Origin of the sequence: Pseudomonas sp. RA_35y_Pfl2_P32, assembly GCF_963970735.1 — a bacterium.
Taxonomy (GTDB): domain Bacteria; phylum Pseudomonadota; class Gammaproteobacteria; order Pseudomonadales; family Pseudomonadaceae; genus Aquipseudomonas.
The window spans coordinates 1-113,069 of sequence record NZ_CAXAQF010000013.1 but is presented as its reverse complement, the minus strand read 5'-3'; the positions used below and the strand labels follow the sequence as shown (position 1 = coordinate 113,069).

Annotated in this window: 102 protein-coding genes, 4 tRNA genes and 3 pseudogenes; 60 read left to right on the top strand and 49 right to left on the bottom strand. The window is 61.0% G+C overall.

The genetic code is table 11. The features are described 5' to 3' along the window. Positions 1-222: 222 nt before the first annotated feature. The 3 genes from AACY45_RS14930 to AACY45_RS14920 are packed head-to-tail and all read left to right on the top strand — an operon-like array spanning position 223 to position 2,894. Positions 223-1,662: a cytochrome ubiquinol oxidase subunit I gene (locus tag AACY45_RS14930; RefSeq protein ID WP_339546171.1), complete on the top strand. Its 1,440-nt coding sequence runs from the start codon at positions 223-225 to the stop codon at positions 1,660-1,662. A gap of 3 nt (positions 1,663-1,665) precedes the next feature. Further along, on the top strand, positions 1,666-2,673 hold the full coding sequence (gene cydB / locus AACY45_RS14925) for a cytochrome d ubiquinol oxidase subunit II (RefSeq protein ID WP_339546170.1): 1,008 nt from the start codon (positions 1,666-1,668) through the stop codon (positions 2,671-2,673). 53 nt (positions 2,674-2,726) lie between these two features. Next, entirely contained in the window at positions 2,727-2,894 is a 168-nt protein-coding gene (locus tag AACY45_RS14920) for a DUF2474 domain-containing protein (RefSeq protein ID WP_166591528.1), read from the top strand. Between the two features lie 73 nt (positions 2,895-2,967). On the opposite strand, the gene AACY45_RS14915 is transcribed toward AACY45_RS14920, so the two are convergent. Then, positions 2,968-4,092, bottom strand: a complete 1,125-nt coding sequence (locus tag AACY45_RS14915) for a methyltransferase (RefSeq protein ID WP_339546169.1) — start codon at positions 4,090-4,092, stop codon at positions 2,968-2,970. 200 nt (positions 4,093-4,292) lie between these two features. Continuing rightward, positions 4,293-5,009, bottom strand: coding sequence for a LuxR family transcriptional regulator (locus AACY45_RS14910; protein ID WP_339546168.1), 717 nt, complete (start codon positions 5,007-5,009; stop codon positions 4,293-4,295). 355 nt (positions 5,010-5,364) lie between these two features. Here AACY45_RS14910 and AACY45_RS14905 point away from each other — a divergent pair, with 355 nt between their 5' ends. Then, complete coding sequence (locus tag AACY45_RS14905; RefSeq protein WP_339546167.1) at positions 5,365-6,141, top strand: ferredoxin--NADP reductase; 777 nt, start codon at positions 5,365-5,367, stop codon at positions 6,139-6,141. Positions 6,142-6,184: 43 nt separating this feature from the next. Here AACY45_RS14905 and mscL read toward each other — a convergent pair whose 3' ends face one another. Then, positions 6,185-6,598 (bottom strand): large-conductance mechanosensitive channel protein MscL, encoded by a 414-nt coding sequence (mscL, locus tag AACY45_RS14900; RefSeq protein WP_339546165.1) that lies wholly within the window; start codon positions 6,596-6,598, stop codon positions 6,185-6,187. Positions 6,599-7,254: 656 nt separating this feature from the next. Here mscL and radA point away from each other — a divergent pair. After that, on the top strand, positions 7,255-8,622 hold the full coding sequence (gene radA, locus AACY45_RS14895; RefSeq protein WP_095166434.1) for a DNA repair protein RadA: 1,368 nt from the start codon (positions 7,255-7,257) through the stop codon (positions 8,620-8,622). A gap of 9 nt (positions 8,623-8,631) precedes the next feature. Here radA and AACY45_RS14890 read toward each other — a convergent pair whose 3' ends face one another. Further along, complete coding sequence (locus AACY45_RS14890) at positions 8,632-9,000, bottom strand: PilZ domain-containing protein (protein ID WP_339546164.1); 369 nt, start codon at positions 8,998-9,000, stop codon at positions 8,632-8,634. 159 nt (positions 9,001-9,159) lie between these two features. Here AACY45_RS14890 and AACY45_RS14885 point away from each other — a divergent pair, with 159 nt between their 5' ends. The 3 genes from AACY45_RS14885 (at position 9,160) to yjiA (ending at position 12,515) form a co-directional block, all read left to right on the top strand. Then, complete coding sequence (locus AACY45_RS14885; protein WP_339546163.1) at positions 9,160-11,226, top strand: carbon starvation CstA family protein; 2,067 nt, start codon at positions 9,160-9,162, stop codon at positions 11,224-11,226. A 15-nt stretch (positions 11,227-11,241) separates the two neighbouring features. Further along, positions 11,242-11,439 carry a YbdD/YjiX family protein gene (locus tag AACY45_RS14880; RefSeq protein WP_007895266.1) on the top strand — a complete coding sequence of 66 codons (198 nt, stop codon included), beginning with the start codon at positions 11,242-11,244 and terminating at the stop codon, positions 11,437-11,439. Positions 11,440-11,543: 104 nt separating this feature from the next. Further along, complete coding sequence (gene yjiA / locus AACY45_RS14875; RefSeq protein WP_339546161.1) at positions 11,544-12,515, top strand: GTPase; 972 nt, start codon at positions 11,544-11,546, stop codon at positions 12,513-12,515. A 40-nt stretch (positions 12,516-12,555) separates the two neighbouring features. On the opposite strand, the gene AACY45_RS14870 is transcribed toward yjiA, so the two are convergent. From AACY45_RS14870 to AACY45_RS14845, 6 genes are all read right to left on the bottom strand, one after another. Next, positions 12,556-13,248 (bottom strand): GntR family transcriptional regulator, encoded by a 693-nt coding sequence (locus AACY45_RS14870; protein WP_339546160.1) that lies wholly within the window; start codon positions 13,246-13,248, stop codon positions 12,556-12,558. 42 nt (positions 13,249-13,290) lie between these two features. Further along, positions 13,291-13,995 carry a FadR/GntR family transcriptional regulator gene (locus AACY45_RS14865; RefSeq protein ID WP_339546159.1) on the bottom strand — a complete coding sequence of 235 codons (705 nt, stop codon included), beginning with the start codon at positions 13,993-13,995 and terminating at the stop codon, positions 13,291-13,293. A 67-nt stretch (positions 13,996-14,062) separates the two neighbouring features. Next, a complete protein-coding gene (locus AACY45_RS14860) occupies positions 14,063-15,373 on the bottom strand; it encodes a C4-dicarboxylate transporter DctA (RefSeq protein WP_339546158.1) in 1,311 nt (436 codons plus the stop codon). Between the two features lie 281 nt (positions 15,374-15,654). Continuing rightward, positions 15,655-16,236, bottom strand: a complete 582-nt coding sequence (locus AACY45_RS14855) for a hypothetical protein (protein WP_339546157.1) — start codon at positions 16,234-16,236, stop codon at positions 15,655-15,657. Positions 16,237-16,474: 238 nt separating this feature from the next. Beyond that, entirely contained in the window at positions 16,475-17,728 is a 1,254-nt protein-coding gene (gene glyA, locus AACY45_RS14850) for a serine hydroxymethyltransferase (RefSeq protein WP_095166449.1), read from the bottom strand. A gap of 152 nt (positions 17,729-17,880) precedes the next feature. Continuing rightward, complete coding sequence (locus AACY45_RS14845; RefSeq protein WP_339546156.1) at positions 17,881-21,729, bottom strand: sensor domain-containing protein; 3,849 nt, start codon at positions 21,727-21,729, stop codon at positions 17,881-17,883. Positions 21,730-22,014: 285 nt separating this feature from the next. Between AACY45_RS14845 and ettA the strand changes: the two genes are divergently transcribed. Together ettA and gdhA are read left to right on the top strand one after the other, a co-directional pair. Then, positions 22,015-23,679, top strand: a complete 1,665-nt coding sequence (gene ettA, locus AACY45_RS14840; protein ID WP_339546155.1) for an energy-dependent translational throttle protein EttA — start codon at positions 22,015-22,017, stop codon at positions 23,677-23,679. Positions 23,680-23,943: 264 nt separating this feature from the next. Beyond that, on the top strand, positions 23,944-25,281 hold the full coding sequence (gene gdhA / locus AACY45_RS14835) for an NADP-specific glutamate dehydrogenase (protein ID WP_339546154.1): 1,338 nt from the start codon (positions 23,944-23,946) through the stop codon (positions 25,279-25,281). Here gdhA and AACY45_RS14830 read toward each other — a convergent pair. The 4 genes from AACY45_RS14830 to AACY45_RS14815 all read right to left on the bottom strand — a co-directional run bounded on the left by AACY45_RS14830 (position 25,278) and on the right by AACY45_RS14815 (position 28,721). Then, a complete protein-coding gene (locus AACY45_RS14830) occupies positions 25,278-25,772 on the bottom strand; it encodes a GreA/GreB family elongation factor (protein ID WP_339546153.1) in 495 nt (164 codons plus the stop codon). The genes gdhA and AACY45_RS14830 overlap by 4 nt on opposite strands. 143 nt (positions 25,773-25,915) lie before the next feature. After that, the gene (locus tag AACY45_RS14825; protein WP_339546152.1) at positions 25,916-26,221 is read right to left on the bottom strand and encodes a chorismate mutase; all 306 of its coding nucleotides are present in this window, start codon (positions 26,219-26,221) and stop codon (positions 25,916-25,918) included. Between the two features lie 66 nt (positions 26,222-26,287). Next, entirely contained in the window at positions 26,288-28,141 is a 1,854-nt protein-coding gene (locus AACY45_RS14820; protein ID WP_339546151.1) for an Lnb N-terminal periplasmic domain-containing protein, read from the bottom strand. 91 nt (positions 28,142-28,232) lie between these two features. After that, entirely contained in the window at positions 28,233-28,721 is a 489-nt protein-coding gene (locus AACY45_RS14815; RefSeq protein WP_166591513.1) for a DUF3015 domain-containing protein, read from the bottom strand. Between the two features lie 277 nt (positions 28,722-28,998). Between AACY45_RS14815 and AACY45_RS14810 the strand changes: the two genes are divergently transcribed. Continuing rightward, on the top strand, positions 28,999-31,437 hold the full coding sequence (locus AACY45_RS14810; protein ID WP_339546150.1) for a Lon protease family protein: 2,439 nt from the start codon (positions 28,999-29,001) through the stop codon (positions 31,435-31,437). Between the two features lie 270 nt (positions 31,438-31,707). Further along, positions 31,708-32,049: a PA4575 family protein gene (locus tag AACY45_RS14805; protein WP_339546149.1), complete on the top strand. Its 342-nt coding sequence runs from the start codon at positions 31,708-31,710 to the stop codon at positions 32,047-32,049. A gap of 2 nt (positions 32,050-32,051) precedes the next feature. Here the strand turns inward: AACY45_RS14805 and AACY45_RS14800 are convergent, their stop codons facing one another. Beyond that, entirely contained in the window at positions 32,052-33,881 is a 1,830-nt protein-coding gene (locus AACY45_RS14800; RefSeq protein WP_339546148.1) for a hypothetical protein, read from the bottom strand. Positions 33,882-34,038: 157 nt separating this feature from the next. Here AACY45_RS14800 and AACY45_RS14795 point away from each other — a divergent pair, with 157 nt between their 5' ends. The 3 genes from AACY45_RS14795 to AACY45_RS14785 all read left to right on the top strand — a co-directional run bounded on the left by AACY45_RS14795 (position 34,039) and on the right by AACY45_RS14785 (position 35,687). Further along, the gene (locus tag AACY45_RS14795; protein WP_020296439.1) at positions 34,039-34,527 is read left to right on the top strand and encodes a TIGR00645 family protein; all 489 of its coding nucleotides are present in this window, start codon (positions 34,039-34,041) and stop codon (positions 34,525-34,527) included. 110 nt (positions 34,528-34,637) lie between these two features. Then, positions 34,638-34,940, top strand: a complete 303-nt coding sequence (locus AACY45_RS14790) for a DUF6482 family protein (RefSeq protein WP_339546147.1) — start codon at positions 34,638-34,640, stop codon at positions 34,938-34,940. Between the two features lie 129 nt (positions 34,941-35,069). After that, entirely contained in the window at positions 35,070-35,687 is a 618-nt protein-coding gene (locus tag AACY45_RS14785) for an FKBP-type peptidyl-prolyl cis-trans isomerase (protein WP_339546146.1), read from the top strand. A 74-nt stretch (positions 35,688-35,761) separates the two neighbouring features. Here AACY45_RS14785 and AACY45_RS14780 read toward each other — a convergent pair whose 3' ends face one another. The 3 genes from AACY45_RS14780 to AACY45_RS14770 form a co-directional block, all read right to left on the bottom strand. Next, the gene (locus AACY45_RS14780; protein ID WP_339546145.1) at positions 35,762-36,019 is read right to left on the bottom strand and encodes a PA4570 family protein; all 258 of its coding nucleotides are present in this window, start codon (positions 36,017-36,019) and stop codon (positions 35,762-35,764) included. Positions 36,020-36,221: 202 nt separating this feature from the next. Beyond that, positions 36,222-36,563 carry a zinc ribbon domain-containing protein YjdM gene (locus tag AACY45_RS14775; RefSeq protein WP_339546144.1) on the bottom strand — a complete coding sequence of 114 codons (342 nt, stop codon included), beginning with the start codon at positions 36,561-36,563 and terminating at the stop codon, positions 36,222-36,224. Positions 36,564-36,722: 159 nt separating this feature from the next. Continuing rightward, positions 36,723-37,691 (bottom strand): polyprenyl synthetase family protein, encoded by a 969-nt coding sequence (locus AACY45_RS14770; RefSeq protein ID WP_339546143.1) that lies wholly within the window; start codon positions 37,689-37,691, stop codon positions 36,723-36,725. A 240-nt stretch (positions 37,692-37,931) separates the two neighbouring features. Here AACY45_RS14770 and rplU point away from each other — a divergent pair, with 240 nt between their 5' ends. The 5 genes from rplU (at position 37,932) to AACY45_RS14745 (ending at position 41,694) form a co-directional block, all read left to right on the top strand. After that, positions 37,932-38,246: a 50S ribosomal protein L21 gene (gene rplU, locus AACY45_RS14765; RefSeq protein WP_003176051.1), complete on the top strand. Its 315-nt coding sequence runs from the start codon at positions 37,932-37,934 to the stop codon at positions 38,244-38,246. A 35-nt stretch (positions 38,247-38,281) separates the two neighbouring features. Then, positions 38,282-38,557 (top strand): 50S ribosomal protein L27, encoded by a 276-nt coding sequence (rpmA, locus tag AACY45_RS14760; RefSeq protein ID WP_093419745.1) that lies wholly within the window; start codon positions 38,282-38,284, stop codon positions 38,555-38,557. A gap of 194 nt (positions 38,558-38,751) precedes the next feature. Then, the gene (cgtA, locus tag AACY45_RS14755) at positions 38,752-39,975 is read left to right on the top strand and encodes an Obg family GTPase CgtA (RefSeq protein ID WP_095166490.1); all 1,224 of its coding nucleotides are present in this window, start codon (positions 38,752-38,754) and stop codon (positions 39,973-39,975) included. Between the two features lie 123 nt (positions 39,976-40,098). Further along, positions 40,099-41,217 (top strand): glutamate 5-kinase, encoded by a 1,119-nt coding sequence (gene proB / locus AACY45_RS14750; protein ID WP_339546142.1) that lies wholly within the window; start codon positions 40,099-40,101, stop codon positions 41,215-41,217. 15 nt (positions 41,218-41,232) lie between these two features. Next, positions 41,233-41,694, top strand: a complete 462-nt coding sequence (locus AACY45_RS14745; protein WP_339546141.1) for a CreA family protein — start codon at positions 41,233-41,235, stop codon at positions 41,692-41,694. Between the two features lie 194 nt (positions 41,695-41,888). On the opposite strand, the gene rpsT is transcribed toward AACY45_RS14745, so the two are convergent. Then, positions 41,889-42,167: a 30S ribosomal protein S20 gene (gene rpsT, locus AACY45_RS14740; RefSeq protein WP_003185593.1), complete on the bottom strand. Its 279-nt coding sequence runs from the start codon at positions 42,165-42,167 to the stop codon at positions 41,889-41,891. A 252-nt stretch (positions 42,168-42,419) separates the two neighbouring features. On the opposite strand from rpsT, the gene murJ reads away from it, so the two are divergent. The 6 genes from murJ (at position 42,420) to ispH (ending at position 49,922) form a co-directional block, all read left to right on the top strand. Continuing rightward, the gene (murJ, locus tag AACY45_RS14735; protein ID WP_339546140.1) at positions 42,420-43,958 is read left to right on the top strand and encodes a murein biosynthesis integral membrane protein MurJ; all 1,539 of its coding nucleotides are present in this window, start codon (positions 42,420-42,422) and stop codon (positions 43,956-43,958) included. Between the two features lie 129 nt (positions 43,959-44,087). Next, the gene (ribF, locus tag AACY45_RS14730) at positions 44,088-45,026 is read left to right on the top strand and encodes a bifunctional riboflavin kinase/FAD synthetase (RefSeq protein ID WP_339546139.1); all 939 of its coding nucleotides are present in this window, start codon (positions 44,088-44,090) and stop codon (positions 45,024-45,026) included. Between the two features lie 13 nt (positions 45,027-45,039). Next, positions 45,040-47,871, top strand: a complete 2,832-nt coding sequence (gene ileS, locus AACY45_RS14725; protein WP_339546138.1) for an isoleucine--tRNA ligase — start codon at positions 45,040-45,042, stop codon at positions 47,869-47,871. After that, positions 47,864-48,376: a signal peptidase II gene (gene lspA / locus AACY45_RS14720; protein ID WP_095166502.1), complete on the top strand. Its 513-nt coding sequence runs from the start codon at positions 47,864-47,866 to the stop codon at positions 48,374-48,376. The genes ileS and lspA overlap by 8 nt, the downstream gene beginning before the upstream one ends. 7 nt (positions 48,377-48,383) lie before the next feature. Continuing rightward, positions 48,384-48,821 carry an FKBP-type peptidyl-prolyl cis-trans isomerase gene (gene fkpB, locus AACY45_RS14715; protein WP_178117410.1) on the top strand — a complete coding sequence of 146 codons (438 nt, stop codon included), beginning with the start codon at positions 48,384-48,386 and terminating at the stop codon, positions 48,819-48,821. A gap of 153 nt (positions 48,822-48,974) precedes the next feature. Next, positions 48,975-49,922, top strand: coding sequence for a 4-hydroxy-3-methylbut-2-enyl diphosphate reductase (gene ispH / locus AACY45_RS14710; protein ID WP_095166506.1), 948 nt, complete (start codon positions 48,975-48,977; stop codon positions 49,920-49,922). On the opposite strand, the gene AACY45_RS14705 is transcribed toward ispH, so the two are convergent. Beyond that, positions 49,911-50,438: a GspH/FimT family pseudopilin gene (locus tag AACY45_RS14705; protein ID WP_339546137.1), complete on the bottom strand. Its 528-nt coding sequence runs from the start codon at positions 50,436-50,438 to the stop codon at positions 49,911-49,913. The genes ispH and AACY45_RS14705 overlap by 12 nt on opposite strands. 216 nt (positions 50,439-50,654) lie before the next feature. On the opposite strand from AACY45_RS14705, the gene pilV reads away from it, so the two are divergent. The 5 genes and pseudogenes from pilV (at position 50,655) to thiO (ending at position 53,992) form a co-directional block, all read left to right on the top strand. After that, positions 50,655-51,098 (top strand): type IV pilus modification protein PilV, encoded by a 444-nt coding sequence (pilV, locus tag AACY45_RS14700; RefSeq protein WP_339546239.1) that lies wholly within the window; start codon positions 50,655-50,657, stop codon positions 51,096-51,098. Then, positions 51,095-51,799 (top strand): PilW family protein, encoded by a 705-nt coding sequence (locus AACY45_RS14695; protein ID WP_339546136.1) that lies wholly within the window; start codon positions 51,095-51,097, stop codon positions 51,797-51,799. Before pilV ends, AACY45_RS14695 begins: the two co-directional genes overlap by 4 nt. 12 nt (positions 51,800-51,811) lie before the next feature. Beyond that, a pseudogene (locus AACY45_RS14690) lies at positions 51,812-52,279 on the top strand (pilus assembly PilX family protein); the annotation flags it as partial. A 153-nt stretch (positions 52,280-52,432) separates the two neighbouring features. Next, a complete protein-coding gene (locus AACY45_RS14685) occupies positions 52,433-52,834 on the top strand; it encodes a type IV pilin protein (RefSeq protein WP_339546135.1) in 402 nt (133 codons plus the stop codon). A gap of 57 nt (positions 52,835-52,891) precedes the next feature. Then, positions 52,892-53,992: a glycine oxidase ThiO gene (gene thiO / locus AACY45_RS14680; RefSeq protein ID WP_339546134.1), complete on the top strand. Its 1,101-nt coding sequence runs from the start codon at positions 52,892-52,894 to the stop codon at positions 53,990-53,992. Between the two features lie 9 nt (positions 53,993-54,001). Here thiO and AACY45_RS14675 read toward each other — a convergent pair. The 3 genes and pseudogenes from AACY45_RS14675 to AACY45_RS14665 all read right to left on the bottom strand — a co-directional run. Beyond that, positions 54,002-54,943, bottom strand: a pseudogene (locus AACY45_RS14675) (sigma-54 interaction domain-containing protein); the annotation flags it as partial. Between the two features lie 103 nt (positions 54,944-55,046). Beyond that, the gene (locus AACY45_RS14670; RefSeq protein WP_339546133.1) at positions 55,047-55,283 is read right to left on the bottom strand and encodes a PP0621 family protein; all 237 of its coding nucleotides are present in this window, start codon (positions 55,281-55,283) and stop codon (positions 55,047-55,049) included. 124 nt (positions 55,284-55,407) lie between these two features. Then, a complete protein-coding gene (locus AACY45_RS14665) occupies positions 55,408-56,424 on the bottom strand; it encodes an outer membrane protein assembly factor BamD (protein ID WP_339546132.1) in 1,017 nt (338 codons plus the stop codon). A 151-nt stretch (positions 56,425-56,575) separates the two neighbouring features. Between AACY45_RS14665 and rluD the strand changes: the two genes are divergently transcribed. The 7 genes from rluD to AACY45_RS14630 all read left to right on the top strand — a co-directional run bounded on the left by rluD (position 56,576) and on the right by AACY45_RS14630 (position 61,669). Continuing rightward, positions 56,576-57,538 carry a 23S rRNA pseudouridine(1911/1915/1917) synthase RluD gene (gene rluD / locus AACY45_RS14660; RefSeq protein ID WP_095166517.1) on the top strand — a complete coding sequence of 321 codons (963 nt, stop codon included), beginning with the start codon at positions 56,576-56,578 and terminating at the stop codon, positions 57,536-57,538. After that, a complete protein-coding gene (gene pgeF / locus AACY45_RS14655) occupies positions 57,535-58,260 on the top strand; it encodes a peptidoglycan editing factor PgeF (RefSeq protein WP_339546131.1) in 726 nt (241 codons plus the stop codon). The genes rluD and pgeF overlap by 4 nt, the downstream gene beginning before the upstream one ends. 130 nt (positions 58,261-58,390) lie before the next feature. Next, positions 58,391-60,955 (top strand): ATP-dependent chaperone ClpB, encoded by a 2,565-nt coding sequence (clpB, locus tag AACY45_RS14650; RefSeq protein WP_339546130.1) that lies wholly within the window; start codon positions 58,391-58,393, stop codon positions 60,953-60,955. 299 nt (positions 60,956-61,254) lie between these two features. After that, positions 61,255-61,330 (top strand) — tRNA-Asn (locus tag AACY45_RS14645). A gap of 9 nt (positions 61,331-61,339) precedes the next feature. Beyond that, positions 61,340-61,416 (top strand) — tRNA-Pro (locus AACY45_RS14640). A gap of 5 nt (positions 61,417-61,421) precedes the next feature. After that, positions 61,422-61,497: transfer RNA gene (locus AACY45_RS14635), tRNA-Lys, on the top strand. A 95-nt stretch (positions 61,498-61,592) separates the two neighbouring features. After that, a tRNA-Pro gene (locus tag AACY45_RS14630) sits at positions 61,593-61,669 on the top strand. Between the two features lie 145 nt (positions 61,670-61,814). Here the strand turns inward: AACY45_RS14630 and AACY45_RS14625 are convergent. The 4 genes from AACY45_RS14625 to AACY45_RS14610 all read right to left on the bottom strand — a co-directional run bounded on the left by AACY45_RS14625 (position 61,815) and on the right by AACY45_RS14610 (position 64,564). Beyond that, a complete protein-coding gene (locus tag AACY45_RS14625; protein ID WP_339546129.1) occupies positions 61,815-63,113 on the bottom strand; it encodes an NAD(P)/FAD-dependent oxidoreductase in 1,299 nt (432 codons plus the stop codon). A gap of 60 nt (positions 63,114-63,173) precedes the next feature. After that, the gene (locus AACY45_RS14620; RefSeq protein ID WP_095166525.1) at positions 63,174-63,347 is read right to left on the bottom strand and encodes a DUF3094 domain-containing protein; all 174 of its coding nucleotides are present in this window, start codon (positions 63,345-63,347) and stop codon (positions 63,174-63,176) included. A 66-nt stretch (positions 63,348-63,413) separates the two neighbouring features. Then, positions 63,414-63,941 (bottom strand): MOSC domain-containing protein, encoded by a 528-nt coding sequence (locus AACY45_RS14615; RefSeq protein WP_339546128.1) that lies wholly within the window; start codon positions 63,939-63,941, stop codon positions 63,414-63,416. After that, entirely contained in the window at positions 63,938-64,564 is a 627-nt protein-coding gene (locus tag AACY45_RS14610; protein ID WP_095166529.1) for a DUF1780 domain-containing protein, read from the bottom strand. The genes AACY45_RS14615 and AACY45_RS14610 overlap by 4 nt, the downstream gene beginning before the upstream one ends. A gap of 233 nt (positions 64,565-64,797) precedes the next feature. Between AACY45_RS14610 and AACY45_RS14605 the strand changes: the two genes are divergently transcribed. The 5 genes from AACY45_RS14605 to AACY45_RS14585 all read left to right on the top strand — a co-directional run bounded on the left by AACY45_RS14605 (position 64,798) and on the right by AACY45_RS14585 (position 69,843). Then, positions 64,798-66,141 (top strand): aromatic acid/H+ symport family MFS transporter, encoded by a 1,344-nt coding sequence (locus AACY45_RS14605; protein ID WP_339546127.1) that lies wholly within the window; start codon positions 64,798-64,800, stop codon positions 66,139-66,141. 3 nt (positions 66,142-66,144) lie between these two features. Further along, complete coding sequence (locus AACY45_RS14600; RefSeq protein WP_339546126.1) at positions 66,145-67,356, top strand: benzoate/H(+) symporter BenE family transporter; 1,212 nt, start codon at positions 66,145-66,147, stop codon at positions 67,354-67,356. 101 nt (positions 67,357-67,457) lie between these two features. Further along, on the top strand, positions 67,458-68,726 hold the full coding sequence (locus AACY45_RS14595; protein ID WP_339546125.1) for an OprD family porin: 1,269 nt from the start codon (positions 67,458-67,460) through the stop codon (positions 68,724-68,726). 151 nt (positions 68,727-68,877) lie between these two features. Beyond that, the gene (locus AACY45_RS14590; RefSeq protein ID WP_339546124.1) at positions 68,878-69,564 is read left to right on the top strand and encodes an energy-coupling factor ABC transporter permease; all 687 of its coding nucleotides are present in this window, start codon (positions 68,878-68,880) and stop codon (positions 69,562-69,564) included. A 63-nt stretch (positions 69,565-69,627) separates the two neighbouring features. Beyond that, positions 69,628-69,843 (top strand): hypothetical protein, encoded by a 216-nt coding sequence (locus AACY45_RS14585; protein ID WP_339546123.1) that lies wholly within the window; start codon positions 69,628-69,630, stop codon positions 69,841-69,843. On the opposite strand, the gene yacG is transcribed toward AACY45_RS14585, so the two are convergent. From yacG to AACY45_RS14565, 4 genes and pseudogenes are all read right to left on the bottom strand, one after another. Continuing rightward, positions 69,840-70,040, bottom strand: coding sequence for a DNA gyrase inhibitor YacG (gene yacG / locus AACY45_RS14580; protein WP_095166544.1), 201 nt, complete (start codon positions 70,038-70,040; stop codon positions 69,840-69,842). The two genes, AACY45_RS14585 and yacG, sit on opposite strands and share 4 nt — an antisense overlap. Further along, positions 70,037-70,660 (bottom strand): dephospho-CoA kinase, encoded by a 624-nt coding sequence (gene coaE, locus AACY45_RS14575; RefSeq protein ID WP_339546122.1) that lies wholly within the window; start codon positions 70,658-70,660, stop codon positions 70,037-70,039. Before coaE ends, yacG begins: the two co-directional genes overlap by 4 nt. After that, positions 70,657-71,529 carry a prepilin peptidase gene (locus AACY45_RS14570; RefSeq protein WP_339546121.1) on the bottom strand — a complete coding sequence of 291 codons (873 nt, stop codon included), beginning with the start codon at positions 71,527-71,529 and terminating at the stop codon, positions 70,657-70,659. The genes coaE and AACY45_RS14570 overlap by 4 nt, the downstream gene beginning before the upstream one ends. A gap of 2 nt (positions 71,530-71,531) precedes the next feature. After that, positions 71,532-72,749: pseudogene (locus AACY45_RS14565) on the bottom strand (type II secretion system F family protein). Positions 72,750-73,002: 253 nt separating this feature from the next. Here AACY45_RS14565 and AACY45_RS14560 point away from each other — a divergent pair. Together AACY45_RS14560 and AACY45_RS14555 are read left to right on the top strand one after the other, a co-directional pair. Further along, the gene (locus AACY45_RS14560; protein WP_339546120.1) at positions 73,003-73,419 is read left to right on the top strand and encodes a pilin; all 417 of its coding nucleotides are present in this window, start codon (positions 73,003-73,005) and stop codon (positions 73,417-73,419) included. Positions 73,420-73,612: 193 nt separating this feature from the next. After that, on the top strand, positions 73,613-73,969 hold the full coding sequence (locus AACY45_RS14555; protein ID WP_339546238.1) for a BON domain-containing protein: 357 nt from the start codon (positions 73,613-73,615) through the stop codon (positions 73,967-73,969). A gap of 173 nt (positions 73,970-74,142) precedes the next feature. Here AACY45_RS14555 and AACY45_RS14550 read toward each other — a convergent pair whose 3' ends face one another. From AACY45_RS14550 to dksA, 14 genes are all read right to left on the bottom strand, one after another. Next, positions 74,143-77,091 carry a DUF748 domain-containing protein gene (locus AACY45_RS14550; protein ID WP_339546119.1) on the bottom strand — a complete coding sequence of 983 codons (2,949 nt, stop codon included), beginning with the start codon at positions 77,089-77,091 and terminating at the stop codon, positions 74,143-74,145. Between the two features lie 93 nt (positions 77,092-77,184). Beyond that, positions 77,185-78,201, bottom strand: coding sequence for a class I SAM-dependent rRNA methyltransferase (locus AACY45_RS14545; protein WP_339546118.1), 1,017 nt, complete (start codon positions 78,199-78,201; stop codon positions 77,185-77,187). 86 nt (positions 78,202-78,287) lie between these two features. After that, positions 78,288-79,157 carry an oxygenase MpaB family protein gene (locus tag AACY45_RS14540; RefSeq protein ID WP_339546117.1) on the bottom strand — a complete coding sequence of 290 codons (870 nt, stop codon included), beginning with the start codon at positions 79,155-79,157 and terminating at the stop codon, positions 78,288-78,290. Between the two features lie 54 nt (positions 79,158-79,211). Then, positions 79,212-81,149, bottom strand: coding sequence for an acetate--CoA ligase (gene acs / locus AACY45_RS14535; protein WP_339546116.1), 1,938 nt, complete (start codon positions 81,147-81,149; stop codon positions 79,212-79,214). A gap of 129 nt (positions 81,150-81,278) precedes the next feature. Next, positions 81,279-82,943, bottom strand: a complete 1,665-nt coding sequence (gene pgi / locus AACY45_RS14530) for a glucose-6-phosphate isomerase (protein ID WP_339546115.1) — start codon at positions 82,941-82,943, stop codon at positions 81,279-81,281. A gap of 269 nt (positions 82,944-83,212) precedes the next feature. Beyond that, positions 83,213-84,073: a pantoate--beta-alanine ligase gene (gene panC, locus AACY45_RS14525; RefSeq protein WP_339546114.1), complete on the bottom strand. Its 861-nt coding sequence runs from the start codon at positions 84,071-84,073 to the stop codon at positions 83,213-83,215. Next, positions 84,070-84,870: a 3-methyl-2-oxobutanoate hydroxymethyltransferase gene (panB, locus tag AACY45_RS14520; RefSeq protein WP_339546113.1), complete on the bottom strand. Its 801-nt coding sequence runs from the start codon at positions 84,868-84,870 to the stop codon at positions 84,070-84,072. Before panB ends, panC begins: the two co-directional genes overlap by 4 nt. Before the next feature lie 245 nt (positions 84,871-85,115). Further along, positions 85,116-85,604 carry a 2-amino-4-hydroxy-6-hydroxymethyldihydropteridine diphosphokinase gene (gene folK / locus AACY45_RS14515; protein WP_339546112.1) on the bottom strand — a complete coding sequence of 163 codons (489 nt, stop codon included), beginning with the start codon at positions 85,602-85,604 and terminating at the stop codon, positions 85,116-85,118. A gap of 4 nt (positions 85,605-85,608) precedes the next feature. Next, on the bottom strand, positions 85,609-87,012 hold the full coding sequence (locus AACY45_RS14510; RefSeq protein ID WP_339546111.1) for a polynucleotide adenylyltransferase PcnB: 1,404 nt from the start codon (positions 87,010-87,012) through the stop codon (positions 85,609-85,611). Between the two features lie 766 nt (positions 87,013-87,778). Beyond that, positions 87,779-89,215, bottom strand: coding sequence for a sigma-54-dependent transcriptional regulator (locus AACY45_RS14505; protein WP_339546110.1), 1,437 nt, complete (start codon positions 89,213-89,215; stop codon positions 87,779-87,781). Positions 89,216-89,237: 22 nt separating this feature from the next. After that, complete coding sequence (locus AACY45_RS14500) at positions 89,238-92,192, bottom strand: sensor histidine kinase (RefSeq protein WP_339546109.1); 2,955 nt, start codon at positions 92,190-92,192, stop codon at positions 89,238-89,240. Then, positions 92,176-92,352: a hypothetical protein gene (locus AACY45_RS14495; protein WP_003176118.1), complete on the bottom strand. Its 177-nt coding sequence runs from the start codon at positions 92,350-92,352 to the stop codon at positions 92,176-92,178. Before AACY45_RS14495 ends, AACY45_RS14500 begins: the two co-directional genes overlap by 17 nt. Before the next feature lie 77 nt (positions 92,353-92,429). Continuing rightward, positions 92,430-93,326, bottom strand: coding sequence for a tRNA glutamyl-Q(34) synthetase GluQRS (gene gluQRS, locus AACY45_RS14490; RefSeq protein WP_339546108.1), 897 nt, complete (start codon positions 93,324-93,326; stop codon positions 92,430-92,432). 205 nt (positions 93,327-93,531) lie between these two features. Beyond that, the gene (gene dksA, locus AACY45_RS14485; RefSeq protein ID WP_095166579.1) at positions 93,532-93,975 is read right to left on the bottom strand and encodes an RNA polymerase-binding protein DksA; all 444 of its coding nucleotides are present in this window, start codon (positions 93,973-93,975) and stop codon (positions 93,532-93,534) included. A gap of 334 nt (positions 93,976-94,309) precedes the next feature. On the opposite strand from dksA, the gene AACY45_RS14480 reads away from it, so the two are divergent. Together AACY45_RS14480 and sfsA are read left to right on the top strand one after the other, a co-directional pair. Further along, positions 94,310-95,482 (top strand): pyridoxal phosphate-dependent aminotransferase, encoded by a 1,173-nt coding sequence (locus tag AACY45_RS14480; protein WP_339546107.1) that lies wholly within the window; start codon positions 94,310-94,312, stop codon positions 95,480-95,482. Then, positions 95,482-96,195 (top strand): DNA/RNA nuclease SfsA, encoded by a 714-nt coding sequence (sfsA, locus tag AACY45_RS14475; RefSeq protein WP_339546106.1) that lies wholly within the window; start codon positions 95,482-95,484, stop codon positions 96,193-96,195. Before AACY45_RS14480 ends, sfsA begins: the two co-directional genes overlap by 1 nt. Here the strand turns inward: sfsA and AACY45_RS14470 are convergent. Then, complete coding sequence (locus AACY45_RS14470; RefSeq protein WP_339546105.1) at positions 96,192-96,509, bottom strand: Rieske (2Fe-2S) protein; 318 nt, start codon at positions 96,507-96,509, stop codon at positions 96,192-96,194. The genes sfsA and AACY45_RS14470 overlap by 4 nt on opposite strands. A 184-nt stretch (positions 96,510-96,693) precedes the next feature. Between AACY45_RS14470 and AACY45_RS14465 the strand changes: the two genes are divergently transcribed. From AACY45_RS14465 to AACY45_RS14450, 4 genes are read left to right on the top strand one after another with little or no spacing between them, the layout of a single operon-like run. Then, positions 96,694-97,494, top strand: coding sequence for a heme/hemin ABC transporter substrate-binding protein (locus tag AACY45_RS14465; RefSeq protein WP_339546104.1), 801 nt, complete (start codon positions 96,694-96,696; stop codon positions 97,492-97,494). Positions 97,495-97,544: 50 nt separating this feature from the next. Further along, entirely contained in the window at positions 97,545-98,528 is a 984-nt protein-coding gene (locus AACY45_RS14460; protein ID WP_339546237.1) for a FecCD family ABC transporter permease, read from the top strand. Next, positions 98,528-99,295, top strand: coding sequence for a heme ABC transporter ATP-binding protein (locus AACY45_RS14455; protein WP_339546103.1), 768 nt, complete (start codon positions 98,528-98,530; stop codon positions 99,293-99,295). The genes AACY45_RS14460 and AACY45_RS14455 overlap by 1 nt, the downstream gene beginning before the upstream one ends. A gap of 9 nt (positions 99,296-99,304) precedes the next feature. Next, positions 99,305-100,174: a ChaN family lipoprotein gene (locus AACY45_RS14450; protein WP_339546102.1), complete on the top strand. Its 870-nt coding sequence runs from the start codon at positions 99,305-99,307 to the stop codon at positions 100,172-100,174. Positions 100,175-100,416: 242 nt separating this feature from the next. On the opposite strand, the gene AACY45_RS14445 is transcribed toward AACY45_RS14450, so the two are convergent. From AACY45_RS14445 to AACY45_RS14435, 3 genes are all read right to left on the bottom strand, one after another. Then, entirely contained in the window at positions 100,417-100,689 is a 273-nt protein-coding gene (locus AACY45_RS14445) for a TfoX/Sxy family protein (RefSeq protein WP_095166596.1), read from the bottom strand. 224 nt (positions 100,690-100,913) lie between these two features. Further along, on the bottom strand, positions 100,914-101,258 hold the full coding sequence (locus AACY45_RS14440; protein WP_339546101.1) for a pentapeptide repeat-containing protein: 345 nt from the start codon (positions 101,256-101,258) through the stop codon (positions 100,914-100,916). Between the two features lie 92 nt (positions 101,259-101,350). Next, on the bottom strand, positions 101,351-102,907 hold the full coding sequence (locus tag AACY45_RS14435; RefSeq protein ID WP_339546100.1) for a bifunctional aminoglycoside phosphotransferase/ATP-binding protein: 1,557 nt from the start codon (positions 102,905-102,907) through the stop codon (positions 101,351-101,353). 117 nt (positions 102,908-103,024) lie between these two features. Here AACY45_RS14435 and mrcB point away from each other — a divergent pair, with 117 nt between their 5' ends. From mrcB to msrQ, 9 genes are all read left to right on the top strand, one after another. Then, positions 103,025-105,349, top strand: coding sequence for a penicillin-binding protein 1B (gene mrcB / locus AACY45_RS14430; RefSeq protein ID WP_339546099.1), 2,325 nt, complete (start codon positions 103,025-103,027; stop codon positions 105,347-105,349). 16 nt (positions 105,350-105,365) lie between these two features. Continuing rightward, positions 105,366-106,115, top strand: a complete 750-nt coding sequence (locus AACY45_RS14425; protein WP_339546098.1) for a tetratricopeptide repeat protein — start codon at positions 105,366-105,368, stop codon at positions 106,113-106,115. Beyond that, positions 106,115-106,450: a YqcC family protein gene (locus AACY45_RS14420; RefSeq protein WP_339546097.1), complete on the top strand. Its 336-nt coding sequence runs from the start codon at positions 106,115-106,117 to the stop codon at positions 106,448-106,450. Before AACY45_RS14425 ends, AACY45_RS14420 begins: the two co-directional genes overlap by 1 nt. A gap of 484 nt (positions 106,451-106,934) precedes the next feature. Continuing rightward, the gene (locus AACY45_RS14415) at positions 106,935-108,659 is read left to right on the top strand and encodes an acetolactate synthase 3 large subunit (RefSeq protein WP_339546096.1); all 1,725 of its coding nucleotides are present in this window, start codon (positions 106,935-106,937) and stop codon (positions 108,657-108,659) included. Between the two features lie 2 nt (positions 108,660-108,661). Continuing rightward, positions 108,662-109,153 (top strand): acetolactate synthase small subunit, encoded by a 492-nt coding sequence (ilvN, locus tag AACY45_RS14410; protein WP_003205610.1) that lies wholly within the window; start codon positions 108,662-108,664, stop codon positions 109,151-109,153. A 48-nt stretch (positions 109,154-109,201) separates the two neighbouring features. Then, the gene (gene ilvC, locus AACY45_RS14405) at positions 109,202-110,218 is read left to right on the top strand and encodes a ketol-acid reductoisomerase (protein WP_007948647.1); all 1,017 of its coding nucleotides are present in this window, start codon (positions 109,202-109,204) and stop codon (positions 110,216-110,218) included. Between the two features lie 145 nt (positions 110,219-110,363). After that, entirely contained in the window at positions 110,364-111,221 is an 858-nt protein-coding gene (gene pssA / locus AACY45_RS14400) for a CDP-diacylglycerol--serine O-phosphatidyltransferase (protein ID WP_095166608.1), read from the top strand. Between the two features lie 63 nt (positions 111,222-111,284). Next, positions 111,285-112,298 (top strand): protein-methionine-sulfoxide reductase catalytic subunit MsrP, encoded by a 1,014-nt coding sequence (gene msrP / locus AACY45_RS14395; RefSeq protein WP_339546095.1) that lies wholly within the window; start codon positions 111,285-111,287, stop codon positions 112,296-112,298. Next, positions 112,298-112,918: a protein-methionine-sulfoxide reductase heme-binding subunit MsrQ gene (gene msrQ, locus AACY45_RS14390; protein ID WP_339546094.1), complete on the top strand. Its 621-nt coding sequence runs from the start codon at positions 112,298-112,300 to the stop codon at positions 112,916-112,918. Before msrP ends, msrQ begins: the two co-directional genes overlap by 1 nt. The last annotated feature ends 151 nt before the right edge of the window (positions 112,919-113,069 follow it).

Sequence of the window (113,069 nt, the reverse complement as noted above, 5' to 3'; positions counted from 1 at the left end):
CGACCACACGCTCTGTCGGTGGAAATGCGACTACTCTTTGATCGTTGCTTGATCCAGATCAAAGCCCCCGGAGGATTTGTTCTGGCGGCCAGATGGCCAGACTCCCTACGTTGTGATGATGGTAAAAAAAGAACGAATTCGAATTCGCCACACTCCATATCCGTGGGGGCGGTGGGTGCAGGCCACAAGCCTGTAGCCGTATTACCTGACAGAGGAAGACTTATGTTCGGTTTGGAGGCACTTGATCTCGCCCGAATTCAGTTCGCGTTCACCATCTCATTCCACATCCTGTTCCCGGCGATCACCATCGGCCTGGCGAGTTACCTGGCGGTGCTCGAAGGCCTGTGGCTGAAAACCAACAACAACACCTACCGTGACCTCTACCATTTCTGGTCGAAGATCTTTGCCGTCAACTTCGGCATGGGGGTCGTCTCCGGCCTGGTCATGGCCTACCAGTTCGGCACCAACTGGAGCCGTTTCTCGGACTTCGCTGGCTCCGTCACCGGGCCGCTGCTGACCTATGAAGTGCTCACGGCATTCTTCCTCGAGGCGGGTTTCCTCGGCGTCATGTTGTTTGGCTGGAACAAGGTGGGACGCAGGCTGCACTTCTTCGCCACGGTCATGGTGGCGATCGGCACGCTGATCTCGACGTTCTGGATTCTCGCCTCCAACAGCTGGATGCAGACCCCGCAGGGTTACGAAATCATCAACGGCCAGGTCATCCCGGTGGACTGGTTTGCGGTGATTTTCAACCCGTCGTTCCCCTATCGCCTGATGCACATGGCCACTGCCGCCTTTGTCGCGACCGCGTTCTTCGTCGGTTCGTCGGCGGCCTGGCACCTGCTGCGCGGTCGCGACAACCCGGCGATCCGCACCATGTTGTCGATGGCCATGTGGATGGCGTTGATCGTCGCGCCGATCCAGGCGGTGATCGGTGACTTCCACGGGCTCAACACCCTCAAGCACCAACCGGCGAAAATCGCCGCGATCGAAGGGCACTGGGAAAACCATGGCGACGAACCGACGCCGCTGATCCTGTTCGGCTGGCCGGACATGAAGGAAGAGCGGACCAAGTACGCGGTGGAAATTCCGTACCTGGGCAGCCTGATCCTGACCCACTCGCTGGACAAGCAGGTGCCGGCGCTCAAGGAGTTCCCGCCGGAAGATCGGGCGAACTCGACCATCGTGTTCTGGTCGTTCCGGATCATGGTCGGCCTGGGCCTGCTGATGATCTTCACCGGCCTGTGGAGCCTGTGGCTGCGCAAGCGTGACCGGCTGTACTCGAACCGTGCGTTCCTGTACCTGACCCTGTGGATGGGGCCTTCGGGCCTGATCGCGATTCTTGCGGGCTGGTTCACGACGGAAATTGGGCGCCAGCCGTGGGTGATCTACGGGGTGATGCGCACCGCCGATGCCTCCTCCGGGCACAGCGTGGTGCAGATGAGCATTACCCTGGCGTTGTTTGTGGTGGTGTATTTCTCGCTGTTCGGTGTGGGCCTGGGCTACATGATGCGCCTGGTGCGCAAGGGGCCCACGCTCAACGAAGGGGCCGAACCGAGCCACGGTGGTCCTGGTCAGCAACGCACGCCGGCCCGTCCGCTTTCCGCTGCCGATGACGGCACTGAAGGTGACCACAGCGACAGCCTGAACAAGGGGAATTGAGTCATGGGTATTGATCTTCCACTGATCTGGGCCGTGATCATCATCTTCGGCATCATGATGTACGTGGTCATGGACGGCTTCGACCTGGGGATCGGGATTCTTTTCCCGTTCATCAAGGGCAAAAGCGACCGTGACGTGATGATGAACACCGTTGCCCCGGTCTGGGACGGTAACGAAACCTGGCTGGTGCTGGGGGGCGCCGCGTTGTTCGGGGCCTTCCCGCTGGCTTATTCGGTGGTCCTCTCGGCCTTGTACCTGCCGTTGATCCTGATGCTGATCGGCCTGATCTTTCGCGGCGTGGCCTTCGAGTTCCGCTTCAAGGCCAAGGACGACAAGGTGCACGTCTGGGACAAGGCGTTTATCGGTGGCTCGATCACCGCGACTTTCTTCCAGGGCGTGGCCCTCGGTGCGTTTATCGATGGCTTCAAAGTGGTCGACCGGCAGTTTGCCGGCGGCTCCCTGGACTGGCTGACGCCGTTCACCCTGTTCTGCGGTGCGGCGCTGGTGGTGGCGTATGCGCTGCTGGGGTGCACCTGGTTGATCATGAAGACCGAAGGTAAGCTGCAGGAGCAAATGCACAACCTGGCGCGGCCGCTGGCGTTCGTGTTGTTGGCGGTGATCGGTATCGTCAGTCTCTGGACGCCGCTGACCCATGCCGAGATTGCGGCACGCTGGTTCACCCTGCCTAATCTGTTCTGGTTCCTGCCGGTGCCGATCCTGGTGCTGGTGACCATGTACGGATTGCTGCGCGCGGTGGCCCGCAATGCCCACTACACCCCGTTCCTGTTGACCCTGGTGCTGATCTTCTTGGGCTACAGCGGGCTGGGCATCAGCCTGTGGCCGTACATCGTGCCACCATCGATCACTATCTGGGACGCTGCCGCACCGCCGCAAAGCCAGGGTTTCATGCTGGTCGGCACGCTGTTCATCATTCCGTTCATCCTGGGCTACACCTTCTGGAGCTATTACGTGTTCCGCGGCAAGGTGACCCATGAGGACGGCTACCACTAGACGCACGACGGCGCCCTGACCGGCGCCATCTCCCCCAACCGAGGACCTGAGCAATGGCCGATAAACATTCTCTGCAGGAAATCGAAGAGGCTGAAAAGAAGCCGCTGTGGCACCGGCTTGGCTGGCTGGCCGGGATCTGGGTCGGTAGCGTGCTGGCGCTGTTCGTGGTCGCCAGCCTGATGCGCCTGTTCATGAACGCCGCCGGCTTGAGTACCCACTGAACACCGGACTTCCCATCCCGTTGCCTTGCGGCACGGATTTATAACCCTCCGCTGGAGGGTTTTTTTTGGCCGGTTACTTGCGTGCTTTGAGGATCACGAACTTTGGCGTGGCCGCGACTTGCTCGACGCCACGGAACAGGCGCGCCAGTTTGCTGTGATAGCCCAGGTGCCGGTTGCCGACAATGTACAGGGCGCCGCCCACGACCAGGGCTTCGCGTGCCTGCTGGAACATGCGCCAGGCCAGGAAGTCGCCCACCACCTGTTGCTGGTGGAACGGTGGATTGCACAGCACCACGTCCAGCGACTGCGGCTCTTGCCCGGCCAGGCCATCGCCGGCGCGCACGGTCACTTCGCGCTGGCCTAGCGCAGCCTGCCAGTTTTCAGCCGCCGACTGCACGGCCATGAACGATTCGTCGACCAGGGTGTACTGGGCGTCGGGGTTGTTCAGGGCGCTGGCAATGGCCAGCACGCCGTTGCCGCAGCCCAGGTCGGCGACCCGTGCCTGGCCGAGGTTGCTCGGCAGATGGGGGAGAAAGGCCCGGGTCCCGATGTCCAGGCCTTCACGGCAGAACACGTTGGCGTGATTGAGCAGTTCGATCGCCGGTTGATCGAGACGATAGCGCGATGGGTAGGGTGAAACGGCCGCAGGTCGGCCATCCGGGGTGGCGATCAGCAATCGGGCCTTCTTCACCGCCAACGAGGCCTGCATCGGGCCGACATAACGTTCCAGCAGTTCACCGGCTGCCCGCGGCAGATGCTTGATCATGGCCGCGGCAATCACTTGAGCGCCGGGCGCCAATTGCCCTTGCAAGCGAATCAACTGCTCCTCCAGCAAGGCCAGGGTCTTGGGCACACGAATCAGCACCCGATCGAACGGGCCGAGCAGCGGGGCGCTGGCGGGCAACACCGTGACGGCATCAAACGGCAGGCCATTGCGCACCAGGTTCTTTTCCAGGGCCAGGGCGGCGAGAAACGAATCACCGCTGCTGGTGAGCGCCACCTTGCCGACCAGGCTTGCCGCCAGGGCGCCAAAGCTGTCGTTGAGCACCAGGACCCGAGTGCTCGCCGCGGGCTGCTGTTCGGCCAGATGACTGAGCAGGTACTCATCTGCGGCATCGAAGGCTTGCAGCGGTTCGTTGGGCTGTTCCGGCTGGCGAATCAGGTCGAGTTGAGCGAAGGGACTTTCGAGCAGGGGCATGGGGCGGGGACTCTGGATAATCAACGAATGTCCCGCGGGTCTGCATGGGGTGAGGCGGGCGGGACCGTCTGAGTGGACTGCGGCGCGTGAATGGGGCGTCGTCACTCAGAACGGAGCAAATGGTACGTTTTTTTCGGCGCGAATACTCGTCGGTTTTCCTCGCTGTGCAAGGTTCATTTACTGGGCGGTCCGCTCAACGTTCAGATCATGCGTGATCTGGCGGCCTTCACCACGGCCGAGATCTTATTGTTCACCCCCAGCTTCTTGATCGAACTGCAGACGTGGAAATTCACCGTACGCTCGCTGAGGCTCAGAATGGTGGCAATGTCCGAGGCGGTCTTGCCATCCGCCGACCATTTCAAGACTTCGATTTCACGCGGCGACAGATGGTTCACGTTCACACAGGGCGGGTGCTGGCAGGAGAACCGGTGCATCGCCAGGGTGTGCAGCGTGTGACTGATGAAAACTGCATAGCCGAGGTGTTCGTAAAGCTCGAACGAGCTGACCTGGCAATGACTGCGGGCCATGCTGAGCATGCTGATACTTGGACCGTTCGGGTCATGCGTCGGTTGTGACCAGCCGTACTGCAAGCCTTGCTCCACCAAGGCCTCCCAGAGAGCGGGAGCCTGTGCAAACGTCTGACGGCTCCAGACGATGGGCAGCATGGATTTGTGGCAATGTGCTACTGTTGGGTCGATGGAACTGTAGTGGTTTTTTTCATACTCGGTGTTCCAGCCGTTGGGGTAGTTGTTAAGGTTAACGCTGTCGAAACGTTGACCTGCTGAATGTGCAGTCAACGAGAATGCACAATATTCATAACCCATGCTATTGAAGAAGTTCAGAGCGATTTTGTAGGCTGCGTCGATGTTTGATTCTGTCGCCAGTTTCCTTAGCTGGGTTTCCTTCCAGATATCCATTGAAAAAATCTCCCAATTCCTGACTGTGAAAGTGCTGGGTACCTCCAAAAACCAGCAGAAAACAGTGTAGGATATGTCCCACATTGAGCGTGCGACTTTTTTGCTCTTGCCGGAGGCGAAAAGCAACTAATTAGTTATGTGTTGCTCGGTCGAGTTGATGTTCGGTTTTACTGTTCTGCTGTTTGGTATTTAAGTGGTTGGGATTCGTAGATTTTCTATGTCTTAAACATCAGTTCCTAAGTTATTAACTATCTGGTGGGTGTTGTCGTACGCGGGGCAATAACACTACAAATCAACGGTGTTTCTTCGCCTGGCTTTGCGGGACACTGGGCCCATCAGACCCACGGAGCCCCTCATGAGCGCCAGCGAAGAGAAATTCACCCGTCAGACCTTGCTCGATGTGCAGCCGTTGACCCCCAGCCTGTTCACCCTGCGTACCACCCGCGACGCGGGTTTTCGGTTCCGGGCCGGGCAGTTTGCGCGCCTGGGGGTGACCAAGGCTGACGGCAGCACGGTGTGGCGGGCCTATTCCATGGTGTCTTCGCCCCACGACGAGTTTCTCGAGTTCTTTTCGATTGTCGTGCCGGGTGGTGAGTTCACCAGCGAGCTCAGTCGTTTGAACGTGGGCGATACCTTGCTGGTCGACCGGCAGGCCTTTGGATATCTGACCCTGGATCGATTTGTCGATGGGCGTGATCTGTGGTTGTTGTCCACCGGTACCGGGATCGCGCCCTTCTTGTCGATCCTGCAGGACTTCGAGGTCTGGGAGAAATTCCAGCGGATCATTCTGGTGTACAGCGTGCGCGAGGCCCGGGAACTGGCGTATCAGGCGTTGATCGCCGGTTTGGCTGGGCGTGATTATCTGGCGGAGCACGCCCACAAGCTGCAGTTCATTGCCACGGTGACACGCGAGCAGCATCCGGGGGCGTTGCAGGGGCGGATCACTCACCTGCTTGAAACGGGTGAGCTGGAGCGGGCCGCGGGGGTGCAGATGACCGCGCAGCACTCGCGCGTGATGTTATGCGGCAACCCGCAAATGATCGACGACACGCGCAACCTGCTGAAGCAGCGTGACCTGCAATTGAGCCTGAGTCGGCGCCCCGGCCAGGTCGCGGTGGAAAACTACTGGTAAAAGAACGGCGCCCTGGGGCGCCGTTCTTTCTTCCGGCAAAGCCTCAGGGCTTGCTGTTCTGCGCTTTGAGCAGGTCGCGGATCTCCTCCAGCAGCTCCTCTTCCTTGGTCGGAACCGGCGGCAGGCTTGGCGCCACGGCCTCTTCGCGCTTCAGTCGGTTGATGGCCTTTACGCCCATGAAAATCGCGAATGCGACGATCACGAAGTCGATGATGCTCTGGATGAATTTACCGTAGGCCAGCATCACGGCCGGGGCCTCACCCTGTGCCGCTTTCAGGGTAACCGCCAGGTCCCCGAAGTCCACCCCACCGATCAGCAGGCCGATTGGCGGCATGATTACGTCACCGACGAAGGACGTTACGATCTTGCCGAACGCCGCGCCGATGATGATGCCCACGGCCATGTCGACCACATTCCCTTTGACCGCGAAGGCCTTGAACTCACTTATCACGCCCATTGGTTATTCCTTGTTACAGATGAGGTTGGTGAACGCAGTGTAATTCACCAAAACGGGTCTTGCTCGACCCAAGTGCTTGGGTTGCAAGCCACTATCGACCCGAGAGGTGGCAAAAAGTTTACAAAATGCCATCAATCACGGGGCGGGGAGGCCGCAGCCAACGATCGAGCGGCCGATACGCAGCACGGTTCTTGCTTAGTTCTGAGAGTGACTAAGGTTGCGATGAGTTGGGCCTGAATGCGCTTTTATTGACGTCAAAATATCGTCTTGGTGTTCAATGCTGGTAATAAGGGCGGGTCTGTTTGGTGCATAGGGCGCGTGCCCCTATGTTGCATATCAATGTGCAGCTGTTCGGTGGCTAAGTTGTACAAGACACTTCTTGTTTTCCAAGCTGTGTACAACTTATGGGTGAGTGTTCGAAAGGCGTTACCTCGAAGTCGACACATTGCGCTTTAGTTAACTGGCGATAGTGTAATTGCTCTGTTGCGTTGGTCGTGTCGTATAGCAAGGTGCATAACGGGGACGCGCAGAGCACAACTTTCAAGTGCGTATGACTGTGGCCTTGGCGCAAAAACCTGTACGAAACCACGGCCGTCGCCCTTGCGTACTGAAACTCGCCGGCTGAGTTATCATCGCGGTTTTTTCCCGGAGTTCAGATGGCCAAGGCAAAGCGCATGTACGGCTGCACCGAGTGCGGATCGACCTTCCCCAAATGGGCGGGCCAATGCGGTGAGTGCGGGGCCTGGAACACCTTGACCGAAACCATGGTGGAGAGTGGCGGTGCCGCCGCCCCCAGTGGGCGTACTGGCTGGGCCGGGCAACAGGCACAGATCAAGACCCTGGCCGAAGTCAGTGTCGAGGAAATTCCACGCTTCTCCACCGCCTCCGGCGAGCTGGACCGAGTACTGGGTGGCGGCCTGGTTGACGGCTCCGTGGTGCTGATCGGCGGTGATCCGGGGATCGGCAAGTCGACCATTCTCCTGCAGACCCTGTGCAACCTCGCTACCCGCATGCCGGCCCTCTATGTCACCGGCGAGGAGTCACAGCAGCAAGTGGCCATGCGCGCCCGCCGCCTGGGCTTGCCCCAGGATCAACTGCGGGTCATGACCGAAACCTGTATCGAAACCATCATCGCCACGGCGCGGGTGGAAAAACCCAAAGTGATGGTGATCGACTCGATCCAGACCATTTTCACCGAACAGCTACAGTCGGCGCCCGGCGGCGTGTCCCAGGTGCGCGAAAGCGCGGCGCTGCTGGTGCGCTATGCGAAGCAAAGTGGTACGGCGATTTTCCTGGTGGGCCACGTGACCAAGGAAGGCGCACTGGCGGGGCCCAGGGTCCTGGAGCACATGGTCGACACCGTGCTGTATTTCGAAGGCGAGTCCGATGGCCGCCTGCGGCTGCTGCGGGCGGTGAAGAACCGTTTTGGCGCGGTCAACGAGTTGGGGGTTTTCGGCATGACCGACAAGGGGCTGAAAGAAGTCTCCAACCCGTCGGCGATTTTCCTGACCCGGGCCCAGGAAGAGGTGCCGGGCAGTGTGGTCATGGCCACGTGGGAAGGCACCCGTCCCATGTTGGTGGAAGTCCAGGCGCTGGTGGATGACAGCCATCTGGCCAATCCGCGCCGGGTAACCCTGGGCCTGGATCAGAACCGGCTGGCCATGTTGCTGGCGGTCCTGCACCGTCATGGCGGCATTCCAACCCACGACCAGGATGTGTTCCTCAACGTGGTGGGTGGGGTCAAGGTGCTGGAAACCGCTTCGGACCTGGCGTTGATGGCGGCCGTGATGTCCAGCCTGCGCAACCGGCCGTTGCCCCACGATCTGCTGGTCTTTGGCGAGGTCGGTCTGTCGGGGGAGGTACGCCCGGTGCCCAGTGGCCAGGAGCGCTTGAAGGAAGCGGCCAAGCACGGCTTCAAGCGTGCGATCGTACCCAAGGGCAACGCGCCGAAGGAAGCGCCGGCAGGGTTGCGAATCATTGCCGTGACCCGCCTGGAGCAAGCGCTCGACGCGTTATTCGAGTAACCCCGGTGCTCACGTTTTGATCAGGGCACCCAGCTCGCGCTCCAGTTTCTGCGGGTCACCGAGGTTGAGTTCGACCAGTCGGCGCAAGCTGCTGATGGACTCCAGGCTGATGTAGCGACAGACAAAGCCCAGTTGCTTGTGCTCTTCGTGGGTCAGTTGTACGTCCATGCGGATTTCGGTTTCTTCACTCAAGTGAATGTCCACCGAAAAGATCCGGTTGCGGTCACCCAGCCAGGGCTCCGGGCGTTGCACCAGCAGGCCCTTGAGCGACAGGTCGAGCAGTTTCACCGGCCAGCGGTGGTTACCCTGGCTCAGTTCGGTTCGGGCGTCGAATGCGATTCGCCGGAAACGACGGCGATTGCCAGCGTGGGTGCTCATGGTGCAGTTCCTCCGCGAATGGGCTGACTATAGACCCGCATCCGTCAGTGCTGCCACTCAAGGCGAGGCTCTAGACCAATGTCGGGGTATGGCCTTTGGCGAAATCGGCGCTAAACTCGGGGTGGCTGTCTCTCAAGTCCACCTGGCTGGAATAATAAAATGAAAAATAATAATAGCCTGCTACGCCACTTACCCTGGCTGCTGCTGGCAATCGTAGGAGCGTGCGCCCTAGGGGTAGTGGCATTGCGACGGGGTGAGGCGATCAACGCCTTGTGGATTGTGGTCGCGGCAGTGGCCATTTATCTGGTCGCGTATCGTTACTACAGCCTGTTCATCGCAACCCATGTGATGCAGCTCGACCCACGGCGGGCCACCCCCGCAGTACTCAACAATGACGGTCTGGACTATGTGCCGACCAACAAACACATTCTGTTCGGTCACCACTTTGCCGCAATTGCCGGTGCAGGCCCCTTGGTCGGCCCGGTGCTGGCCGCGCAGATGGGCTATTTACCCGGCACGCTGTGGCTGATTGCCGGCGTGGTGCTGGCGGGTGCCGTCCAGGACTTCATGGTCCTGTTCATGTCCACCCGACGCAACGGCCGTTCCTTGGGGGACATCGTCCGCGAAGAAATGGGCCGCATCCCCGGCACCATCGCGCTGTTTGGCTGCTTCCTGATCATGATCATCATCCTTGCGGTGCTGGCGCTGATCGTGGTCAAGGCCCTGGCCGAAAGCCCATGGGGCATCTTCACGGTGATGGCGACCATCCCGATCGCGATGTTCATGGGCATCTACATGCGCTACGTCCGCCCGGGTCGCATTGGCGAAATCTCGGTGATCGGCGTGTTGCTGCTGCTGGGCTCCATCTGGCTGGGCGGGCAGATTGCCGCTGACCCGGTCTGGGCCAAGGCTTTCACCTTCACCGGGATCGAGATTACCTGGATGCTGGTGGGCTACGGTTTTGTCGCGGCATCGTTGCCGGTGTGGCTGATTCTGGCACCCCGTGACTACCTGTCTACCTTCCTCAAGATCGGCACCATCATTGCCCTGGCCATTGGCATCCTGGTGACCATGCCAGAGCTGAAAATGCCGGCGCTGACCCAGTTCATCGATGGCACGGGCCCGGTGTGGAAGGGCGGTCTGTTCCCGTTCCTGTTCATCACCATCGCCTGTGGCGCGGTCTCGGGTTTCCATGCGCTGATCTCTTCGGGCACGACACCCAAGCTGCTGGATAACGAAACCAACGCCCGCTACATCGGTTACGGCGGCATGCTGATGGAGTCCTTCGTGGCCATCATGGCCATGGTCGCCGCCTCGGTCATCGAGCCTGGCGTGTACTTCGCCATGAACAGCCCGGCCGCCGTGGTGGGCAGTGATGTCGTCAGCGTGGCGCAAACCGTCAGCAGTTGGGGGTTCGCGATTACCCCGCAAGCCCTGCAAGCGGTGGCCCATGACATCGGCGAAACCACCATCCTGGCGCGCGCCGGCGGTGCACCGACCCTGGCGGTCGGTATTGCGCAGATCCTGCACAGTGTCCTGCCCGGTGAAAACACCATGGCGTTCTGGTACCACTTTGCGATTCTGTTCGAGGCGCTGTTCATCCTGACGGCGGTGGACGCCGGTACCCGTGCCGGACGATTCATGCTGCAGGACCTGCTCGGCTCTTTCGTGCCGGCCCTCAAGCGCACCGAGTCCTGGACGGCCAACCTGATCGCGACAGCCGGTTGTGTGGCGATGTGGGGCTGGTTGCTGTATCAGGGCGTGGTCGATCCGCTGGGCGGGATCAACACCTTGTGGCCGCTGTTCGGTATCTCCAACCAGATGCTGGCCGGGATCGCGCTGATGCTTGCCACCGTCGTGCTGATCAAAATGAAGCGCCAGCGCTACATCTGGGTCACCATGTTGCCGGCGGTCTGGTTGCTGATCTGCACCACCACCGCAGGCTTCATCAAGCTGTTCGATGCCAACCCGGCGATTGGCTTCCTGTCCCTGGCCAAGAAGTACAGCGATGCCCTGGCCAACGGTCAGGTTCTCGCCCCGGCCAAGGACATCGCGCAGATGGAGCACGTGATCTTCAACGCCTACACCAACGCAACGCTCACCGTGCTGTTCCTGTTCGTGGTCTTCAGTATCCTGTTCTATGCGCTCAAGGTCGGTATTGCCGCCTGGGGCCACAAGGAACGTACGGATAAAGAATCGCCCTACCAGGCCCTGCCGGATGCGTAAGAGAGGATTGCACCTGTGTTCAATGACCTGAGTCGCCTCGGTAAGTACCTCGGTCAGGCCGCGCGCCTGATGGTCGGCATGCCCGACTACGACAACTATGTCGAGCATATGCAAACCAAACACCCGGACAAGCCGGTGATGAGCTACGAGATGTTCTTCCGGGAACGCCAGGAAGCTCGTTACGGCGGCAAGGGTGGGCCCAAGTGCTGTTGAAGCACGAACTGTAGGAGCAAGGCTTGCCCGCGATGGCGATTTTTTGAACGCCATCACGGGCAAGCCTTGCTCCTACAGTTTTATCCGCGTACGGAGATTTTCTTTTGCCTGCCCCCATTCCAGTCACCATCCTCAGCGGCTTTCTCGGCGCGGGTAAAACCACGCTGTTGCGCCACCTGCTCAAAGCCGAGCATGGCCTGAAGATCGCGGTCATCGAAAACGAATTCAGCGATGCCGGTATCGACACCCAGTTGCTGGGCGACGAGCCGGTGCAGGTGATGACGCTGTCCAATGGCTGCGTCTGCTGCACCATCCACACCGACTTGACCAAAGCCCTGTACCTGCTGCTTGAGCGTCTGGACAGCGGCGAGATCACCTTTGATCGCCTGGTGATCGAGTGCACCGGCCTGGCCGACCCAGCTCCCGTGGCTCAAACCTTCTTTATCGATGAAGAGTTGCGCGAGCGTTATATCCTCGACGGCATCATCACTCTGGTGGATGCGGCGCACGCCGACGTGCACCTGACCCAGACCATTGCCCAGGCCCAGATCGGTTTTGCCGACCGCTTGCTGGTCAGCAAACGCGACCTGGTGGACGAGGCAACCTTCACGGCGTTGAGCGAGCGCCTGACCCGAATCAATCGCCGGGCACCGATCCGCCTGGTCGAACACGGCAAGATCGACCTGGCCGAGTTGCTCGATGTGCGCGGCTTCAATCTCAATGCCGACCTCGGCGGCGGGGTCAGCTTGCGCCCGGTGAGCAAGGCGCCCTCAATCGACCGCATCTCCAGCCTGGTGCTGCGCAGCGATCAGGCGCTGGATATCGACCGGCTCAGCGAGTTCATGAACGAGTTGCTGGAAGAGCACGGTAAACAACTGCTGCGCTACAAAGGCGTGTTGAATATCGCCGGCGAATCGCGGCGCATGGTGTTTCAGGGCGTGCTGAAGCTGTATGGCTTCGACTGGGACACTGAATGGGCCGACGATGAGGCGCGCGAAAGCGTAATCGTGTTCATTGCCGATGATTTGCCCGAAGAAAAAATTCGCGCAGGATTTGCCCGGGTGGCCGCTTCCTGAGGCCTTGGGCCTTGCCCGTGGCAAGCCCCCCACGCTGCCATCAGGTGTTCAGCAACAGCCCTTGCAGGTCATCCAGGTGACGGTTGATCAAGGTCTCGGCCATCCGTGTATCCCCGCGCTCGACGGCCTCGACCAACGCTTGGTGTGCCTGCCAGGTACCGTCGGCGAGGATTGGTGCCTGCCCCTGAGCCAGTGCCAGGGAGGTCAGCGGCACCAGGCGCTCGAGAAACTGCGCCAGGGGCGCGTTGCCTGCCACGACCGCCAATTGCAGGTGAAACTCACCGGACAAGCGAATGGCCGCCGCCCGTTGGTTCTGCTGCAGACACTGGCGTTCACGTTCGACCCATTGGCGTAACTGCGGTAAGTGGCGGGAGGCTGGCTGCTGGCAAGCCAGACGCGCCAGGGTGGTTTCCGCCAATCGCCGGGCGTGGAGAATCTGCCGGGTCTGTTCGGCATCGGGTGCAGCCACCTGCGGGCGATGATTGGGGCGCAGAATCACGACCTGCTGGTGGGCCAGGCGCTCCAGGACCTGGCGTATGACGCTGCGGCTGGCCCCGAAGCGCTGGCTCAGGCTTTCTTCGGTAAAACGTTGGGCCTTGGCGACAGGGTGTTCGAGAATGGCGTCGAACACCTGGGGGTAGACATCGTCGATGCAGCGCAGTTGTTCCCGCTGGCGGCGGGGCGGGGTGACAGAAATCGAGAAAGCGGGATTCTTCAAGGCGCAGGAAGTCATGGCCTGTCTCCAGTCCGGTTGCCGGTAAGGGGTCTACTGCCGTTATTTGCCCAGGTTGTCGTCCGGGATGTTCAACTCAATGCCCATCCGCTGGCCTTCGCGAAGGATGTGCCGGCGCATTTCGGCGCTGGCCAGGGCACTGTTCTTGTTGCGGATGGCACGCACCACCGCTTCGTTTTCCTGCAGGCGTTCGGCCAGGTGTTCGGGTGAGTTGCGCAGCATCTCGGCGCTCTCCTTGAGGGCGTTGCTGGTCTGCTGCACGACGTTCTGGAAGATCGGGTTGGACGTCAGGGTGAACAGTTCTTCGTGGAAGGCGATGTAGGCGTTCATTCCGGCTTCGCTGTCATTGGCGTCGAGGGCTTCGCGCATGTCCATCAGCGTCAGGCGCAGTTGGCCGATTTCCTTGCTGCTGATGGACTGGGCCACCAGGCCGACAATGAACGGCTCAAGGGTGTAGCGCAGTTGCAGGACATCTTCGAGGCTGGCGCTGGCCACGCCGTTGTCGCTGATGGGCGTCTCACTGAGGTTGGCTTCCAGTACCACCACCCCTTTGCCGGGCATGGAGCGCACCAGGCCGAGGGTTTCCAGGACGATCACCGCTTCGCGCAGGCTGGGGCGACTGATCCCCAACTGTTCAGCCAGTTCGCGTTGCCCGGGCAGCATCTCGCCCGAGCGCCACTGCCCGCGCGCCAAGGCGCTGCGAAGCTTTTCAACCACTGAATTTACCACTGTCGACGAGGTGATCACTGTTCGCTCCATGAGATTGGCTGGGGTGCTGATTGTTGTGCCTGTCTGGGACAGGCACAAGGCTCGGTCAAAATTCTTGCTGCTGGGTGGCCGCTGATTTACGGGGCTGGAAGCTGTAGCCCTGCTGGCCGGCCAGGACTTTGTTGGCACGCTGGATATCGATGTCTTTTTCCCAGCGTGCGATGGCTACCGTGGCGACGCAGTTGCCGATCAGGTTGGTCAGCGCCCGGCCGATGCCCATGAACCAGTCGACCGCCAGGACCAGCACCAGGCCGACCACCGGAATGGCCGGGATCGCGGTCAGTGTGGCCGCAAGGATCACCAGCGCCGAGCCGGGAATGCCGTGGGCGCCCTTGGAGGTGATCAGCGAGACCAGCAGGATGGTCAGCAAATCACTCATGGCCAGCGGAGTACCGGTGGCGTTGGCAATAAACACAATGGCCAGGGTCAGGTAGATCGAGAAACCGTCGAGGTTGAACGAGTAACCCGTGGGAATCACCAGGCCAACCGTCGAGCTGCCGATGCCCAGGTGCTCGAGCTTGCGCATGATTTGTGGCAGCACGGCGTCGGAGGAGGCCGTACCCAGGACAATCAGCAGCTCTTCGCGCAGGTACTTGAGGAACGGCAGCATCCGCAGGCCGCTCAGGCGCATCACCAGGCCCAGGATCAACGCCACGAACGCGACGCAGGTCAGGTAGAACAGGCCGATCAGGCTGCCAAGGTGCTGCAGCGAGTCCAGGCCATATTTGCTGGTGGTGAAGGCAATCGCACCGAATACGCCGATCGGCGCCAGGCGCACGATCATGCCCATGATGCGGAAGATCACATGGCTCAGTTCGTTGATCAGTCGCGAGATCCCCGACGCCGACTCGCCGACCAGGTTCAGTGCACTGCCGAACAGCACCGAGAACAGCAGCACCTGGAGGATATTGTTGTCGGCAAATGCGCCGATCACCGAGGTCGGAATCAGGTCCATGAGGAACTGGGTGGTGGTGTGGATGTGCTCGCCACGCTGGGCGATGTCGCCCATGTCACTGGCGGAAAGCTGATCCAGGTGAATGTTCGCGCCGCTGCCGATCCCGGTGCTGAAGGCGAACACCAGGCCGATCACCAGGGCGATGGTGGTCAGCACTTCGAAGTAGATCACCGACTTCAGGCCAATGCGTCCGACCTTCTTCAGGTCGCCGGCACCGCTGATACCGCTGACCACCACGCAGAACACAATCAGGCCAATGAGCATCTTGATCAGCTTGATGAAACCATCGCCGAGCGGTTTGAGCTGGGCCGAGTATTCGGGAAGGGTCAGCCCGCAGACGATGCCGAGCACCAGTCCGAGAACCACTTGGAGGAAGATTGAACGCGAGCACCATCTGAGCATGGGAGGGATCCTGATCGGTGTCCTGGCTGCCGTGCGCTGTGCGCCTCAGATTCAGGACTTAATTATTGTGGTCTTACCGGTATGTCCAGTGCAGGCGCAGTCTAGGCGCTGATTTTGGTAGGTCGCAAGCGAAATTTGCAAAATTGGCATGACCGGTCTTACCAGTTTGGCGCAATACCCCGGCCTTGAGCGGTTACCGGAAATGTTTTTTTTGCAGAGGTTGAGGCTGCCCTGAAAGGCAGCCTGCGGGCCACATGATTAAAGTCGCGCTTTGATGTTTTTTAGATGTTGATGTGCGGCTCAAAGGGCGCTTGAGGGACTTTTCTTTCGAGGATGCTCAGGATGAAAGTTATCTTCGAGCGCTCTTCTGTTTTGCCAAGATAAACATAGGGCGAGCCGTTTAGTTTAAGTCCGCCTACGTAATGTTTTTCTTTTGTCTTGAGTGAGATCGGCGAGTGAGTGTCCGGCAAGTTATCCAGTGTCACGGGTTCGCCTTGAGGGTTGAGCAGTATAAAAGTTGTTGGTTCGTCAGTGTATGTATTCATGCCTTCGAAAGTGTCCAGCGCGTTCTCGGTGATGATCCGATTGTAATGCGCTCCGTTATTTTTGATTGTAAGTATGTAGCCGTCAGGGGTATGCAGAAAGTGCAGTTTCAAGCTCGTTACCTCACCGATCTGCTCGTTGGGCCGTATGCCGAGCATGTGGGAGTGGTCCTGGGTCTGCGGTTTGCCTGTGTAAAAGCCGCCGCTGAACAGACGTATCGTGGCCAGCGCCGGTTTGCCATGGAGCACTTCAAGAACATTCACTTTATGGTCAAACATTCTCAGTGTTGCGATAAAGGATTTTTCTATATTGCCATTCATAATCTAACCCGTTCGTGGTTTTATTGGTTGAAGCGGGTTTTAGATTAAGGTGTTTTTTTAAGTGTTCGGGGGTGCGAGTGTTGCAAGAGTTTTGGTTGGTCAGTGGTGATGGGCTTCGGAGTGAGACTTGAGCAATTGATTGATGTGTCTTGCTGATGTTTGTCGCTCATTAAGCGCCAGGCAATAAAAAACCGGTCATCTCTGACCGGTTTTTATTACTGCGCATTAGTGGGGCTGATTAAGCGCCGTATACCGGCAGCTTCTTGCAGATAGCTTTTACTTTTTCACGAACAGCGTCGATTACCGCTTCGTTGTTCAGGTCTGCCAGGATGTCGCAGATCCAGCCGGCCAGTTCCTTGCACTCGGCTTCCTTGAAACCACGAGTGGTCACAGCCGGGGTGCCGAAGCGAAGACCGGAGGTGACGAACGGGGAGCGTGGATCGTTCGGTACCGAGTTCTTGTTCACGGTGATGAACGCTTTGCCCAGAGCGGCGTCGGCGTCTTTGCCGGAGATTTCCTGCTTGATCAGCGACAGCAGGAACAGGTGGTTTTCGGTACCGCCGGAGACCACGTCAAAACCGCGCTCGATGAACACGCTGGCCATGGCCTGGGCGTTTTTCACCACTTGTTGCTGGTAGGTCTTGAACTCAGGTTGCAGCGCTTCCTTGAAGCAGATCGCTTTAGCGGCGATCACGTGTTCCAGCGGGCCACCCTGGGCGCCCGGGAATACTGCGGAGTTCAGCTTCTTCTCGATGTCGGCGTTGGCGCGAGCCAGGATCAGGCCGCCACGTGGACCGCGCAGGGTCTTGTGGGTAGTGGTGGTCACTACGTCAGCGAATGGCACTGGGTTCGGGTAGACGCCTGCAGCGACCAGACCGGCCACGTGAGCCATGTCGACGAACAGGTAGGCGCCAACCTTGTCAGCGATTTCGCGGAAGCGCGGGAAGTCGAGGATCTGCGAGTAGGCAGAGAAACCGGCCACGATCATTTTTGGCTTGTGCTCGACTGCCAGGCGCTCGACTTCGTCGTAGTCGATCAGGCCGTTGGCGTCGATGCCGTACTGGATGGCGTTGTACAGCTTGCCGGAGGACGAAACGCTGGCACCGTGGGTCAGGTGACCACCGTGGGCCAGGCTCATGCCCAGGATGGTGTCGCCAGCCGACAGCAGGGCCAGGTAAACGGCGCTGTTGGCCTGGGAACCGGCGTGCGGTTGAACGTTGGCGTAATCGGCGCCGAACAGTTCTTTTGCACGGTCGATGGCCAGTTGCTCAACCACGTCGACGAATTCGCAACCGCCGTAGTAGCGCTTGCCTGGGTAACCTTCGGCGTACTTGTTGGTCAGTACCGAGCCTTGAGCTTCCATCACCGCTGGGCTGGTGTAGTTCTCCGAAGCGATCAGCTCGATGTGTTCTTCCTGGCGCTGAGCTTCTTGCTCCATGGCGGCAAAAAGGTCGGCGTCGTACTTGGCAATGGTCAAATCACGGCTGAACATGGCGGTCCTCAAGGATCGGGGGGGCAGAAAAGGGAGGCATTCTAACTCAATGGGTTTTGTCTGGCATATGAAACGACATCATGTCGCAGACAAGTGGCATTCATGCACGGATCGGCGGTGATTGTGCCGGCTCTATCGCGAGTCAACCCATCTCAATCCAGCATGAACAACGCATCATTGCTGAACTGCGCTTCAAAGCGCGCCGCGGGCATTGGCCTGCCGAACAGATAGCCTTGCACCTCGTCGCAATCATGCTCGCGCAGGAACTCCAACTGCTCATGGGTTTCCACACCCTCGGCGATCACCGCCAGGTTCAGGCTGTGGGCCATGGCAATGATCGCCCGGGCAATCTGTGCATCCTGCTCGCCTGACGGCAGGCCGTCGACGAAGGTGCGGTCGATTTTCAGCACATCGATCGGGAACTGCTTCAGGTAGTTGAGCGAGGAGTAACCCGTGCCGAAGTCGTCGACCGCGATGCTCAGGCCGAGGTTCTTCAGGCCGGCGAGGATCTGCATGGCCTCGCTGACTTCGCGCATCAGGATACTTTCGGTCAGCTCCAGCTCCAGGCAGGCCGGCGCCAGGCCTGTGTCCTTGAGGATGGTGGCGATGCGGGTGCCGAGCTGGCCATCGGAGAATTGCCGCGCGGAAATGTTCACCGAGACCTTCGGCACGCGCACCTGCGCCTGGTGCCATAGCTTGAGTTGCTGACAGGCCTCGCGGATCACCCAGTCACCGACGTCCACCACCAGCCCGAGTTCTTCCAGTACCGGAATGAAGTCCCCCGGTGGCACCAGCCCGCGGCGCGGATGCTGCCAGCGCAGCAGGGCTTCGGCCCCGGTCAGGCGTTTGCCGTCGCCACTGAACTGCGGCTGGTAGTACAGCACGAACTCATTCTGTTCGAGGGCGTGGCGCAGGTCGCTTTCCAGTTCCAGGCGCTCCAGGGCGCTGGCGTTCATCTCCGCCTGGTAGAACTGGAAGTTGTTCTTGCCGCGCTCCTTGGCGTGGTACATCGCCGTGTCGGCGTTTTTCATCAACTGGCTCAGTTCGTTGCCGTCCTGCGGGCTCAGGGCAATGCCGATACTGGCCGTCACAAAGAACTCACGGCCTTCCAGGACAAAGGGCTTCACCAGGCTGGCGAGAATCTGCTCGGCGACATGAATCGCCCGGTTCAGCGCCAACTCGCGGGTGGCGCGCGGTTGCAGCAGCAGGGTGAACTCGTCGCCGCCCATGCGGGCCACGGTGTCATCGTCGTCGACGCAGCCGAGCAGGCGGGTGGCCATGTCCTTGAGCATGCGATCACCGGCGGCGTGGCCCAGGGAGTCGTTGATCGGTTTGAAGCGGTCCAGATCCAGAAACATCAGCACCACCCAGGACTTGTGCCGCTGTGCCATTTGCAGGGCCGTGTGCAGGCGGTCCTGGAACAGGGTGCGGTTGGGCAGGTGAGTCAGGGCGTCGTAGTAGGCGAGGCGGTGAATCCGCTGCTCGCTGGCCTTGCGCTCGCTGATGTCGCTGAAGAAGCACACGTAGCTGGCCAGGTCGCCTTCGTCATCGAGCACGGCGGTGATGCCGACCCAGGCCGGGTAATGCTCGCCGTTGCGGCGCTTGAGCCAGATTTCACCTTCCCAGCTGCGGTGCTGGTGCAGTTGCTTGAGGATGTAGCCCAGGTGGGCTTCCTGCTGCTCATCGACGGTCAACATGTTCGGCAGTTGGTCGAGGACCTGGGACACGGCATAACCACTGACACGGCTGAAGGCTTCGTTGGCCTGCACGATGTAGCCAGCGGGGTCGGTGATCAGGATCGCCGACGTCGAGTGTTCGAACACCGTGGCGGCCATGCGCAGGTCTTTTTCCGCGCGCCGCTGCTGGCTGATGTCGCGACCGACCCCCAGCACGCCTTCGAAGGCGTCGTGCTCGTCCCACACCAGCACCAGCCGCAGCTCGATGGGGATCTTGCGGCCATCGGCGCGCAGGCAGTCGAACAGGAACAGTTGGGTCTGCACCTGGCTGCGCAGTTGCGCCAGTTGCTCGGGCTGGTTCAAGGCCCGGCTGACCCGGTCCATCAGGCTGTAAATGCCGGTCAATTGCTGCGGGTTGGCGACAATGGACTGCCAGCCGTTCTGGAAGATCCAGTGCGCGTCATAGCCGAGCACGGCCTGCACCGACGGGCTGACGTAGTTCAGCGCCAGCCTGTTGTTGGTGGAGAAGATCACGTCGCTGATGCTTTCGGCGAGCATGCGGTAGCGCTGTTCGCTGTCGCGCAGCGATTCGCTGGCTGCGATCTGGTCGGTGATGTCCTTGGCCACGCCGATGATCCGTGTGACTTGTTCGTCTGCATCCCGGGCCAGCGCCTGCTCGCGCACTTCAAAGCAACGCCACTGGCCGTCGCGGTGGCGAAAGCGCAGTGGGCACTGGCGCAGTTGGCGATAACCGGCCTGGCGTTGTTCCTGGCGCAGGCGGTGGTAGAGCTCGGCATCTTCCGGGTGCAGCAGGATCTCCCAGAAGTACTCGCCCATCTGGTGCAGTTCGGACTTGTTGTAGCCCAGGGTCTGCCCCAGGTGGTGGTTGCTGAAGATCATGCGCTGGCTGAGCACATCCTGGACGTACAGGTGATCGGGCACGGTGCGCACCACGTCCGACCAGAAGCCTTCGCGCTCCAGCAGCGACAGCTCCACCAGCTTGCGGCTGGTGATGTCGTTGATGCTCAGGATCACCGCGCGGTAGTCCTGTTGCTCCTGGGGCAGGCGCAGGACCAGCCACAGGTGCTGATCCTGGCCCTGGCCGTCCTTGAGCTTGATTTCCAGCTCCAGTTGGCTCTTCTGGTTGAGCACGGCCTCCAGCAGCGCGGCGCCAATGCTGTTGTCGTCCGCAGGCCGGCCTTCGATCAGCAGTTGCCAGGCCTGCGCGCAGGACTGCACGCCCAGCAGGTGCAAGGCCACCTGGTTGACTTCGGTGATGCGCAATTCCTGCAGCAGGGGCTGGCGTTGTTCGTCACTGTCCAGGGCGGCACGCAGCGCTTTGCTGTTGTGTACCCGGGTTTTGTCGAAGGCGCCCTGGAGTCCCGACAAATCCAGTACGCACAGCGCAACACCGGTGCCGTCGAAAATATCCTGATAACGCCTGCGACCTTCATGCAGTTGGTGCTGGCGGCGGCGCATGCTCAATAGGGCGATGAACGGTAGCAGGGACAGCGCCAGCCCCAACAGGCATTTACCGATGAAGGCCGGCAGCAGTTCCTCGATGACCCGCTGGCGGTCGAACAGGCCGCGCAGTTGCCAGTCGCTGCTGCTCAGCGGCACGGTCAGCACGGTGTTGGCCTGGTCCTGCGGGGTTAGCAGGCTCGGCTGGGCCGAGGGCTGCAGGTCTTCACGGCTGATGATTTGATGGTTGATGCGGTTTTCCACCAGCCACCGCGGACGCAGGGCGCTTTCGCTCTGCTTGGCCAGGCCTGCAAAAAAGCTCGGCCGCAGGCGCAGGGCCCAATAGCCGCGAGTGCTGCCGCTGGCCTGGTGCAGCAGTAGATGCACCACCGAGCCGTCATTGGCGTTGCTGAAGTAGTGCGCCTGGGCGTGACTGCGCCTGACCAGTTCGCTCAGGTAGTCGGCATCCGGGGTGGTGTTGGCGCTGTCATTGAGCACCTTGCCCGAGGGGCTGAGCAGCGCCACGCTGAGTAGATCCGGCAGGGACTGCTGCAGTTTGCGCAACAGGGCCTGTTGTTGCTCATTGGTTTGCGGTTGTTCGACGATCGGTAGCAGATTGAGCGAGATCTGCGCATTCAGCGCCATGTTCAGGCTGACTTGTGCGGCCAGGTCGGCCGTGTAGTCGATGGTGTGCTGGCGCTGGTCTTTCTGGGTTTCGTGCAACTGATCGAGCAATTGCCAGAACAGCAGTCCGAGCAACAGCAGGACCAGCATTGCCAAGGCGCCTTTGAGGGTCCCGCGCAGGGGCGATCCGGTCGCAGGGGTCAGTGCGCGCACGGAGGGAGGCGGAGTGGCATTGGACAATCTGGAATCCTGCGGTGGGGCTGGACTGGCGCGACGTGCACTATAAGCCTGACGCCCGAAGGGCGGCTAGCATGCCTTGAGTTGTGGCAAAGTGCCAGTCCCGTCCGGCTGGACGGGTATGCCGCATTGAGGTAGCTTTGCCGGTTACGCAGGGCGTTCCAGCCCCAGACATTCAGGCTTTTTTACGCAAGCAGGCATCGACCCCCCCGGTCCATGCCCGCGCCGCGCATGGCCTGACACGGGCTTGGCCCGCTTTATTCCACCGTTACTGACGCTAGGTTCTCCATGGCTCAATACGTCTTCACCATGCATCGGCTGGGCAAAGTTGTTCCGCCGAAGCGGGAAATCCTGAAAAACATTTCGCTGTCGTTCTTCCCAGGCGCGAAGATCGGCGTACTCGGCCTCAACGGTTCGGGTAAGTCCACGCTGCTGAAAATCATGGCCGGCGTCGACACCGAGTTCGACGGCGAAGCCCGTCCGATGCCGGACCTGAACATCGGCTACCTGCCACAGGAACCTATCCTGGATCCGACCAAGACTGTGCGTGAAGTGGTCGAGGAGGCGGTCAGCGTTATCAAGGACGCGCAAGCGCGACTGGACGAGGTTTACGCGGCCTACGCCGAACCGGATGCCGACTTCGACAAGCTGGCGGCCGAACAGGCCAAGCTCGAAGCCATCCTGCAAGCCGGCGACGGCCACAACCTGGAGCGCCAGCTGGAAGTCGCCGCCGACGCGCTGCGCCTGCCGGCCTGGGATGCCAAGGTCGAATTCCTCTCTGGTGGTGAGAAGCGTCGTGTGGCCCTGTGCCGCCTGCTGCTGTCCGCGCCAGACATGCTGCTGCTCGACGAACCTACCAACCACCTGGACGCCGATTCCGTGGCCTGGTTGGAGCACTTCCTGCACGACTTCCCGGGCACCGTGGTTGCGATCACGCACGACCGGTACTTCCTGGACAACGTTGCCGGCTGGATTCTGGAACTCGACCGCGGTGCGGGCATTCCTTATGAAGGCAACTATTCGGGCTGGCTGGAAGCCAAGTCCGACCGTCTGGCGGCCGAATCCAAGCAGCAGTCGGCTCACGAAAAAGCCATGAAGGAAGAACTGGAGTGGGTGCGCAAAGGCGCCAAGGCCCGCCAGTCGAAATCCAAGGCTCGTCTGCAACGCTTCGAGGAAATGCAGTCCCAGGAGTTCCAGAAGCGCAGCGAAACCAACGAGATCTACATCCCGGCCGGTCCACGCCTGGGTGACAAGGTCATCGAGTTCAAGAACGTCACCAAGGGCTACGGCGATCGTGTCCTGATCGACAACCTGTCGTTCTCCATGCCTAAAGGCGCCATCGTTGGCGTGATCGGCGGTAACGGTGCGGGTAAATCCACCCTGTTCCGCATGCTGATGGGCAAGGAAACTCCGGATTCGGGCAGCATCGAAGTCGGCGAGACCGTGCAGTTGGCGTGTGTGGATCAGAGCCGCGAAGACCTGGACGGCAGCAAGACCGTGTTCCAGCAGATCTCCGACGGTTCCGACCAGATCCGCATCGGCAACTACGAGATCCCGTCGCGCACCTACGTGGGCCGTTTCAACTTCAAGGGCGGCGATCAGCAGAAGTTCGTCAAGGACCTGTCCGGTGGTGAGCGTGGTCGCTTGCACCTGGCCCTGACCCTGAAAGAGGGCGGCAACGTGCTGCTGCTCGACGAACCGTCCAACGACCTCGACGTTGAAACCCTGCGTTCCCTGGAAGAAGCCCTGCTGGACTTCCCGGGCGCCGCCATTGTGATCTCTCACGATCGGTGGTTTCTTGACCGCGTCGCGACGCACATCCTGGCGTACGAAGACGACTCGCAAGCGATCTTCTTCGAAGGTAACTACACCGAGTACGAAGCCGACCGCAAAAAGCGTCTTGGCGAAGCGGCCGCCCAGCCACACCGGGTACGCCACAAAAAACTGGCCTGATCGGCTGGTGGCATGAAATAACGGAGCCTGTGGGCTCCGTTTTTTTGTGCGGCCCGTTTGCCCGAGCGTTGTCACTGATGGTGCGAACACCTGCTCTCGGGTCCCTGTTTCTGTGCACAAACGGCGAAAAAATTGGATTAAGTTATATCCATTGCACCATTTAATTTCATAACTGCGACATTTTGCGCTGTTCCGGTGCTCCGTTCGTTTGTTACAGTCCGGCTCAATCTCTCCCAACGACAATAAATTTGCCGAGACTTTTCCATGATCGAATCCGTCGGATCCTTCCTTGCGCGCCTGAAAAAACGTGACCCTGACCAACCTGAATTCCATCAGGCCGTCGAAGAAGTCTTGCGCAGCCTGTGGCCCTTTCTCGAAGCCAATCCGCACTACCTGACCTCGGGCATCCTGGAGCGCATCTGTGAGCCGGAGCGGGCCGTGGTGTTTCGGGTTTCCTGGGTCGACGATCAGGGCGCGGTGCAGGTCAATCGCGGTTTCCGGATCCAGATGAACAGTGCCATCGGCCCGTACAAGGGCGGCCTGCGCTTCCACCCGTCGGTGAACATGGGGGTGCTGAAGTTCCTGGCCTTCGAGCAAACGTTCAAGAACTCCCTGACTTCACTGCCGATGGGTGGCGGCAAGGGTGGGTCGGACTTCGATCCCAAAGGCAAGAGCGACGCGGAAGTGATGCGCTTCTGCCAGGCTTTTATGAGCGAGCTGTACCGCCATATCGGCTCGGACGTCGATGTTCCGGCCGGCGACATCGGCGTGGGCGCGCGGGAGATCGGCTTCCTGTTCGGCCAGTACAAACGCCTGAGCAACCAGTTCACCAGCGTGCTGACCGGCAAGGGCATGAGCTACGGCGGCAGCCTGATTCGCCCGGAGGCTACCGGTTTTGGTTGCGTGTACTTCGCCGAGGAAATGCTCAAGCGCCGGGGTGAAAAGGTGCAAGGCAAGCGCGTGGCAATCTCCGGCTCCGGCAACGTGGCGCAATACGCCGCGCGCAAGGTCATGGACCTGGGCGGCCAGGTGATTTCCCTCTCCGATTCCGAAGGCACGCTGTACTGCGAGGGCGGGCTGAGCGAGGAGCAGTGGTCGGCGCTGCTGGAACTGAAAAACGTCAAGCGCGGCCGCATCAGCGAGCTGGCCGCACGGTTTTCCCTGGAGTTTCGTGCCGGACAAAGCCCGTGGGACCTGCCGTGCGACATCGCGCTGCCGTGCGCCACGCAGAACGAACTGGACGCCGAGGCCGCCCGCACTTTGCTGCGCAATGGCTGCATCTGTGTCGCCGAAGGGGCGAACATGCCGACTACCCTGGCGGCCGTGGATATCTTCATCGAGGCTGGAATTCTGTTCGCCCCGGGCAAGGCGTCGAATGCCGGTGGTGTTGCGGTCAGTGGCCTGGAAATGTCGCAGAACGCCATGCGCCTGCTGTGGACCGCCGGAGAAGTCGACAGCAAGTTGCACAACATCATGCAGTCGATCCACCACGCGTGTGTGCACTATGGCGAGGAGAACGGGCGGATCAACTACGTCAAGGGCGCGAACATCGCCGGCTTCGTCAAGGTCGCCGACGCGATGCTGGCCCAAGGCGTGGTTTAACGGGTCTCGATGCGGATGACTTCGATCAACTGATTGCCGGCGGGCCGTTGCCAGAGCACTTCATCATTGAGTTGTGCGCCCAACAATGCCCGGCCCAGTGGTGAACTCCAGTTGATCAGGCCCTTGGCGGCAACGGCCTGGTCTTCACCGACCAGTTGCACGCGCCGCTCGGTGCCTTGCTCATCGGCATAGGTCACCCAACTGCCGATCTGTACCTTGTGGGTCGAGGTGGCCGGGGGCACGACCTGGGCGCTTTGCAGGCGCTGATGGTAGTAGCGCAGGTCACGCTGCAGATCCGCCAGGCGTTGCGGGTCGGCCTGTTCGCCCAGGGCCGACTGCGCGCCGTGCAGGGCCTGCAGTTCGCCGACCTTGTCCTGCAACTGCTTCAGGCCGTCGGGGGTGACATAGTTGGGCTGGCTGCTGACCTGGCGCTCGACGGGCTGGTCGGCTTGGGCGGCGGCGTTATCTTCATTGACGAAAGCGCGGCTCATGGCGGTTCTCCCTGTATGGGGTTTAGGCCATGCTCGCAGGCTTTTAGTTTCCCGGGTTATTCAAAAGCGACCGCGCCACGTCACATTCCAGACTCCAGGTCCGGGGTTAACAGTCAATCCGCAGGGGCCGGTAACCCCGCTGACTATTCGGTTGGCGCGCCCACCAGGCGGCTGTGTTCGGCCAGTTCCTGGTCGATGAAGGCGGCGATCATGGCCCGGTACACCTGTTCGGTCACGCCGGGGTGGGCGCCGACTTGCTCGGATAACGCGCGCACCTTGGCGATGACCTGTTCCACCCGTTGCGGCGCTTTCACCCCATCAACGTCTTTCTTGAAGCGGGCCGCCTGTGCCACATAGGCACCGCGTTCGGCCAGCAGGGTGACGATCTGCCGGTCCAGGCGATCTATCTGAGTACGCACTTCTTCGAGGGTGTGGCAGTGGACGTCCATGTTTGTTTCGTTCCTTTTTTTTGGGGGGGGAGGGCTTACCAGTGAAGGCAAGCCCCTGGGGGGCATTCAATAGTGATACCACTTCAACTCTAGCATCACTTCATTCTCCGCCGACGCGAGGTGGCTGAATTCGCGCTGCGCGCTCAGGCGCAGGCCGAGGTTGCGCGACAGTTCCCACTGCTGGTTCAGGCTCAGGCTACGGCGCACCTCGCCGTTGGTGAAGAAATCGCCGCGGGTTTCCAGGCTCAGGTTGCCCAGCGGGTTGCGCCACAGCAGGCCACTGTTGAAGCCGGCCGCTGGCGAGATGAACTCGGCGAAGTCATTGTTGTGTTCGACCCGCACCGTACCGAGGGCAAACCCCAGCACATCCTCGCCCAATTGCCAGGTACCGCCGGCGCCGCCGTTGACATGGCTGACCAGGGTCTCGTCATCGTGCTTGCCCGGCACCCGTTCCAGACCACCGGTAACTTGCCAGGACCAGGGTTGCAGCAGTTCGTTGCGTGGAGTCAGGGAGCGGATGGTGGCCAGGTCCAGCTGTTGCAACTGCCACTGGTTGCCTTCGTACTGGCGCAGCTTCATCTGCAGGATTTCAATTTGTGCGCCCAGTGGGAAACTCTCGGCGTTGTCGTTGAGATCGTGATAAGCCATGCGCAGGCCATATTCACCGAACGCCTGGTCGCCGCGGGTACCGATACCCGCCTGCCAGGTGCGTGATTGGTGGCCGTCTTCCGGCAGCCCCGGGCGCTCGATGGCTAGCTCCGGTGGTGGATTCTGGTTGATCGCCCGCAGCAGTTCGAAACTGCGTTGCGCCCGGGCCGGGTCGCGCTCCTGGCCATTGGCGCGGTAGCGTTCCAGGCGGTAGGCGGCATCGATGATCAATGCCTGGCGGTCCCGTGGCAGCGCCTTGCAGGCGGGTGTCTGCAACTGTTGCGGGTCGGCGCTGACCTTCAACACCCACTGTTGCTCGTCATCGGACAGCGGCTCGGCGCGGCTGAGCAACTCGCGCTCGCGGGATGGCCGGTAGTCGATTTTTTCCACCAGTCCGGCATCTTTCACCGCCTTGACGGTGTCGGTGGGAATGGCCGTCAGGGGGAATTGTTCGGTCAGCTTAAGCCCCGGTCGTGCCACCTGCAGCAGCTCCAGCAGGCGGTAGGAGCAGTTTTCATCGAAGAAGAAATAGTCGAACTGGATCTGTTTCAGTTCCCAGACGTGCTCGACCATGCGCTCGGTTTCGGCCTGGGTCAGGTTCAGTCGGTACTCCCACAGGTCGCGGTTTTCCAGGCTGCGGTATTCCGAGAGTTTTTCCTGATAGGGGACCAGGGCGAACAAGCCCGGGTAGCCGCCCATCAAGCCCTTCCAGGCATACAGGATGCTGTTGTCCGAGCCTTCGATATAGGCGCCGAAGTTGATCGCATAGCTGAGCAGGGCGGTATTGTCGCTTTGCACGCCGGCCTGGTCGATCCGTAGCAGGGTGTGGCCAAACATCGAAGACGGGCTGTTGAGGTAGGCCGCCGGGAAAATCATCACCGCACTGTGGGGTGAGACATCCTTGAACCATTGCTTGAATTCGCTGCAGTCCACCGCGGGCAGGTCGTTGAGCTCGAGTTGCGCCTGCAGCCAGCGGGTACGCGCCGGGTAAACGCATTGTGCATGCTGCTGGCCGAGGCTCGCCGGGGCATACAGTGCCTGCACGGTGGCGGCCAGTTCGGCGGCCGGGTGTTCGGCGCCGTCGGCGGCGAGGAAAAACGTGGGGTCGCTGATGTAGCTGCGCCAGCCGCCGAGCTTGGCGGTTTCGTAATGGCCCAGGGAAATCCAGAACGGGTCGTTGGCCAGTTGCTGCAGACGTTGGTTGTCGAGATGAGGCGCGGCGGACAGCGGGGCGCAGACAAACAGCGCCAGGCAGGCAAGGCGTTTGAGCATGGTGGGCAACTTAAGTCGAAAAAATAAAGACCAAATACCGTCAGGTCAAAAAAACAAAACCCGCCCCGGTAAAGGGCGGGCGAGGTCGAGCTTAAGCCGGGGTGGCGTATTTGGCCAGGCGGGTATCGCCCTTGAGTACGGCCAGGGTATTGGTATGCACATCTTCAGCGGTCACGTCAGCCTTGCTGAAGATCTGCTGGAAATGTTCGTGGGTAACGGCTGCGAAGTGCGCACGATCTTCCGGTGCGACGCCCAGAACCACCGCGTAGGTGGTCAGTGCTTCACCCTGACCCTTGGCCATGTCTTCGGACAGTTCGTTCATCATGCCGTTCATGGCGAACCAGGACTTGCCGCCATAGGTCAGCGCAGCGTTGGTCGCGCAGCCGTTGGTACCGGAGGTCATGCCGAACGTGGCGTTGCCCGAGGTGCCGTTGGTGGTGGAAGCCAGGAAGTGAGCCGGGGTGCCACGCTGGCCTTCGAACAGCATGTTGCCCCAACCGCAATCCGGGCCGCCTGGCGCTTGCGCCATGGCGTTGAGGGATACAGCGGTGAAGAGAGTACCAAGAAGAATCCGTTTCATAGCTTTGTTCTCTTTTATGTGCGTACCAATGGACAGGAGTTCTGAGGCCAAACTGGCATCAGTGGGCCGGTTATTAGTCCAGCCGCGCAGTTTGGAGTTTAGGCAGGTTCCGTGGGTTCCGTGGTTTTTTGCAAAATATTCCTCAAACCAGTGATTTAGACGGGACTTGGGCTGGGTTCGGCGCTTGACTATGCTTTTCCCCAAGGCGCGCCTTGCCAGTCAGGTGCGGGCAGCGCCAGAATGCCTTCAACTGCCCCGCCTGATGTAAGGAAGCCCGATGCCTGATCCTGTTGCTGCCAGCTTGCGTCTAGCGCCCGAAGCGCTGACCCGTCCGTTTTCCGCTGAACAGTTCAGCTTCACTACCACCAATGATCTGGAGCCTTTTCGCGGTGTGCTCGGCCAGGAACGCGCGGTCGAAGCCTTGCAGTTCGGTGTGGCCATGCCACGCCCCGGTTACAACGTGTTTGTCATGGGGGAGCCTGGCACTGGCCGGTTCTCGTTCGTCAAACGTTACCTCAAGGCCGAAGGCAAACGCCTGCAGACCCCGGCGGACTGGGTCTACGTCAACAACTTCGATGAGCCCCGCGAACCCCGGGCACTGGAGTTGCCGTCGGGCACGGCCGGTGCATTCATCGCCGATATCAATGGCCTGATCGACAACTTGCTGGCGACCTTTCCTGCGGTCTTCGAGCACCCGTCCTACCAGCAAAAGAAAAGCGCCATCGACCGCGCGTTCAATCAGCGCTACGACCGTGCCCTGGACGTGATCGAACGTCTGGCACTGGAGAAGGAAGTCGCGCTGTACCGCGACAGCACCAATATCGCTTTCACGCCGATGAGTGAGGGCAAGGCGCTGGACGAGGCGGAGTTCGCCCAGTTGCCGGAAGCGGTGCGCGAGCAGTTCCACGAAGACATTTCCGGGCTGGAAGAGCGACTCAACGAAGAGCTCGCCAGCCTGCCGCAGTGGAAGCGTGAATCCAGCAACCAGATGCGTCATCTGAATGAAGAAACCATCACCCTGGCCTTACAGCCATTGCTTGCGCCGCTGTCGGAAATGTACGCGGAAAATGCAGCGGTGTGCGGCTACCTGCAGGCGATGCAGGTGTATTTGCTGAAAACCGTGGTCGAGCAATTGGTCGACGACAGCAAGACCGACGCCGTTGCCCGCAAACTGCTGGAAGAGCAATACGCGCCGAGCCTGGTCGTGGGGCATTCGGTCAGTGGTGGTGCGCCGGTGGTGTTTGAACCGCACCCGACCTACGAAAACCTGTTCGGCCGCATCGAGTACAGCACCGATCAGGGCGCGCTCTATACCACCTATCGTCAACTGCGACCCGGTGCCTTGCACCGGGCCAATGGCGGCTTCCTGATCCTGGAAGCGGAAAAAATGCTCAGCGAACCATTCGTGTGGGATGCGCTCAAGCGCGCCCTGCAGTCACGCAAGCTGAAAATGGAGTCGCCGCTCGGGGAAATGGGGCGCCTGGCCACGGTGACACTGACGCCGCAACACATCCCGTTGCAGGTCAAGGTCATCATCATTGGCGCCCGCCAGTTGTATTACACGCTGCAGGACCTGGATCCGGACTTCCAGGAGATGTTCCGGGTGCTGGTGGATTTCGACGAAGACATTCCCATGGTCGACGAAAGCCTGGAGCAGTTTGCCCAGTTGCTCAAGACCCGCACTTCGGAAGAAGGCATGGCGCCGCTGACCGCCGATGCGGTGGCGCGCCTGGCCACCTACAGTGCGCGCCTGGCCGAGCACCAGGGACGTTTGTCGGCGCGTATCGGTGACCTGTTCCAGTTGGTCAGCGAGGCGGATTTCATCCGGCACCTGGCTGGCGACGAAATGACCGATGCCGGGCATATCGAGCGTGCACTCAAGGCCAAGGCCACCCGTACCGGGCGCGTCTCGGCACGGATTCTCGATGACATGCTGGCGGGGATCATCCTGATCGACACCACCGGCGCGGCCGTGGGCAAGTGCAACGGGCTGACGGTGCTGGAAGTCGGTGACTCGGCCTTCGGCGTGCCGGCGCGGATTTCCGCCACGGTCTATCCGGGGGGCAGCGGCATTGTCGACATCGAGCGGGAGGTCAACCTCGGGCAACCGATTCACTCCAAGGGCGTGATGATCCTCACCGGTTATCTGGGCAGTCGTTATGCCCAGGAATTCCCGTTGGCGATTTCGGCGAGTATTGCCCTGGAGCAATCCTACGGGTATGTCGACGGCGACAGTGCGTCCCTGGGCGAGGCGTGTACGTTGATCTCGGCCTTGTCGAAGACACCGCTCAAGCAGTGTTTCGCCATCACCGGCTCGATCAACCAGTTCGGCGAAGTGCAGGCAGTGGGTGGGGTCAACGAGAAAATCGAAGGCTTCTTCCGACTCTGCGAAGCGCGCGGCTTGACCGGTGAGCAAGGCGCAATCATCCCGCAGGCCAACGTGGCCACGCTGATGCTCGATGAGAAGGTCCTGGCGGCGGTGCGGGCCGGGCAGTTCCATGTCTATGCGGTGCGCCAGGCCGACGAGGCATTGAGCCTGCTGGTCGGTGAGCCGGCCGGTGAACCGGACGAGGACGGCCAGTTCCCTGAGGGCAGCGTCAACGCACGGGTGGTCGAGCGTTTGCGGGTGATTGCGGAAATGATCAGCGAAGAGGACTTGAAGGAGGCGGAGAAAGAACTGGCGCAGGAGGCGCTGGCCGAAGCCAAGCCGGCTTGATCCCCACCGGCCAGCCCCTGTAGGAGCATGGCTTGCCCGCGAATGCGTACGAAAGCGCGCCTTCGCGGGCAAGCCTTGCTCCTACATTTTTTTGCGGCGTAGCGAATGGCGTCAAAAAACCAGCAACGACCATTCGGCGCTTCGTCACCCTCGGCAACTTGCTGATTCGACTTTTCTTCTATGCTCAGGTCTAGGATATCGACAGTTATCACTGGATCGAGACAGCCTTCGCGTGGAGGCTGAACACCGGATCTATCGAGGGTCGCCGCCATGTCGCGCAACCTCTGCCTTACCCGTCAATGCCTGGGTCTTGTGACCCGGATCGAATGCAGTGTGCGCCCTCTGGCCGGCGATACCGGTATGTGGACCTTACTGTTTGCTGCCGGCATGGCAGGCGAACAGCCCTCGGCCATCAAGGCCCAAGGCCCGTTTCACGGCCCTTTTGTGGCTGAGTCCATACTCGATACCATCGTTGAAAGCCTGACCATGCATGGTTATCAACTGGCCGATGACCCGCAGATCTGGTGCTTGCACCTGCAAGCCCAGCTACGGGAAATCAACGGTGGCCGGTATCGCAACCAGGATGGCTTCGATTTGACGCCCAGGCATTAGCCTCACTCGGCAGGGGAGAGGCTCGGCGTCTTGTCGAGCTTGACCTCAAAGCCATACTCGAGGGTTTCCAGGTCGGTGCGCTGGTAGCTTTCCAGGTGGGTCGGTTGACCATAGAAGTAGTGCACGTCCAGCACAGCGGGTCCCTCTGTGTTGGTGTCATGGCTGACCAGCAAAATTTCCTTCAGGTAGTTGCCGCTTGCGTCCTTGGCGAAGAAGCGCCAGGCCTGCGCGGGAAAAACCTTCTGGTCCACCAACAGGGCATTGCCCCTGAGCTCCAGGCCCTTGGGCAATTTGCTGGCATCCAGGCTGCGCTTTTCGATATGGGCGAGAAACAGTGGCATGGAGCCAACGGCGTAAGCCGGGGTTTCGGGGAACAGGGTCAGGTCGTAGGTGATGGTGGCGCGTAAGGGATCGATTTCGAAGGCTTCGGTTGGCAACTCGATGGGAGCGCCACGCTGGCCGTTGTCACCCAGGGTGAAGAAGGTCAGCGGAGTCGCGCCGAGGCTGAATGAGTTGCCGAGGAGTTCGTCGTTGAAGCTGCTGGGGTGGTCGAATGCGATGCGCGCAGCACTGGCATCCTCCACCGACTGGGTGATGCGAATACTGTTTTTCAGTTGCTGTGCGTCCAGGCTCGCGCCTTTGAGCCAGTTGCCGGCCTGATCGTCATAGACCACCACGGGCGGGGTGAGGCTTTGAATGGTTTTGTCGGTGGTGTTGCGGTCAAAACGCCTGACGGGCAGGTTCAGGTCCTTGCGGGTCACGGTGACGGCGGAAAAATCCAGCACGTTGACTTCCAGGCTGTCGATGGGGCCATTGAAGTACACCTTGGTGTAATGATGGGTTTGCTGGCGCTCGAAGGCTTGCAGTTCGTCGTTGAGCTGCTTTTCCAGCGCGTCGCTCCAGGCGGTCTGTTTTTGCATCTCGGCCAACTGTTTTTGATAGAAGGCTATTTGTGCCGAGTCTTCGTTGATCGAGCCGGCGCGTGCGAGGAATTGCCCGGTCTGGTCCCGGGCCTGGACGATCAGCGGGTTGAGCGGGGTATCGCCGAGTTCGGCGGCCAGCGTTGCGCGGTTGTCGACCGTGACTTCGGCGTAGTTGTTCTCGAGGCTGTGCAGGGTGACGCTGAGGTTGGCCTCGGTGCGTGTGTGCCCGAGGTCCTTTTGGGTCAGGTTGAAGGTCGCGACCTTGTGCGGCGCGATCATTTCGACCTTGCCTTGCAGGGTCAAGGGTTGCGGCTGGCTGCTATTGGCCACCTCCAGGCCCTCGACAAAGGGGTAGGCGAGGGTCAGGTCATCCGGGGCGGTCAGGCTGGAGCTTGAGGGGCTCAACTGGGTGCCGGGATCGGTTTCCGACCATTCGGCCTGGAAGGGGATGACCTGCTTGTTGCTCAGGGTGACCGATTGCCATTCCAGGCCGTAGGGGAAGGGAAACTCCGCGGGCATGTTGAAGTTGAAGGGGAACACCGGTTGCAGGTCGGTCAGGTAATCGGAGCCGGCATCCTTGCGCAGGACGAACAGGCCATTGATGTAGGTGTCAACCAGCGCCTGTGGGCTTGTGTAGTGCCTGAGCAACGCCATGGCGTCGTCGCCGTACTCGGTTTCGACCGGCTTGCCGGCCAGCTTCTGTTGAGCGCGCTCGAGCAGCAGCAGGGAGCCGCCGAGACGGGATACGGCATCCTTGAGCTTGGGATCGGTGATGGCGTCCAGTGACTTTTCGAACTGGGCGGTTTTGTCCTCGAGGCTTTGCGAAGGCTTATCGTCCGCGGGCGAGCAGCCGCCAAGCAGCGCCACCAGGCACAGGCCGATCGTCATTAAGGGCAAGCGCACAGCCATTTTCCAGTATTCCCGTACGACGCACGTGGGTGCGAACGCTTTGGACACTAGCAGAAATCCCTTGCCAAGACTTGTAGGTTGTGGATTTACCGGCGGTTTATGGGGGGGTGAGCGGCTGATATACTCGCCGCCATTTCCAGCCTTGGTGTGAGACTTAATGGAACGCTTTATCGAAAACGCAATGTACGCTTCGCGCTGGTTGCTGGCCCCTATCTACTTCGGCCTGTCCCTGGGTCTGCTGGCCCTGGCCCTGAAGTTCTTTCAGGAAGTCTTCCACGTTATCCCCAACGTCTTCTCGATGGCCGAGTCGGACCTGATCCTGGTCCTGCTGTCGTTGATCGACATGGCCCTGGTAGGCGGCCTGCTGGTGATGGTGATGATCTCCGGCTATGAAAATTTCGTGTCCCAACTGGACATCGACGAGAGCAAGGAAAAGCTCAACTGGCTGGGTACCATGGATTCGTCTTCGCTGAAGATGAAAGTCGCGGCCTCGATTGTGGCGATCTCCTCGATCCACTTGTTGCGCATCTTCATGGATGCCAAGAACGTCGATCCCGAGCACCTGAAGTGGTACGTGATCATCCATATGACCTTCGTGATTTCGGCGTTTGCCATGGGCTACCTGGACAAACTGACCAAGCATTGATCATCCCGCGGGTGGCAAACGGACGGGCGGCAGCGTTGGTGGCTTGTGCTTTGGTGCGTCGAGGCCTATCCCTGTAAGGGTCTTGGCTCGCCAATGCACGGGGTGCGCACATGAACCTGCAAGAGTTGAACGCCTATGCCATTGCCGGCAAGGTCGATGAGTTGAACCTGATCTCCATGGAAGGCGGGATCTATCTGCTCGAAGCACGGATGCACGGCGCGGCCTACCCGTTGAGCGACACCCATGGCCAGATGATGCACCTGCGTTCGGTGGAGCATGCGCGAGAAATGCTCCACGCCTTTCCCAGGCTGCCGTTCAATCTGGTCCACACCTCGGTCCACGACGAGATGTGCGGGTTGGGCGCCAGTAGCGAGGACAGCCTGAAAGTGCCGATCGCCTTCCGTTCGGCTTGAGGGTGCTGGCCCCCTGATCACGGCACGGGCATCTGTGCTAGTCTGCTCGCCCTTTTGGTTCCGGGCGCTCCGGGATGCGCTGTGCACGCACGGCAATGTCTCGGGCCGTCCGCACAGCGGAGCAGTGTCATGTCCGAAGTAAATCTTTCCACCGACGAAACCCGCGTCAGCTACGGCATTGGCCGTCAGTTGGGCGACCAACTGCGCGACAACCCGCCACCGGGCGTTAGCCTGGACGCAATCCTGGCAGGTCTGACCGACGCTTTCGCCGGCAAGGAAAGCCGCGTTGGCCAGGAAGCCATGTCGGCCAGCTTCAAGGTCATCCGTGAAGTCATGCAAGCCGAAGCGGCCGCCAAGGCTGAAGCAGCGGCGGGTGAAGGCCTGGCATTCCTGGCGGAAAACGCCAAGCGTGACGGCATCACCACCCTGGCTTCCGGTCTGCAATTTGAAGTCCTGACTGCCGGTGAAGGCGCCAAGCCATCCCGTGAAGACACCGTGCGTACTCACTACCACGGCACCCTGATCGACGGCACTGTGTTCGACAGTTCCTACGATCGTGGTCAGCCAGCAGAATTCCCGGTGGGCGGCGTGATCGCTGGCTGGACCGAAGCCCTGCAACTGATGAACGCGGGCAGCAAATGGCGTCTGTACGTGCCGAGCGAGCTGGCTTACGGCGCTCAAGGCGTTGGCAGCATCCCGCCGCACAGCGTTCTGGTATTTGACGTCGAGCTGCTGGACGTTCTGTAAGACCCGGCCTGATAGGCTATCGGGCTAATGTGGGAGCAAGCGGGCGCTCGCTCCCACAGTTTTAGCGCTGATCTTCATACTTCGAACTTGCTGTTCAGATCGCTCACCGGGCGCAACGCTCGGGCATAGCAAAATAGAAACAGGTTGCGCACCAGCTCTTTGAGCACCACCGGTTCGCTGGAGCTCAGGCCATTGAGGTCGAGGTCGCCCTGGTCCTGCAGTTCGCTCAAGGCTTCTTCTTCCAGTACTGCGCAGACTTCCCCGGTTTCCCGATGCAGGATCCTGAGGTAGGGGTGTGGGCGGTCCAGCCATGCATCGATCAAGTAAGTCATGATGCTCATCTCCTTTCTGTGGGTCTGATGAGAATAATTCTTATTCAATTAATAGCAAGTGCCTATTGGCGGTTTCTGCGGATTTTGTGCGCGGGAGTTGCTCGGGATCAAACGGCTGGCGTTTTGCTATTGGGGCTGGAGGAGGGCTAGCGAGGGGGAGGAGCAGCCATCCCGCGCGGGCGCGCGATGGCTGGCAGCTGGCTCAGACCTTTCTGACGAACTCGGATTTGAGTTTCATCGGGCCGATGCCATCGATCTTGCAGTCGATGTCGTGGTCGCCATCGCACAGGCGGATGTTCTTGACCTTGGTGCCGACCTTGACCACCAGCGAGGTGCCCTTGACCTTGAGGTCCTTGATCACGGTGATGGTGTCGCCGTCCTGCAGGACATTGCCGACCGAATCCTTTTTCACGGTTTCATCGGACGCCACCTCGGGTTCGCCGTTGGCGGACCACTCGTGGGCGCACTCCGGGCAGATCAGTTGGGCGCCGTCTTCGTAGGTGTATTCGCTATTGCATTTCGGGCAGGGTGGCAACGTGCTCACTAAAGCTCCTTGAGTTCAGGATGACTAAAAGCGCACATTATATAGGGTTTTAACCGCAGGCGGGGAAGGCGTAGAAACAACTGTGGGAGCGAGCTTGCTCGCGATAGCGCCAGATTGGCAATTGCTATCGCGAGCAGGCTCGCTCCCGCAAGGGGTGAATCAGTGCGTGCGGGCGACCGCGAACTCACTCAGTTCAACCAGGGCATCGCGGTACTCGCTGGCTGGCAGCGTTTCCAGGCACTGGATCGCGCGGGCCACATAGTGGCGCGCCAGTTGTGCGGTGTAGTCCAGCGAGCCGGAGGCTTCCACGGCGGCGCGGATGCTCTCCAGGTCTTCGATGCCGCCTTTCTGGATCGCCTTGCGCACCAGGGCTGCCTGTTCCGGCGTACCTTCGCGCATGGTGTAGATCAGCGGCAGGGTCGGCTTGCCTTCGGCCAGGTCGTCGCCGACGTTCTTACCCAGGGTTTCGGCATCACCGCGGTAGTCGAGCAGGTCGTCAACCAGTTGGAACGCCACGCCCAGGTGATCACCAAAGGTGCGCAGGGCTTCGCTCTGCTCCGGGGTTGCACCCGCCAGGGCGGCAGCGCTGTGGGTCGAGGCTTCGAAGAGCATCGCGGTCTTGCCGCGGATGACTTCCATGTAGGTTTCTTCGGTGGTGCTGGCGTCGCGCACCTTGGACAGCTGCAGGACTTCGCCCTCGGCGATGATCCGCGTGGCCTGGGACAGGATCTTCATCACCGGCATGGAGCCCAATTCGACCATCATTTCGAACGAGCGCGAGTATAGGAAGTCGCCGACCAGTACGCTCGGGGCATTGCCCCACATGGCGTTGGCCGTCGAGCGGCCACGGCGCATGCCGGACATGTCGACCACGTCGTCGTGCAGCAGGGTGGCGGTGTGCAGGAACTCGATAGTGGCCGCCAGCAGGCGCATGTCGTCGCCTTCGCGACCCAGGGCCTTGCCACACAGCAACACTAATAAAGGACGCAGGCGCTTACCGCCAGCCGAGGTGATGTAGTCGCCGATTTTCGATACCAGCGGCACTCGGGAAGTCAGCTGCTTCTTGATGATGCCGTCGACGGCGCTAAAATCGTCCGCCACCGCGCGGTAGAAAGCTTGGGGTTGCATCAGCGACAGGTGCTCCATAAGGGTTGCGCGGCATGCTAGGACCCACGCCTGCGGGTGTCAAGGCGCGATGGACGGCCCCTTGCAACGCGCTCCTGGCTTGCGTACAATCGCGCACCCTGAACTTCCTGGGCAGCACCTGCCTTACGCAATTGCAAACCGGCCTTCCAGCCTTATGCAGCCATGCCAGCCAATACCTCTTCTTATAAAGAGCTGGGTGAGCAGGATTATCGGAGAAATACCATGTCTTATGCAGTAATCGTTACTGGTGGCAAGCAGTACAAAGTTGCTCCAGGTGAATACCTGAAGATCGAAAAACTGGAAATCGCTACCGGCGAATCCGTTACTTTTGATCGCGTTCTGTTGGTTGCCAATGGCGACGACGTGAATATCGGCGCTCCAGTTGTTGCTGGTGCTACCGTTGTGGCTGAAGTGATCTCCCAAGGTCGTCACGATAAAGTCCGCATCATCAAGTTCCGTCGCCGTAAGCACCACATGAAGCGTATGGGCCACCGCCAGTGGTACACCGAGATCAAAATCACCGGTATTCAGGCTTAATTTCAGCCTAATTCCTCACTAGGAGAATTGAACTCATGGCACACAAAAAAGCTGGTGGTAGTACCCGTAACGGTCGCGACTCAGAAGCCAAACGCCTTGGCGTGAAGATGTATGGCGGCCAGGTTATCATTCCGGGCAACATCATCGTGCGTCAGCGCGGCACCCAATTCCACGCTGGCTACGGCGTTGGCATGGGTAAAGATCACACTCTGTTCGCTAAAATCGACGGCGTGATCAAGTTCGAAGTAAAAGGCGCTTTCAACCGCCGTTACGTGAGCATTGTCCCGAAGACTCCAGTCGTCGCGGCATAATTACGTAGTTGCTGGAAAAGCCCTGTCTTGCGACGGGGCTTTTTCGTTTGTGGGGTGAGTCTCTTGCAAAGCTGTTTGTAATGGGCGAAAGCAGCTGGATTTGCGGTCGTTGCTTGAGGTCGCTGCGCTCATTTTTGCAAGAGTCTTATGTCTTGGTTTTTTCGGCTCGTCCGTATGGCGAGAGGCGTTTTGTTATGAAGTTTGTTGATGAAGTATCGATTCGAGTAAAAGCTGGCGATGGCGGCAATGGCTGCATGAGCTTCCGTCGGGAAAAATTCATCGAAAACGGTGGTCCGAACGGTGGTGATGGGGGTGATGGCGGCTCGGTCTACATGATCGCTGACGAAAACCTCAATACCCTGGTGGATTACCGCTACACCCGGCACTTCGATGCTGAGCGTGGCGCCAACGGCGGCAGCACCGACTGCACCGGCAAGAAGGGTGAAGAGCTGGTGTTGCGGGTTCCGGTCGGCACCACGGTGATCGACTCGGCAACCCAGGAAGTCATTGGCGACCTGACCAAGGCCGGCCAACGGCTGTTGGTGGCGCATGGTGGCTGGCACGGCCTGGGTAACACCCGTTTCAAATCCAGTACCAACCGGGCGCCACGCCAGACGACGCCGGGCAAGCCGGGCGAGCAGCGTGACCTCAAGCTGGAAATGAAGGTGCTGGCGGACGTCGGTCTGCTGGGCTTGCCCAACGCCGGTAAAAGTACCTTTATCCGTTCGGTATCGGCTGCCAAGCCGAAAGTTGCCGATTACCCGTTCACCACCCTGGTGCCAAACCTGGGCGTGGTCAGTGTCGATCGCTGGAAAAGCTTCGTCATTGCCGACATCCCGGGTCTGATCGAGGGTGCTTCGGATGGCGCTGGCCTGGGGATTCGTTTCCTCAAGCACTTGTCGCGTACCCGTCTGCTGTTGCACCTCGTCGACATGGCGCCGCTGGATGAAACCAGTGCAGCCGATGCCGCCGAAGTGATCGTCAGCGAACTGACCAAGTTCAGCCCGTCCCTGGCTGAGCGTGATCGTTGGCTGGTGCTGAACAAGTGCGACCAGATCCTCGAGGAAGAGCACGAAGAGCGCGTCAAGGAAATTGTCGATCGCCTGGAGTGGACTGGTCCGGTCTACGTTATCTCGGCCATCGCCAAAGAAGGCACTGAGCGCCTGACTCGCGACATCATGCGTTACCTGGAAGATCGCGCCGATCGCCTGGCCAATGACCCGGCGTACCGCGAAGAGCTGGCGGATCTTGATCAGCGCATCGAAGACGAGGCGCGTGCCCAGCTGCAGGCCTTGGATGACCAGCGTGCCCTGCGCCGCAGCGGCGTGAAGTCGGTCCATGACATTGGTGACGATGACTGGGACGAAGAAGATGTGGATGACGAAGATGGTCCGGAAATCATTTACGTGCGTGACTGATTCGTTGCGATAAACTTAAGCGCCGCTCCTTGGAGCGGCGTTTTAGTATCTGGAAATCGGTAGTCACGAATAACGTTATGGACAGCGCTGGGTCGTGCTGTCCTCAAGCTAAGGTTGAAGATCATGCGGAGCAAGGTGACAGGTGCGCAGCGTTGGGTCGTGAAGATCGGCAGCGCTTTGCTGACGGCTGACGGCAAGGGTCTGGATCGCGCGGCAATGGGCGTCTGGGTTGAGCAGATGGTGGCGCTGCACGAGGCGGGTGTCGAGTTGGTGCTGGTGTCCTCGGGGGCGGTAGCGGCGGGCATGAGTCGCCTGGGCTGGGCTGCACGACCCAGTGCAATGCATGAGTTGCAGGCGGCGGCGGCCATTGGCCAGATGGGCTTGGTGCAGGCTTGGGAGTCGAGCTTTGCCGAGCATGGCCGGCACACTGCGCAGATCCTGCTGACCCATGATGACTTGTCCGATCGCAAGCGTTACCTCAATGCCCGTAGCACCCTGCGTGCGCTGGTCGAGCTCAAGGTCATCCCGGTGATTAACGAGAACGATACGGTGGTCACCGACGAAATCCGTTTCGGCGACAACGACACCCTGGCGGCGCTGGTGGCCAACCTGGTCGAGGCTGACCTGTTGGTGATTCTCACGGACCGGGATGGCATGTTCGACGCCGATCCGCGGAACAACCCCGATGCCCAGCTGATTTACGAGGCGCGTGCCGATGATCCGGTGCTGGATGCGGTGGCGGGTGGTACGGGTGGTGCGCTGGGGCGTGGCGGCATGCAGACCAAGCTGCGGGCTGCGCGGCTGGCGGCGCGTTCCGGTGCGCACACGATCATCGTGGGTGGGCGCCTGGAGCGGGTGCTGGATCGCCTGAAGGCGGGCGAGCGTATCGGCACCTTGCTGTCGCCTGAGCGCGGCTTGCTGGCGGCGCGTAAGCAGTGGCTGGCTGGGCATTTGCAGACACGCGGCACGCTGGTGCTGGATGCGGGCGCGGTCTCGGCCTTGGCCCAGGGCAACAAGAGCTTGCTGCCGGTCGGCGTCAAGCGGGTCCAGGGCAGCTTCCGGCGTGGCGAAATGGTGGTGTGCGTGGCGCCGGATGGTCGTGAGATTGCCCGTGGCCTGGCCAACTACAGTGCCCTGGAGGCGCAAAAAATCATCGGTCAATCGTCCGAGGCGATTGTCGGTTTGCTGGGTTATATGGCGGAGCCGGAACTGGTTCACCGCGATAACCTGATTCTGGTTTGAGTAAGGGAAAAGCGCATGCGCATGGCAAAAAGCTTGTTGGGGTTGTTGCTGGCGATGCCGCTGCTGGCTTCGGCCGAAGAGGTCGGTCAGGTATCGACCGTGTTCAAGTTTGTCGGGCCCAACGACCGCATTGTGGTCGAGGCCTTTGATGATCCCAAAGTCGATGGCGTGACTTGCTACCTGTCGCGCGCCAAGACGGGTGGGGTGAAGGGGGGGCTGGGGTTGGCCGAGGATCGTGCGGAGGCGTCCATCGCCTGTCGTCAGGTCGGGCCGATCAGCTTCAGGGGTGAGCTCAAGGATGGTGATGAGGTGTTCAAGGAGCGCACGTCCCTAGTGTTCAAGACCATGCAGGTGGTGCGATTCCTCGACAAGAAGCGCAATACCCTGGTGTACCTGGTCTATAGCGACCGGCTGATCGAGGGTAGTCCGCAGAACGCGGTGACGGCGATTCCGATTTTGCCGTGGGCCCAGCATTGATTTGATGCGAGTCCTGTGGGGGTGGGTGCCCGCTTGCGGCTTGCTTGCGATGGCGGTCTTACTGTCGGCCTGTTGGTTGAATGTCGGTCCGTTATCGCGAGCAAACTCGTGCCTACAGTTTTTTGTGTTGGCTTGATCAAATCGCAGGCAATAAAAAACCGACCCTGGGGTCGGTTTTTTAATGAGCGTGTCGCTTAGGCAGCAGCGGCAACGTTCAGAGCCTTTACGTGGCCATTCAGGCGGCTCTTATGGCGAGCAGCTTTGTTCTTGTGGATGATGCCTTTATCGGCCATACGGTCGATAACTGGCACGGCCAGAACGTAAGCAGCTTGCGCTTTTTCAGCGTCTTTTGCGTCGATGGCTTTAACTACATTCTTGATGTAGGTACGAACCATGGAACGCAGGCTGGCGTTGTGGCTGCGACGCTTCTCAGCCTGTTTTGCACGTTTTTTGGCGGAAGGTGTGTTGGCCACCGTCGAGCTCCTCGAAAGACTTTTTGGGAAATAGCAAACAAAATAGGCCGCGAATCATGCCGATGAGTTGAAGTCTTGTCAAGGGCGGTTGAGACGTTCCGCTAAGTGGTAGGTATAAAGCGCCGGGATATTTCATTCCGGCGTACGACCTGTAAACTCGCGAGCTTTGGCTCTGTGCTGTTGCGGCGCGGAGTATCGCATAAGTAGGCGCATTGTTCGCCTGCTGTTTATCGACAGGCAAAAAACTCTTCCATGAACCTGCTTAAATCCTTGGCCGCCGTCAGCTCTATCACGATGATCTCCCGGGTTCTGGGGTTCGTGCGTGACACCCTTGTCGCCCGTATATTTGGCGCTGGCATGGCCACGGACGCCTTCTTCATCGCCTTCAAACTGCCCAACCTGTTGCGGCGGATCTTTGCCGAAGGCGCGTTTTCCCAAGCGTTCGTGCCGATCCTGGCGGAATACAAAAGTCAGCAGGGCGAGGAGGCGACCCGCACCTTCGTGGCTTATGTGTCGGGTTTGCTGACGCTGGTGCTGGCACTGGTGACGATCCTCGGGATGATCTTTGCGCCCTGGGTGATCTGGGCCACGGCCCCGGGGTTTACCGACACCCCGGAAAAGTTCGAACTGACGGCAAGCCTGCTGCGGGTCACGTTCCCTTATATATTGCTGATCTCCCTGTCTTCGCTGGCCGGGGCGATTCTCAATACCTATAACCGGTTCTCGGTGCCGGCGTTCGTGCCGACATTGCTCAACGTCAGCATGATCCTCTTTGCGCTGTTCCTCACCCCGTACTTCGATCCGCCGGTGATGGCGCTGGGGTGGGCGGTGCTGGCCGGCGGCCTGGCGCAGTTGCTCTATCAACTGCCGCACCTGAAAAAGATCGGCATGCTGGTTCTGCCGCGGCTGAGCCTGCGTGATAGCGGGGTCTGGCGTGTGATGAAGCAAATGCTGCCGGCCATCCTCGGGGTCTCGGTCAGTCAGATTTCGCTGATCATCAACACCATTTTTGCTTCCTTCCTGGTGGCCGGCTCCGTGTCCTGGATGTACTACGCTGACCGGCTGATGGAGTTACCATCAGGGGTGCTGGGCGTAGCGTTGGGCACCATTCTCTTGCCGACCCTGGCCAAGACCTACGCCAGCCAGGATCGCCACGAATACTCGCGCATCCTCGACTGGGGCCTGCGCCTGTGCTTCGTGCTGGTGCTGCCTTGTGCGCTGGCCCTGGGGATCCTCGCCGAGCCGTTGACGGTTTCGCTGTTCCAGTACGGTCAGTTCAGTGCCTTTGATGCGTCAATGACCCAGCAAGCGCTGGTGGCGTATTCGGTCGGGCTGCTGGGCATTATCGTGATCAAGGTGCTGGCGCCCGGCTTTTATGCGCAACAAAACATCCGCACGCCGGTAAAAATCGCGATTTTCACCCTGATCGTCACCCAGCTGTTCAACCTGGCCCTTGTCGGTCCGCTGAAGCATGCGGGCCTGGCGCTGGCCATCAGTGGTGGGGCGTGCCTGAATGCCGGTCTGTTGTTCTATCAACTGCGCAAGCAGAAGATGTATCAACCGCAGCCGGGCTGGGGCAAGTTTGCCCTCAAGCTGTTGCTGGCGGTGGCGGTGATGTCCGCGGTGCTACTGGGGATAATGCATTTCATGCCGGCCTGGAGCGACGGTCATATGCTTGAGCGTTTCCTGCGCCTGGGCATACTGGTCGGTGCTGGGGTGGTGACGTATTTCGGCATGCTGGCGCTGTTGGGCTTCCGTCTGCGGGACTTCAATCGCAAGGCGTTGAGCTGACGGCAGCGCTGGAATAGTCGCGAGCCGGGCGTCGGTTTTGTCGGTTCGATCACTTTGGGTTACGGTGTTGCCTGTCGTCGGCCGCCGGGTGTGGTTATAATCGACCACTTTATGAGCAAGAAGCGCGTTATGCAGCTGGTTCGAGGCCTCCACAATCTGCGCCCCCAGCATCGGGGCTGCGTCGCCACTATTGGCAACTTTGACGGTGTTCACCGTGGTCACCAGGCTATCCTGGGCCGGCTGCGTGAACGTGCGCTTGAGTTGGGCGTACCCAGCTGTGTGGTGATTTTCGAGCCGCAGCCCCGCGAATTTTTTGCGCCCGACACCGCGCCAGCACGTCTTGCACGCCTGCGCGACAAGCTGCAACTGCTGGCCGAGGCGGGGGTTGACCGGGTGTTGTGCCTGGCGTTCAACCAGCGCCTGAGCAAGCTCAGCGCTGCCGAGTTCGTCGACACCATCCTGGTCGATGGCCTGGGTGTCCAGCATCTGGAGGTCGGTGACGACTTCCGCTTTGGTTGTGACCGGGTAGGGGATTTCGATTTCCTGCAGCAGGCGGGTATCGTCCAGGGGTTTACCGTGGAAGCGGCGCAGACGGTCGAGCTGGACGGTCTGCGGGTCAGCAGCACCCAGGTGCGAAACGCCCTGGCCGCGGCTGATTTCGAGTTGGCTGAGCGCTTGCTCGGACGACCGTTCCGGATTGCCGGGCGGGTCCTGCACGGGCAGAAGCTGGCGCGCCAGTTGGGGACACCAACGGCCAACGTGCAACTCAAGCGTCGTCGTGTGCCGCTGACCGGGGTGTACCTGGTGAGTGTCGACCTCGACGGCAAGACCTGGCCGGGAGTCGCCAATATCGGCGTCCGGCCAACGGTCGCAGGTGACGGCAAAGCCCACCTTGAAGTCCATATTCTCGATTTTGCCGGCGATCTGTATGACCGGCGTTTGACGGTGGTTTTCCACCACAAGCTGCGTGATGAGCAGCGTTTCGCCTCTCTGGAGGCGCTTAAGACGGCGATCAATGCGGATGTCGCCGCCGCCCGTGCCTATGCCGCACCTAGCGCCAATCGCTAATGAAGAGCCTTAAATGACCGACTATAAAGCCACGCTAAACCTTCCGGACACCGCCTTCCCAATGAAGGCCGGCCTGCCTCAGCGCGAACCGCAGATTCTGCAGCGCTGGGACAGCATTGGCCTGTACCAGAAGTTGCGTGAGATTGGTAAGGATCGTCCGAAGTTCGTACTGCACGACGGTCCTCCGTACGCCAACGGCACCATTCATATCGGTCACGCGCTCAACAAGATTCTCAAGGACATGATCATCCGTTCGAAGACCCTGTCGGGCTTCGACGCGCCTTATGTTCCGGGCTGGGACTGCCACGGCCTGCCGATCGAGCATAAAGTCGAAGTGACCCACGGCAAGAACCTGGGCGCGGACAAGACCCGCGAACTGTGCCGTGCCTACGCCACCGAGCAGATCGAAGGGCAGAAGTCCGAGTTTATCCGCCTGGGTGTGCTGGGCGACTTCGCCAACCCGTACAAGACCATGGATTTCAAGAACGAGGCCGGCGAAATCCGCGCCCTGGCTGAAATCGTCAAGGGTGGTTTCGTGTTCAAGGGCCTCAAGCCCGTGAACTGGTGCTTTGACTGCGGTTCGGCTCTGGCTGAAGCGGAAGTCGAGTACGAGAACAAGAAGTCCTCGACCATCGACGTCGCCTTCCCGATTGCCGATGAAGCCAAACTGGCTAGCGCTTTCGGCCTGGCGTCGCTGGGCAAGCCGGCTTCGATCGTGATCTGGACCACCACCCCGTGGACCATCCCGGCCAACCAGGCACTCAACGTTCACCCGGAATTCAACTACGCCCTGGTCGACGTCGGCGACCAACTGCTGGTGCTGGCTGAAGAGCTGGTGGAGTCGTGCCTGGCCCGCTACAGCCTGGAAGGTACGGTCATCGCGACCACCACCGGTAAAGCGCTGGAGCTGATCAACTTCCGTCACCCGTTCTACGATCGCCTGTCGCCGGTATACCTGGCGGACTACGTCGAGCTGGGCGCTGGCACCGGCGTGGTGCACTCCGCCCCGGCCTACGGCGTGGACGACTTCGTGACCTGCAAGAAGTACGGCATGGTCAACGACGACATCCTCAACCCGGTGCAAAGCAACGGCGTGTACGCGACATCGCTGGAGTTCTTCGGTGGCCAGTTCATCTGGAAAGCCAACCCGGCCATTGTCGACAAGCTGACTGAAGTAGGTGCGCTGCTGCACACCACCATCATCGAACACAGCTACATGCACTGCTGGCGTCACAAGACCCCGCTGATCTACCGCGCTACCGCGCAGTGGTTCATCGGCATGGACAAAGAGCCGGCCACCGGCGACACCCTGCGCCAGCGCGCGATCAAGGCCATCGAAGAGACCAAGTTCGTCCCGGCCTGGGGCCAGGCGCGCCTGCACTCGATGATCGCCAACCGTCCTGACTGGTGCATCTCCCGCCAGCGCAACTGGGGTGTGCCGATCCCGTTCTTCCTGGACAAGGAAAGCGGCGAACTGCACCCGCGTACCGTTGAGCTGATGGAGCTCGTGGCCCAGCGCGTCGAAGTCGAAGGCATCGAAGCCTGGTTCAAGATGGACGCCGCCGAGCTGCTGGGCGATGAAGCGCCACAGTACGACAAGATCAGCGACACTCTTGACGTCTGGTTCGATTCGGGCACTACCCATTGGCACGTCCTGCGTGGTTCGCACCCGATGGGCCACGAGAGCGGCCCGCGTGCCGACTTGTACCTGGAAGGTTCGGACCAGCACCGCGGCTGGTTCCACTCGTCCCTGCTGACCGGTTGCGCCATCGACAACCACGCGCCGTACCGCGAGCTGCTGACCCACGGCTTCACCGTCGATGAGTCCGGCCGCAAGATGTCCAAGTCCCTGGGTAACGTGATTGCGCCGCAAAAGGTCAACGACACCCTGGGCGCCGACATCATGCGCCTGTGGGTGGCTTCCACCGATTACTCGGGCGAAATGGCGGTTTCCGAGCAGATTCTGCAACGCAGTGCGGACGCCTATCGGCGGATCCGCAACACCGCACGCTTCCTGCTTTCCAACCTGAGCGGTTTCAACCCGGCCACTGATATCCTGCCGGCCGACGAAATGCTTGCCCTGGACCGCTGGGCCGTGGACCGCACCTTGCTGCTGCAACGCGAGCTGCAAGAGCACTACGGCGAGTACCGCTTCTGGAACGTCTACTCCAAGATCCACAACTTCTGCGTCCAGGAGCTGGGCGGGTTCTACCTCGACATCATCAAGGACCGCCAGTACACCACGGGTGCCAACAGCAAGGCTCGCCGTTCGGCGCAAACCGCGCTGTACCACATCTCTGAAGCGCTGGTGCGCTGGATCGCGCCGATCCTGGCGTTCACCGCCGACGAGCTGTGGCAGTACCTGCCGGGCGAGCGTAACGAATCGGTGATGCTCAACACCTGGTACGAAGGCCTCAGCGAACTGCCGGAAGGCTTTGAGCTGGACCGCGCCTACTGGGAGCGGATCATGGCGGTCAAGGTGGCGGTCAACAAGGAAATGGAAATCCAGCGCGCTGCCAAGGCGGTGGGTGGCAACCTGCAAGCCGAAGTGACGCTGTTCGCCGAAGAGGCGCTGAGCGCAGACCTGGCCAAGCTCAGCAACGAGCTGCGCTTTGTCCTGATCACCTCGACCGCCAGCATTGCCCCGTTCGTGCAGGCACCGGCCGACGCAGTCGCGACCGAAATCAGCGGCCTGAAACTCAAGGTGGTCAAGTCGGGCTTCGCCAAGTGCGCTCGTTGCTGGCACTGCCGCGAGGACGTCGGGGTGAACCCGGAGCATCCGGAAATCTGCGGTCGTTGTGTCGACAACATCAGCGGCGCAGGCGAGGTTCGTCACTATGCCTGATGCTGCTAGCCGTTTCGGACGGTTGAGCTGGCTGTGGTTGAGCCTGCTGGTCCTGGTCATCGACCAGGCCAGCAAGTTCTACTTCGAAGGTTCGCTGACGATGTACCAGCAGATCGTGGTGATCCCCGATTACTTCAGCTGGACCCTGGCCTACAACACGGGCGCGGCCTTCAGCTTCCTGGCTGATGGCGGTGGCTGGCAGCGCTGGCTGTTCGCCTTGATCGCCATCGTGGTCAGTGGGGTGCTGGTGGTCTGGCTCAAGCGCCTGGGGCGCAACGACACCTGGCTGGCCGTCGCCCTGGCGCTGGTGCTGGGTGGGGCGCTGGGCAATCTGTACGACCGCATTGCCTTGGGCCATGTGATCGACTTCATTCTGGTGCATTGGCAGAACCGCTGGTATTTCCCGGCGTTCAACTTTGCCGATAGCGCCATCAGCGTCGGCGCCGTCATGCTTGCGCTGGATATGTTCAAAAGCAAGAAAACCGGAGAAACCGTTCATGACTGAACAGGTATTGGCTGAGCAACGCATCGGTCAGAACACGGAAGTCACTTTGCATTTCGCATTGCGCCTGGAGAACGGCGACACCGTCGACAGCACCTTCGACAAAGCCCCGGCGACCTTCAAGGTCGGTGACGGCAACCTGCTGCCAGGTTTCGAAGCTGCCCTGTTCGGCTTCAAGGCGGGCGACAAGCGTACACTGAGCATCGAGCCAGAGCGTGCGTTTGGCCAGCCCAACCCGCAGAACGTACAGATCATCCCGCGCTCGCAGTTCCAGGACATGGAACTGTCCCCGGGGCTGCTGGTGATCTTCAACGATGCGGCCAACACCGAGCTGCCGGGTGTGGTCAAGGAGTTCGATGACGCGCAAGTGACCATCGACTTCAATCACCCGCTGGCGGGCAAGACCTTGACCTTTGACGTGGAGATTTTTTCCGTCAAAGCGCTGTAACTGCTTACTGTAGGAGCGAGCGCCCGCTTGCGGCTTGCTCGCGATAACCGTCAACGAATACGCGTTTCTTCTGGATTGACGCGGTGTCCTTCAGTTTTTCGCGAGCAAGCCGCAAGCGCGCTCGCTCCAACAGGGCAAGACACGAGGCACAGCATGCAAATCAAACTCGCCAATCCCCGTGGCTTCTGCGCTGGTGTGGACCGGGCGATCGAAATCGTCAACCGCGCCCTGGAGGTCTTCGGGCCGCCGATCTATGTGCGTCACGAAGTGGTCCATAACAAGTTCGTGGTGGAAGACCTGCGCGCACGCGGGGCGATTTTCGTCGAGGAGCTGGATCAGGTGCCGGATGACGTCATCGTGATTTTCAGCGCCCACGGGGTTTCCCAGGCCGTTCGCAGTGAAGCCGCGGGCCGTGGCCTGAAGGTGTTCGATGCGACCTGCCCGCTGGTGACCAAGGTGCATATCGAAGTGGCGCGCTACAGCCGCGACGGGCGCGAGTGCATCCTGATCGGGCATGCCGGTCACCCGGAAGTCGAAGGCACCATGGGCCAGTACGATGCCAGCAACGGTGGCGCGATCTACCTCGTCGAAGACGAAAAAGATGTCGCCGCCTTGCAGGTGCATAATCCGGACAAGCTCGCCTTCGTCACCCAGACCACCTTGTCGATGGATGATACCAGCCGGGTGATCGACGCCTTGCGCACGCGCTTCCCGGCCATTGGTGGCCCACGCAAGGACGACATCTGCTACGCCACGCAAAACCGTCAGGATGCGGTCAAGCAACTGGCCGACGAATGCGACGTGGTATTGGTGGTGGGCAGTCCCAACAGTTCCAACTCCAACCGACTGCGTGAACTGGCAGAGCGCATGGCTACCCCGGCCTACCTGATCGATGGTGCCGAAGACCTGCAACGCAGTTGGTTCGATGGTGTCGAGCGGATCGGCATCACTGCGGGTGCTTCGGCGCCGGAAGTGCTGGTGCGTGGCGTGATCCAGCAACTGCACGCCTGGGGTGCCACCGGTGCCGATGAGTTGGCCGGTCGCGAGGAGAACATCACCTTCTCCATGCCCAAGGAACTACGGGTTCGTTCACTGCTTTGATCCCGCGCACAAGGCCTGCTCGGCCTTGTCGTGGCGCAGACTGACGCGGCCGCTTCTGGAAAGCACCACTTGATGGTGGCTGACTGGCTGGCGGCTTGCGCAGATGTGCAACGTCCCCACCTGAAAGCCCCCAGCAGGCAACAGCGGCTCGCCCAGGCTGGTGAATCGTACAAAGCGCTTGACCCATTGATTGCCGACGATCAGCAGCGGCGTACCGGTCTGGTGCTGGCGCAACAGCGGATTGCTGCTGTCTTCCTGACCGCGGCCACTGAGGTCCAGGATGATTCGCCAACCCTGGCTCCAGTCATCGTTCACGCCATGCACCACCACCGCCTGATTACGCAGCAGCGCCTCGCTGCGTGCATTGCGCAGGCCGCTGGCAAGGCTGAGGGCGGCGCTTTCCCTGCGCACTGACTGCGCGTATTCACCGAGCGCCGGCACGGCGAGGTGCAGCGCCATGGCGGCGATAGCCAGGCCCACCAGCAATTCGATCAGGCCCAGGCCTTTTTGATCCATGACGGCTCCTTCCCTGGAGGTGCGACGTATCCCTAGGTGTAGCTGTTGGCGGTACACGGCGGCAGGCAATCATTGTGCAAAAGGTTTCGCGCGAGCGGCTGCACTGGCGCATTCGCGAATGTATTGCGCCTTGTTCCGGCGACGGGCAGTGACGCGAAGCCAGCGCTAACCTTCCGGGTGATCAGGATCGGTCACAGGGAGGAATGAACCGTGCGGATGACGGTAGCGGGTGCACAGGACGGCATGACCCTGATTGAAGTATTGGTGGCGTTGCTGATACTGACCGCAGGATTACTGGGGGCGGCGGCAATTCAGCTCAACGCCTTGAAATACACCGACAGCGCGCTGATGAGCAGCCAGGCCAGTTTTATTGCCTATGACATGCTGGACCGGATTCGCGCCAACGTGGCGGCTGACTACAGCCTCCCAGGACCGACATCGGGCCCCGAGGCTTCGGCGCGTGGTCAGGACCTGTCTGACTTCAACAGCCATATCCGCCAATTCGGCGGCCCCAGCGCCCGCGGCAGTATCAGCCACGTCCAAGGGCAGTACAGCATCACCATTACCTGGGATGACGCCCGCGCCGCCGGCGCTGTGGATGCCCGGCGCAGTGTGGTCTTGAGCAGCCGTGTCGCGGTCGATCCGTCGGGGGCGCCATGAACCGCAGGTGCGGGGGGTTCAGTCTGGTCGAGTTGCTGCTGGCATTGTCCATCAGCCTGGCGTTGGTGCTGGGCGTAATGCAGATCTTCATGGCGGCGAACAACACCTACCGTGCGCAGAATGCATCGGCCGGCATGCAGGAGGATGCGCGTTTTGTCTTGAGCAAGTTGCTTCAGGAGATTCGCATGGTCGGTGTGTTCGGTTGCCTGCAAAACATCACCGATGCCAGTGCCGGTGGAGATTTCAGGGCGGGCCGGAACGCGCCGATCAAGTGGGATAACGCCATGAAAAAGCTCAGCCTGGTCACCGCGGACGTTGGCGGCCATGGCGGTCTGCCAACCTGGACGGTGGTGTCGGACTGTCGCACTCGGGCCACGGCCTACAGCCAGCGCCACAGCCCGGCAGCGGGAGAGATTGCCTTACCGATTCGTCGCTTGGATTACCGCCTGCGTGATGGCGAAATCCTGCTGACGGCAGGTGCCAGCACGGCGGCCCTGGTCAGCAACGTCAAGGCCTTTACCGTGAGTTTCGGCTTGGCCGACAGTGCCACCGGCACTGCCGTTTCCCGTTACAGCTCCAACCCCGACGATCCAGCACGGATCCGCAGCGTGCGTTTGAGCCTGACCCTGACAGACCCCGGCCAGCGCGTGCGCGATCAAACCTTCCATGTCGTGGCCAGCTTGCGTAACCGCTTGCCTTAGGAGGCGCTGATGATGTCTCTCAAGGCTGGCACCCAGTCGGGCATGGCACTGTTGCTGAGTCTGGTGTTCCTGGCGCTGCTGACATCGATCGGGGTTGCTGCGATGCAGAATGCCACGCTCCAGGAAAAACTGGCCGCCAGCCTGGCCGCGCGCAATCAGTCATTCCAGGGCGCAGAGGCGGCCTTGCGCATTGGCGAGAGTGCCGTGCAGCGCCGCAGTTACACATTGCCAGAGTGCGCCGTTGGGATTCGTTGCGGACCGCCGGCCGAATCCTCGGTGGTCACCTCGGCCGGGTTCAACGCCACTTCCGGGGTGACCTGGATCGCTGCCGGTGATGGCGTCTACGGGGTGCAGAACCTGGGCCGTATCACCGGGGCGGTGCAGGTCCCGGGGGATACCCCGGCAACGCTCTATCGAATTAGCGCTGTTGGGCTGAGCGGCCACTCACGCAGCGTGGTAGAGAGTATTTATGCCAAGTTCGAGAGCGAAGCTGCAGCGATCGGCGGTAAGATGCTTGGCACCTGCTTGGCTGGGGAGACCCTCCGCGACGGCAGGTCCTGCGCGGATGAAAACAGCGATGGCGGCAGCCGTCGAATCATGTGGCGACAAATACAGTAAGTGAGACTTGAGGCAATGCGTAGATTCAACCAAGGCTTTACCCTGATCGAAATCATGATTGTGATCGCGATCATCGGGATTGTGGTGACCATATCCGCTCCGCTGCTCACCGAGTACGTGAAAAAAACCCACCGTAGCGAGATCGCCGGGCTGCTGTCCGAGCAGGCGCAGTTGCTTGAGCGGTTCCACTCCAAAAACAATGTCTACAGCAATGCCACCGGGCTCAGTGCCGGTAACGAGTACTACAGCATCGTCCCGACCCTGGCGGATCAAAGCTTCCTGCTGACTGCCGTGCGTAAGGCTGACGCCAGCATGGCCGCCGACAAATGTGGCGACTTCACGTTGAGCAACACCGGCGTGGTGGGCATGAACAATGCGGCAGCTGAGCTGACCAGCAAAGATTGCTGGGGGCGCTGAGTCGCTTTTTCGGGGTGTGGGTTGCATCCCCTGTCTTTTTTACTGTTGGATCAGATGATGGCCAAGCAAGAGCAAGTGGTGATTGTCGGCGGCGGGGTGATCGGCCTGCTGACGGCGTTTAATCTGGCGCCCCATGTACGGCAGGTGATCCTGCTGGATCGTTCCGGCGTTGGCCAGGAATCGTCGTGGGCAGGCGGCGGCATCGTTTCGCCACTGTACCCGTGGCGCTACAGTCCGGCAGTCACAGCCTTGGCTCACTGGTCCCAGGACTTTTATCCGCAGTTGGCCGAGCGCTTGTTCGCCGCCACCGGGGTCGACCCTGAGGTTCATACCACGGGGCTGTACTGGCTGGACCTGGAGGACGAGGCCGAGGCGCTGGCCTGGGCCCAGCGGGAAAATCGCCCATTGAGTGCGGTGGATATTTCAGCCACTCACGACCACGTGCCAGTGTTGGGGCCGGGGTTCTCTCGTGCGATCTACATGGCGGATGTCGCCAACGTGCGTAACCCGCGTCTGGTCAAATCCCTCAAGGCGGCATTGCTGGCACTGCCCAACGTGACCCTTCACGAACAGTGCGAGGTCAGCGGCTTCATTCGTCAGGGCGAACGGGTGCTGGGGGTCGAGAGTTCCAGCGGCCCGATCCTGGGGGACCAGGTGGTGCTGACCGCAGGTGCCTGGAGTGGCGATCTGCTCAAGACCCTGGGCCTGGTTTTGCCGGTGGAGCCGGTGAAAGGCCAGATGATTCTCTACAAGTGTGATGCGGATTTTCTCTCGAGCATGGTTCTGGCCAAAGGCCGTTACGCCATCCCACGTCGCGACGGTCACATCCTGATCGGCAGTACCCTGGAGCACGAAGGGTTCGACAAGACGCCAACCGAGACGGCGCTGGAAAGCCTCAAGGCCTCGGCAGTGGAGTTGATTCCGGCGCTTGCAGAGGCCGAAGTGGTCGGGCATTGGGCCGGTCTGCGTCCCGGCTCGCCGGAAGGTATTCCCTACATTGGCGCAGTGCCGGGGGTTGGCGGGTTGTGGCTCAACTGTGGGCATTACCGCAATGGCCTGGTACTCGCTCCCGCTTCCTGCCAGTTGTTCGCCGATGTGTTGCTGGGGCGAGAGCCGGTGATCGATCCGGCCCCCTATGAGCCGACCGGGCGGATCTGAGGCGGCGCTTCACTCCAGGCCGAGCTTTTTCAATCGGTAACGCAGGGAGCGAAACGACAGGCTCAAGCGCTGGGCGGCTGCCGTGCGGTTCCAGCGGGTTTGCTCCAGGGCCTGGAGAATCACCCGGCGCTCGATCTCCTCCAGGTAATGCTGGAGGTTGTCCACCTGCCTCAGGTCGGGAAGAGCGTAATCCTCGGCGCTGTTGCCCTGGGTCAATCGCAGGTCATTGGCTCCTATCTGCCGGTTTTCACACAGCGTATGGGCGCGCTCGAGCATGTTTTCCAACTCGCGGACATTACCCGGCAAGCGATAACCCCTGAGAGCCTCCAGGGCTTGCGGCAACAGGCGTACGACGGGCGTTGCGGTGTCGCTGGCCAGGCGTTTGAGCATCTGGTTGGCCAACAGCTCTATGTCATCGCGGCGCTCGCGCAACGGCGGTACGCGCAACTCGATCACGTTCAGTCGATAGTACAGGTCCTGACGAAAACGTCCGGCGCTGACTTCCGCGTCCAGGTTCTTGTGGGTGGCACAGAGTATTCGCGTATCAATCAGGCTTTCGTGCAGCTGACCGATGCTGCGCACGGCCTTTTCCTGAATGGCCCTGAGCAGTTTGACCTGCATGCTCAGGGGGAGGTCGGCGACTTCATCAAGGAACAGGGTCCCTGCATTGGCTGCCTGGAACAACCCCGGCTTGTCTTCGATGGCGCCGCTGAAACTGCCTTTGCGGTGGCCGAAAAATTCGCTTTCCATCAGATCCGTCGGTATGGCTCCGCAATTGACGGGGACGAAAGGCTGGCTGGCGCGCGGGCCTTGATCGTGAATTAGCCGAGCAACCAGCTCCTTGCCACTGCCGGATTCGCCGCTGATATACACCGCAGCCTGGCTGTGGGCCAGTTTGTCGATCTGCTGGCGCAGGCTACGGATAGGCAGCGAATCACCCAGCAGGCGCCGGAGCCGGCTGGGGGGAGCCGGATTGTGCGGGGAAGTCTTCAACGTCGTGTCCGTCCGTGGGCTAACGTTTGTCGCCTCTACTCCTGTAGCGGCGGGTGAAGCCTTAACGATCCCGTGAGCTTGGGCCTTGCTCAAGGTGGCCCTGGCTGCAATACCACTGTTGCTGCTGGCTCAGGGCGCGGTCGCGGGGCAGGTGTACACCGCAGTGGGCGCAACGGACCATGGGCGGGGCATTTTGCTCGCTGGGTGTCGGGCGGGAGGCGTCGGCGGGGCGCTTGAACTTGCGCCAGAACCATACCGCAGCAGCAATCAGGGCAATCCAGAACAGTAAACGAAGCATGGTCAGCGGCTTTTCGGGAGGATGATTGGGCAGTTTAGCCAAGGTCTCATCCAGCGCACAGCGCTATAAAGTCCGGAAATAAAAAAGGAGACTCGAAAGTCTCCTTTTTTGTACCTGGCGGGTGTCAGTCGAACACGCCGAAGGTCATGTAGCTGAACCAGGAGCGGTCGTCGTTGGTGCCTTGCGCTTCATGCTGCTCTTCTTCCACAGCATCGCCGTCTTGTGGCTTGAGCTCGGCCGGGATGGAGTCCTTGGCATCCTGGTACTGCTTCATGATGTCCTGGTTGGCGCGGGTTTCACCCGGCGGCAGCGGCGGACGGGACTCGATCAGGCCCAGGGTGGCCTTGCTGGCCCACGAACGGTTGTCCGCTTCGGCAACCCGTGGCACGAACTGACCGTCTACCAGGCTTGGGTGATTCGGGTAGTTCAGCTTCAGGGTTTCGAGGCTGGTGTTGGCCAACTCGTCCAGGTGCAGGCGCTGGTAGGCTTCGACCATCACGGCCAGGCCATCACCGACCGACGGTGTTTCCTGGAAGTTTTCCACCACGTAACGACCGCGGTTGGCTGCTGCGACATACGCCTGACGGGTCAGGTAGTAGTCGGCGACGTGGATTTCGTAGGACGCCAGCAGGTTGCGCAGGTAGATCATGCGCTGCTTGGCGTCAGGCGCGTAGCGGCTGTTGGGGTAGCGGCTGGTGAGCTGGGCGAACTCGTTGTACGAGTCGCGGGCAGCACCCGGGTCACGCTTGGTCATGTCCAGCGGCAGGAAGCGCGCCAGCAGGCCAACGTCCTGGTCAAACGAGGTCAGGCCCTTGAGGTAATAGGCGTAGTCGACGTTCGGGTGCTGGGGGTGCAGGCGGATGAAGCGCTCGGCAGCCGACTTGGCAGCCTCGGGCTCGGCGTTCTTGTAGTTCGCATAAATCAGTTCGAGTTGAGCCTGGTCCGCATAGCGACCGAAGGGATAACGCGACTCCAGGGCCTTCAGCTTGGCTGTGGCCGCGGTGTAGCTGTTATTGTCCAGATCGGTCTGAGCCTGCTGGTACAGCTCGACTTCGCTGAGGTTTTCGTCTACGACTTCCTTCGACGAGCAAGCAGCGGTCAATGCGAGGATGGCGATCAGCAGCAGGTGTTTCACTTGCATGGCGGCTTGCGTCCCTATGACGGCCGCTGTCTTGGGCGGGGCCGTCCTGTTATGATGAGTGCCCCGTTGAATAGCCTCGGGGCAAAAGACGCCGTATTTAACCACAAGCGCGCAGCCGAAACCAAAGGCTGTGCCGACGCCTAGTCTGAGCATGTCCGATAAAATTGAACTTCGCGCAGAGGTGCCGTCCGAATTGGGCGGCCAACGCCTCGATCAAGTCGCCGCACAATTATTCGCTGAGCACTCGCGCTCGCGCCTTTCCGCCTGGATCAAAGACGGCCGCCTGACTGTGGATGGGGCGGTTATCCGCCCGCGAGACATTGTCCATGGTGGCGCCATCCTTGAGTTGACCGCCGAGCAGGAAGCTCAGGGCGAATGGATCGCTCAAGACATCGCCCTGGACATCGTCTATGAAGACGACGACATCCTGGTGATCAACAAGCCTGCCGGGCTGGTGGTGCATCCTGCCGCCGGTCACGCCGACGGTACGTTGCTCAACGCCTTGCTGCACCACGTGCCTGACATCATCAATGTACCGCGCGCCGGTATCGTGCACCGTCTGGACAAGGACACTACCGGTTTAATGGTGGTGGCCAAGACCATTCAGGCGCAGACGCAACTTGTTACACAGTTGCAGAGCCGCAGTGTCAGCCGGATCTACGAGTGTATCGTCATTGGTGTGGTCACCGCCGGCGGCAAGATCAACGCGCCGATCGGTCGTCACGGCCAGCAGCGCCAGCGCATGGCGGTGATGGAAGGCGGCAAGCAGGCGGTCAGCCACTACCGCGTGCTCGAGCGTTTCCGCTCCCACACCCACGTGCGGGTCAAGCTGGAAACCGGTCGAACGCACCAGATTCGGGTGCACATGGCCCACATCAACTTCCCGTTGGTCGGAGACCCTGCCTACGGCGGTCGCTTCCGTATCCCGCCGGCAGCCAGTGTGACCATGGTCGAGTCGCTGAAACACTTCCCGCGTCAGGCGCTGCATGCGCGTTTCCTGGAACTGGATCATCCGACCACCGGCAAGCGCATGAGCTGGGAGTCGCCACTGCCGGAAGACTTCGTCTGGTTGCTGACGCTGCTCAAGCAGGACCGTGAGGCGTTCATCGGATGAGTGACTGGCTGATTCCTGACTGGCCCGCGCCGGCTGGGGTCAAGGCCTGTGTCACCACCCGTGCGGGCGGCGTCAGCCTGCCGCCGTTCGACAGCCTCAACCTGGGCGATCATGTCGATGACAGCCCCACGGCGGTGGCTGAGAATCGCCGACGCCTGACGGATCACTTTGCGATCCAACCAGCCTGGTTACAGCAGGTGCACGGCGTTGCCGTGGCTCATGCGGACCCGGCCCTGGTCGCGACCGCGGACGCCAGTTGGACAGCCGCGCCCGGTATCGCCTGTACGGTGATGACGGCCGATTGCCTGCCGGTGTTGTTCTGCGACCGTGCCGGTAGCCGTGTTGCGGCAGCTCACGCCGGCTGGCGCGGGCTGGCGGCCGGGGTGCTGGAGGCGACGCTCGACAGCCTGGCCGTGGACCCGGCGCACGTGCTGGTCTGGCTTGGCCCGGCCATTGGCCCCAAAGCCTTTGAAGTCGGTCCGGAAGTTCGCGAAGCGTTCATCGCGCAACTCGCAGAAACACATCAGGCATTTGTGCCCAGCCACAATGCCGGCAAGTACCTGGCCGACATCTATCTGCTGGCACGCCTGCGCCTGAAAGCCCGCGGCATCAGCGCCGTGTACGGTGGCGGTGAGTGTACCGTGACCGATCCACGCTTCTTTTCCTACCGCCGTACATCGCGCACCGGCCGGTTTGCCTCCCTGATCTGGCTCGAACGCTAGACTCTCCTGATCTGCATCAACTGCACGACGCTTGAATCTTCCAGAATCGACCGCATCTAGTGGGGTATCTGGCAGGTTTCTCTATTTAGGTGTGTCCATCGCTCCGGCCTGCTCAAAAGGAAGGTGACCAATGCGTATAGACCGTTTAACCAGCAAATTGCAGTTAGCCTTATCCGATGCCCAATCCCTGGCTGTTGGCCTCGATCATCCGGGCATCGAACCTGCGCACCTGATGCAAGCGCTGCTTGAACAGCAGGGTGGCTCGATCAAGCCGCTGCTGATGCAAGTGGGCTTCGACGTCAACAGCCTGCGCAGCGCGTTGAGCAAAGAGCTCGACCAATTGCCGAAAATCCAGAATCCGACGGGCGACGTGAACATGTCGCAGGACCTCGCGCGTCTGCTCAACCAGGCCGATCGCCTGGCCCAGCAGAAAGGTGATCAGTTCATCTCCAGCGAGCTGGTGCTGCTCGCCGCCATGGACGAGAACAGCAAGCTCGGCAAGTTGCTGCTCGGCCAGGGTGTGAGCAAGAAAGCCCTGGAGAACGCGATCACCAACCTGCGTGGCGGTGAAGCGGTCAACGACCCGAATGCCGAGGAATCGCGCCAGGCGCTGGACAAATACACGGTCGACCTGACCAAGCGCGCCGAAGACGGCAAGCTCGACCCGGTGATCGGCCGTGACGACGAAATTCGCCGGACCATCCAGGTCCTGCAGCGCCGGACCAAAAACAACCCGGTGCTGATCGGTGAGCCGGGTGTGGGTAAAACCGCGATTGCCGAAGGCCTGGCCCAGCGCATCATCAATGGTGAAGTGCCGGACGGCCTACGTGGCAAGCGTCTGCTGTCGCTGGACATGGGCGCGTTGATTGCCGGTGCCAAGTACCGTGGCGAGTTTGAAGAACGCCTCAAAGGCCTGCTCAACGAACTGTCGAAGCAGGAAGGGCAGATCATTCTGTTCATCGACGAACTGCACACCATGGTCGGCGCCGGTAAAGGCGAAGGCTCGATGGATGCCGGCAACATGCTCAAGCCGGCCTTGGCCCGGGGTGAGTTGCACTGCGTCGGCGCGACCACGCTCAACGAGTACCGCCAATATATAGAGAAGGACGCGGCCCTCGAGCGACGCTTCCAGAAAGTCCTGGTGGATGAGCCAAGCGAGGAAGACACCATCGCGATCCTGCGTGGCCTGAAAGAGCGCTACGAGGTTCACCACAAGGTGGCGATCACGGACGGGGCGATCATTGCGGCGGCCAAGCTGAGCCACCGCTACATCACTGACCGGCAGTTGCCGGACAAGGCCATCGACCTGATCGACGAAGCGGCCAGCCGCATTCGCATGGAAATCGACTCCAAGCCCGAAGTGCTGGATCGCCTGGAGCGGCGCCTGATTCAACTCAAGGTCGAATCCCAGGCCCTGAAGAAAGAGGATGATGAAGCGGCGATCAAACGCCTGGGAAAACTCCAGGAAGAGATTGTCCGGCTGGAACGCGAGTATTCCGACCTGGAAGAAATCTGGACCTCGGAGAAAGCGGAAGTGCAGGGCTCTGCGCAGATCCAGCAGAAGATCGAACAGTCGCGCCAGGAGCTGGAAACCGCCCGCCGCAAAGGCGACCTGAATCGCATGGCCGAGTTGCAGTACGGGGTGATCCCGGACCTGGAGCGCAGCCTGCAAATGGTCGACCAGCATGGCAAGAGCGAAAACCAGTTGCTGCGCAGCAAGGTGACTGAAGAAGAGATTGCTGAAGTCGTGTCGAAATGGACCGGCATCCCGGTGTCGAAAATGCTCGAGGGTGAGCGCGACAAGCTGATGAAGATGGAAAGCCTGTTGCACCAACGTGTAATCGGCCAGAACGAGGCTGTGGTGGCCGTGGCCAACGCCGTGCGGCGTTCCCGCGCCGGGTTGTCCGACCCCAATCGCCCAAGTGGTTCGTTCATGTTCCTCGGCCCGACTGGCGTGGGCAAGACCGAGCTGTGCAAGGCCCTGGCCGAGTTCTTGTTTGATACCGAAGAGTCGATGGTGCGCATCGACATGTCCGAGTTCATGGAAAAACACTCCGTGGCACGGCTGATCGGGGCACCACCAGGCTACGTGGGCTACGAGGAGGGCGGTTACCTGACCGAAGCGGTACGTCGCAAGCCGTACTCGGTGATCCTCCTGGACGAGGTCGAGAAGGCCCACCCGGATGTGTTCAACGTGTTGCTGCAGGTACTGGAAGACGGTCGCCTGACCGACAGTCACGGACGCACCGTGGATTTCCGTAATACGGTGATCGTCATGACGTCCAACCTGGGGTCGGTACAGATCCAGGAACTGGTGGGTGATCGTGAGGCGCAACGTGCCGCGGTAATGGATGCGGTGTCGACGCACTTCCGTCCGGAGTTCATCAACCGGATCGACGAAGTGGTGATCTTCGAGCCTCTGGCCCGTGATCAGATTGCCGGCATCACTGAAATCCAGTTGGGCCGCCTGCGCAGCCGTCTGGCCGAGCGTGAGCTGAAGCTGGAACTGAGCAGTGAAGCGTTGGATAAGTTGATCGCGGTGGGTTACGACCCGGTCTATGGCGCACGGCCGCTCAAACGAGCGATCCAGCGCTGGATCGAAAACCCGCTGGCCCAGCTGATTCTGTCGGGCAGCTTCCTGCCGGGCAGCAGCGTAACGGCCACCGTGGCGAACGACGAAATCGTCTTCAACTGAGGCGAGATTGCTGCAAAAGAGCAAAGGCCCCGCATTGCGGGGCCTTTTTTTTCACAGGGTGTTGAACTGTAAGGAAAAGGCTTGTAAAGTGCGCCCCGCAGTAAGTCGCCCCAAGGGTTTCCACTCCCCAAGTAGAAATCTGAAATAAGTTGCAAATCATTGTCTTGAAAGCAATTTAGGGGCTTGACAGAGGTGTTTAAGGTTGTAGAATAGCGCGCCTCAGACACACGAACGCAGCGATGCGAACGGGTCGAAGAGAACGCAGTAAAGCTTCAAATGTTGTGATTGAAATGTGTAGTTCCGTGATAGCTCAGTCGGTAGAGCAAATGACTGTTAATCATTGGGTCCCAGGTTCGAGTCCTGGTCACGGAGCCAATTTCAAACCGGGGTATAGCGCAGTCCGGTAGCGCGCCTGCTTTGGGAGCAGGATGTCAGGAGTTCGAATCCCCTTACCCCGACCATTTTTGGGTCGTTAGCTCAGTTGGTAGAGCAGTTGGCTTTTAACCAATTGGTCGTAGGTTCGAATCCCACACGACCCACCATTTTTGAAACCAGTTAACGCTGGAATCGAATCTTAAGATCAGAGGCCAAAAGCGCTGATCGAAGAAGGCGACTTGTAAAGGTCGCTTTTTTTTACCGGGGTATAGCGCAGTCCGGTAGCGCGCCTGCTTTGGGAGCAGGATGTCAGGAGTTCGAATCCCCTTACCCCGACCATATTAAAAATCCTCGTATCGAAAGATACGGGGATTTTTTTTGCCTGTTGAAAAGCGATCGTCCAGGTGGTGTGCATTAAATGTGGGAGCGCCACCTGGCCAGCTCCCACAGGTATTGGTGAGCCTGTGGGAGTTGGGCCGGAATGTCAGTGCAACTTCAGGCGTGGTTCAGTACCGCGGCCGATCTTGCTGCCCAGCATCAGCATCGCCGTGCGGAACGGCCCGTACAGCGCCACCTGGTGCATGCGGTAGAGCGACACGTAGAACATCCGCGCCAGCCAGCCTTCCAGCATCACGCTGCCCGTCAGGTTGCCCATCAAGTTACCCACAGCCGAAAACCGCGACAGCGAGATCAGCGACCCGTAATCGGTGTACGTGTAGGACGGCAGTGGTTTGCCCTCGATCCGCAGTTTCAGCGATTTGGCCAGCAGCGAAGCCTGCTGGTGCGCAGCCTGGGCGCGTGGCGGCACGTTGCGATCAGTACCGGGTTGCGGGCAGGCGGCGCAATCACCGAAGGCGAAAATGTTTTCGTCGCGGGTGGTCTGCAGGGTCGGCAGTACCTGTAGCTGGTTGATGCGGTTGGTTTCCAGGCCGTCGATATCCTTGAGGAAACCCGGTGCGCGGATCCCGGCCGCCCAGACTTTCAGGCTGGCCTTGATCACGTTGCCATCGGCGGTGATCAGGCTGTCGGCCGTCACTTCGCTGACCGCCGCGTTGGTCATGACATTGACCCCAAGCTTCTCCAGGGTTTTATGCACAGGCCTGCCAATCCGTTCCGGCAGGGCCGGCAGTACCCGGGGACCCGCCTCGATCAGGGTGATGTGCATGTTCTCTGGCTTGATCCGGTCCAGGCCGTAGGCTGCCAGTTCATGGGCCGCGTTGTGCAGTTCGGCGGCCAGCTCGACACCGGTGGCGCCGGCGCCAACGATGGCCACGCTGATTTGCTCGACCTGATCGGTCTGTCCGGCGTGGGCGCGCAAGTAATGGTTGAGCAGTTGCTGGTGGAAACGCTCGGCCTGTTTGCGGGTGTCGAGGAACAGGCAGTGCTGGGCCGCACCCAGGGTGCCGAAGTCGTTGGTGGTGCTGCCCACCGAAATCACCAGCGAGTCGTAGGACACTTCACGAGCCGGTACCAGCTCCAGGCCGGCTTCGTCATAGGTGGCGGCCAGCTGGATTTTCTTCTGCCCGCGATCGAGCCCGCTCATGCGCCCCAGTTGGAACTCGAAGTGGTTCCATTTGGCCTGGGCCACATAGTTGAGTTCGTCTTCGGAGGAGTTCAGGGAGCCGGCAGCCACTTCATGCAGCAGCGGTTTCCAGATATGGGTCAGGTTGGCGTCGACCAGCATCACACTGGCCGTGCCACGCTTGCCCAGAGTCTTACCCAGACGGGTAGCCAACTCCAGACCGCCGGCGCCGCCGCCAACGATGACAATACGATGAGTCATGGGGATATCTCGCAAGGCTAAAAGAAATCGGTACAGTTACCCGAGCGAGCGCCACGCAGCTCATAGCGTCAGGTAACTGATAAAACGGCTCAGCAGGCCCAGGCCAATGGTCACCGCCAGGACGATCACCAGGAGCATCCACGGCCGAAAAGGCCGGCGCTCGACTTGGTGCTGGGACAGGTGCAGGTACTCTTCGACATGCTGCTGGTCGTCCGGGTTCAGGCGGCTGGTCATATCAAGGCCTCGTCAGGTAGACGTTGCTAAAGGTGTAGAAGCTACAGCGCACGGCCGACTCAGCCGTCAGCCCGTATTGAACGGAGCATAGCCGCTCGCGGGCACGGGCTCGACACACAGCCTGTCATCCAGGCGAATGATGCCACTTTGTATCACCCGCGCGGTAATCCCGCCATGGCCGCGCACGGCCTGGAAAGTCCCCGGGCCGAGGTTCTGTTCGAGCCTGACGCAGGGCTGGCACCAGCCAGTGGTTTCAAAGATGGCCTGGCCGATCCGGAAGCGCCGGCCCTTGAGGCTGAACAGATTGATCCCGCTGACCACGATGTTGCGACGCAACTCCTGGGGCTGCACCGGCTGGTCCGCAGGGCGCGCCATCAGTGAGCTGATCACCGCCAGGTGTTCCCACTGGATCAGCGTGACCTGCCGCGCATTGCGCACCCCGGGCCGCGCATGATCGCCCGTCAGGCCGGCCTCCAGGCGCGCTTCCACAGCCTCCAGCGCGAGCATCGGCCCGCGCGATTGCGGGCGCACGCCCAGCCAACGCACCCGGCCTTGTTGGGGCACCGCTTCAATCAGCTCCTGCAACGGGCTCACAGGCTGATCCCGACGTCGAAGACGATACTGCGCCCCAGGTTACTGCGCAGGAAGTCCGGCGCGTCGGGGTGGGCGAACAGCACGCGGGCGAAGGTCGGACCTACCAGTGAGAGCGAGCGCCAGCCCTGGCGCAGGTATTCGGTGGGGGGCGGGAAGTGGCTGTTGAGGTCCAGCACTTCACGCTTGAGGCTGGCGAAAGCGATGATGTCCAGTTCACCCAGGTCCATGCCGCGTTCTTTGTAGTTGTGCGCTTTTTTGCGCAGGGTCGGCGCCAGCCTGAGCAAGAACTCGTTGGCCGGAATCCGCTTGGGCTTGGCCTCGCGGCGCACCAACTGGCTCAGGGAGAACGCGCTGCGCCGGCGTTGCAGTTCATCGCGCCACTCATCATTGAGCCGCCGACCTTCGTCGAGAACGAAGAACACTTCAAAGTTGGCTTCGCGAAACAGCACGTCGGGTGGCTCGCCGGCAGGGCTGAACTCGTCGGCGCGGTAAGGAATGTTCAAGCCCTGCAACAGGCGTTGGCACACCCAACGCTCACGCTCCCATTTGCGGGCATTGGAGAGGAACGCGTTGGCCTGCTCGGCCGCAATGGTCAGCAGGCGTAAATAATCTGAATCATCCATAGGCCAAGCTTAGCGTTCAAATGTGATCACAAAGAACACAGTTTGTCGGAGAAGCGCAAACTTTTGAAATGCTGTCGGCGTGCCACTGACGGGATGAACGACATCTGCACAAAACGGATAACGATCTGCGCAAAGCGGATATTGCCGCGCCACAGGCCTCTCTACCCTCGGTGATACGCACGCTTATCACGTGACCGATGCTCTTAAAAAAACAACAACAAGAGACCGATGCCATGCGCAAGATCGACGTACATGAGCTGATCGACGACGCTCGTTTCAACCGCTTCCACTGGATGGTGCTGTTCTGGTGTGCCCTGATCATCATCTTCGATGGCTACGACCTGGTGATCTACGGCGTGGTCCAGCCGATGCTGATGAAGGAATGGGGGCTCAGCCCGTTGCAGGCCGGTGCCCTGGGCAGTTATGCGCTGTTCGGGATGATGTTCGGCGCACTGTTTTTCGGCCCGCTGTCGGACCGGATCGGCCGTAAAAAAGCCATTACCCTGTGCGTGATCCTGTTCAGCGGCTTCACTGTGCTCAACGGGTTTTCCCGCAACCCGACGGAGTTCGGGATCTGCCGGTTCATCGCCGGGTTGGGCATCGGCGGGGTCATGCCCAACGTGGTGGCGCTGATGAACGAATACGCGCCAAAAAAAATCCGCAGCACCCTGGTGGCGATCATGTTCAGCGGCTATTCGGTGGGCGGCATGCTCTCGGCCGGGCTGGGCATTGTGTTGATCCCCAGTTTTGGCTGGCAGTCGGTGTTCTACGTCGCGGTGCTGCCGTTGTTGATACTGCCGCTGATCATGTACTTCCTGCCTGAGTCGGTGGGTTTCATGCTGCGCCAGGGGCGTCATGAAGAAGCGCGCAAGGTCCTTGAGCGCGTGGAGCCGACGTACGTTGGCCAGAGCAGCGATCAACTGCAGATGAGCGAAGTGAAAGGCACGGGTACCCCGGTGCTGCAACTGTTCCGCGAAGGCCGGGCGCTGCGCACGCTGATGCTGTGGCTGGCATTTTTCTGCTGCCTGCTGATGGTCTACGCCTTGAGTTCCTGGCTGCCGAAACTGATGGCCAACGCTGGGTACAGCCTGGGGTCGAGCCTGTCGTTCCTACTGGTGCTGAACTTCGGCGCGATCTTCGGCGCCGTGGGCGGCGGGGTACTGGGGGATAAGCTGAACCTGCCGCGGGTGTTGGTGGTGTTCTTCGCCATGGCGGCGGTGTCGATCACCTTGCTCGGTTTCAACAGCCCGATGCCGTTGCTGTACCTGCTGATCGCCATTGCTGGCGCCACCACCATCGGTTCGCAGATACTGCTGTACGCCTGCGCCGCACAGTTCTACTCCATGACCATCCGCTCCACCGGCCTGGGCTGGGCCACGGGCATTGGTCGCAACGGTGCTATTGTCGGTCCACTGTTGGGGGGTGCCCTGCTGGGTATCAACCTGCCGTTGCAACTCAACTTCATGGCATTCGCCCTGCCGGGTGCGGTAGCCGCCATTGCCATGACCGTGTTTGCCATCAGTAGTCAGCGCAGCGCAACGAGCGCTACCCGCGCGCTGTCGCCATCGGGTGCCTGAAGCATGAAAGCGCTATTGCGGGACTTTTCGCTGTCGGCGGCAGTCGCCGGTTTCATTGCCACGGTGATTTCCTATGCCGGCCCCCTGGTCATTATTTTCCAGGCGGCCGACACCGCCCATTTGTCGCGCGAGGTGCTGTCGTCCTGGGTCTGGGCAATTTCCATCGGCAGTGCGCTGCTGGGGATCGGCTTGAGCCTGCGTTACCGCGTGCCGGTGATCATCGCCTGGTCGGCACCGGGCTCGGCGCTGCTGGTGGCGCTGTTACCGGGGATCAGCATGCCGGAAGCGGTGGGGGCGTACCTGGTCAGCAGCCTGATCATCTTTTTGATCGGGGTCTCGGGGGCATTTGACCGGATCATCAGCAAGCTGCCGGCCGCCATTGCCGCTGCCATGCTGGCGGGGATTCTGTTCAGCTTCGGCACCGGTCTGTTCGTGTCGTTGCAGGGCAAACCGTGGCTGGTGCTGGCGATGTTTGCCACCTACCTGATGTGCAAGCGCTTGATACCGCGTTACGCGGTGTTGATGGTGCTGCTGGTGGGGTGCTCCATGGCGTTGTTCGCCGGGGACCTGCGGGTCGACGCACTGGTGATCGGCCTGGCTACGCCGGTCTGGATTACCCCGCAATTCAGCCTGAGCGCGACCTTGAACATCGCGTTGCCGCTGGTGATGGTCGCACTGACGGGGCAGTTTGTCCCCGGCATGGCGGTGCTGCGGGCCAGCGGTTATTCGACCCCCGCCAGCCCGATCATTGCCAGCAGCGCGCTGGGCACGGCATTGCTCGCGCCCTTTGGCTGCCACGGCTTGAACCTGGCGGCGATCACCGCGGCGATCTGCACCGGCCGTGAAGCCCACGAGGACCCGGGCAAGCGGTATGTCGCCGGGGTCGTCGGCGGCTTGTGTTACCTGATGCTGGGGATCTTCGGCGCGACCCTGGTCTCGCTATTCTCGGCCTTCCCCAAAGAGCTGATCGCCGCCCTCGCCGGACTGGCGCTGTTCGGAGCGATTGCCGGGGCGCTGGCCGGCGCGATGGCGGTGCCCAACGATCGCGAAGCGGCGCTGGTGACCTTTCTGGCGACGGCCTCGGGCATGTCGCTGTTCGGTTTGTCTGCCGCGTTCTGGGGGCTGATTTTCGGCATGCTCACCCACCTGTTGTTGAACGTGCGCCGCACCGCTCCGGGGACCAAGGCGACCCCCGCCCCGGAAGCTGTGCGCTGACCACTCTGGACTGATTCCCACCTGCTTGACCTTCCCCCGCAGCGGCTGCGCTGCGGGCGGATCACTGCACCCTGTCGATCAATAACAATAAGAGCACACCGATGAAACAGACTCTCGCCACAACCGCTTCGCTGTTGTCCCTGACGCTCGCCTCGGGTTTTTCCGACAGTGTGCTGGCCACCGACAGTGACTTCATCAACGACACCAGCGCGACCTTGCAGGCCCGCAATTATTATTTCAGCCGCGACTTCTCGGACATCATCGGCGCCAATCAGCAGTCCAAGGCCGAGGAGTGGGCCCAGGGCTTCATTTTCAATCTCAAGTCCGGCTACACCCCGGGCACCCTCGGGGTTGGGGCGGATCTCATCGGCCAGTTGGGCCTCAAGCTCGACAGCAGCCCGGACCGGGTCAACACCGGCCTGCTACCGGTGCAGGACGATGGCCGCGCGGCCAATGACTACAGTCGCCTGGGGGCGGCGTTGAAAGTGCGCTACTCGAAAACCGAACTCAAGGTCGGGGAGCTGCAACCCAACCTACCGGTGCTGGCCTTCAGCGACATCCGCCTGCTGCCGCCCACTTACCAGGGGGCGAGCATCAGCTCCAGCGAGCTCAACGGCTTGACCGTGCAGGGCGGTCACCTGAACACCACCAGCCTGCGCAACGAGTCCGGCGATGAAAAAATGCAGGCCATGCTGGGGCATGTGCCGCAGCGCCAGGTCAGCAGCGACGGTTTCAACTTTGCTGGGGCCGACTATGCGTTCAATGACAAGCGCAGCTCGCTCAGTGCCTGGTACGGGCAACTGGAGGATATCTACAACCAGCGCTTTCTCGGGCTCAAGCACAGTGAGCCGCTGGGGGACTGGACCCTGGGCACGAACCTGGGCTACTACGATTCGCGGCAAGACGGCAAAAAACTGCTGGGCACCCTCGACAACCAGGCGTTCTTCTCCCTGCTCTCGGCCAAGCGGGGCGGCCACACCTTCTACGTTGGTTATCAGGGCATGTTTGGCGACAGTGCCTTCCCGCGCGTCTTCGCCAATATCTCGCCTCTGGGCAACGAAGTGCCCACCTACGAGTTTGCCTACACCGACGAACGATCCTGGCAGGTGCGTTACGACTATGACTTTGCGGCGCTTGGTGTGCCGGGGCTGACCAGTACCCTGCGTTACATCACCGGCAATAATGTCGACACCGGCAAGGGGTATGAAGGCAAGGACCGCGAGCGTGACCTGGACCTGGGCTACGTGCTGCAGAGCGGCAGCCTCAAGGGCCTGGGGATTCGGGTGCGTAATGCGATGGCACGGTCCAACTACCGCAGTGACATCGACGAAAACCGCCTGATCCTCAGTTACACCTGGACCCTGTTATGAGTCGCTGGCGGTGTCGGAGACCGAAACCACCTTGGGAGGTCCCGTGGCTGTGCGCCAGGGGGCATCGGGGCGGTGTAGACTGATGGCCTGTTCGGTTTCGCCAGGAGTCTGACGTGAAGGTCTGCGCAACAGGGTGGATGGAGGCCCCGGCATGATCGGTGCCGAACTGTTGTCACCGTTCACCCTCGCCGTGGGGTGGTTGCTCTACGTGCCGGTGCTGCTCTGGGCGATAGCGCGCGCGCCCTGGGTCGAACTGTTCAGCGACAGCCGGCGCCAGCACCTGCTGTTCGGCACGGTGTTCGCGTTGTTCTTGCTCTGGCTGGTAAGGCGCGACTTCGACACCGGGGTGTCCTACCACTTCATTGGCATGACCGCCGTGACCTTGCTGCTCGACTGGCCGCTGGCGATCGTCGGCGGGCTGGTCGCCCAACTCGGCCTGGTGCTGCTGGGGCGCCAGGACCTGGCGGCGATGGGGGTCAACGGTGCCTTGTTGATCCTGCTGCCGGTGCTGGTCACTGAAGGGTGCGCACTGCTGGTGGAGCGCGCGCAGCCGCGTAATCCATTCGTGTACATCTTCTGCTCGGGTTTTTTCGCCGCGGCGTTGTCAGCGCTGCTCTGCCTGTTGCTGGCGCTGGGCGTGCTGTGGTTCGACGAGCGTTTCGCGATGCCGGAATGGCTCGAGGATTTTGTCGGTTACCTGTGGCTGATCATCTTTCCCGAGGCCTTTATCAACGGCATGGTGATCAGCGCCCTGGTGGTGTTCTGCCCCGAGTGGCTGGAGACCTTCAATCGCACCCGTTACCTGTCGGCGCCGTGGAAAGACGATGACAAGTCTTGATCCTTATCAACAGGTCGATGAACAGGCGCCCCTATGCTCCGGGAAATCCTCAGGAGCAACGGCATGAGCGTTTATCAGTGGGCGAGGCAAGAGTTGCGCGACAGTCTGGCATCGGCAGAGGCGGCCGGTTTTGAACCGGGGTTGAGCCTGCGCGCCTTGCTCAGCGCGGTGGTCGAGCAGAGCAAGGCGGTGCGCAGTGTCGAGGACCTGGCCGACGAACTGCAGTTCTTGGCCGAGAACCTCGATGACCGTGCCGACTACAGCTTCATGCGGCCTTAGTGGCGCGGTTCGAAATCTTCGCTGAACAGATCGTCTTCCGCGTCCGGGCTGACCGGGATCTTGTGTTCTTCCGAGGCCCAGGCGCCGAGGTCGATGAGTTTGCAGCGGTCCGAGCAAAAGGGCCGGAAGGTGCTGCTGGCGCTCCATTCCACGGGGGCGCCGCAGGTTGGGCAGGTGACGACAGGGGGTTGGCTCATGACTGGCCTCCACGCAAAGTTAGGTAAAAGTGATGCAGGCGTTCGACTTCGCTGTGCAGCCAGGCGAGGTCGCGGTCGTTGACCACCACATCGTCGGCATGGCGGATGCGCTCCTGACGGCTGGACTGCGCCTTGAGGATCGCCTGGACCTGCTGTTCGCTGGTCTGGTCGCGCTGCAGGGTGCGTTCGATCTGTAGGTGTTCGGGGGCATCGATTACCAGCACCCGTTGGGTCATGGCGTACTGCCCGGACTCGATCAGCAAGGGTGACACCAGAATCGCATACGGCGATTTTGCGCGCGCCAGGTACGCGGCAATCTCTTCGGCGATCAAGGGATGCAGGAGCTTTTCCAGCCAGCGGCGCTCCTCGGGGATCTCGAAGATCAGCTTGCGCAGTGCTGCCCGATCCAGTTGGCCGTCTGCCTGCAGCACGCCGTCACCGAAGTGCGCGGCAATCTGCGCCAGCGCCGGGCGGCCAGGCTCGACCACCCAGCGCGCGGCATGATCAGCATCCACTGCATGGATACCGAGGTCGATGAAATGCTGGGCCGCCGCGCTTTTGCCGCTACCGATGCCACCGGTGAGGCCGAGAATCCAGGGTTGTTCCACAGGGGTATTCATTGCAAACCGACAAACTGCCAATAGAAGTCGGTTATTTGACCACCCCAGAGCAAGGCAATCCAGCCAGCAATTGCCAGATAGGGGCCGAAGGGGATCGGCGTCGAGGTTTTCGCCCGTTTCCAGCGCAGCCAGAGCAGTCCGCTGACGGCCCCCACCAACGAGGCCACCAGGATCGTCAGCGGCAGGATCTGCCAGCCGCCCCAGGCGCCGAGCAGCGCCAGGAGCTTGAAGTCGCCATGGCCGATGCCTTCCTTGCCAGTGATCAACTTGAACAGCCAATACACCGTCCACAGGGTCAGGTAGCCCGCCACGGCGCCCCACACGGCATCCTGCAGTGGCACGAACAGCTCGAACGCGTTGACGATTACCCCCAGCCACAGCAACGGCATGACCAGCACATCGGGCAGCAGTTGGTGGTCGGCGTCGATCAGGCACAGGGCCAACAGGCCCCAACTCAACACCAGCAGTCCCGCGGCCTGCCAGCCGAACCCCAGGTGCCAGGCGATAAAGCCCGAGAGCAGCGTGCAACTGAGCTCGATCAGTGGGTAACGGGCACTGATGGGGGTTTTGCAGCGTGCGCAGCGCCCGCGCAACATCAGGTAGCTGAGCAGTGGAATGTTCTCCCAGGCCCGCAGTGGATGGTGGCAGTGGGGGCAATGGGAGTGGGGGAGCAGCAGGTTGTAGGTGGGCCCGGGGGCCTCGCCAGGCAGTTCGAGGATGTCCCGCGCCTGCTGGCGCCAATCCCGTGCCAGCATGTTCGGCAGGCGCCACACCAGAACGTTGAGAAAGCTGCCGACCACCAGCCCCAGCCCGAGGGCCAGGGTGACGAAGGTCGCCGGGTAGCTGGTGAGAAATTCACTCAAGGGCATGTTCAGATCGCCGTACCAAGTTGGAAAATGGGCAAGTACATGGCAACCACCAGCCCGCCGACAATAACGCCCAGTACCCCGATGATAAGGGGTTCCAGCAGGCTGTTCAGGTGATCGACCAGGGTCTCGACTTCGCCTTCATAGTAGCTCGCGACGTTGCCAAGCATCTCCTCCAGCGCGCCGGATTCTTCGCCAATGGCGGTCATCTGGATCGCCAGGTTGGGAAATACCCCACTGTTGCGCATCGCCAGATGCAGTTGCATGCCGGTGCACACATCCTGGCGGATCACCTGCACCGCCTGTTTGAACACCCGGTTGCCAGTGGCTCCCGCCACCGAATTCAGAGCGTCCAGCAATGGCACCCCCGCGGCAAAGGTGGTCGATAGCGTGCGGGCATACCGGGCGATCGCCGACTTGCGCAGCAGGGGACCGACCACCGGCAGATGCAACCAACGCGTCTGTAGCCAGTCGCGAAATCCCGGGGAACGGCGTTGGGCCTGGTGTATTCCCAGCGCGGCAGCGAGCAGCCCCCCGAGCAGCAGCCCCCCGCTGTGCCGGAGGAATTCGGCAAGCCCGATCACGCTGCGGGTCAGTGCGGGAAGCTCGGCACCAAAACCTTGAAACATCACTTCGAACTGCGGCACCACCTTGAGCAACAGGATGGCGCTGACGATCACGGCCACCAGGAGCACTGCTAGCGGGTAGGTCATGGCTTTACGCATCCGCGCCTTGAGCTGTTCACGTTTCTCCCGATAACTCGCCACCCGCTCCAACAACGTGTCGAGGGCGCCGGCCTGTTCGCCGGCGTCAATCAGGTTGCAGTAGAGTTCGTCGAAATACTGCGGTTTTTTGCGCAGGGCAGTGGTCAGGCTGCTGCCGGCCATCACGTCCTGTTTCAACTCCTCCAGCAGGCAACGCATGCGCGGGTTAACGAAGCCTTCGGCGATGATGTCGAAGGCCTGGAGCAAGGGCACGCCGGCCTTGAGCAGGGTCGCCAGTTGTCAGGTAAAGACCGCGATATCCCGGGCTGCCACTCGCTGGCCAGGGCTGAACAGAGGGACAACTTTTTTTCGCACCTTGCCCACAGTGATGCCCCGTTGGCGCAATCGGGCCTTGATCAGCGCCGGACTCTGCGCGCTTGATTCGCCGGACATTCTGCGGCCTGTTCTATCGACGCCTTGCCAGGCATACAGGCTGACCTTTGCTGCTTTGACCGTCATGACTCAATCCTTGATGACCCGTCGGGTGTTTGCACAAATCTGGCTTGCGCTGGGAAGCCTAGCCAAGGGTGGCGTCTGTGCGGGCGCAGGGCAGTGACAAATAGTGTCAGTTAGTGCTGTTTTGCAAAGTCTTGAGCGGGGGCAACGAGAGTCCGGTGCCCGGTCTGCAAGGGCTTACGGACTTGGCATGGGCTGTGCCTTATCCGCTACCGAGCAGGAGCTTTCGTCTCATGCACAAAAGGGAGTGGGAGCCATGAAAGGACAAAGGGCGTTCAGCCTGATCGAACTGCTGATCGTGGTAGCGATCATTGGCATTCTGGTCACGGTGGCGTTGCCGCTGTATTCCAAATATCAGGCGCGGGCCAAGGTCACGGCCGGACTGGCCGAGATCTCGGCGCTCAAGGTGCCATTCGAAGACATCATCAACCAGGGGGCTGATCCGACCCTGGAGCGACTCGGGGCCAGCGCGACCACCAGCCATTGCACCGTCTCGGCGGCGGGCAGCGGCGCCTCCGGGCTCGGCAGCCTCGGCTGCACCCTGGTCGATGCGCCAGGCCCGGTGCTGAACCGCACGCTTACCCTTTCGCGCACCGAGGCGGGTGGCTGGAGTTGCGCGACCACGGTGGCCGCGGACTATTCCCCCAAAGGCTGTACCCCCCGCGAGGGCTGATTCCGGCAACTTGCATGTCGAGAATGTCCGGGTCATGCAAATTGCATGATTCCGGGTTTTTAAATATTTTGTAACTCATTGATTTTTAATGATTTATTTCGACATCCAAAGTTGGCACAGCGTTCGCACTATTACCGGTAACCCTGCTGAGAAGGCAACCAGCAGACTTTCTGGAAAAACAGGAGTTACCCGTATGAAGAAGTTCGCTATCGCTACCGCAACGGCTACCGCTCTGACCCTGACACTGGCCAACGCAGCGTTTGCGCAGACCACCCAAAACACCCAGTCGCCAATGGTGCTGGCTGCCGGTGAAGTGACCGAGGCGAAGGAAGCGACTTCCGACACCTGGATCACCACCAAAGTGAAGGCTGACCTGGTCACCGAGAAAGGCATTCCGGGTACCGATATCAAAGTCGAAACCAACAAAGGTGTGGTGTCGCTGTCTTCCACCACTACGGTGACTGACTCGCAGAAAGAAACGGCGGTAAGAATCGCGAAAAACATCAAGGGCGTCACTGCCGTATCGGCTGACGGTCTGAAATCCGAGTAAGACGGCTTCTCGCCTGGACTGGGAGAAGGAGCGGCAGGTGAGCCGAGTCATACACCCGCCGCGACTCTGACTCTAGTGTTCATGCGACCGACCACAGGGATGTGGTCTCCACAGGCCCCGACATTCGTGTCGGGGCCTGTTTTTTGGGGCGCGGAAAAGTTTGCGCTGCTGGGTTACTCTGCGTCCAGGTGCAGCGGCGTGACGACCCGGCCATCACTTTCGGCCTGGCCCAGGCTGGCGTCGATGAAGTACACCCGGTCATCAGCCAGTTGGCCCTTGTCCACCAGGTAGTCCTTGATGCTGCTGGCGCGGTCCTGGCCCAATTGACGCAACAGCACGTCGCTGCCCGCCCAGAACGTGATCACCCCTTCACGCATTTTCGCAGCGCGCTCCTCCTTGCCCAGATCCTTCCATTCAGCCGGTGGCTGGGTTTTCAGGCGCGTGCGGTAGATACCTTCGAGTAGCGGGGTTTTTTCCCCTTCCGGGACTTCCAGCAACGAAGCCTGGGCCGGCACTTTGTCGCCACGGCGCTGGAGAATCTTGTAGTAGTTGTACTGGTACTCGCGCTCCAGGCGCTGCTCGGCAATCAACGGGCCGTCGCTGCTTTGCGCGGCGGTGCCTTCGATTTCCAGGCGCAGGGCCGGGCGTTCCTTGAGGGCGCTGGCCAGCTTGACCAGTGCGCCCTCGGCGTCCTTGCTCAGTTCGCTGGAACCCGGCGCGAAGGACACGGTGCCCAGGTCTTGCGAACCGCCGCCGGCGACCAAACCGCCGATCAGTTTGAACGGCGCAGCCGCGGCCTTGACGATCAGGTTGCGCAGGGTTTGCCAGACAATCGGCATCACGCTGAACTGGGGATTGTTGAGGTCGCCGGTGACCGGCAGTTCGATGGAAATCTTGCCATCGACGTCCTTGAGCAAGGCCACCGCCAGTTTCAGCGGCAGGCTGACGGCATCCGGGCTGTCGACTTTCTCGCCCAGCTCCAGTTGCTCGACCACTACTTTGTTATCCGCCTTGAGCTGGCCCTTGGTGATCCGGTAATGCAGGTCGAGGTTGAGGCGGCCTTTGCGGATCCGGTAGCCGGCGAATTTCCCGGAGTAGGGGGTCAGGGTCGTCAGTTCAACCCGTTTGAAACTGGTGGCGATGTCCAGTGCCGCCATCGGGTCGAACGGATTGACGCTGCCCTTGATGGTCACCGGGGCGTAACGGTCGACCTTGCCTTTGACATCCACCGAGGCCGGCTTGGCCTGGCGGCTGTCGATGGTGCCGATCTGACCATTGAGTTGCTGGATCGCGGTGGCGAAGTTGGGTGTCAGGCTGAAGTCGGCAAAGTTCGCCGAGCCGTCGTTGATGGCAATGCCGCCGATGTGAATGCCCAGCGGTTTGTCCTGGCTGGTGGCAGGTTTGCCTGCCGTGGTTTTCGCCGTGCTGTCGGCCGGTTGCGGGATCAGCAAGTCGTCGATGTTGGTGGTCCGGTCATCGTTGATCATGAATCGGACGTAGGGCTGCTGCAGGTTGATTCGATCGATCGACAGACTGTCGCCGTGCTGATAATTCAGCCCTTCGACCATGACCTTCTGCCACTTGAGCAAGTCACGGGATTTGAGGGTGTCGAGGGTGTGCAACTGGTCGACCTGGGCCTTGCCAGTCACGTTGAAGGCCAAGGGTTCGGTGCTCTTGAGATTGACGGCCAGGTCGCTGCCGAGCATCCCGGAGCGCAGTTCCAGAAGGATGAACGGGCTGATGTAGGACTGGGCGACCCGCAGGTCGATGTCCCGGGTTTGTACCTTGAGCCGGGCGCTGACCGGCGCCAGGTTGACCTCGCCGTCGGCCATCAGCTTGCCTTGCTTGCCCACGCCGGTATCGAGCTTGAGGGTGAAAGGCGAGCCATTGAGGCTGTCGAAGTTTTTCAGGTCCAGGTTCAGCGGACCGACCTCCAGCGCCACTGCCGGCTTGGCCTGGCGATCGGTCAGGTGCACCTGGTAATTGCGCAGTTCGACATCCTTGAGCAGCACCTGCCAGGGTTTGCTCGGCGCAGCGGGCGCGGGTTTAGGTGAGTCGGCCGCCGCCGGTGCATCCACCGCTTCGGCCTTGACCGCGGGCTTGGCGGGCTGGCTGGCGAACAGCTTCTGCCAGTCGAGCTGACCATCAGTTTCGCGGGCGGCCCAGGTTTCCAGTTTCTGACTGCGGATCTTGCCGACGATGACTTGTTGCTTGGCCAGGTCGATGCTGGTTTCGCTGATGTCCAAGCGTTCGAGGCGGGCGAGCGGCCGGCCATCCGGGGCCTTGATGGCAAAGGGGGCGATGCTGGCCGAGGTGTTGCTCAGCAGCAGTTCGGTTTCCTTGGACAGGTTGAGTTTGTAGTCGGTGCTGAGGCTGACGGTGCCTTCTTCCAGCACCAGTGGCAGGGCGTCACGCACGTAGGGCCAAAAGGCTTTCATCTTGCCGTCGGTGATTTTCAAGCTGCCTTCGGACGTGATAGGCACCAGGCTGATTTTGCCGCTCCAGTCGATCTGGCCACCGGCCGGGCCGATCGCCACCAGGTTCATGTCGGCATTGTCTTCCGGCAGCGTGCTCAGGTTCTTGAGCTCGAAATCCAGTTTGTCGTAGAGGAACTCGATGGGTTCGCTGGGGCGCAGGTCCTGGAAATGGATGTAGCCACGGGCCAGGTCGATACGGTCGATGCGCAGCGGGAAGGGCTTGGCCTCGGGGTCGGCTGGCGTGGGTTCACTGGCGGGTAACGTGAACAGCTGAGTGAGGTTCAGGGTGCCGTCCTTGCTGAACAGCACCGAGGTTTTCGGCTTGTCCAGTTGCACATCGGCCAGGTGCAGGGCACGGGTCCAGAGGCTGTCGATCTGCAGGTCGGCGTATAGACGCTCGAAGCCGACTTGCTCTTTGCCAGGCTCGCCGATGTTCAGGCCCCACAGGGTCAGCTCCAGGCTGAATGGGTTGAACTCGATGCGTTGGAGGCTGGCCGGCACCGCTGCATAGTTAGCCAATTGTTGATTGGCGATCCGCAGGGCGATGCCCGGCACAATCAGAAAGCCCAGCAAGCTGTAGAGGGCCAGAGCAGTCAACAAGGCGCCGATGGCGCGAATCAATCCTTTGGGCATGTGTGGCTTCATCTGTCTGAATCGGAGTGCCTTGGAGTATGGCACGCGATTCTGGTTCCGAAGCAATGACCTCGATCAGGATTATTCAGATTCCGGCGCCGTGTCTCAGAGCTGCAGAATCAGGGTTTTGAGGGGGGGGTGCTGATCCATCGAGGGGAAATCGGCGGCCGGCGGCAGTACTGTCCACTCACGCACCGGGCGCCCGGCTTTTTCCGCGCACCGCAGCACCTGCTCACGCCAGTCGTCCATGCTGACCTTCGCCAGGTTGTTGCAACAGATCAGGACGCCATTGTCCGCGGTGCTGAGCAGCGCCGGTTTCAGCAGGCTCTGGTAGTCGCGCAGCAGGTCGACGGTGCCGAACGCGCTTTTCGCCCAGGCCGGCGGGTCGAGCAACACCAGGTCGTACTGGCGCTGTTCCAGGCGTGGGTAGCTGGGAAGCTTTTGCCCGCGGCGCTGGCTGATCGGCAGGCCGGCCAGTTGGCGAATCGCCGGGAAATAGTCGGACTGCACAAATTGCATGCCCGGCAACTGTGGGTTGAGTTGACCATTTTCCCGGCCGACCGCCAGGTTGCCCTCGGCGAAATCCAGGTTGCACACTTCGCGCGCACCACCCGCGGCGGCGCTCAGGCCGACGCCACAGGTGTAGGCGAACAGGTTCAGCACGCTTTTGTTGTGGCTGTGTTGCTTGACCCAGCCACGGGCATTGCGCAGGTCGAGAAACAGCAACGGATCTTGCCCGGCGTGACGCCCGCGCACACGATAGTTCAGCCCCCACTCGTGGCCGACCATGTCCGCCAGTGCGGCCTCTTCGGCGCGGTACACGGTGTCTTCACGGTCGATGCGCGAATTGCCCCGCGAGCGGTCGTTGTAGACCAGCAGGGTGTCGAGGCCCAACTGTTGATTGACCGTGGCGTGCAACGCCAACAGGTCGTCGCGTTCCAGCGCTTGGTGAAAACTCTGCACCAGTAACTTTGGACCGTATCGGTCGACGGTCAGGCCACCGGCGCCTTCCTGGCTGCCATGGAACAGGCGGTAGCAGTCGGTGCCTTGCTGGTGGAGCTTGGCGAGCAAGTCTTGGCGATGATCGAGGGCGGCGCGCAGCGCCTGATTCAAGGAAGACATGCGTAGCGCCTTGCAGGGGGAATGGGGCGCGAGAGTTTAACAGCTATGGGGTTTCTCTGGAGGCGCGAGCACGTTTGCTTGCGTGCCTACAACAGCCCCATACGTCGCTTGGCGCGCTGCACCGAGCCATTGCGCACCGCCCAGCGCAGCATCGGCGCACTGCGGTTGACGCTGGCGCGAATCAGTTTGCGTTGCAGTGGATTCTGGCTGACGTCGAGCATGGCGCTGGCCCAGTCGGGCAGCAGGTCGATCCCGGCTTGCATCATCAGCCCGCCGAAAGGTCTGGCGAGGCGACTGGGGGCGGGCGCGTTCAACAGCAGGCGCAACACTTCCCGACTGCGTTCGTCGCACAGCAGGTGTGGGCGAATCCGTTCCAGGTAGTCGGCGACTTGCTGGCGCGAGCGCGGCACTTCACGGGCGCCCAGGCGCTCGGCGACCAGCGCGATCTCGGCGTAGTAGCGGTCCTGGTCAGCGTCTGAAAGGTGCCGATTGCGGTAGCGCAGGTGAGCGGCGAGAAAGCTGCTGACTTCGGCCACGTGCACCCAGGTCAGCAGGTCCGGGTCGCTGGCGGCGTAGGGGCGGCCATCGGGGGCGGTGCCGACCACTTGCAGGTGGATGGTGCGCACTTTTTCGATCAGCCAGTCGGCATCCTTGCGGGAGCCGAAGGTGGTGCCGGAGATGAACTGCCCGGTGCGGCGCAGGCGTCCGAGCATGTCCTGGCGAAAGTTCGAATGATCCCAGACCCCGGCCAGTGCCAGGGGGTGCAAGGCTTGCAGCATCAAGGCGCTGATGCCACCGATGAGCATGCTGCTGAAGTCCCCGTGGACCTGCCAGCTCACCGAGTCGGGGCCGAACAGCCCGGGATCCCCCTTGGGATGCTCCAGGTCGAGCTTGCCCAGAGACAGTCCGCTCAGGCTCATGATCTGGGTTTCGATGCGGGTACGGATGAATTCCATGGCAACTCATTGGCGACAGCAGAAAAAGGCTGCGGCCCACCGGCCGCAGCGGATTCATTGATTCAGGCGCTTGTCGATCAGCCCCGCGACCACACTCGGGTCAGCCAGGGTCGAGGTGTCGCCGAGGCTGTCGAGTTCATTGCAGGCGATCTTGCGCAAGATGCGTCGCATGATCTTGCCTGAGCGGGTTTTCGGCAAGGCCGGCGCCCACTGGATCAGGTCCGGCTTGGCGAAGCTGCCGATTTCCTTGCTGACATGGGCCAGTAATTGTTGCTTCAGGGCCACGTCTGGCTCGATGCCGTTCATCGGGGTAACGAAGGCGTAGATACCCTGGCCTTTGACGTCATGGGGGTAACCAACCACCGCTGCCTCGGTGATGCTGTCATGCAGCACCAGGGCACTTTCGACTTCGGCGGTGCCGATCCGGTGCCCGGAAACGTTGATCACGTCGTCGATGCGCCCGGTGATCCAGTAATCGCCGTCCTCATCGCGGCGAGCGCCGTCGCCGGTGAAATAGTAGCCGGGGTAGGGCTTGAAGTAGGTATCGACCATTCGCTGCGGGTCGCCGTAGACGCTGCGGATCTGCGCCGGCCAGCTGGATTTGAGCGCCAGCACGCCACTGCCGGGGCCGCTGATTTCCTGGCCTTGCTCATCAAGCAGCACCGGCTGTACACCGAACATTGGTTGTGTGGCGCAACCGGGTTTGATCCGTTGTGCGCTGACCAGCGGGCTGAGCATGATGCCGCCGGTTTCGGTCTGCCACCAGGTGTCGACGATCGGGCAGCGTTGTTCGCCGACGGCATTGAAATACCATTCCCAGGCTTGCGGGTTGATCGGTTCGCCGACGCTGCCCAGCAGGCGCAGGCTGCTGCGCGAGCTGTCCTGCAAGGGACCGGCGCCTTCACGCATCAAGGCGCGCAAGGCAGTGGGGGCGGTGTAGAAGATGTTGACCTGGTGCTTGTCGATGACGTGCCAGAAGCGCGAGCTGTTGGGGTAGTTGGGCACGCCCTCGAAGATCAGGGTGGTCGCGCCGTTGGCCAGCGGGCCATAGACGATATAGCTGTGGCCGGTGACCCAGCCGACGTCGGCGGTGCACCAGAATACTTCGCCGTCTTGGTAGTCGAGTACGTACTTGAAGGTCATCGCCGCTTGCAGCAGATAACCACCGGTGGTGTGCAGTACGCCCTTGGGTTTGCCGGTGCTGCCGGAGGTGTAGAGGATGAACAGCGGGTCCTCGGCGTCCATCGGCTGCGGTGCGCACTGCTCGCTGGCATCGTCAACGGCCTGGTGATACCAGAGGTCGCGGCCTTCGAGCCAATTGACCGGGCCTTGGGTGCGCTGGACCACGATCACTGTGCTGACCGCCGGGCAACTGAGCAGGGCCTGGTCGACGTTGTGTTTGAGCGGCACGCTTTTGCCGCCGCGCACGCCTTCATTGGCGGTGATGACTGTGCGGCAGTCGGCATCGAGGATGCGGTCGCGCAGCGAGTCCGGGGAAAAACCGCCGAACACCACCGAATGCACGGCACCGATGCGCGAGCAAGCGAGCATCGCGTAGGCGGCTTCAGGGATCATCGGCATGTAGATGCACACCCGGTCGCCTTTTTTCACGCCGCGGCTTTTCAGCACATTGGCCAGGCGGCAGACGTGGTGATGCAGTTGCTGGTAGGTGATCTGTTGCGAATCGGCGGGATTGTCGCCTTCCCAGATGATCGCGGTCTGTTGACTGCGTGTGGCCAGGTGACGGTCGATGCAGTTGTAGCTGACGTTGAGCTGGCCGCCGGCGAACCATTGGGCCTTGCCCGTCTTGATGTCGCAGTGCTGGACGCTCTGCCAGGGGTGGGACCAGTCAAGAAACTGCCTGGCCTGCTCGGCCCAGAAGCTGTCGGGATGGTCGATGGATTGACGGTACAGGCGCTGATAGTCGTCCTGACTCAATTGCCCAGCCCGGCGGACGGCATCGGCTTTGGGGAACGTGCTGATATCGAACATGACGGTTCCTTACTCTTGTCTTGGCCACAAGAGATAAAGATGCGCCGAGTGATCAGTGGGTTCAAGTCATGGGCTAAAACGACTGTGGGAGCAGGCTCGCTCCCACAGGGGTAGCAGTGTGGCTTCAGATCAACCGCGGTGACGCCCGCGGAAGTAGTTGATCAAACCCTGGGTCGAGGCATCGTCAGCAGGGGCCTCTTCGCTGCCCACCAGGCGGTTGTAGACGCCTTTGCCCAGTTCCTTGCCCAGCTCCACGCCCCATTGGTCGAACGCGTTGATGCCCCAGATCACGCTCTGCACGAAGACCTTGTGTTCGTACATCGCCACCAGTGCGCCGAGGCGACGTGGGCTGATGCGTTCGACCACCAGGGTGTTGCTCGGACGGTTGCCCGGGATCACCTTGTGCGGCGCGAGTTTCTCGATCTGCTCTTCGCTCATGCCCTTGTCACGCAGCTCGGCTTGCGCTTCGCCCAGGGTCTTGCCGAGCATCAGCGCCTGGCTTTGCGACAGGCAGTTGGCGTACAGCCACTGATGGTGGTCTGCCACCGGGTTGAAGCTGACGATCGGCACGATGAAGTCGGCCGGGATCAACTGGGTGCCCTGGTGCAGCAACTGGTGGTAGGCGTGCTGACCGTTGCAACCTACGCCGCCCCAGATGACCGGACCGGTATCGGTGGACACGGGCGTGCCGTCCTGGCGCACGCTCTTGCCGTTGGATTCCATGTCCAGTTGCTGCAGGTGCTTGGTGATGTTGCGCAGGTAGTGGTCGTACGGCAGGATCGCGTGGCTCTGTGCGCCCCAGAAATTGCCGTACCACACGCCCAGCAGGGCCAGCAGCACCGGCATGTTCTGTTCGAATGGCGCGCTCTGGAAGTGCTGGTCCATGGTGTAGGCACCGGACAGCAGCTCTTTGAAGTTGGACATGCCGATCGCCAGGGCAATCGGCAGGCCGATGGCCGACCACAGCGAGTAACGACCGCCGACCCAGTCCCACATCGGGAAGATGTTTTCTTCGCGAATGCCGAAGGCCACGGCGGCCGCGTTGTTGCTCGAAACCGCGATGAAGTGGCGATACAGCTCGGCTTCCGAGCCACCCTGGGCCAGGTACCAGGCGCGAGCGGCCTGGGCGTTTTTCAGGGTTTCCAGGGTGTTGAAGGATTTCGACGAAACGATGAACAGCGTGGTCTCGGCGCGCAGCTTCAGGGCCAGTTCGTGGAACTCACTGCCGTCGATGTTCGCCAGGTAGTGGCAGCGTACGCCTTTCTGGGCGTAGGACAGCAGGGCTTCGGAGACCAGCTCCGGGCCGAGGAACGAGCCGCCGATGCCGATGTTCACCACGTCGGTGATCGGCTTTTCGGTGTAGCCGCGCCACAGGCCGTCGTGGATACGCCCGACCATGTCGGTGATCTGATTCAGTACCTTGTGCACTTCCGGCATCACATTGACGCCGTTGACCGACAGCTTGTCGCCCACGGGGCGACGCAGGGCGGTGTGCAGTGCCGGGCGGCCTTCGGAGGCGTTGACGATTTCGCCGCTGAACAGGGCCTTGATGGCGTCCTGCAGGCCGGCCTCGTTCGCCAGGCCCACCAGCAGGTTGCGTGTTTGCTCGTTGATCAGGTTTTTCGAATAGTCGAGGAACAGCCCACAGCTGCTCAGGGTGAACTGGGTGAAACGCTGCGGGTCGGCATTGAACGCTTCACGCATGCTGAAATCCTGCATGGCTTGGCGGTGATCATTCAGCGCCTGCCAGGCTGGCAGAGCGGTAACGTCTTGAGGGGTGCGGTAGTACGCCATCGCTGCGGGTTTCCTTTTACTTGAACTGCCTTTAGGACACTAAAAAGCCCGGAACATCCTGCCGGGCGGCAGAGATTATCCGGTAAAACTACGTAGACACGATAAAAAAACGCAGGCTGATAACAGTAAACCTTGAGGGGGGCATCTGTCTTGGCTTTGTGGTGAGCGAGCATGCTCGCGATGAGGCCGTCAGATCCAACATTGGATTGACTGACATGCCGTCATCGCGAGCACGCTGTGCTCCTGGTCCGGGGAGGGAGGGGCGGGGTTCAGGCGGGTGTATCGAGGTTCAGGTGCAGGTTGTCGATCAGGCGGGTGGTGCCGAGGAAGGCGGCCACCAGGATTACCAGGTCGCGATCTTCAGGGGTCGCCGGGCGCAGGGTCTGCGCGTGGCGAATCTCCAGGTAGTCAGGACGCAATCCCGCCGCTTCAAGTTGCTGGATCTGCGTCTGGAGCAACGCCGGATAATCGCGCCGGCCCTGCTCGATGGCGTCGGCAATGCCCTTCAAGGTGCGATACACCACCGGTGCCACGGCCCGTTGTTGCTCATTGAGGAAGCCGTTGCGCGACGACAGGGCCAGGCCATCGGCGGCGCGTACGGTCGGCTCGCCAATGATCTGGATCGGCATGTTCAGGTCATGCACCAGTGCGCGGATCACCGCCAGTTGCTGGAAGTCTTTCTGGCCGAACACGGCGAGGTCGGGCTGGACCATGTTGAACAGCTTGCTGACCACCGTTGCCACGCCTTCGAAATGCCCGGGACGGCTGGCGCCGCACAGGCCTTCTGCCAGGTGCGGGACGCTGACGCGGGTCTGGCCGGCCATGCCGTCGGGGTACATCTCCTCGACGGTCGGCGCGAACAACAGGTGGCAACCGGCTTGCAGCAGTTGTTCCTGATCGGCGGCCAGGGTCCGCGGGTACTTATCCAGGTCTTCGCCCGCGCCGAACTGCAGTGGGTTGACGAAAATACTCGCTACCACGAAATCCACCCGCTGGGCCGCCTTGGTGACCAGGGCCATGTGGCCGCTGTGCAGGTTGCCCATGGTTGGTACGAAGCCGATGCGCTTGCCTTCGCTGCGGGCGCGGGCGACCGCGGCCCGCAGTTCACGTACGGTCTTGACGGTGTTCATGCAGAAAACCCGTGTTCGGCGCCGGGGAAAGTCACAGCTTTGACTTGCGTGACGTAAGCACTGAGAGCTGCGTGGATGCTTTCTTGGCCGGCCATGAAGTTCTTCACGAACTTGGGCGCACGGCCGGTGAGCGACAGGCCGAGCATGTCGTGCAGGACCAGTACCTGGCCGTCGGTACCGCTGCCGGCACCAATCCCGATCACCGGGATCTTCACCGCCTGGGAGATTTCCAGGGCCAGTTCACTCGGCACACATTCGAGCAGCAGCATCGAGGCGCCTGCCTGTTCCAGGGCAATGGCGTCGGCACGCATCTGCCGTGCCTGGTTCTCGTTGCGACCCTGGACCTTATAGCCGCCCAGGATGTTCACGGCCTGGGGTGTCAGGCCCATGTGCGCGCACACTGGAACGCCGCGCTCGGCGAGCAGGCGAATCGATTCGGCCAGCCACAGTGCGCCTTCGACCTTGACCATGTGCGCGCCGGCCTGCATCAGTTGGGCACTGTTGATCATGGTTTGCTCGATCGTGGCATTGGCCATGAACGGCAGGTCGGCGAGGATCAGCGCATCGGTGTTGCCGCGCTTGACGCACGCCACGTGGTACGCCATCTCGGCCGTCGTGACGGGCAGGGTGCTGTCATGGCCTTGCAACACCATGCCAAGGGAGTCGCCCACCAGTAACACTTCAACACCGGCCTCATTGCAGGCGTGGGCAAAAGTGGCGTCGTAGCAGGTCAGCATGGTGATTTTTTCACCGTTTTGCTTGAGGGACTGCAGGGTGGTGAGAGTAATAGCTGGCATGAAAAGGATCCTCGTTCAGGCGCTTGGGAAACTACTGCGAGTAACGCGCGTGATTCTTCATGGACTCAGGCGCACGCTCTTTTGTCGTGCTTGAAAGGCCTGGATTGCGCCCTTGGTGCCGGGTTGGCGGCAGCGGGACGCCTATAGTCGTGATGAGAACTCGGGAAGTCAATTGGATGTGTTACCGCCTGTGTGTTACCGGCGTTACTGATGCGATTCAGCAGTGTGCTGAATGCTCTGTAGGATTAATCGCCAACGGGCAGGCGGTCCAGGCCGACAAACGGGCAGGCCGCCAGCAGGTCGCTCAAGCGCCGACCGTCTGCCAGCTCTAACGGGGCTGGGGCCAGCTCAGCCAGGGGGTAGAGTACGAATGCCCGCTCCTGCATCTGGTAGTGGGGGACCTTGAGGCGAGGCTCGTCGATGATCCGGTCACCGAACAACAGGATGTCCAGGTCGAGGGTGCGCGGGCCCCAGCGCTCAAGGCGCTCGCGGCCCTGCTGGTTTTCGATGGCTTGCAGCGCATCGAGCAGTTCAAGGGGCGCAAGGGCACTCTCCAGCGCCGCTACGGCGTTGGTGTAGCGAGGCTGGCCCGGTAGCAGGGAATCGCTTTGATAGAAGGTCGAGACGCCAATCAGGCGGGTCTTGGGCAACTGCGTCAACGCCTGTACAGCGTTACGCAGTTGCTCTTGCGGGGCGGCGAGGTTGCTGCCCATGCCGATGTAGATGCGCTCCATCGACTTATTCGCCTGACGCGCTCGTGCTGTCAGCGGCACGTTTGCGCTTGGCACCACCGGTACGGCGACGTTTGCGGGGGGCTGCGCCAGCACCGTCATCCTTGCCGCTGAGGTCACGGATCATGTCGCGGCGCTCGCTGTCGTTGGCGTCCTGATAGTCCGTCCACCACTCGCCCAGGCCGTTGGTCTGTTCGCCCGCGCTTTCGCGCAACAGCAGGAAGTCATAGCCGGCACGGAAGCGCGGGTTGTCCAGCAGCAGGTCGGCCCGTTTGCCGCTGCGACGGGGCAGGCGCTCCTGCATATCCCAGATCTCGCGGATCGGCATGGTGAAACGTTTGGGAATGGCAATCCGTTGGCACTGCTCGGCGATCAGCTCGTGAGCGGCTTCCTGCATGGCCGGGATCGGCGGCATGCCACGGTCCTGCAAACGCAGGACTCGGGCGGGCAGCGCGGGCCACAACAGGGCGGCGAACAGGAAGGCCGGGGTCACCGGCTTGTTCTGCTTGATCCGCAGGTCGGTGTTGATCAGCGCTTCGCTGATCAGGGTGTGGGTGTAGGTCGGATTGTGCTCCAGTGCGTCGGCGCTGGCCGGGAACAATGGATCGAACAATTGCAGGTCGACCAGCATTTCAAAGGTGTCAGCCGCATGCCCCGAGAGGAACAGCTTCAACACTTCTTCGAACAGGCGCGCCGACGGAATTTCCCGCAGCATGGGGGCCAGGTCGCGGATTGGCGCGGCGGTGTGCTTCTCGATACCGAAGTTCAGCTTGGCGGCAAAACGCACCGCACGCAGCATGCGTACCGGATCTTCCTGGTAACGCTGGGTCGGATCGCCGATCAGGCGGATCAGGTGGTTGCGGATATCGTGTACGCCGTTGGCGTAGTCGAGGATGCGCTCACTGACCGGATCGTAGTACAGGGCATTGATGGTGAAGTCGCGACGTTGCGCGTCCTCTTCCAGGGTGCCGTAGACGTTGTCGCGCAGAATGCGCCCGCTTTCGTTACGCGAGGACTGATTGCTGTCTTCCTCTTCGTCGTTTTGCGGGTGATTGGCGCGGAAGGTCGCCACTTCAATGATTTCGCGGCCAAAGTGGATGTGCACCAACTTGAAGCGACGGCCAATGATGCGCGCGTTACGAAACTCGGCGCGAACCTGTTCTGGCGTGGCGCTGGTGGCGACGTCGAAATCTTTGGGTGTGATGCCGAGCAACATGTCACGCACACAGCCACCGACCAGGTAAGCCTGGTAACCGGCGTTCTGCAGGCGTTCGACGATATTCACTGCGTAACGGCTGAATTGGCCCTTTTGCAGCGAATGTTGGCCGCTGTTGAGCACTTCAGGCGTGCTGCGAATGTGTTGCGTATGACGCTTGGGAGAACGGAATGACTGGAACAGCTTCTTCAGCATGGGATGCACTGTTTGAAGGAATGTTCGGCCATAACCAAGAATGACCGCATGATGGGCGGGGATTCTAGCATTTAGTCGAGGGATGGTGTAGGAAGCTGCGCGCATCTGTATAGCAGCTGTCGCGCCATGTGAGGCAGCGTTCGGCGACGAAGCGATCGTTAAAGGCGGGGATTGCACAGTGTCAGGGGGCTGAACGCCAGAAACTACAAGGGGAGCCGAAGCTCCCCAAGAAGTAGTTGCGTGCTCTATTTTTATTATGGGTTTCGGGCTTCTTGTTTTTGTGTCGCGCCCACGTCATGAGGTTTTCCCTGCATGACCCTCCCAATCGGGAGCCAAGAGCAAACGGATTGCTTTGATCGCTGTGTTGCAATGATCTATCGATCCAACCAGTTCAGGCTCTGCCTTAGGGCAGTTTTTGTTGTTCTCGGCCTGGTTGTGGGGCAAGCCCCAAATACAACGCCTCTCCAAAAGAATCAGTTAGCTACGCCTCTCGCCGTCTTGTTTTTATTGTGCGTGAGTCGATTCGTCTTATTTTTATTGTCTTGTGCATTGCTTGTTATTGTTCTTGTACCAAACATATAGCAGAAGCCGTGCCAACTTTTTCGATCCCCAGCAAAACAAGGGGTTAGCCCGGCAGAGGGCGTTATTCGAGGCAAAAAAAAGCCGGGGCTTCGTTACCTTAAGCCCCGGCTTTTGTTACGAAAAAAGCTGCGGTAACAGTTTTTTCACATGTTGAGCTGTTACCTGCACAGTCGACAGGTAACGTTCAGCCCTCGCTCGTTACCCCGGTCTTGCGCCGTGGGATGCCCAGGCGTTGGCGGCGTTCCCACAGGCATTTACGGCTGACCCCAAGCTTGCGGGCCAGTTCGGTTTCCGTCATGTGGTCCTGGTGTTCGAGGACGAAGTGCTGGAAGTAGTCTTCCAGGGACAGGTCTTCGGTGGGCTCATGGCTGGCGTTGCTGGTGCTGCCCTGATGCGGTGCCAGGCCAATGAATTCGTCTTCTTCCAGGTCACTGAGCTCGATGTCGATGCCCAGCAGCTCGGCAGAGATTTCCGGGCTCTCGCACAGGATCACCGCGCGTTCGACGGCGTTTTCCAGTTCGCGCACGTTGCCTGGCCAACTGTAATGACGAATCGCCTGCTCGGCGTCAGGGGCGAACTTCAGGTCGGTGCGATTGACCCGCGCGCTTTGCCTTGCGAGGAAGGCATTGGCGATTTCGTTGACGTCGGCACCGCGTTCGCGCAACGCCGGCAGTTTCAGGGCTATCACGTGCAGGCGGTAGTACAGGTCTTCACGGAACTGGCCGATTTTCGCCAGGCTCTTGAGGTCGCGGTGAGTGGCCGCGATCAGGCGCACGTCGACTTTTTGCGACTGCACCGAGCCGACACGGCGGATCTCGCCTTCCTGCAGCACGCGCAGTAAACGCGCCTGGGCTTCGAGTGGCAGTTCGCCGATTTCGTCGAGGAACAGGGTTCCGCCATCCGCCGCTTCCACCAGGCCAGCACGTCCGGCGCTGGCACCGGTAAAGGCGCCTTTCTCGTGGCCGAACAGTTCGGACTCGATCAGGCTTTCCGGAATGGCCGCGCAGTTCACCGAGATCATCGGTGCCTTGGCGCGCTTGGACAGGTTGTGCAGGGCCCGCGCCACCAACTCCTTGCCGGTCCCGGATTCACCCTGGATCAGCACATTGGAATCGGTCGGTGCGACTTTGCGGATCTTGCCGTAGAGGTCCTGCATCGGTGGACAGGAGCCAATGATGCCGATTTCGCCGTTGCTGTTGTCCACCCCCGGCTTGTCGCTGCCATTGGCGGCCTTGCCGGCCGGTCGCTCACTGGGGGTGCTCTGTGCCGTCTGTCGGTCACGCAGAATGCGCGCGACGGCCTGGAGCATTTCGTCGTGGTCGAAAGGCTTGGCGATGTAGTCCACCGCGCCCATCTTCATCGAGTCCACCGCCGAGCGCAGGCTGGCGTAGCTGGTCATGATCAGCACCGGCGTGCCCTGGCCGAGCTTGATCAGTTCAGTCCCCGGGGCGCCGGGCAGGCGCAGGTCGCTGACAATCAGGTCGAACGTGGGAATGCTGAAGCGTTCTTGTGCTTCCTGCACTGAACCGGCTTCGCTGACCTGGTACTGGTTACGTTCCAGCAGGCGGCGCAAGGCGGAGCGGATAATGGTTTCGTCTTCGACGATCAAAATGTGCGGCATTGATTCGATTCTCTCGACGGTCTCAGTTCACAGCGGACGTCGCTTCGACATGACGCGGTAAGGTCACCCGAATACGGGTGCCGCGTTGGCTTTGGATGTCAGCCGGGCTGTCGATGGTGATTTGTCCATAATGCTCTTCAACGATGGAATAGACCAGTGCAAGGCCCAGACCGGTGCCTTCGCCAGGATCCTTGGTGGTAAAGAAAGGTTCGAACAATCGGTCCTTGATGTTCGCGGGGATGCCACTGCCTTCGTCTTCCACGATCAGATCGACCGTGTGTTCGCTGGCTTCGCTTTTTACCCGCACCGCACTGCCGGCCGGTGTTGCATCGCGGGCGTTGGACAGCAGGTTGATCAGGACCTGGGCAAGCCGCTGCGGATCACCCACGACCCAGTGCTCGGGATCGCACAGGTTGAAGAACTGCACTTCGAAGTTGCGCCGGTTCAGCGCCAACAGACCAATGGCATCCTGCGCGACTTCGGCCAGGCACACCGGTTCGTCATTTTGCTGGTGGCTGCCGGCATGGGCAAAGCTCATCAGCGACTGCACGATGCGTGACACCCGTTTGGTCTGCTCGAGAATCTGCCCGCTGATTTCCGTCAGTTCGCCATCTTCTTCCCGCTCTTCGCGCAGGTTCTGCGCCAGGCAGGCGATGCCGGTGATGGGGTTGCCAATTTCATGGGCCACGCCGGCCGCCAGACGGCCAATGCTCGCCAGGCGTTCGGAGTGCACCAGTTTGTCTTCAAGCATCTGGGTTTCGGTCAGGTCCTCGACCAGCAACACCAGGCCACTGTTACCCGGCGCCAGCGGTTCGTCGATGGCCGCCTTGTGCAGGTTCAGCCAGCGGGTCTGGCCATCGAGGGCCAGGTGCTGCTTGTGCAAGTGTTCGTCGGGCAGGTTGATGAAGCCTTGTAGCAGTTCTTTCCACGGCTCGCCCAGGGTGCTCAGGCGTGAGCCCACCACGCGCTGCGCGGCGATGCCGGTCAGCTCTTCCATGGCTTTGTTCCACATGAGGATTTCCTGGTCCTTGGCCAGCGAGCAGACACCCATCGGCAATTCCTGCAGGGTCTGGCGGTGATAGCGGCGCAGGGCGTCGAGTTCGGCAGCAAGGCCGGTGAGGCGCGAGTGATAGTCCTCGAGACGGCTCTCGATGAAGTGAATGTCTTCGGTGACATAGTTTTCGCCGCCGGCCTTGTATGGCAGGAAGGTCTCGACCATGTCTTGGGCTACGCTGGGGCCCATCAGGCCGGAGAGGTTGGCTTCGATGCGGTCGCGCAGGCGGCGCAGGGCATAGGGCCGACGTTCATCGAACGGCAGATAGAGATCGCGCAGGGCTTGCTCGACTTCCTTTTGCGCGGCTTTGGCGCCCAGTGGCTTGGCCAGTTGGGTGGCGAATTCCTGGGGAGAGGCGGCATGCAGCTCACGCCGTTGCGGGCGTCGCACGTTGTCCACGGCGCAGGCTTCGGCGGCGCTGGCTTCCTCGGTGCTGGCGTTGGTGAACAACGAGATCAGGGTGAACATCAGGACGTTGGCCGCCAGTGACGCGATGGCCGCCATGTGCCAACTGGTGTCGTCGAGTACGTAGATCATGTTCAGCAAAGGGATATAGAACCCCTGCAGATTGCCCACCAGCGGCAGCAGCATGGTTACCAGCCAGACCAGGATGCCCGCCAGCAACCCGGCGATGAAGCCGCGCCGGTTGGCGGTCGGCCAGTACAGCACCGACAAAACCCCCGGCAGGAACTGCAAGGTGGCGACAAAGGCCACGATGCCCAGGTTGGCCAGGTCCTGCTCGGCGCCCAGCAGCAGGTAGAAACCATAACCGGCCATGATGATTGCGACGATCAGCGCGCGGCGGGTCCATTTCAGCCAGCGGTAGATGTTGCCTTCGGCGGGCGGCTGGTACAGCGGCAGCACCAGGTGGTTCAGGGCCATCCCGGACAGGGCCAGGGTGGTGACGATGATCAGGCCGCTGGCGGCGGACAGCCCGCCGATGTAGGCCAGCAGGGCCAGGGCCTTGCTGTTGGCGGCGATGCCGATCCCGAGGGTGAAGTATTCCGGGTTGGTGGTGGCGCCCAGTTTCAGCCCGGCCCAGAGAATCAGCGGCACGGCCAGGCTCATCAGCAGCAGGAACAGCGGCAGGCCCCAGCTGGCACTGACCAGGGAGCGCGGGTTGAGGTTTTCGGTGAAGGTCATGTGGTACATGTGCGGCATCACGATCGCCGAGGCGAAGAACACCAGCAGCAGCGTGCGCCATGGACCTTCCTGCAGCGGCGTGTGCAGGGCGGCGAGGGCGGTCTGGTTCTGCAGCAGCCACAGTTCAAGCTGTTGTGGACCGTCGAACACGCCGTACAGGGCATAGAGGCCGACGCCGCCAATGGCGATCAGCTTGATGACTGACTCAAAGGCAATGGCGAACACCAGGCCCTCGTGTTTCTCCCGGGTGGCGATGTGTCGCGAGCCGAAGAAGATTGTGAACAGGGTGATCAGCGCGCAGAAGCTCAGCGCCACGCGATGCTGCACCGGCTCGCGGGTGAGGATACCGATGGAGTCGGCCACGGCCTGGATCTGCAGGGCCAATAACGGCAACACGCCGATCAGCATGAAAATAGTGGTCAGCGCGCCGGCCCAGGTACTGCGGAAGCGAAAGGCAAACAGGTCGGCCAGGGACGACAACTGATAGGTGCGGGTGATCTTCAGGATCGGGTACAGCAGCACCGGTGCCAGCAGGAAGGCCCCGGACACCCCCAGGTAGCTGGACAGGAACCCATAGCCGTACTGATAGGCCAGGCCGACGGTGCCGTAGAACGCCCAGGCGCTGGCGTAGACCCCAAGCGACAGGGTGTAGGTCAGCGGGTGGCGAATGATCGCCCGCGGGATCATTCCACGTTCGCTGATCCAGGCAACGCCGAACAGCACCGCCAGGTAGGCGGCGCTGATCAGGATCATCTGGGTCAGGCTAAAGCTCATCGGCATCTTTTTGGCTCTGCAGGATGAAGGTCACGACGATCAGGATCAGCCACAGCAGATACGGGCGATACCAGGCGCCAGTGGCGTCGATCCACCAGTCCATGATGGCGGGGGAGAACAGATAGATCCCCACTACCAGTAGCAGGACCAAGCGATAGATGTACATCCCGGCCTCTCTTTATAGTGGACGTGCCCGAAAACGTGCGGCGATGGTAACGGATGGGCGCCAACCTGCAAGCTTAGTCAGCGTAATAACGCTTCGGGCAGGGTCAGCGTGCGCGGGATCAGCGTCGCGTCCCAGTGGGCGCTGCCCCATTTGAGTACTTCGGCCGGTAGCGCCTCGTCCAGTTCGCCAGGCGGCATTTGCCCCAGGGCCCGCAATGCGCGCAGCAGCAAGGGCGTGGCCTGGTCAGCGCGCAGTGGTGGCGAGCGGTAGGATTTTCCGAGCTTGTTGCCATCGGGCTGGGTGATCAGGGGCAGGTGCAGGTAACGCGGTTGGCGCAGGCCGAGCAGCTCCTGCAGGTACAACTGGCGCGGGGTGGAGTCCAGCAGATCGGCACCGCGCACGATGTCGGTGATGCCTTGCCAGGCGTCGTCGAGCACCACCGCCAATTGATAGGCGTAGAGCCCGTCGCGGCGACGTATCACAAAATCGCCGACCTCGCGGCCCAGGTGCTGGCGGTATTCGCCTTGCACGCGGTCGGTGAAGTGGTATTCGAGCTCGGGCACGCGCAGGCGAATCGCCGCATTGTCGCTGCCGTGGCCCGCATTTCGGCACAGCCCTGGATAAATGCCGTGATACGGCTCCAATTGTTTGCGCGAGCACGTGCAGGCGTAAGCCAGGCCGTGATTGAACAGACGGTTGAGCACTTCGGCGTAGGCCTCGTGTCGTTCGCTCTGGCGGACCATTTCGCCGTCCCACTCGAAACCGTAACTTTCCAGCGCCTTGAGAATCGCCACCTGGGCGCCGGGCTCTTCCCGGGGCGGGTCAAGGTCTTCCATGCGCAGCAGCCAGCGCCCTCCGACCGAGCGGGCGTCGAGGTAGGAGGCCAGGGCGGCGACCAGCGAGCCGAAGTGCAGGTGGCCACTGGGCGTGGGGGCGAAGCGCCCGATGTAGTCGGGGGAGGTGATGCTGGTCATGAGGGCATTGTTACTGGGTCGGGCTGGCGAAAATCACACTGTAGAAGCGAGCTTGCTCGCGAAAAACGTCTGAACACCGCGTGCCTTCAACCAGTGCGCGTTATCGTTGTCGTTCTTCGCGAGCAAGTTCGCTCCTACACAGAATTCAGAATTCAGAAACAAAAACGGAGCGTTCGCACGCTCCGTTTTTGTTTCAAGTCGAGGTTTATTTGCCGACTTGCTTTTCCTTGATTTCCGCAAGGGTCTTGCAGTCGACGCACATGTCGGCGGTAGGACGCGCCTCGAGACGGCGAATGCCGATCTCGACGCCGCACGACTCGCACCAACCGTATTCTTCGTCTTCGATCAGTTGCAGGGTCTTGTCGATTTTCTTGATCAGCTTGCGCTCGCGGTCGCGGGCGCGCAGTTCGAGGCTGAATTCTTCTTCCTGGCTGGCACGGTCGGCCGGGTCGGGGAAGTTGGCCGCTTCGTCTTTCATGTGGTCAACCGTACGGTCGACTTCCTGCATCAAGTCCTGTTTCCACTTGTTCAGGATCTTGGTGAAGTGAGCGCGCATGGGCTTGCCCATGTACTCCTCGCCCTTGGATTCAACGTAGGGTTCGAAGCCGCTGATCGACTGATTTGCCTGTTGCTTTGCTTGGGTGGGCATGAAATGGACCGCCTCTACTCTTGTAATCCATTGCGCAGGATTGCTCCATCACCGACACCTGCCGGCCCTGCGGCTGCAAGCGGGCGAACTTACCAGATCAAATCAGGCCGCGCTACTCCCTCATGTCGAGGCTGCGGCCCGTAAGGCTTGCAAAGGGTTGCAAAGCCTGGTCTGGCGGCTCTGGAGACCTGATCAAATATTGATTTTAGTCAATCTTGCGCCTCGCGTATGGCTCTATGACACATGAACCTTGGTCGTGTGACCGCATTAGCTTCTCGCTCGTTCCTGGCCTTGGGTAGAATCGTTTCTTTTTTACCCCGTTGAAGGAAGGCTAATGGCTCAGTCCTACAGTGCGCGCAGCCGCGCTATCGAACCTTTCCACGTCATGGCCCTGCTGGCGCGCGCCAACGAGCTGCAAGCCGCCGGGCACGACGTCATCCACTTGGAAATCGGCGAACCGGACTTCACCACTGCCGAACCGATCATCCAGGCTGGCCAGGCGGCGCTGACGGCGGGTAAAACCCGTTACACCGCGGCGCGCGGCATCCCCGAGTTGCGTGAAGCCATCAGTGGCTTCTATGGGCAACGCTACGGCTTGAACATCGATCCGCAACGCATCCTGATCACTCCCGGTGGTTCCGGCGCGCTGTTGCTGGCCAGTGCCTTGCTGGTGGACCCGGGCAAACACTGGTTGCTGGCTGACCCCGGCTATCCGTGCAACCGCCACTTCCTGCGGTTGGTGGAGGGCGCAGCACAACTGGTGCCCGTAGGGCCGGAGGTGCGTTACCAACTGACCCCGGACCTGGTGCAGCGTTATTGGGACCAGGACAGCGTCGGCGCACTGGTGGCATCCCCCGCCAACCCCACCGGGACCATTCTGACCCGCGACGAACTGGCGGGCCTGTCGACGGCGATCAAGGGGCGCAACGGTCATCTGGTGGTGGACGAGATCTATCATGGCCTGACCTACGGCACTGATGCCGCCAGCGTGCTGGAAGTGGACGACAGTGCCTTTGTCCTCAATAGTTTTTCCAAATATTTCGGCATGACCGGCTGGCGCCTGGGCTGGCTGGTGGCGCCGCAAGGGGCGGTCAGCGAGTTGGAGAAGCTGGCCCAGAACCTCTATATCAGCGCGCCGAGCATGGCCCAGTACGCGGCATTGGCCTGTTTCGAGCCTGAAACCTTGAGCATTCTGGAAGAGCGCCGCGCCGAGTTCGGCCGGCGCCGCGATTTCCTCCTGCCGGCGTTGCGTGAGCTGGGCTTCGGCATCGCGGTAGAGCCGGAGGGCGCGTTCTATCTGTATGCGGACATCAGCGCCTTTGGCGGCGATGCCTTTGCGTTCTGCCGGCATTTTCTGGAAACCGAACACATCGCCTTTACCCCGGGGCTGGACTTCGGTCGGCACCAGGCCGGGCATCACGTGCGGTTTGCCTACACCCAGAGCCTGCCGCGGTTGCAGGAAGCGGTGGAGCGGATTGCCCGTGGCTTGCGGAGCTGGCAAGGCTGATGCGCTTCGACCCTCCCCTTGAAGAAGGTCGGTTGATCCGACGATACAAGCGTTTTCTCGCCGATATCGAAACCGTTACCGGCGAGATGCTCACCATTCACTGCCCTAACACCGGCTCGATGTTCAATTGCATGGTCGAGGGCGGGCAGGTGTGGTTCAGCCGTTCCAACGACCCCAAGCGCAAATTGCCCGGCACCTGGGAAATCAGCGAAACCCCGCAAGGGCGCCTGGCGTGCGTCAACACGGCGCGGGCCAACCCGTTGATCGAGGAAGCGCTGCGCGCCGGGTTGATCAGCGAGCTGGCCGGCTTTACCGGGCTCAAGCGGGAAGTGCCGTACGGGCAGGAAAACAGCCGGATCGATTTCCGTCTGGATTACCCCCACGGACCGGCTTTCGTCGAAGTCAAAAGTGTCACCTTGGGGTTCGACGGTTCGGCTGTCGCGGCCTTTCCTGATGCGGTGACTCAGCGCGGTGCCAAGCACTTGCGGGAGTTGGCGTGCCTGGCCCAGGACGGGGTTCGCGCGGTGCAGTTGTATTGCGTGAACCTGACCGGGATTGAGGCGGTGCGCCCGGCAGTGGAGATCGATCCGGGCTACGCCGCCGCCCTGGCGGAGGCCAAAGCGTCCGGGGTTGAAGTGTTGGCCTATGGCGTCAGCCTGACCGCCGAGGAAATCAGGGTCGATCGGCGTCTTCAGGTGCTGCTCGGCGTTTAGCCTTGGACCCAGATGCCTTGGGCGTCTTCGCGGCACTTCAGGGCCTTGAGGGATTGGCCGGCGCAGGGCCCGGCCACGCATTCACCGCTCTCGATCAGGAACAGTGCGCCGTGGGTAGCGCACTGGATCAGGCTGGCGCTGGGGTCGAGGAACTGGTCCGGCTGCCATTCCAGGCCGACGCCGCGGTGCGGGCAACAGTTCTGGTAGGCGTAGACCCGGCCCTCGCGGCGTACGGCAAAGACTTTTTGCCCGGCGATCTCGAAACCACGGCTGCTGGCATCGACCAGTTCGGCGCTGGTGCAAAGAAACTTCATGACTGTCCTCAGGTGCCGAAGACGTGGGTCTCGGGCGGTTATGGGCGGCGTACGCGGGTTAGCAGATATGTCTGTGCTTGACGTGCAAATGCTAACAATTATCAAATGCCGGCTTCGCCCGCGAAGGTACGTTAGCCAAAGCGCCTGGGATTGTGCGGGAAAACGCCTGAAAGGAAACCCTGTTATGCGCCTGAGTACCCGCGCTATTGCGCTCTGTGTCGGACTTCTGGTTACCCAAGGGGCCGCCGCAGCCCAATTGCCGCAACGCTGGGTCAGTGCCGGGGGCGCGCTGTCGGAGTGGGTCAGTGCCTTGGGCGCGCAAGCCAAGCTGGTGGGCGTGGACACCACCAGCCAGCACCCGGAGTCGCTCAAGGCCTTGCCGAGTATCGGTTATCAGCGCCAGCTATCGGCGGAAGGCATTCTGAGCCTGCGTCCGCAGATTCTGATCGGCACCGAAGAAATGGGCCCGCCGCCAGTGTTGTCGCAGATTCGCAGTGCCGGGGTCCAGGTTGAACTGTTCTCGGCCCAACCGGACCTGCCCACCCTGCAGAACAATTTGCAGCACCTGGGGCGTTTGTTGGGTAGTGAGGCCCAGGCCACGGCCCTGTTCGAGGGTTATCAACAGCAACTTGCGCAGCAGCAGGTCTGGGTCCGCCAGGCCCAGGCCAGCGCCAAGGCACCGGGTGTGCTGCTGTTGCTCGGACACGCCGGGGGCAAGCCGTTTTCGGTGGAGTCGCTGGCGGGATTGGCGCCGGATGTCCTGGTGTTCTCGGACCGGGCGCTGGCCGGCGATGCGGCACGTGCGGCGTTGTTCAAGCAAAACCCAATCCTCGCCACGACGCCAGCGGCCAAGGTCGGTCGCGTTCTGGAGCTGGACCCGACGCTGCTGGTTGGCGGGCTGGGACCGCGTTTGCCGCAAAGCCTGGTGAAGTTATCCGCCGGGTTCTATCCAGCTGAATCCGCCAAGGCCACCGCTGCCCAATGAGCACTTTGGTAAAGCCGCGTTCATTGTTCATTGGCCTGGGCCTGCTGTGCGTGCTGGCGATCTGGTTGTCCCTGGCTCTGGGCCCTGTCAGCTTGCCGTTGCTGGACACCTTGCGGGCGGCCCTGCGTATGCTCGGGCTGCCGATTGCCGGGGATGGCCTGGAGCAGGCCGAGCTGATTCTCGGGCAGATCCGTTTGCCGCGCACCCTGCTCGGGCTGGCAGTGGGTGGCGTCCTGGCCTTGTCCGGGGTGGCGATGCAGGGGCTGTTCCGCAACCCGCTGGCGGATCCGGGGTTGGTGGGGGTTTCCAGTGGCGCGGCCCTCGGCGCGGCTATCGCAATTGTCGGTGGTTCGCTGTTCGGCGGTTTGCCTGAGGCCATCGCTCCGTACCTGCTGTCGATCTGCGCCTTCCTCGGCGGCCTGGGGGTGACGGCGCTGGTTTATCGTCTGGGCCGGCGCAACGGCCAGACTAATGTCGCGACCATGTTGCTGGCGGGTATCGCCCTGACGGCCCTGGCTGGTTCGGCGGTGGGCTTGTTCACCTATTTGGCCGACGATGCGACCCTGCGTACCCTGACGTTCTGGAACCTGGGCAGTCTCAATGGCGCCAGCTATGCGCGCCTGTGGCCCTTGCTGCTGGTGACGGCCGTGGTGGCGCTGTGGTTGCCGCGCCGGGCCAAGGCATTGAATGCACTGCTGCTTGGCGAATCCGAGGCCAGTCACCTGGGGATCAACGTCGAGCGGCTCAAACGCGAACTGGTGTTCTGCACTGCTTTGGGGGTTGGCGCGGCTGTCGCGGCGGCGGGAATGATCGGCTTTGTCGGGCTGGTGGTGCCGCATCTGGTGCGGTTGTTGGCCGGGCCCGATCATCGGGTGCTGTTGCCAGCCTCGATCCTGGCGGGTGCCAGCCTGTTGCTGCTGGCCGACCTGGTGGCGCGCCTGGCCCTGGCGCCGGCGGAGTTGCCAATCGGCATTGTCACCGCGTTCATCGGCGCACCGTTCTTTCTGTTTCTGTTGTTGCGAGGTCGTGCCTGATGCTGCGAGTGGAAAACCTGCAGATCCGCCGAGGCGGCAACATTGTCCTGGCGGACATCGACCTTGCGCTCAACCCCGGCGAAGTCCTGGGCGTGCTGGGCCCTAACGGCGCGGGTAAAAGCACCTTGCTCGCAGCCTTGTGTGGGGAGCTGCGCGCCGATCATGGACACGTCTGGCTGGACCAATGCCCCTTGAGTGAGTGGGAGGGCGCCAGCCGTGCGCAACGCCTGGCCGTGCTGCCGCAGAGTTCGACCCTGGATTTTGCCTTCCGCGTCGAAGAGGTGGTCGGCATGGGCCGGTTGCCGCATCAGACCGGGCGCCAGCGAGATGACGAGATTGTCGCGGCCGCCTTGCAGGCCGCCGACGTTGGCCACTTGAGCGGTCGCAGCTACACCGCACTGTCGGGGGGGGAGCGCCAGCGGGTGCACCTGGCGCGGGTGCTGGCGCAACTGTGGCCGGGTGAGGCGGGGCAGACCTTGCTGCTTGACGAGCCGACCTCGATGCTCGACCCCTTGCATCAACACACCACGTTGCAGGCGGTGCGCCAGTTTGCCGATCGCGGTGCGGCGGTGCTGGTGATCCTGCACGACTTGAATCTGGCGGCGCGCTACTGTGACCGCATCCTGCTGCTGGAAAACGGTCGCCCCCGTGCGCTCGACACCCCGCAACAGGTGTTGCGCCCCGATTCGCTCAAAGCGGTGTTCGGCCTGGAGGTGCTGGTACAGCCGCACCCGGAGCGTGGCCATCCGCTGATCATTGCCCGTTGAGGTGAGTTGATGAGTCGAAGCTTGATTCTGTTGTGCCTGCTGCTGGCGGGCTGCCAGAGCGCGGTGCTGACTGGCGTAGGCCAGCCTGCTGGGGAGATTGTCGATCTGCGCAGCGGGCAGGTACTGACGGTCCAGGCGCTGGTCGAGCGTTTGGCCGGGGCGCCCCGGGTGGTAGTCGGCGAGCAGCACGACAACCCTGATCACCACCAGGTCCAGCTATGGCTGTTGCAAGCGTTGGCCCAGCGCCGAGCACAAGGCAGTCTGTTGCTGGAAATGCTGACTGCGCAGCAACAGGCCGCAGTCGACCGACTGCGCGCGAGCAGTCCCGGGCAATGGCCGGCTGATGTGCCGGCGGCACTGGCCTGGCAGCAGGGTTGGGACTGGAGCCTATATGGCCCGATCGTGCGTTACGCCTTGGTCCAGCCCTATCCCTTGCTGGCAGCCAATCTGGATGGACCGGAGGTACGGCGCCTCTACAAGGAGGCTCCCGCCCTGAGCGGTGGGCGCTCGAATGCGGACTCGGTCAAGGCGCCGTTGCTGGCGCAGATTGCGCAATCCCATTGCGGCCTGCTGCCTGAAAGCCAGATGCCCGCCATGCTGGCCGTGCAGCAGCATCGGGATCGGCGAATGGCCGAGCGCCTGATGGCCGCGCCGATGCCCGCTATCCTGTTTGCCGGTGGTTATCACGCTCGCCTGGACCTCGGGGTGCCAGTGCACCTGGAAGATCTCGGTGTTCGCCCGCCAGCGGCGGTGCTGATGCTGGCGGAAAAAGGCTCGGCAGTTTCAGCCGTCTCGGCGGATTACGTCTGGTACACGGCCGTCCGGCCGGCGCAGGACTATTGCGCGTCAATGCGTCAGTCAACGGCTGGCGGCGAGTAATCGACAGGCAAAAAAAGACCCGGCAAGAGCCGGGTCAAATAACCGTGATTAGCCTGATGAGGAGATAATCTGAGAGTCCGAACCAATGGTCTTCCAGAAGATCAGCTGATCTCGCGACCAGTTGTGGCAATCATAACGATTCTCATTTCTATGTCAACGGCTGTTTTCTGAATTCTTTTTCATTTCGCCAAACACTTGTTTGACCCCCCTGTAAACCTTGGGGTTGGCTGGTATCGAGGGGCTCAGTTCTTTTGTCGGGACGAGATGGCTTCTAGTTGTTTATTGAGGGCGTCTTTGCGTTCGGCGGGAATATCGTTCCAGTGCATGTCCAGCAGTGCCCCCTCAATCGCGTACAGCAGCACCTTCGATGCGCGGAACCCGCGGGTGCGTACCGCCCTGTAAGCATCCACCGCCCCCAGCCGACGCAAATCCGAAGCGCTGTGAATGCCTACGGCATGCAGCCATTGCGCCGACGTCTTGCCAAGATTCTTCAGATGTTGCAGTTCGTCATTCATCAAGCCTCCTTGCGATGGGCGAAGAGTGCGTTGGGCGGACCTATGAGGAGTGTAGCGGTCAGTAGGAAAAGCGTGGTTCTTTGGTCGGTTTGAACGCAAAAGCTTCTAAGGCCATGTGCCAGATGGCTCTGCAAGAGGCGTTGAGGCGAGGTGGGGTGTCGTCAACGCAACGCACGAAGTCTGGCCCAGTGACGGCGCCAGACGTTCAGTGGGCGTGAGGGGGGTTAGCGGGTGCGGTAACGCAGGCGGGTGCCGAAGTTCATCGACATGAGGATTTCGTCGGCCGAGAGTTCGGGCGGGAAGTAGGCGCCGGAAATTTGCGCATGGGCCAGGCTCGCGCCTTCCAGAGACGCCTGGCGGAAATCGATGCCACGCAGGTCGGCGGAGCGAAAGTAGGCATCGCTGAAGTCGATGCCTTCGGCGTTCAGTTCACGCAGGTCGAGGCCGCGAAAGTCGCCGCCCACCATGTCGATGGGACCGTTCTGCGGGCGTTCGCGGTTGAAGCTCTGGATGTTGTCTTTGTGCAGCAGGGCATAAAGCGGGGTATCAAGCAGTCTGGGCTGGCTCATGGGCATCACCGTGTTGGATTTATGACGCCAGTATAGTGCCACTACGTGGTCGACGTGAGGCCGTCGCGGCCCCACGTCGGGTATTCGCGTGCTTACAGGCCCGGCAGGCGCTGGCGAATCTGCGCGACGACGGTGTCCAGGGTCCCGCTTTCGTTGGTCTGGACACGTTTGCTGCAGAGGATCTCTGCAGGTGTCAGGGCTTCGCGATTGGCTTGTTGAGCCGCGATAACGGCCAGGTTGGCGTCGGACGGATCGTTTTTGTCGGCCTGACGCTGGGCCAGCCAGCTCTCGATCACGGCTTGGGGCGCGTTGCAGTCAAGAATCAGGAAGGGTGCGCCAGTGGCTTCGGCTACGTGCGCCGCGCCATCGCGCTGCTCGCGCTTGAGGTACGTGGCGTCGAGCACGACCGGGAAGCCGGCACGCAGGATCACGTCGGCAATCTCGTGCAGGCGTGCATAGGTGGCGGCACTGGCGTCGGCGTTGTAGATGCCGGCTTGTGGATCGTTGGGTACCTGCTGCTCGCCGAACAGGCGCTTGCGCTCGACATCGGAACGCAGGCGGATGGCGCCCAGCGCTTCGACCAGGCGCATGGCTACGCGGCTTTTGCCGACCGCCGAGACGCCGTGGGTGATGGCCAGGAAGCGCGACGGGATGGTGCTGTAGCTCTCCGCCAGGTTGGCGTAGTTGCGGTACTGGCGCAGGGTGGTGGCGCGCTGCACGGGGGTCGCATCGGCAGGCATGCTGAACAGGCTGACCTTGGCGCGCACCAGGGCGCGGTAGGCTTTGTAGAAGTTCAGCAGCTCCAGGCCCTGGTAATCGCCGGTCAGCTCCAGGTACTGGCTCATGAAGCGTCGAGCGAGGCTTTTCAGGCCGCGGTCTTCCAGGTCCATCGCCAGGAAGCCGGTGTCGGCATAGACGTCGGTGAAGCGGAAGGGCTCGTTGAATTCGATGCAGTCGAAAATCACCACGTTGCCGTCGATCACGGTGGCGTTGCCCAGGTGGATATCACCGTGGCATTCGCGGATGAAACCCTCGGCCTTGCGCTGGGCCAGCAGCGGCTTGAGACGTTCGAAGCTGCTTTGCGCCCAGGCTTGCAGGGCCTCGAGTTGCAGCAGGTCGGCCTTGTCATTGAGGAACGGACGAATCTGTTCGAAGTTCTGCCGTACCGGGGCCATGACGCTGTCCGGCGTACCCGCTTCGTGGTCGGCCGGAACCCGCGGCGCCTGGAGGTGGAAGCGGGCGATCTGTTGGGCCATGGCGTCGATGTGCGCGGTGGTCAATTCGCCATTGGCCTGCAGGGTGCTGAGCAGTTGGCTTTGCGGGAACTGGCGCATTTTCAGCGCGTAGTCCAGCACCGGACCGTTGCCGCCCAACTGGGGGGCTTCGAGGCTGCCGGTGATCGGCAAGACTTCCAGGTACAGGTCGTTGGTCAGGCGCTGGTTGAGGCGCAGTTCCTCGCCGCAGAAGTGCTCGCGAGCGTCGAGCGTGGTGAAGTCGAGGAAACCGAAGTTCACCGGCTTCTTCATTTTATAGGCGTAGGGGCCAGTGAGCAGCACCCAGGAGATGTGCGTCTCGATGACCTGGAATCCGTCTACCGGATGGGGGTAGAGGGCCGGGTTTTGCAGGGCAGCGATCAGGGATTGGCTCACGGGCGATCCTTCAGAGTCTGGGAAAATTCAAGGGCGCCATTATGGCCGCAAGCGGGGCCAACGCAAACCTCGTGGGGCTCATGTTGATCAGGAATAAAGTGCGTATAATCCGCCGCCATGACTCGTACCCGATCCCCCCGCACTGCTAAAAAACGTCCCTCCAAAGGCCTGAGCCCTTGGCTGGGCTGGGCCCTGAAGCTCAGTCTGGTCGGCCTCGTGGTGCTGGCAGGCTTTGCTGTTTACCTTGATGCCGTGGTCCAGGAGAAGTTCTCCGGCAAGCGCTGGACCATTCCAGCCAAGGTTTATGCCCGTCCGCTGGAGCTGTTCGTCGGACAAAAGCTCAGCAAGCAAGACTTCCTCACGGAACTCGATGCCCTGGGCTATCGCCGCGAAAGTGTGGCCAATGGCCCTGGCGCAGCTGCGGTCAGCGGCAATACCGTGGACCTGAACACCCGTGGTTTCCAGTTCTATGAAGGCATGGAGAAGGCCCAGCCAGTGCGTGTGCGTTTTTCCGGCGACTACGTGGCCGAACTGTCTGCGCTGAACGGATCGAAACTGTCCGTGGTGCGGCTGGAGCCGCTGCTGATCGGCGGGATCTACCCGAAAAATCTCGAAGACCGGATTCTGATCAAGCTCGATCAGGTCCCGCCCTATTTGCTGGAAACCCTGATCGCGGTCGAAGACCGGGATTTCTACGGCCACTGGGGTGTGTCGCCCAAGTCGATTGCCCGGGCCGTCTGGGTCAACACCTCTGGCGGCAAGATGACCCAGGGCGGTAGCACGTTGACCCAGCAATTGGTCAAGAACTTCTACCTGACCAATGAGCGCAGCCTGAGCCGCAAGCTGACTGAAGCGATGATGGCGATGTTGCTTGAATTGCATTACGACAAGAGGGAAATCCTTGAGGCGTACCTCAATGAAGTGTTCGTCGGTCAGGACGGCCAGCGCGCGGTGCACGGGTTTGGCCTGGCGAGTCAGTTCTTCTTCGGCCAGCCGCTGTCCGAGCTGAAATTGCATCAAGTGGCCATGTTGGTGGGCATGGTCAAAGGGCCGTCCTACTACAACCCGCGACGCAACCCCGAGCGGGCGCTGGAGCGGCGCAACCTGGTGCTGGATGTCCTCGAGCAACAGGGCGTGGCCACGGCCGAGCAGGTGGCGGCCGCGAAAAAGCTGCCACTGGGCGTGACCACCCGCGGCAAGCTGGCCGACAGTTCGTTCCCGGGCTTTATCGACCTGGTCAAGCGTCAGTTGCGCGAAGACTACCGCGACGAAGACTTGACCGAAGAAGGCTTGCGGATTTTCACCAGCTTCGACCCAATCCTGCAGATGAAAGCCGAGGCCTCGGTCAACGACACCTTCAAGCGTCTTTCCGGACGCAAAGGTGCGGACGAGGTCGAGGCGGCAATGGTGGTGACCAATCCGGAAACCGGGGAAGTACAGGCCATGATTGGCAGTCGCCAGGCCGGTTTTGCCGGGTTCAACCGGGCGCTGGATGCGGTGCGCCCGATCGGCTCGCTGATCAAACCGGCGGTGTATCTGACAGCGCTGGAGAAACCGAGCAAGTACACCCTGACCAGTTGGCTGTCCGACGACTCGTTTTCGGTGAAAGGCGCCGATGGCCAGGTCTGGAAGCCGCAGAACTATGATCGTCGGTCCCACGGTACGGTCTTCCTGTATCAGGGGCTGGCGCATTCCTACAACCTCTCGACCGCACGCCTGGGTCTGGAAGTGGGGGTGCCGAATGTCCTGAAGACCCTCGGCCGCCTCGGCGTCACGCGTGAGTTCCCGGCCTTCCCGTCGATGCTGTTGGGGGCAGGTGCCTTGACGCCAATCGAAGTGGCAACCATGTACCAGACCCTGGCCAACGGTGGTTTCAATACGCCGATGCGCGGGATTCGCAGCGTACTGACGGCCGAGGGCGAGCCGCTCAAGCGTTATCCCTTCCAGATCCAGCAGCGCTTTGATCCGGCTTCCATTTATCTGATCCAGAGCGCCATGCAGCGGGTGATGCGTGAAGGTACCGGCAGTTCGGTTTATAACGTGCTGCCCAAGACGCTGACCCTGGCGGGCAAGACCGGTACCAGTAACGATTCACGGGACAGCTGGTTCGCCGGTTTCAGTCAGGACCTGCTGGCGGTGGTGTGGCTGGGCCGCGATGACAACGGCAAGACGCCGTTCACCGGAGCCACCGGTGCGCTGCAGGTCTGGAGCAGTTTCATGCGCAAGGCCGACCCGCTGCCGCTGGACATGCCGCAGCCGGACAATATCGTGCAGGCCTGGGTCGATTCGCGGACCGGGCAGGGCTCCGATGCCAGTTGCCCGGGCGCGGTGCAGATGCCGTATATTCGCGGCAGCGAGCCGCCTCCCGGCGCTGCCTGCGGTGGCACAGACCCCGCCTCAGGCGAGTCGGTGATGGACTGGGTCAAGGGCTGGATGAATTAAGCAGAGAGGGTTTCAAGTGAACAAGTGGTTTATTCCAGCGGTGACGCTGACGGCTCTGACGTTGCTCAGTGGTTGCTCGACCGTGCAGCGCGGCTCGATTCCGGTGGTCGATTCAGGCACCAAGGTGTCCAACAGCGAGCGCCTCTCTGCCAACGGCGGTTTTCGCAAGACTACCGTGACCCGCCCGGCACAGGGCCAGGTCCAGGCCATCCCACAGGGTGATACCGGTGTGGTGGTGATGGTGCCAGGGGGCGGCGCCACGACCTCGACGCCGATCAGCACCCAGCCGATCACCCCAGGCCCGATCAGTTCCGGGCCGATTACTTCGGGGCCGGTCGACAGTGGCCCGTTCGTGCCGAGCACCCGCTACAGCCTGCCGCCGACGCCGAGCGGCGTACCTTCGGCCAGCAGCGCGGGCGGTGGTCTATCGGCTGACGAACAGCTGGACGGCCCGGTGCTGGCCTTGCTCACCACGGCCCAGCAGCAACAGGCTGGCGGTGACCTCAATGGCGCCTCTTCGAGCCTTGAGCGGGCCCAGCGGGTAGCCCCGCGTGAGCCGCAGGTGCTGTACCGCCTGGCGCAAGTGCGCATGGCCCAGGGCGATGCGCCCCAGGCTGAGCAGTTCGCCCGTCGCGGTCTGACCCTGGCCAATGGCCGTCCTGACCTGCAGGCAAGCCTGTGGGGTTTGATCGCCCAGGCGCGTGAGCAGCAGGGCGATGCCGCCGGTGCGGCCCAGGCGCGGCAGAAGGCCAAGGTTACCCTGTGATGGATCAACGGTTTCCAAAGATCGCCGAGCAGTTGCTGCTGATCGAGCGCGAATTGCGGGTCCAGGGCTGGTGGGACGAGGTTTCACCTTCTGCGCAGGCACTGTCCAGTGTCGAACCCTTCTCGGTCGACAGCCTGGACTTCGAACAGTGGCTGCAATGGATCTTCCTGCCACGGATGAAGATGATCCTCGAACAGGATCTGCCCTTGCCTAATGCCTCGGGGATTCAGGAGATGGCCGAAATGGTCTTCGCCGCCCGGGATGTCCAGGGCCGGGATCGTCAGTTGCAGGTTCTGCTCAAAGAGTTCGACCAACTCATCAGCGCCTCTCGTTGATGCGACCGCTGCCAGCGTCCTGCTGGCAGCGGTGCTAAATCCCCCAAGAAAATCCCCTCTGTGAGCCGCGACAGGTGCGTTCGTATGCCATTTTCTTGCCAAAACTGCGCAATTGAAATAATCCGACCTGGCGTTTGGCGGTTTTTTCTTGCGTTCTCATGTGCTTAGTTCGAATTAAGCACATTGACGGCTTGACTTGCAGAGGGCGAAACAGAAGAATCCAAAGTCCGCTGTAGAGGGACTGCCAGAAGCAGGCCCGCTCAGCAGATCATGAGGCGCACATCCGCGCCGACCTGTTACACCCGCAACGCGTTACCTCGCGCTGGGTGGGAAAGTCCCGCAACACTTGGGACGCTCCCAATACTTGCTCAGTCAGTGCTGACGTAGTCGGCGACCACCGTCGCTCATGCTCTGCTGAGAAGTAAACCTATTAAGACCCGTCCCCTTATGTGGGCGGTATTCTGGCGTTTTAGAGGTGAACAACGTGGAGCTTTTATCTGGCGGTGAGATGCTCGTCCGCTTTTTGCGTGACGAAGGCGTCAAATATATCTACGGGTACCCGGGTGGTGCTCTCCTTCATGTATACGATGCCCTGTTCAAAGAGCCGGAAGTGACTCATATCCTGGTTCGTCATGAACAAGCGGCTACCCATATGGCTGACGGCTACGCCCGTGCCACCGGTAAAGCCGGCGTGGTATTGGTGACTTCCGGTCCAGGCGCCACAAACGCCATCACCGGGATTGCCACCGCCTATATGGACTCGATTCCAATGGTGATCATTTCCGGTCAGGTGCCTAGCACCATGGTCGGCACCGACGCGTTCCAGGAAACCGACATGATCGGTATCTCCCGGCCGATCGTGAAGCACAGCTTCATGATCAAGCACGCTTCGGAAATCCCGGAAGTCATGAAGAAGGCGTTCTACCTGGCGCAATCCGGTCGTCCAGGTCCGGTGGTTGTCGATATTCCAAAAGACATGACCAACCCGGCCGAGAAGTTCGAATACATCTTCCCGAAAAAAGCCAAGCTGCGTTCCTACAGCCCGGCTGTTCGTGGTCACTCCGGGCAAATCCGCAAGGCGGCAGAAATGCTCCTGGCGGCCAAGCGTCCTGTGTTGTACGCAGGCGGCGGCGTGATCCTTGGTGGCGGCTCCGCGCCGCTGACCGAACTGGCCCAGATGCTCAACCTGCCCGTGACCAATACCCTGATGGGCCTGGGTGCCTACCCTGGCACTGACCGTCAGTTCATTGGCATGCTCGGTATGCACGGCAGCTACACCGCCAACCTGGCCATGCACCACGCTGACGTGATCCTGGCGGTCGGCGCCCGTTTCGATGACCGTGTGATCAACGGCCCGGCGAAGTTCTGCCCGAATGCCAAGATCATCCACATCGACATCGACCCGGCTTCGATCTCCAAGACCATCAAGGCCGACGTGCCAATCGTGGGTCCGGTGGAAAGCGTCCTGAACGAAATGGTCGCGATCCTCAAGGAAATCGGCGAGACCCCGAACAAGGACTCCGTTGCCAGTTGGTGGAAGCAAGTGGACGAGTGGCGCGGTGATCGTGGCCTGTTCCCTTACGACAAGGGTGATGGCAGCGTCATCAAGCCGCAGACCGTGATCGAGACCCTGTGCGAAGTGACCAAGGGCGATGCCTTTGTGACCTCCGACGTGGGTCAACACCAGATGTTCGCGGCGCAGTACTACAAGTTCAACAAGCCAAACCGTTGGATCAACTCCGGCGGCCTGGGCACCATGGGCTTCGGTTTCCCTGCGGCCATGGGCATCAAGTTGAGCTTCCCGGACGTCGATGTTGCCTGCGTCACGGGCGAAGGCAGCATCCAGATGAACATCCAGGAGCTGTCCACCTGCCTGCAATACGGCTTGCCGGTCAAGATCGTGATCCTCAACAACGGTGTGCTGGGCATGGTTCGCCAGTGGCAAGACATGAGCTACGGCAGCCGTCATTCGCACTCCTACATGGAGTCGTTGCCGGACTTCGTCAAGCTGGCCGAGGCCTATGGTCACGTCGGCGTGCGCATCACCGACTCGAAAGATCTGAAGTCGAAGATGGAAGAAGCGTTTGCCATGAAGGACCGCCTGGTGGTGATCGATATTTCGGTCGACACCAGCGAGCACGTCTACCCGATGCAGATCAAAGACGGCTCCATGCGCGATATGTGGCTGAGCAAGACGGAGCGTACTTAATCATGCGGCACATTATTTCCTTGCTTCTGGAAAACGAACCGGGCGCTCTGTCTCGTGTAGTCGGGCTGTTTTCGCAGCGCAACTACAACATCGAAAGCCTGACCGTGGCACCCACCGAAGACCCGACCCTGTCGCGTCTGACGCTGACCACTGTGGGGCATGATGAAATCATCGAGCAGATCACCAAGAACCTGAACAAGCTGATCGAAGTGGTCAAGCTGGTCGACCTGTCGGAAAGCGCGCACATCGAGCGCGAACTGATGCTGGTCAAGGTCAAGGCGACTGGTGCCCAGCGCGCCGAGATCAAGCGCACTACCGATATTTATCGTGGACAGATCGTCGATGTCAGCGCCAGCGTGTATACCGTTCAACTGACCGGTACCAGCGACAAGCTCGACAGCTTCATCCAGTCCATTGGCACCGCCTCGATCCTGGAAACCGTCCGTAGCGGCGTAACCGGCATCGCCCGCGGCGACAAAGTACTCAGCATCTAAACCAAATTAGCGAATGGCCTGAACGGCCTGGATATATAGGGGAATTTCATGAAAGTTTATTACGAAAAAGACTGCGACCTGTCGATCATCCAGGGCAAGAAAGTTGCCATCATCGGTTACGGCTCCCAGGGTCACGCTCAAGCGTGCAACCTGAAAGATTCCGGCGTTGACGTTACCGTTGGCCTGCGTAAAGGCTCGGCTACCGTTGCCAAGGCTGAAGCTCACGGCCTGAAAGTGACTGACGTGGCATCCGCTGTTGCAGCGGCCGACCTGGTCATGATCCTGACCCCGGACGAGTTCCAGTCTGCCCTGTACAAGAACGAAATCGAGCCGAACATCAAGAAAGGCGCCACCCTGGCCTTCTCCCACGGCTTCGCGATCCACTACAACCAGGTTGTTCCGCGCGCTGACCTCGATGTGATCATGATCGCGCCGAAGGCTCCCGGCCACACCGTACGTTCCGAGTTCGTGAAAGGCGGCGGTATTCCTGACCTGATCGCGATCTACCAGGATGCTTCGGGCAACGCCAAGAACGTTGCACTGTCCTACGCCGCTGGCGTTGGTGGTGGTCGTACCGGCATCATCGAAACCACCTTCAAGGACGAGACCGAAACCGACCTGTTCGGCGAGCAAGCAGTTCTGTGCGGCGGTACCGTTGAGCTGGTCAAAGCCGGTTTCGAAACCCTGGTTGAAGCTGGCTACGCGCCAGAAATGGCCTACTTCGAGTGCCTGCACGAACTGAAGCTGATCGTTGACCTCATGTACGAAGGCGGTATCGCCAACATGAACTACTCGATCTCCAACAACGCCGAGTACGGCGAGTACGTGACCGGTCCGGAAGTCATCAACGCCGAATCCCGTCAGGCCATGCGCAACGCCCTGAAACGCATTCAGGACGGCGAATACGCCAAGATGTTCATCAGCGAAGGTGCAACCGGCTACCCTTCGATGACCGCCAAGCGTCGTAACAACGCTGCACACGGCATCGAAATCATCGGCGAGCAACTGCGTTCGATGATGCCGTGGATCGGTGCCAACAAGATCGTCGACAAAGCCAAAAACTAAGTCACGATCCAGTACGAAAAACGCGGCTTAGGCCGCGTTTTTTCGTTTGGTGGGCTGGTTCTGGTATAAAGCTGCATCGTTTGTGCTGCGAACCGTTGGCGCAGACACCTGTCGAAACTATCCACACCGTTGCAAGGTACTGTCCATGAGCGAACGTCCCGAAGAGCCAAACCAGGCTTCTGACGCCGAAAGCCTGCTGCCCATCGATGAGCACATCGAAGAAGGGCATGACGCTGAAGGCCGTAAAGTCCGGCATCGTGGTATCTATCTTCTGCCGAATCTATTCACTACCGCGAACCTGTTCGCGGGGTTCTACTCCATCATCAACTCGATGAGTGCTCAGAGCGCCTTGAGTGCCGGTGATGCTGCGGGCGCGAGCAAGTACTTTGCTTTCGCCGCGATCGCGATCTTTGTTGCCATGGTGCTCGACGGCCTGGATGGCCGGGTCGCGCGGATGACCAATACCCAGAGTGCCTTCGGCGCCGAGTACGACTCGCTGTCGGACATGGTTGCCTTTGGTGTGGCGCCGGCATTGCTGGCGTTCGGCTGGGCCCTGGGTGACATGGGCAAGGTCGGCTGGATGGTTGCCTTCATCTACGTAGCGGGCGCTGCCTTGCGTCTGGCGCGTTTCAACACTCAGGTGGGAACTGCGGACAAGCGTTACTTCATCGGCCTGGCCAGCCCGGCTGCCGCGGGTGTGGTGGCGGGTATAGTCTGGGCCTTCAGTGACTACGGGATCCAGGGGTCGAAAATGTCGTTCCTGGTGGCGCTGATGGTGGCTGCGGCCGGCATGCTGATGGTCAGCAACATCAAGTACAACAGCTTCAAGGAACTGGACCTGAAGGGCCGTGTGCCTTTTGTGGCGATCCTGGCGGTGGTGCTGGTGTTTGCCGTCGTGTTCAGTGATCCGCCGCGCATCCTGCTCCTGGTGTTTCTCGCCTACGCCGCCTCCGGCCCGGTGCAATACTTGTTACACCTTCGCCGGCACAAAAAAGCCGAGTGATGTAATTTCCCTCATACTCCGCAGTCTATTGGTGCATCAGCCCTCCAATGCTGCGGAGTTGTCATGTTATTCAAATTCCCCAAGTCGTCTGACTGTCCTGAGTCGGACGTCACGCCTGAATCCCTCTATATGTCTCGCCGCAGCATGCTGGGCACTGCAGTCAGCGTGATGGCGGCCAGCAGCCTACCGCGCTGGGCCGGTGCCGATGAAGTCGCGCGTTACCCGGACGTCGAGCCGGGGAAGGCGCCGGCCTGGTTCAGGGAAAAACTCCCAGCGACCCGCTGGGGGGCCGTCAACGTCAAGGATGAGTCGATCACACCCTTCAAGGATGCGACCCACTACAACAACTTCTATGAGTTCGGCACCGACAAGGGTGATCCAGCCGCCAACGCCGGCGCCTTGAAAACCGAACCCTGGAGTGTGGTGGTGGACGGGGAGGTGGGGAAGCCGGGGCGTTATGCACTGGAAGACTTCATGAAGCCCTATCAGTTGGAGGAGCGTATCTACCGTCTGCGTTGTGTGGAGGCCTGGTCGATGGTCATCCCCTGGATCGGCTTTCCTCTTTCGGCGTTGCTCAAGCAGGTCGAGCCCACCTCCAAGGCCCGGTACATTCGTTTCGAGACCCTGCTGGACCCCCAGAGCATGCCGGGCCAGCGCTCTGGTTTTGCCCTGATTGACTGGCCTTATATAGAAGGGCTGCGCCTGGATGAAGCGATGCACCCGCTGGCGATACTGGCGGTCGGGATGTACGGACGTGAATTGCCTAACCAGAACGGTGCGCCATTGCGCCTGGTGGTGCCGTGGAAGTATGGCTTCAAGAGTGTGAAGTCCATCGTGCGGATCAGCCTGGTCAGCGAGCAGCCAAAAACCACCTGGCAGAGCATTGCTGCAGATGAATATGGCTTCTACGCCAATGTGAACCCCACTGTGGATCATCCGCGCTGGACCCAGGCGCGGGAGCGGCGTTTGCCCAGCGGCTTGTTCAAGCCCAATGTGCGAGCCACCCAGATGTTCAATGGCTACGCGGATGAAGTGGCCGGGCTGTATGCGGGCATGGACTTGAGGGTGAACTACTGATGCGGTTTGTGTTTTGGCGCAGTGCTGTCTTTATAGCGGCGGCGGTATGGCCGGTACTCTGGCTGTATGAGGCCTGGAGTTCGGCGTTGGGGCCGGATCCGGGCAAGGTGCTGGTCGATCGCCTGGGCCTGGGGACACTGACGCTGCTCTTGATCACCCTGGGTATGACGCCTTTGCAGAAGTTGAGTGGGTGGGCGGGCTGGATAACGGTCAGGCGACAACTGGGGTTGTGGAGCTTTGCCTATGCGGTGCTGCATCTGTCTGCGTACCTGGTGTTTATCCTGGGTCTGGATTGGTCGCAGCTGGGGGTGGAGTTAAGCAAGCGGCCGTACATTATTGTCGGCAGTCTCGGTCTTATAGGGCTGTTGCTGCTGGCGGTGACTTCAAATCGATACAGTCAGCGACGTATGGGCGTGCGCTGGAAGAAGTTGCACCGCTTGGTCTACGGGATTCTGGGGCTTGGGTTGCTGCACATGCTGTGGATTGTTCGTGCTGACCTTAAAGAGTGGGCGATCTATGCCTCTGTAGGTGCGCTGCTATTAGTGTTGCGTGTACCTGCCATTGCCCGGCGAATCCCGCGCTTAAAGAGCAAAAAAGCATCTTCTGCAACAAAAGCTTAATTAAAGGTTGACGGCAGATTCTGGATGTCTATAATTCGCCCCACTTCCGGCGCAGTCGAAACGGAAAACTCCTTGGAAAACAATGAGTTAAGCAGTTTTCGGCAGCAGGTTGCTTCAGTTCATCGAAGCGCGAAAGGAGTTGAAAAAGAGG

Coding starts and splice junctions, on each gene's coding strand:
- AACY45_RS14745 (WP_339546141.1), top strand. CDS start 41,233: ATGCGCATGGCAAAAAGCTTGTTGGGGTTGTTGCTGGCGATGCCGCTG.
- acs (WP_339546116.1), bottom strand. CDS start 81,149: ATGTTCGATATCAGCACGTTCCCCAAAGCCGATGCCGTCCGCCGGGCT.
- AACY45_RS14590 (WP_339546124.1), top strand. CDS start 68,878: ATGATCGGTGCCGAACTGTTGTCACCGTTCACCCTCGCCGTGGGGTGG.
- AACY45_RS14855 (WP_339546157.1), bottom strand. CDS start 16,236: ATGAATGGCAATATAGAAAAATCCTTTATCGCAACACTGAGAATGTTT.
- AACY45_RS14860 (WP_339546158.1), bottom strand. CDS start 15,373: ATGCTCAGATGGTGCTCGCGTTCAATCTTCCTCCAAGTGGTTCTCGGA.
- AACY45_RS14800 (WP_339546148.1), bottom strand. CDS start 33,881: ATGGCTGTGCGCTTGCCCTTAATGACGATCGGCCTGTGCCTGGTGGCG.
- AACY45_RS14465 (WP_339546104.1), top strand. CDS start 96,694: ATGCGCCTGAGTACCCGCGCTATTGCGCTCTGTGTCGGACTTCTGGTT.
- AACY45_RS14550 (WP_339546119.1), bottom strand. CDS start 77,091: ATGAAGCCACACATGCCCAAAGGATTGATTCGCGCCATCGGCGCCTTG.
- AACY45_RS14685 (WP_339546135.1), top strand. CDS start 52,433: ATGCGTAGATTCAACCAAGGCTTTACCCTGATCGAAATCATGATTGTG.
- AACY45_RS14910 (WP_339546168.1), bottom strand. CDS start 5,009: ATGGATATCTGGAAGGAAACCCAGCTAAGGAAACTGGCGACAGAATCA.
- folK (WP_339546112.1), bottom strand. CDS start 85,604: ATGGAGCGCATCTACATCGGCATGGGCAGCAACCTCGCCGCCCCGCAA.
- pgeF (WP_339546131.1), top strand. CDS start 57,535: ATGAGTGACTGGCTGATTCCTGACTGGCCCGCGCCGGCTGGGGTCAAG.
- ilvN (WP_003205610.1), top strand. CDS start 108,662: ATGCGGCACATTATTTCCTTGCTTCTGGAAAACGAACCGGGCGCTCTG.
- AACY45_RS14495 (WP_003176118.1), bottom strand. CDS start 92,352: ATGTACATCTATCGCTTGGTCCTGCTACTGGTAGTGGGGATCTATCTG.
- glyA (WP_095166449.1), bottom strand. CDS start 17,728: ATGTTCAGCCGTGATTTGACCATTGCCAAGTACGACGCCGACCTTTTT.
- AACY45_RS14470 (WP_339546105.1), bottom strand. CDS start 96,509: ATGAAGTTTCTTTGCACCAGCGCCGAACTGGTCGATGCCAGCAGCCGT.
- AACY45_RS14670 (WP_339546133.1), bottom strand. CDS start 55,283: ATGCTTCGTTTACTGTTCTGGATTGCCCTGATTGCTGCTGCGGTATGG.
- AACY45_RS14480 (WP_339546107.1), top strand. CDS start 94,310: ATGGCTCAGTCCTACAGTGCGCGCAGCCGCGCTATCGAACCTTTCCAC.
- AACY45_RS14770 (WP_339546143.1), bottom strand. CDS start 37,691: ATGCAACCCCAAGCTTTCTACCGCGCGGTGGCGGACGATTTTAGCGCC.
- cgtA (WP_095166490.1), top strand. CDS start 38,752: ATGAAGTTTGTTGATGAAGTATCGATTCGAGTAAAAGCTGGCGATGGC.
- AACY45_RS14915 (WP_339546169.1), bottom strand. CDS start 4,092: ATGCCCCTGCTCGAAAGTCCCTTCGCTCAACTCGACCTGATTCGCCAG.
- panC (WP_339546114.1), bottom strand. CDS start 84,073: ATGAACACCGTCAAGACCGTACGTGAACTGCGGGCCGCGGTCGCCCGC.
- cydB (WP_339546170.1), top strand. CDS start 1,666: ATGGGTATTGATCTTCCACTGATCTGGGCCGTGATCATCATCTTCGGC.
- mrcB (WP_339546099.1), top strand. CDS start 103,025: ATGACTCGTACCCGATCCCCCCGCACTGCTAAAAAACGTCCCTCCAAA.
- AACY45_RS14605 (WP_339546127.1), top strand. CDS start 64,798: ATGCGCAAGATCGACGTACATGAGCTGATCGACGACGCTCGTTTCAAC.
- yacG (WP_095166544.1), bottom strand. CDS start 70,040: ATGAGCCAACCCCCTGTCGTCACCTGCCCAACCTGCGGCGCCCCCGTG.
- lspA (WP_095166502.1), top strand. CDS start 47,864: ATGCCTGATGCTGCTAGCCGTTTCGGACGGTTGAGCTGGCTGTGGTTG.
- AACY45_RS14785 (WP_339546146.1), top strand. CDS start 35,070: ATGTCCGAAGTAAATCTTTCCACCGACGAAACCCGCGTCAGCTACGGC.
- radA (WP_095166434.1), top strand. CDS start 7,255: ATGGCCAAGGCAAAGCGCATGTACGGCTGCACCGAGTGCGGATCGACC.
- sfsA (WP_339546106.1), top strand. CDS start 95,482: ATGCGCTTCGACCCTCCCCTTGAAGAAGGTCGGTTGATCCGACGATAC.
- AACY45_RS14820 (WP_339546151.1), bottom strand. CDS start 28,141: ATGCTCAAACGCCTTGCCTGCCTGGCGCTGTTTGTCTGCGCCCCGCTG.
- pilV (WP_339546239.1), top strand. CDS start 50,655: ATGACGGTAGCGGGTGCACAGGACGGCATGACCCTGATTGAAGTATTG.
- clpB (WP_339546130.1), top strand. CDS start 58,391: ATGCGTATAGACCGTTTAACCAGCAAATTGCAGTTAGCCTTATCCGAT.
- mscL (WP_339546165.1), bottom strand. CDS start 6,598: ATGGGCGTGATAAGTGAGTTCAAGGCCTTCGCGGTCAAAGGGAATGTG.
- AACY45_RS14595 (WP_339546125.1), top strand. CDS start 67,458: ATGAAACAGACTCTCGCCACAACCGCTTCGCTGTTGTCCCTGACGCTC.
- AACY45_RS14560 (WP_339546120.1), top strand. CDS start 73,003: ATGAAAGGACAAAGGGCGTTCAGCCTGATCGAACTGCTGATCGTGGTA.
- rplU (WP_003176051.1), top strand. CDS start 37,932: ATGTCTTATGCAGTAATCGTTACTGGTGGCAAGCAGTACAAAGTTGCT.
- AACY45_RS14920 (WP_166591528.1), top strand. CDS start 2,727: ATGGCCGATAAACATTCTCTGCAGGAAATCGAAGAGGCTGAAAAGAAG.
- AACY45_RS14810 (WP_339546150.1), top strand. CDS start 28,999: ATGCCTGATCCTGTTGCTGCCAGCTTGCGTCTAGCGCCCGAAGCGCTG.
- AACY45_RS14420 (WP_339546097.1), top strand. CDS start 106,115: ATGGATCAACGGTTTCCAAAGATCGCCGAGCAGTTGCTGCTGATCGAG.
- ribF (WP_339546139.1), top strand. CDS start 44,088: ATGCAGCTGGTTCGAGGCCTCCACAATCTGCGCCCCCAGCATCGGGGC.
- AACY45_RS14600 (WP_339546126.1), top strand. CDS start 66,145: ATGAAAGCGCTATTGCGGGACTTTTCGCTGTCGGCGGCAGTCGCCGGT.
- AACY45_RS14825 (WP_339546152.1), bottom strand. CDS start 26,221: ATGGACGTCCACTGCCACACCCTCGAAGAAGTGCGTACTCAGATAGAT.
- ispH (WP_095166506.1), top strand. CDS start 48,975: ATGCAAATCAAACTCGCCAATCCCCGTGGCTTCTGCGCTGGTGTGGAC.
- AACY45_RS14555 (WP_339546238.1), top strand. CDS start 73,613: ATGAAGAAGTTCGCTATCGCTACCGCAACGGCTACCGCTCTGACCCTG.
- msrQ (WP_339546094.1), top strand. CDS start 112,298: ATGCGGTTTGTGTTTTGGCGCAGTGCTGTCTTTATAGCGGCGGCGGTA.
- AACY45_RS14510 (WP_339546111.1), bottom strand. CDS start 87,012: ATGCTGAAGAAGCTGTTCCAGTCATTCCGTTCTCCCAAGCGTCATACG.
- ilvC (WP_007948647.1), top strand. CDS start 109,202: ATGAAAGTTTATTACGAAAAAGACTGCGACCTGTCGATCATCCAGGGC.
- panB (WP_339546113.1), bottom strand. CDS start 84,870: ATGCCAGCTATTACTCTCACCACCCTGCAGTCCCTCAAGCAAAACGGT.
- rpmA (WP_093419745.1), top strand. CDS start 38,282: ATGGCACACAAAAAAGCTGGTGGTAGTACCCGTAACGGTCGCGACTCA.
- AACY45_RS14815 (WP_166591513.1), bottom strand. CDS start 28,721: ATGAAACGGATTCTTCTTGGTACTCTCTTCACCGCTGTATCCCTCAAC.
- gdhA (WP_339546154.1), top strand. CDS start 23,944: ATGATCGAATCCGTCGGATCCTTCCTTGCGCGCCTGAAAAAACGTGAC.
- AACY45_RS14450 (WP_339546102.1), top strand. CDS start 99,305: ATGAGTCGAAGCTTGATTCTGTTGTGCCTGCTGCTGGCGGGCTGCCAG.
- AACY45_RS14870 (WP_339546160.1), bottom strand. CDS start 13,248: ATGACTTCCTGCGCCTTGAAGAATCCCGCTTTCTCGATTTCTGTCACC.
- AACY45_RS14570 (WP_339546121.1), bottom strand. CDS start 71,529: ATGCCCTTGAGTGAATTTCTCACCAGCTACCCGGCGACCTTCGTCACC.
- AACY45_RS14665 (WP_339546132.1), bottom strand. CDS start 56,424: ATGCAAGTGAAACACCTGCTGCTGATCGCCATCCTCGCATTGACCGCT.
- AACY45_RS14780 (WP_339546145.1), bottom strand. CDS start 36,019: ATGACTTACTTGATCGATGCATGGCTGGACCGCCCACACCCCTACCTC.
- gluQRS (WP_339546108.1), bottom strand. CDS start 93,326: ATGACCAGCATCACCTCCCCCGACTACATCGGGCGCTTCGCCCCCACG.
- AACY45_RS14705 (WP_339546137.1), bottom strand. CDS start 50,438: ATGGATCAAAAAGGCCTGGGCCTGATCGAATTGCTGGTGGGCCTGGCT.
- AACY45_RS14905 (WP_339546167.1), top strand. CDS start 5,365: ATGAGCGCCAGCGAAGAGAAATTCACCCGTCAGACCTTGCTCGATGTG.
- AACY45_RS14620 (WP_095166525.1), bottom strand. CDS start 63,347: ATGACCAGCCGCCTGAACCCGGACGACCAGCAGCATGTCGAAGAGTAC.
- murJ (WP_339546140.1), top strand. CDS start 42,420: ATGAACCTGCTTAAATCCTTGGCCGCCGTCAGCTCTATCACGATGATC.
- AACY45_RS14885 (WP_339546163.1), top strand. CDS start 9,160: ATGAAAAATAATAATAGCCTGCTACGCCACTTACCCTGGCTGCTGCTG.
- AACY45_RS14610 (WP_095166529.1), bottom strand. CDS start 64,564: ATGGATGATTCAGATTATTTACGCCTGCTGACCATTGCGGCCGAGCAG.
- thiO (WP_339546134.1), top strand. CDS start 52,892: ATGGCCAAGCAAGAGCAAGTGGTGATTGTCGGCGGCGGGGTGATCGGC.
- AACY45_RS14930 (WP_339546171.1), top strand. CDS start 223: ATGTTCGGTTTGGAGGCACTTGATCTCGCCCGAATTCAGTTCGCGTTC.
- AACY45_RS14455 (WP_339546103.1), top strand. CDS start 98,528: ATGCTGCGAGTGGAAAACCTGCAGATCCGCCGAGGCGGCAACATTGTC.
- coaE (WP_339546122.1), bottom strand. CDS start 70,660: ATGAATACCCCTGTGGAACAACCCTGGATTCTCGGCCTCACCGGTGGC.
- AACY45_RS14545 (WP_339546118.1), bottom strand. CDS start 78,201: ATGTCTTCCTTGAATCAGGCGCTGCGCGCCGCCCTCGATCATCGCCAA.
- msrP (WP_339546095.1), top strand. CDS start 111,285: ATGTTATTCAAATTCCCCAAGTCGTCTGACTGTCCTGAGTCGGACGTC.
- AACY45_RS14500 (WP_339546109.1), bottom strand. CDS start 92,192: ATGCCGATGAGCTTTAGCCTGACCCAGATGATCCTGATCAGCGCCGCC.
- AACY45_RS14830 (WP_339546153.1), bottom strand. CDS start 25,772: ATGAGCCGCGCTTTCGTCAATGAAGATAACGCCGCCGCCCAAGCCGAC.
- pssA (WP_095166608.1), top strand. CDS start 110,364: ATGAGCGAACGTCCCGAAGAGCCAAACCAGGCTTCTGACGCCGAAAGC.
- AACY45_RS14805 (WP_339546149.1), top strand. CDS start 31,708: ATGTCGCGCAACCTCTGCCTTACCCGTCAATGCCTGGGTCTTGTGACC.
- dksA (WP_095166579.1), bottom strand. CDS start 93,975: ATGCCCACCCAAGCAAAGCAACAGGCAAATCAGTCGATCAGCGGCTTC.
- AACY45_RS14585 (WP_339546123.1), top strand. CDS start 69,628: ATGAGCGTTTATCAGTGGGCGAGGCAAGAGTTGCGCGACAGTCTGGCA.
- ettA (WP_339546155.1), top strand. CDS start 22,015: ATGGCTCAATACGTCTTCACCATGCATCGGCTGGGCAAAGTTGTTCCG.
- proB (WP_339546142.1), top strand. CDS start 40,099: ATGCGGAGCAAGGTGACAGGTGCGCAGCGTTGGGTCGTGAAGATCGGC.
- AACY45_RS14625 (WP_339546129.1), bottom strand. CDS start 63,113: ATGACTCATCGTATTGTCATCGTTGGCGGCGGCGCCGGCGGTCTGGAG.
- rluD (WP_095166517.1), top strand. CDS start 56,576: ATGTCCGATAAAATTGAACTTCGCGCAGAGGTGCCGTCCGAATTGGGC.
- AACY45_RS14440 (WP_339546101.1), bottom strand. CDS start 101,258: ATGAGCCAGCCCAGACTGCTTGATACCCCGCTTTATGCCCTGCTGCAC.
- pgi (WP_339546115.1), bottom strand. CDS start 82,943: ATGGCGTACTACCGCACCCCTCAAGACGTTACCGCTCTGCCAGCCTGG.
- AACY45_RS14695 (WP_339546136.1), top strand. CDS start 51,095: ATGAACCGCAGGTGCGGGGGGTTCAGTCTGGTCGAGTTGCTGCTGGCA.
- AACY45_RS14445 (WP_095166596.1), bottom strand. CDS start 100,689: ATGAATGACGAACTGCAACATCTGAAGAATCTTGGCAAGACGTCGGCG.
- AACY45_RS14540 (WP_339546117.1), bottom strand. CDS start 79,157: ATGGAATTCATCCGTACCCGCATCGAAACCCAGATCATGAGCCTGAGC.
- AACY45_RS14790 (WP_339546147.1), top strand. CDS start 34,638: ATGAACCTGCAAGAGTTGAACGCCTATGCCATTGCCGGCAAGGTCGAT.
- AACY45_RS14505 (WP_339546110.1), bottom strand. CDS start 89,215: ATGCCGCACATTTTGATCGTCGAAGACGAAACCATTATCCGCTCCGCC.
- ileS (WP_339546138.1), top strand. CDS start 45,040: ATGACCGACTATAAAGCCACGCTAAACCTTCCGGACACCGCCTTCCCA.
- AACY45_RS14890 (WP_339546164.1), bottom strand. CDS start 9,000: ATGAGCACCCACGCTGGCAATCGCCGTCGTTTCCGGCGAATCGCATTC.
- AACY45_RS14795 (WP_020296439.1), top strand. CDS start 34,039: ATGGAACGCTTTATCGAAAACGCAATGTACGCTTCGCGCTGGTTGCTG.